This is a genomic window from Streptacidiphilus jiangxiensis, assembly GCF_900109465.1.
Classification (GTDB): Bacteria; Actinomycetota; Actinomycetes; order Streptomycetales; family Streptomycetaceae; genus Streptacidiphilus; species Streptacidiphilus jiangxiensis.
This window is the reverse complement of the sequence record NZ_FOAZ01000007.1, coordinates 100840-213507: the sequence shown is the minus strand read 5'-3', so window position 1 is coordinate 213507 and position 112668 is coordinate 100840. Positions and strand designations below refer to the sequence as shown.

The 112668-nt window shown below is 72.0% G+C and carries 99 protein-coding genes and 6 pseudogenes (1 of these 105 only partly in view); 43 read left to right on the top strand and 62 right to left on the bottom strand.

Features of this window, described 5'->3' with window-relative positions; genetic code table 11:
* Positions 1-5009 carry the 5' portion of a type I polyketide synthase gene (locus BMY61_RS15950; RefSeq protein ID WP_052438330.1) on the bottom strand. The gene continues 1279 nt to the left of window position 1, outside the view, so 5009 of the gene's 6288 nt are visible here — the first part of the coding sequence; its start codon is at positions 5007-5009; its stop codon lies off the left edge, out of view.
* Positions 5010-5131: 122 nt separating this feature from the next.
* Positions 5132-6097 (bottom strand): ester cyclase, encoded by a 966-nt coding sequence (locus BMY61_RS15945; RefSeq protein ID WP_052438329.1) that lies wholly within the window; start codon positions 6095-6097, stop codon positions 5132-5134.
* Positions 6098-6204: 107 nt separating this feature from the next.
* Here BMY61_RS15945 and BMY61_RS15940 point away from each other — a divergent pair, with 107 nt between their 5' ends.
* Positions 6205-7203 carry a LysR substrate-binding domain-containing protein gene (locus BMY61_RS15940; protein ID WP_052438328.1) on the top strand — a complete coding sequence of 333 codons (999 nt, stop codon included), beginning with the start codon at positions 6205-6207 and terminating at the stop codon, positions 7201-7203.
* Here the strand turns inward: BMY61_RS15940 and BMY61_RS15935 are convergent.
* On the bottom strand, positions 7200-8141 hold the full coding sequence (locus BMY61_RS15935; protein WP_042442769.1) for a D-2-hydroxyacid dehydrogenase family protein: 942 nt from the start codon (positions 8139-8141) through the stop codon (positions 7200-7202). The genes BMY61_RS15940 and BMY61_RS15935 overlap by 4 nt on opposite strands.
* Positions 8142-9016: 875 nt before the next feature.
* Between BMY61_RS15935 and BMY61_RS15930 the strand changes: the two genes are divergently transcribed.
* Complete coding sequence (locus BMY61_RS15930; protein ID WP_042442766.1) at positions 9017-10111, top strand: sulfite oxidase; 1095 nt, start codon at positions 9017-9019, stop codon at positions 10109-10111.
* Between the two features lie 106 nt (positions 10112-10217).
* On the opposite strand, the gene BMY61_RS46220 is transcribed toward BMY61_RS15930, so the two are convergent.
* The 3 genes from BMY61_RS46220 to BMY61_RS15915 form a co-directional block, all read right to left on the bottom strand.
* The gene (locus BMY61_RS46220) at positions 10218-10511 is read right to left on the bottom strand and encodes a hypothetical protein (RefSeq protein WP_161791202.1); all 294 of its coding nucleotides are present in this window, start codon (positions 10509-10511) and stop codon (positions 10218-10220) included.
* A gap of 392 nt (positions 10512-10903) precedes the next feature.
* Positions 10904-12109, bottom strand: a complete 1206-nt coding sequence (locus BMY61_RS15920; protein WP_236655858.1) for a cytochrome P450 — start codon at positions 12107-12109, stop codon at positions 10904-10906.
* 188 nt (positions 12110-12297) lie between these two features.
* On the bottom strand, positions 12298-12702 hold the full coding sequence (locus tag BMY61_RS15915; protein WP_042442759.1) for a DUF6188 family protein: 405 nt from the start codon (positions 12700-12702) through the stop codon (positions 12298-12300).
* A 303-nt stretch (positions 12703-13005) separates the two neighbouring features.
* Here BMY61_RS15915 and BMY61_RS15910 point away from each other — a divergent pair, with 303 nt between their 5' ends.
* Entirely contained in the window at positions 13006-14139 is a 1134-nt protein-coding gene (locus BMY61_RS15910) for an NHL repeat-containing protein (protein ID WP_236655857.1), read from the top strand.
* Positions 14140-14298: 159 nt separating this feature from the next.
* Complete coding sequence (locus BMY61_RS15905; RefSeq protein ID WP_052438327.1) at positions 14299-15234, top strand: hypothetical protein; 936 nt, start codon at positions 14299-14301, stop codon at positions 15232-15234.
* A gap of 272 nt (positions 15235-15506) precedes the next feature.
* Here BMY61_RS15905 and BMY61_RS15895 read toward each other — a convergent pair whose 3' ends face one another.
* Both BMY61_RS15895 and BMY61_RS15890 read right to left on the bottom strand, forming a co-directional pair.
* Entirely contained in the window at positions 15507-15866 is a 360-nt protein-coding gene (locus tag BMY61_RS15895; RefSeq protein WP_042442755.1) for a hypothetical protein, read from the bottom strand.
* 36 nt (positions 15867-15902) lie between these two features.
* Positions 15903-15998, bottom strand: a pseudogene (locus BMY61_RS15890) (transposase); the annotation flags it as partial.
* A gap of 47 nt (positions 15999-16045) precedes the next feature.
* Here BMY61_RS15890 and BMY61_RS15885 point away from each other — a divergent pair.
* Positions 16046-16369, top strand: a complete 324-nt coding sequence (locus BMY61_RS15885; protein ID WP_143094367.1) for a hypothetical protein — start codon at positions 16046-16048, stop codon at positions 16367-16369.
* A 369-nt stretch (positions 16370-16738) separates the two neighbouring features.
* On the opposite strand, the gene BMY61_RS15880 is transcribed toward BMY61_RS15885, so the two are convergent.
* The 4 genes from BMY61_RS15880 to BMY61_RS15865 all read right to left on the bottom strand — a co-directional run bounded on the left by BMY61_RS15880 (position 16739) and on the right by BMY61_RS15865 (position 22317).
* A complete protein-coding gene (locus BMY61_RS15880; protein WP_052438326.1) occupies positions 16739-18292 on the bottom strand; it encodes an ABC transporter substrate-binding protein in 1554 nt (517 codons plus the stop codon).
* A gap of 73 nt (positions 18293-18365) precedes the next feature.
* Entirely contained in the window at positions 18366-19460 is a 1095-nt protein-coding gene (locus BMY61_RS15875) for an ABC transporter ATP-binding protein (RefSeq protein ID WP_042442751.1), read from the bottom strand.
* Positions 19457-21373 (bottom strand): dipeptide/oligopeptide/nickel ABC transporter permease/ATP-binding protein, encoded by a 1917-nt coding sequence (locus BMY61_RS15870; protein WP_052438325.1) that lies wholly within the window; start codon positions 21371-21373, stop codon positions 19457-19459. Before BMY61_RS15870 ends, BMY61_RS15875 begins: the two co-directional genes overlap by 4 nt.
* A complete protein-coding gene (locus BMY61_RS15865; RefSeq protein ID WP_236655856.1) occupies positions 21370-22317 on the bottom strand; it encodes an ABC transporter permease in 948 nt (315 codons plus the stop codon). The genes BMY61_RS15870 and BMY61_RS15865 overlap by 4 nt, the downstream gene beginning before the upstream one ends.
* Before the next feature lie 374 nt (positions 22318-22691).
* Between BMY61_RS15865 and BMY61_RS15860 the strand changes: the two genes are divergently transcribed.
* On the top strand, positions 22692-23408 hold the full coding sequence (locus BMY61_RS15860; RefSeq protein ID WP_052438324.1) for a phosphatase PAP2 family protein: 717 nt from the start codon (positions 22692-22694) through the stop codon (positions 23406-23408).
* A 93-nt stretch (positions 23409-23501) separates the two neighbouring features.
* On the opposite strand, the gene BMY61_RS15855 is transcribed toward BMY61_RS15860, so the two are convergent.
* Positions 23502-24980 carry a carboxylesterase/lipase family protein gene (locus tag BMY61_RS15855; protein WP_042442749.1) on the bottom strand — a complete coding sequence of 493 codons (1479 nt, stop codon included), beginning with the start codon at positions 24978-24980 and terminating at the stop codon, positions 23502-23504.
* Positions 24981-25537: 557 nt separating this feature from the next.
* On the opposite strand from BMY61_RS15855, the gene BMY61_RS15850 reads away from it, so the two are divergent.
* Positions 25538-26548 carry a LacI family DNA-binding transcriptional regulator gene (locus tag BMY61_RS15850; protein WP_042442747.1) on the top strand — a complete coding sequence of 337 codons (1011 nt, stop codon included), beginning with the start codon at positions 25538-25540 and terminating at the stop codon, positions 26546-26548.
* Between the two features lie 44 nt (positions 26549-26592).
* On the opposite strand, the gene BMY61_RS15845 is transcribed toward BMY61_RS15850, so the two are convergent.
* From BMY61_RS15845 to BMY61_RS15815, 9 genes and pseudogenes are all read right to left on the bottom strand, one after another.
* Entirely contained in the window at positions 26593-28026 is a 1434-nt protein-coding gene (locus tag BMY61_RS15845) for an alkaline phosphatase family protein (RefSeq protein ID WP_052438323.1), read from the bottom strand.
* A gap of 150 nt (positions 28027-28176) precedes the next feature.
* Positions 28177-29022, bottom strand: coding sequence for a PaaX family transcriptional regulator (locus BMY61_RS15840; protein WP_042442745.1), 846 nt, complete (start codon positions 29020-29022; stop codon positions 28177-28179).
* Between the two features lie 81 nt (positions 29023-29103).
* Positions 29104-29829, bottom strand: a complete 726-nt coding sequence (locus BMY61_RS15835) for a maleate cis-trans isomerase family protein (protein WP_042442992.1) — start codon at positions 29827-29829, stop codon at positions 29104-29106.
* Between the two features lie 137 nt (positions 29830-29966).
* Positions 29967-30887 carry a fumarylacetoacetate hydrolase family protein gene (locus BMY61_RS15830; protein ID WP_042442743.1) on the bottom strand — a complete coding sequence of 307 codons (921 nt, stop codon included), beginning with the start codon at positions 30885-30887 and terminating at the stop codon, positions 29967-29969.
* A gap of 60 nt (positions 30888-30947) precedes the next feature.
* Positions 30948-32069: a cupin domain-containing protein gene (locus BMY61_RS15825; protein ID WP_042442741.1), complete on the bottom strand. Its 1122-nt coding sequence runs from the start codon at positions 32067-32069 to the stop codon at positions 30948-30950.
* Complete coding sequence (locus BMY61_RS44985) at positions 32066-33091, bottom strand: carbon-nitrogen hydrolase family protein (protein WP_042442739.1); 1026 nt, start codon at positions 33089-33091, stop codon at positions 32066-32068. Before BMY61_RS44985 ends, BMY61_RS15825 begins: the two co-directional genes overlap by 4 nt.
* 83 nt (positions 33092-33174) lie before the next feature.
* Positions 33175-35547 carry an oxidoreductase gene (locus BMY61_RS15820; RefSeq protein ID WP_042442738.1) on the bottom strand — a complete coding sequence of 791 codons (2373 nt, stop codon included), beginning with the start codon at positions 35545-35547 and terminating at the stop codon, positions 33175-33177.
* A 78-nt stretch (positions 35548-35625) separates the two neighbouring features.
* A pseudogene (locus BMY61_RS47660) lies at positions 35626-35970 on the bottom strand (acyl-CoA thioesterase); the annotation flags it as partial.
* Positions 35971-36084: 114 nt separating this feature from the next.
* Positions 36085-37692 (bottom strand): annotated as a pseudogene (locus BMY61_RS15815) (AMP-binding protein); the annotation flags it as partial.
* Between the two features lie 326 nt (positions 37693-38018).
* Here BMY61_RS15815 and BMY61_RS15810 point away from each other — a divergent pair.
* On the top strand, positions 38019-38963 hold the full coding sequence (locus BMY61_RS15810; RefSeq protein WP_042442737.1) for an alpha/beta hydrolase: 945 nt from the start codon (positions 38019-38021) through the stop codon (positions 38961-38963).
* 153 nt (positions 38964-39116) lie between these two features.
* Here BMY61_RS15810 and BMY61_RS15805 read toward each other — a convergent pair whose 3' ends face one another.
* From BMY61_RS15805 to BMY61_RS15775, 7 genes are all read right to left on the bottom strand, one after another.
* Entirely contained in the window at positions 39117-39767 is a 651-nt protein-coding gene (locus tag BMY61_RS15805) for a GTP-binding protein (protein WP_042442735.1), read from the bottom strand.
* On the bottom strand, positions 39748-40128 hold the full coding sequence (locus tag BMY61_RS15800; protein WP_042442733.1) for a DUF742 domain-containing protein: 381 nt from the start codon (positions 40126-40128) through the stop codon (positions 39748-39750). The genes BMY61_RS15805 and BMY61_RS15800 overlap by 20 nt, the downstream gene beginning before the upstream one ends.
* Complete coding sequence (locus BMY61_RS15795; RefSeq protein ID WP_042442730.1) at positions 40125-40532, bottom strand: roadblock/LC7 domain-containing protein; 408 nt, start codon at positions 40530-40532, stop codon at positions 40125-40127. Before BMY61_RS15795 ends, BMY61_RS15800 begins: the two co-directional genes overlap by 4 nt.
* Positions 40532-42256: an ATP-binding protein gene (locus BMY61_RS15790; protein WP_236655855.1), complete on the bottom strand. Its 1725-nt coding sequence runs from the start codon at positions 42254-42256 to the stop codon at positions 40532-40534. Before BMY61_RS15790 ends, BMY61_RS15795 begins: the two co-directional genes overlap by 1 nt.
* A 332-nt stretch (positions 42257-42588) precedes the next feature.
* Complete coding sequence (locus BMY61_RS15785) at positions 42589-43989, bottom strand: cytochrome P450 (RefSeq protein WP_075003923.1); 1401 nt, start codon at positions 43987-43989, stop codon at positions 42589-42591.
* Positions 43990-44069: 80 nt separating this feature from the next.
* The gene (locus tag BMY61_RS15780) at positions 44070-45140 is read right to left on the bottom strand and encodes a selina-4(15),7(11)-diene synthase (protein ID WP_042442728.1); all 1071 of its coding nucleotides are present in this window, start codon (positions 45138-45140) and stop codon (positions 44070-44072) included.
* A 239-nt stretch (positions 45141-45379) separates the two neighbouring features.
* A complete protein-coding gene (locus tag BMY61_RS15775) occupies positions 45380-46732 on the bottom strand; it encodes a cytochrome P450 (RefSeq protein ID WP_052438322.1) in 1353 nt (450 codons plus the stop codon).
* A gap of 597 nt (positions 46733-47329) precedes the next feature.
* Between BMY61_RS15775 and BMY61_RS15765 the strand changes: the two genes are divergently transcribed.
* Both BMY61_RS15765 and BMY61_RS15760 read left to right on the top strand, forming a co-directional pair.
* Positions 47330-48463, top strand: coding sequence for a ScyD/ScyE family protein (locus tag BMY61_RS15765; RefSeq protein WP_161791201.1), 1134 nt, complete (start codon positions 47330-47332; stop codon positions 48461-48463).
* Between the two features lie 127 nt (positions 48464-48590).
* Positions 48591-49247 carry a hypothetical protein gene (locus BMY61_RS15760; protein ID WP_042442725.1) on the top strand — a complete coding sequence of 219 codons (657 nt, stop codon included), beginning with the start codon at positions 48591-48593 and terminating at the stop codon, positions 49245-49247.
* Here BMY61_RS15760 and BMY61_RS15755 read toward each other — a convergent pair.
* Positions 49241-49678: a hypothetical protein gene (locus BMY61_RS15755; protein ID WP_042442723.1), complete on the bottom strand. Its 438-nt coding sequence runs from the start codon at positions 49676-49678 to the stop codon at positions 49241-49243. The genes BMY61_RS15760 and BMY61_RS15755 overlap by 7 nt on opposite strands.
* A gap of 147 nt (positions 49679-49825) precedes the next feature.
* Positions 49826-50890 (bottom strand): PP2C family protein-serine/threonine phosphatase, encoded by a 1065-nt coding sequence (locus BMY61_RS15750; RefSeq protein WP_236655854.1) that lies wholly within the window; start codon positions 50888-50890, stop codon positions 49826-49828.
* Between the two features lie 217 nt (positions 50891-51107).
* Between BMY61_RS15750 and BMY61_RS15745 the strand changes: the two genes are divergently transcribed.
* Positions 51108-51410 carry a DUF1330 domain-containing protein gene (locus BMY61_RS15745; RefSeq protein WP_042442722.1) on the top strand — a complete coding sequence of 101 codons (303 nt, stop codon included), beginning with the start codon at positions 51108-51110 and terminating at the stop codon, positions 51408-51410.
* A gap of 79 nt (positions 51411-51489) precedes the next feature.
* Here the strand turns inward: BMY61_RS15745 and BMY61_RS15740 are convergent, their stop codons facing one another.
* Entirely contained in the window at positions 51490-52689 is a 1200-nt protein-coding gene (locus BMY61_RS15740) for a serine hydrolase domain-containing protein (RefSeq protein ID WP_042442721.1), read from the bottom strand.
* Positions 52690-52869: 180 nt separating this feature from the next.
* Between BMY61_RS15740 and BMY61_RS15735 the strand changes: the two genes are divergently transcribed.
* Positions 52870-53337, top strand: a complete 468-nt coding sequence (locus BMY61_RS15735) for a DUF3592 domain-containing protein (RefSeq protein WP_143094364.1) — start codon at positions 52870-52872, stop codon at positions 53335-53337.
* A 141-nt stretch (positions 53338-53478) separates the two neighbouring features.
* Here BMY61_RS15735 and BMY61_RS15730 read toward each other — a convergent pair whose 3' ends face one another.
* Positions 53479-54405 (bottom strand): coiled-coil domain-containing protein, encoded by a 927-nt coding sequence (locus tag BMY61_RS15730; RefSeq protein ID WP_042442715.1) that lies wholly within the window; start codon positions 54403-54405, stop codon positions 53479-53481.
* A gap of 445 nt (positions 54406-54850) precedes the next feature.
* Here BMY61_RS15730 and BMY61_RS15725 point away from each other — a divergent pair, with 445 nt between their 5' ends.
* Positions 54851-55063 carry a hypothetical protein gene (locus BMY61_RS15725; RefSeq protein ID WP_143094363.1) on the top strand — a complete coding sequence of 71 codons (213 nt, stop codon included), beginning with the start codon at positions 54851-54853 and terminating at the stop codon, positions 55061-55063.
* A gap of 72 nt (positions 55064-55135) precedes the next feature.
* Here BMY61_RS15725 and BMY61_RS15720 read toward each other — a convergent pair whose 3' ends face one another.
* From BMY61_RS15720 to BMY61_RS15710, 3 genes are all read right to left on the bottom strand, one after another.
* Positions 55136-56335, bottom strand: coding sequence for a cytochrome P450 (locus BMY61_RS15720; RefSeq protein WP_042442711.1), 1200 nt, complete (start codon positions 56333-56335; stop codon positions 55136-55138).
* A gap of 70 nt (positions 56336-56405) precedes the next feature.
* Positions 56406-56618, bottom strand: coding sequence for a ferredoxin (locus tag BMY61_RS15715; protein WP_425314688.1), 213 nt, complete (start codon positions 56616-56618; stop codon positions 56406-56408).
* A 144-nt stretch (positions 56619-56762) separates the two neighbouring features.
* Entirely contained in the window at positions 56763-57248 is a 486-nt protein-coding gene (locus BMY61_RS15710) for a winged helix-turn-helix transcriptional regulator (protein ID WP_042442708.1), read from the bottom strand.
* A 104-nt stretch (positions 57249-57352) separates the two neighbouring features.
* Between BMY61_RS15710 and BMY61_RS15705 the strand changes: the two genes are divergently transcribed.
* Positions 57353-58537, top strand: a complete 1185-nt coding sequence (locus tag BMY61_RS15705; RefSeq protein ID WP_042442706.1) for a thiolase family protein — start codon at positions 57353-57355, stop codon at positions 58535-58537.
* A 229-nt stretch (positions 58538-58766) separates the two neighbouring features.
* Positions 58767-59306 (top strand): hypothetical protein, encoded by a 540-nt coding sequence (locus tag BMY61_RS15700; protein ID WP_042442704.1) that lies wholly within the window; start codon positions 58767-58769, stop codon positions 59304-59306.
* On the opposite strand, the gene BMY61_RS15695 is transcribed toward BMY61_RS15700, so the two are convergent.
* From BMY61_RS15695 to BMY61_RS15685, 3 genes are all read right to left on the bottom strand, one after another.
* Positions 59284-59772: an SRPBCC family protein gene (locus BMY61_RS15695; RefSeq protein WP_042442702.1), complete on the bottom strand. Its 489-nt coding sequence runs from the start codon at positions 59770-59772 to the stop codon at positions 59284-59286. The genes BMY61_RS15700 and BMY61_RS15695 overlap by 23 nt on opposite strands.
* Positions 59769-60092 (bottom strand): ArsR/SmtB family transcription factor, encoded by a 324-nt coding sequence (locus BMY61_RS15690; RefSeq protein WP_042442701.1) that lies wholly within the window; start codon positions 60090-60092, stop codon positions 59769-59771. The genes BMY61_RS15695 and BMY61_RS15690 overlap by 4 nt, the downstream gene beginning before the upstream one ends.
* Before the next feature lie 176 nt (positions 60093-60268).
* On the bottom strand, positions 60269-60901 hold the full coding sequence (locus BMY61_RS15685; RefSeq protein WP_052438318.1) for a hypothetical protein: 633 nt from the start codon (positions 60899-60901) through the stop codon (positions 60269-60271).
* A 656-nt stretch (positions 60902-61557) separates the two neighbouring features.
* Here BMY61_RS15685 and BMY61_RS15680 point away from each other — a divergent pair.
* From BMY61_RS15680 to BMY61_RS15670, 3 genes are all read left to right on the top strand, one after another.
* Complete coding sequence (locus BMY61_RS15680) at positions 61558-63909, top strand: ATP-binding protein (RefSeq protein ID WP_052438317.1); 2352 nt, start codon at positions 61558-61560, stop codon at positions 63907-63909.
* A 44-nt stretch (positions 63910-63953) separates the two neighbouring features.
* The gene (locus BMY61_RS15675) at positions 63954-64190 is read left to right on the top strand and encodes a hypothetical protein (protein WP_075003920.1); all 237 of its coding nucleotides are present in this window, start codon (positions 63954-63956) and stop codon (positions 64188-64190) included.
* Positions 64191-64358: 168 nt separating this feature from the next.
* Positions 64359-64829 carry a hypothetical protein gene (locus BMY61_RS15670; protein WP_042442697.1) on the top strand — a complete coding sequence of 157 codons (471 nt, stop codon included), beginning with the start codon at positions 64359-64361 and terminating at the stop codon, positions 64827-64829.
* A 113-nt stretch (positions 64830-64942) separates the two neighbouring features.
* Here BMY61_RS15670 and BMY61_RS15665 read toward each other — a convergent pair whose 3' ends face one another.
* A complete protein-coding gene (locus BMY61_RS15665) occupies positions 64943-65737 on the bottom strand; it encodes an SAM-dependent methyltransferase (RefSeq protein WP_042442695.1) in 795 nt (264 codons plus the stop codon).
* Between the two features lie 164 nt (positions 65738-65901).
* Here BMY61_RS15665 and BMY61_RS15660 point away from each other — a divergent pair, with 164 nt between their 5' ends.
* Entirely contained in the window at positions 65902-66348 is a 447-nt protein-coding gene (locus BMY61_RS15660) for an SRPBCC family protein (protein WP_042442693.1), read from the top strand.
* Between the two features lie 373 nt (positions 66349-66721).
* Positions 66722-66967 carry a hypothetical protein gene (locus tag BMY61_RS15655; RefSeq protein WP_042442691.1) on the top strand — a complete coding sequence of 82 codons (246 nt, stop codon included), beginning with the start codon at positions 66722-66724 and terminating at the stop codon, positions 66965-66967.
* 51 nt (positions 66968-67018) lie between these two features.
* Here BMY61_RS15655 and BMY61_RS15650 read toward each other — a convergent pair whose 3' ends face one another.
* Positions 67019-67678, bottom strand: coding sequence for a cytidylate kinase family protein (locus BMY61_RS15650; RefSeq protein ID WP_236655853.1), 660 nt, complete (start codon positions 67676-67678; stop codon positions 67019-67021).
* A 218-nt stretch (positions 67679-67896) separates the two neighbouring features.
* Here BMY61_RS15650 and BMY61_RS15645 point away from each other — a divergent pair, with 218 nt between their 5' ends.
* The 5 genes from BMY61_RS15645 to BMY61_RS15625 all read left to right on the top strand — a co-directional run bounded on the left by BMY61_RS15645 (position 67897) and on the right by BMY61_RS15625 (position 72672).
* A complete protein-coding gene (locus tag BMY61_RS15645; protein WP_042442977.1) occupies positions 67897-68271 on the top strand; it encodes a hypothetical protein in 375 nt (124 codons plus the stop codon).
* A gap of 93 nt (positions 68272-68364) precedes the next feature.
* Positions 68365-69636, top strand: a complete 1272-nt coding sequence (locus tag BMY61_RS15640) for an acyltransferase family protein (protein ID WP_082014736.1) — start codon at positions 68365-68367, stop codon at positions 69634-69636.
* A 99-nt stretch (positions 69637-69735) separates the two neighbouring features.
* Positions 69736-70932 carry a hypothetical protein gene (locus BMY61_RS15635; protein ID WP_052438315.1) on the top strand — a complete coding sequence of 399 codons (1197 nt, stop codon included), beginning with the start codon at positions 69736-69738 and terminating at the stop codon, positions 70930-70932.
* Between the two features lie 200 nt (positions 70933-71132).
* Positions 71133-72005, top strand: a complete 873-nt coding sequence (locus BMY61_RS15630; protein WP_042442688.1) for an LLM class F420-dependent oxidoreductase — start codon at positions 71133-71135, stop codon at positions 72003-72005.
* A gap of 130 nt (positions 72006-72135) precedes the next feature.
* On the top strand, positions 72136-72672 hold the full coding sequence (locus BMY61_RS15625) for an AAA family ATPase (protein ID WP_042442686.1): 537 nt from the start codon (positions 72136-72138) through the stop codon (positions 72670-72672).
* Between the two features lie 55 nt (positions 72673-72727).
* Here BMY61_RS15625 and BMY61_RS15620 read toward each other — a convergent pair whose 3' ends face one another.
* The 3 genes from BMY61_RS15620 to BMY61_RS15610 all read right to left on the bottom strand — a co-directional run bounded on the left by BMY61_RS15620 (position 72728) and on the right by BMY61_RS15610 (position 74589).
* Positions 72728-73303, bottom strand: coding sequence for a hypothetical protein (locus tag BMY61_RS15620; protein WP_052438314.1), 576 nt, complete (start codon positions 73301-73303; stop codon positions 72728-72730).
* Positions 73300-73884, bottom strand: a complete 585-nt coding sequence (locus tag BMY61_RS15615; protein ID WP_052438313.1) for a hypothetical protein — start codon at positions 73882-73884, stop codon at positions 73300-73302. The genes BMY61_RS15620 and BMY61_RS15615 overlap by 4 nt, the downstream gene beginning before the upstream one ends.
* A gap of 267 nt (positions 73885-74151) precedes the next feature.
* Positions 74152-74589, bottom strand: coding sequence for a glutaredoxin domain-containing protein (locus BMY61_RS15610; RefSeq protein ID WP_042442967.1), 438 nt, complete (start codon positions 74587-74589; stop codon positions 74152-74154).
* A gap of 146 nt (positions 74590-74735) precedes the next feature.
* Here BMY61_RS15610 and BMY61_RS15605 point away from each other — a divergent pair, with 146 nt between their 5' ends.
* Entirely contained in the window at positions 74736-75275 is a 540-nt protein-coding gene (locus BMY61_RS15605) for a hypothetical protein (protein WP_042442684.1), read from the top strand.
* Between the two features lie 40 nt (positions 75276-75315).
* Here BMY61_RS15605 and BMY61_RS46215 read toward each other — a convergent pair whose 3' ends face one another.
* From BMY61_RS46215 to BMY61_RS15580, 5 genes are all read right to left on the bottom strand, one after another.
* Complete coding sequence (locus BMY61_RS46215) at positions 75316-75582, bottom strand: STAS domain-containing protein (RefSeq protein ID WP_042442683.1); 267 nt, start codon at positions 75580-75582, stop codon at positions 75316-75318.
* A 238-nt stretch (positions 75583-75820) separates the two neighbouring features.
* Positions 75821-76192 (bottom strand): hypothetical protein, encoded by a 372-nt coding sequence (locus BMY61_RS15595; protein WP_143094361.1) that lies wholly within the window; start codon positions 76190-76192, stop codon positions 75821-75823.
* A 68-nt stretch (positions 76193-76260) separates the two neighbouring features.
* On the bottom strand, positions 76261-76719 hold the full coding sequence (locus BMY61_RS15590) for a GNAT family N-acetyltransferase (protein ID WP_042442679.1): 459 nt from the start codon (positions 76717-76719) through the stop codon (positions 76261-76263).
* Between the two features lie 499 nt (positions 76720-77218).
* Entirely contained in the window at positions 77219-80947 is a 3729-nt protein-coding gene (locus BMY61_RS48385) for a tetratricopeptide repeat protein (protein WP_177240381.1), read from the bottom strand.
* 38 nt (positions 80948-80985) lie between these two features.
* A complete protein-coding gene (locus tag BMY61_RS15580) occupies positions 80986-81423 on the bottom strand; it encodes a hypothetical protein (RefSeq protein ID WP_042442677.1) in 438 nt (145 codons plus the stop codon).
* A gap of 447 nt (positions 81424-81870) precedes the next feature.
* Here BMY61_RS15580 and BMY61_RS15575 point away from each other — a divergent pair, with 447 nt between their 5' ends.
* Together BMY61_RS15575 and BMY61_RS48800 are read left to right on the top strand one after the other, a co-directional pair.
* Entirely contained in the window at positions 81871-82230 is a 360-nt protein-coding gene (locus tag BMY61_RS15575) for an Imm51 family immunity protein (protein ID WP_052438310.1), read from the top strand.
* Between the two features lie 141 nt (positions 82231-82371).
* Positions 82372-82556: pseudogene (locus tag BMY61_RS48800) on the top strand (IS256 family transposase); the annotation flags it as partial.
* Between the two features lie 80 nt (positions 82557-82636).
* Here BMY61_RS48800 and BMY61_RS15565 read toward each other — a convergent pair.
* Complete coding sequence (locus tag BMY61_RS15565) at positions 82637-83041, bottom strand: hypothetical protein (RefSeq protein ID WP_042442675.1); 405 nt, start codon at positions 83039-83041, stop codon at positions 82637-82639.
* Between the two features lie 255 nt (positions 83042-83296).
* Between BMY61_RS15565 and BMY61_RS47630 the strand changes: the two are divergent.
* Both BMY61_RS47630 and BMY61_RS15555 read left to right on the top strand, forming a co-directional pair.
* Positions 83297-83452: pseudogene (locus BMY61_RS47630) on the top strand (IS256 family transposase); the annotation flags it as partial.
* Between the two features lie 45 nt (positions 83453-83497).
* Positions 83498-84019, top strand: coding sequence for a P-loop nucleotide/nucleoside kinase family protein (locus BMY61_RS15555; protein ID WP_042442959.1), 522 nt, complete (start codon positions 83498-83500; stop codon positions 84017-84019).
* A 65-nt stretch (positions 84020-84084) separates the two neighbouring features.
* Here BMY61_RS15555 and BMY61_RS15550 read toward each other — a convergent pair whose 3' ends face one another.
* The gene (locus BMY61_RS15550; protein WP_042442673.1) at positions 84085-84855 is read right to left on the bottom strand and encodes a pirin family protein; all 771 of its coding nucleotides are present in this window, start codon (positions 84853-84855) and stop codon (positions 84085-84087) included.
* A gap of 142 nt (positions 84856-84997) precedes the next feature.
* Between BMY61_RS15550 and BMY61_RS15545 the strand changes: the two genes are divergently transcribed.
* The 5 genes from BMY61_RS15545 to BMY61_RS15525 all read left to right on the top strand — a co-directional run bounded on the left by BMY61_RS15545 (position 84998) and on the right by BMY61_RS15525 (position 88129).
* Entirely contained in the window at positions 84998-85492 is a 495-nt protein-coding gene (locus BMY61_RS15545; protein ID WP_042442671.1) for a MarR family winged helix-turn-helix transcriptional regulator, read from the top strand.
* Positions 85493-85606: 114 nt separating this feature from the next.
* Positions 85607-86140 carry a YceI family protein gene (locus BMY61_RS15540; protein WP_042442670.1) on the top strand — a complete coding sequence of 178 codons (534 nt, stop codon included), beginning with the start codon at positions 85607-85609 and terminating at the stop codon, positions 86138-86140.
* Positions 86141-86174: 34 nt separating this feature from the next.
* A complete protein-coding gene (locus tag BMY61_RS15535; protein ID WP_042442668.1) occupies positions 86175-86756 on the top strand; it encodes an NADPH-dependent FMN reductase in 582 nt (193 codons plus the stop codon).
* A gap of 14 nt (positions 86757-86770) precedes the next feature.
* Complete coding sequence (locus tag BMY61_RS15530) at positions 86771-87709, top strand: oxidoreductase (protein WP_082014734.1); 939 nt, start codon at positions 86771-86773, stop codon at positions 87707-87709.
* A gap of 60 nt (positions 87710-87769) precedes the next feature.
* The gene (locus BMY61_RS15525) at positions 87770-88129 is read left to right on the top strand and encodes a nuclear transport factor 2 family protein (RefSeq protein WP_042442666.1); all 360 of its coding nucleotides are present in this window, start codon (positions 87770-87772) and stop codon (positions 88127-88129) included.
* A 16-nt stretch (positions 88130-88145) separates the two neighbouring features.
* Here BMY61_RS15525 and BMY61_RS15520 read toward each other — a convergent pair whose 3' ends face one another.
* Complete coding sequence (locus BMY61_RS15520; RefSeq protein WP_042442664.1) at positions 88146-89390, bottom strand: low temperature requirement protein A; 1245 nt, start codon at positions 89388-89390, stop codon at positions 88146-88148.
* A 175-nt stretch (positions 89391-89565) separates the two neighbouring features.
* A complete protein-coding gene (locus tag BMY61_RS15515) occupies positions 89566-90528 on the bottom strand; it encodes an Lrp/AsnC family transcriptional regulator (RefSeq protein ID WP_042442956.1) in 963 nt (320 codons plus the stop codon).
* Positions 90529-90656: 128 nt separating this feature from the next.
* Between BMY61_RS15515 and BMY61_RS15510 the strand changes: the two genes are divergently transcribed.
* Positions 90657-92276, top strand: coding sequence for an amidohydrolase (locus BMY61_RS15510; protein ID WP_042442662.1), 1620 nt, complete (start codon positions 90657-90659; stop codon positions 92274-92276).
* Between the two features lie 52 nt (positions 92277-92328).
* Here BMY61_RS15510 and BMY61_RS15505 read toward each other — a convergent pair whose 3' ends face one another.
* Positions 92329-92760 (bottom strand): nitroreductase family deazaflavin-dependent oxidoreductase, encoded by a 432-nt coding sequence (locus BMY61_RS15505; protein WP_042442661.1) that lies wholly within the window; start codon positions 92758-92760, stop codon positions 92329-92331.
* Between the two features lie 159 nt (positions 92761-92919).
* On the opposite strand from BMY61_RS15505, the gene BMY61_RS15500 reads away from it, so the two are divergent.
* Positions 92920-94752 carry a glycoside hydrolase family 15 protein gene (locus BMY61_RS15500; protein WP_042442659.1) on the top strand — a complete coding sequence of 611 codons (1833 nt, stop codon included), beginning with the start codon at positions 92920-92922 and terminating at the stop codon, positions 94750-94752.
* A 273-nt stretch (positions 94753-95025) separates the two neighbouring features.
* Positions 95026-95724 (top strand): hypothetical protein, encoded by a 699-nt coding sequence (locus BMY61_RS15495; RefSeq protein WP_143094360.1) that lies wholly within the window; start codon positions 95026-95028, stop codon positions 95722-95724.
* A 32-nt stretch (positions 95725-95756) separates the two neighbouring features.
* Here the strand turns inward: BMY61_RS15495 and BMY61_RS15490 are convergent, their stop codons facing one another.
* Entirely contained in the window at positions 95757-96314 is a 558-nt protein-coding gene (locus tag BMY61_RS15490) for a PadR family transcriptional regulator (RefSeq protein WP_042442655.1), read from the bottom strand.
* 96 nt (positions 96315-96410) lie between these two features.
* Here BMY61_RS15490 and BMY61_RS15485 point away from each other — a divergent pair, with 96 nt between their 5' ends.
* Positions 96411-97004, top strand: coding sequence for a hypothetical protein (locus BMY61_RS15485; RefSeq protein ID WP_042442654.1), 594 nt, complete (start codon positions 96411-96413; stop codon positions 97002-97004).
* A 2-nt stretch (positions 97005-97006) separates the two neighbouring features.
* The gene (locus BMY61_RS15480; RefSeq protein WP_174514466.1) at positions 97007-98338 is read left to right on the top strand and encodes a carotenoid oxygenase family protein; all 1332 of its coding nucleotides are present in this window, start codon (positions 97007-97009) and stop codon (positions 98336-98338) included.
* Between the two features lie 43 nt (positions 98339-98381).
* Here BMY61_RS15480 and BMY61_RS15475 read toward each other — a convergent pair whose 3' ends face one another.
* The 3 genes from BMY61_RS15475 to BMY61_RS15465 all read right to left on the bottom strand — a co-directional run bounded on the left by BMY61_RS15475 (position 98382) and on the right by BMY61_RS15465 (position 105036).
* Positions 98382-99074: an alpha/beta fold hydrolase gene (locus BMY61_RS15475; protein WP_042442952.1), complete on the bottom strand. Its 693-nt coding sequence runs from the start codon at positions 99072-99074 to the stop codon at positions 98382-98384.
* Between the two features lie 103 nt (positions 99075-99177).
* Positions 99178-102111: a helix-turn-helix transcriptional regulator gene (locus tag BMY61_RS48380; RefSeq protein ID WP_143094359.1), complete on the bottom strand. Its 2934-nt coding sequence runs from the start codon at positions 102109-102111 to the stop codon at positions 99178-99180.
* A 63-nt stretch (positions 102112-102174) separates the two neighbouring features.
* Positions 102175-105036, bottom strand: coding sequence for a helix-turn-helix transcriptional regulator (locus BMY61_RS15465; RefSeq protein WP_042442652.1), 2862 nt, complete (start codon positions 105034-105036; stop codon positions 102175-102177).
* A gap of 192 nt (positions 105037-105228) precedes the next feature.
* On the opposite strand from BMY61_RS15465, the gene BMY61_RS15460 reads away from it, so the two are divergent.
* A complete protein-coding gene (locus BMY61_RS15460; RefSeq protein WP_042442650.1) occupies positions 105229-106077 on the top strand; it encodes an alpha/beta hydrolase in 849 nt (282 codons plus the stop codon).
* Between the two features lie 16 nt (positions 106078-106093).
* On the opposite strand, the gene BMY61_RS15455 is transcribed toward BMY61_RS15460, so the two are convergent.
* Genes BMY61_RS15455 through BMY61_RS15440 form a run of 4 tightly spaced genes read right to left on the bottom strand, consistent with a single transcriptional unit; the run spans position 106094 to position 111551 of the window.
* Positions 106094-108358 (bottom strand): DEAD/DEAH box helicase, encoded by a 2265-nt coding sequence (locus BMY61_RS15455; RefSeq protein ID WP_052438308.1) that lies wholly within the window; start codon positions 108356-108358, stop codon positions 106094-106096.
* A gap of 39 nt (positions 108359-108397) precedes the next feature.
* Positions 108398-109093 carry a hypothetical protein gene (locus BMY61_RS15450; RefSeq protein WP_042442648.1) on the bottom strand — a complete coding sequence of 232 codons (696 nt, stop codon included), beginning with the start codon at positions 109091-109093 and terminating at the stop codon, positions 108398-108400.
* Positions 109090-111270: a hypothetical protein gene (locus BMY61_RS15445; protein WP_042442647.1), complete on the bottom strand. Its 2181-nt coding sequence runs from the start codon at positions 111268-111270 to the stop codon at positions 109090-109092. The genes BMY61_RS15450 and BMY61_RS15445 overlap by 4 nt, the downstream gene beginning before the upstream one ends.
* Entirely contained in the window at positions 111270-111551 is a 282-nt protein-coding gene (locus BMY61_RS15440) for a helix-turn-helix domain-containing protein (protein WP_052438307.1), read from the bottom strand. The genes BMY61_RS15445 and BMY61_RS15440 overlap by 1 nt, the downstream gene beginning before the upstream one ends.
* Positions 111552-111998: 447 nt before the next feature.
* Between BMY61_RS15440 and BMY61_RS15435 the strand changes: the two genes are divergently transcribed.
* Together BMY61_RS15435 and BMY61_RS46210 are read left to right on the top strand one after the other, a co-directional pair.
* On the top strand, positions 111999-112319 hold the full coding sequence (locus tag BMY61_RS15435; protein WP_143094358.1) for a hypothetical protein: 321 nt from the start codon (positions 111999-112001) through the stop codon (positions 112317-112319).
* A 108-nt stretch (positions 112320-112427) separates the two neighbouring features.
* Positions 112428-112668, top strand: a pseudogene (locus tag BMY61_RS46210) (DUF4331 family protein); the annotation flags it as partial.

Here is a 112668-nt window from a genome sequence, read left to right as displayed (position 1 = left end):
TGGTTGATGGTCAGCGGGTAGTCGTCCGCTTCGGTGCGGACCAGCTCGGGGCCGGCCGTGGTCGCCCGTCCGGCCTGGCGCCGCTCCGCCAGCACGGCGGTGAGCCGGGTGGGCGTGGGGTGTTCGAACAGGAGCCGGAGCGGGATCTCCATGGTGAGCGCGGTGCGCAGGTCGTGGAGCATCTGTGCGGCCATGAGCGAGGTGCCGCCGAGCTCGAAGAAGCTGTCGTCCGGGCCGACCCGCGCCACCCTCAGCACGTCCGCGAAGGCCCCGGCGACCGTTTCGGCGACGTTCGGCTCGGCGGCCTGCGCGACGGCCGCGCCGCGCCGGTCGAACCAGCAGGGCTCGTGCTCCCAGGGGCCCGAGGGCAGCGAGACCACCGGCAGCGTGGCGTCGTGAAGGTCACCGAGACCCACCCGGTGACCCACGGTCCACAGGCCGCCCAGTGCTTCCAGGACGCTGTCCCGGTCCTGGCGGGTGCGGATCAGGGTCGCCAGGGCGCACCCGGGGACCTCGGCCGCCGCCAGCGTGTCCTGGATCGGCGCGACCAGGGTCGGGTGGGGGCTCAGTTCGAGGAAGACGGCGTGTCCGTCGGCGAGCAGACGCTCCACGGCCTGCTGGAAGAGCACCGGCCGGCGCAGGTTGCGTCCCCAGTAGCCGGCGTCGAGGCGCCGGCCGTCGGTGGCCTCGCCGGTGACGGTCGAGTACAGCGGCACCGCGGTCGGGCGTGGCGCCAGGCCGCCCAGGTCCTGGGTCAGCAGCTCGGCGAGCGGGTCCACCAGCGGGGAGTGGGCGGCGGTGTCGACCTTGGCCAGGCGGCAGAAGACCTCGCGGGCTTCGAGGTCGGCGGCGAACTCCTTGACGGCAAGCGGGTCGCCGGAGACCACGCAGAGCGCGGGGCCGTTGACGGCCGCGAGGTGGAGGCGGCCCTCGAAGCGCTCCAGTTCCGTGGTGGTGCGGTCGGCGGGGAGGCCGACGACGGCGGTGGCGCCCCGGCCGCCGACGGTGGCCAGCAGCGCGGCGCGCGAGCAGGTGATCCGCACGGCGTCGGACAGGGTCAGCGCGCCGGCGGCCAGGGCCGCGGCGACCTCGCCCATGCTGTGACCGACGACGGCGTCCGGGGCGACGCCTCGCTGCGCCCACATCCGGGTCAGGCCCACCTGGACGGTGAACAGCATGACCTGGGCGACCTCGTCGGCAGCCAGGCGGGAGTCCGGCTCGTCGGCGAGCAGCTCCGCCCGGGGGCTCCAGCCCAGGCGGGCCTGGACCAGCGGGTCGACCGCGTCGACGGCGGAGGTGAAGGCGGGCTCGGTCTCGTACAGGCTCCGTGCCATCCCGGCGTACTGCGCGCCCTGTCCGGGGAAGACGAGGACCAGCTTGGGCCGTGGGCCCGCGCCGGCGCTGCCGCGTGTCGCGTGTCGCAGCCGGTCCGCGAGTTCGCCCTTCGACCTGGCCGCCACGGCGAGCCTGTGTTCGTGCGCGGTGCGCCGCAGCGCGGCCGTGGCGCAGAGCCGGTCGAGGGGGGTGTCGGTTCGGCGCAGGAAGTCCGCGACGCGCTCAGCAAGCCGGTCGAGCGCGGCCGGCGTGCGCGCCGACAGGACGAACAACTGCTCGCTCTCCTGCGTCTGCACGCCCTCCGATCCGGTGGCCGCAGCCCTCGTCCGCGGCGGCGCGGCGGGAGCGGCCGGTGCGGCGGGGTCCGGCGGTGCGGCGGGAGCGGCCTCCAGGACGAGATGGGCGTTGGTCCCGCCGATGCCGAAGCTGCTCACGCCGGCGAGCGCGGGCCGCCCGTCGACCGAGGGCCAGGGCTGATGCCCGGTCGGCACCGTCAACCGCAGGGCCGCGAAGTCGATGTGCGGGTTGGGGGTCTCGAAGTGCAGGCTGGGCGGCAGAGCCCGATGGTGCAGGCTCAGCGCGACCTTGGCCAGGCCCGCCACACCGGCGGCGGCCTCCAGGTGACCGATGTTGGTCTTCGCGGAACCGATCAGGCAGACCTGATCCGGTGGCAGGTCCGCGCCCACCACGCGGCCGACGGCACCGGCTTCGATCGGGTCGCCCAGCGCCGTGCCGGTGCCGTGCGCCTCGACGTAGCGGACCGTGCCCGGCCGCGAGCCCGCGTCGCGGTGGGCGGCCTGGATCACCCGGACCTGACCCTCGGTGCTCGGTGCGCGCAGTCCGTTCGACCGGCCGTCCTGGTTGACCGCGCTGCCGCGGATCACCCCGTACACCCGGTCACCGTCGGCCAGTGCCCGGCTGAGTGGCTTGAGCAGGACCAGCCCGCCGCCTTCCCCTCGGGCGTAGCCGTTGGCTCGCGCGTCGAAGGTGTAGCTGTGCCCGTCCGGGGACAGCGCGCCGGCCTGGCACAGCCCGATCGTGGACTCAGGCGAGAGCATGAGGTTGACCCCGCCGGCGAGGGCGAGCCGGCACTCGCCGCGGCGCAGACTGACGCATGCCTGGTGGACCGCGACCAGCGACGAGGAACACGCGGTGTCCACGGCCAGGCTCGGGCCACGCAGGTCGAAGGTGTAGGAGACGCGGTTGGCCGCCATCGTGAACAGGTTCCCGGTCCCCGCGTACGGGCCGGACTCGACACCCGCGGCGCGCATCTCCTGGACGTAGTCGCTGGTGGTGATGCCGACGAAGACGCCGGTGTCGGTGCCCGCCAGCGAGGACGGCAGGACCCCGGCATCCTCGAACGCCTCCCAGGCCAGTTCGAGCATCAGGCGTTGCTGCGGGTCGAGCATCCGCGCCTCCACGGCGGACATGCCGAAGAACACGGGGTCGAACCCGGCCACGTCCGCCAGGAACCCGCCCTGGCCGGTGTACATCCTGCCGGGGACCGGACCCGCCCCTTCGGCGAGATGAGCAGGGACGTCCCAGCGGTCCGCCGGGATGTCGACGATCGCTTCGGAGCCGGTGCGCAGCAGGTTCCAGAAGCCGTCCGGACCCTCGGCGCCGGGGAAGCGGCAGCCGATGCCGACGATCGCGACCGCCTCGTCGGCATCCGACCGCTGCGCACCGCCCGGTCCTGCCGCCTCCTCGTCCCGCCGGGCTGGTTCGGCCAGGTGGCGGGCCAGGGCGGCGATCGTCGGCCGGTCGTAGAGGGCCGTGGGTGAGACCGGGCGGCCCAGCCAGTCGGCAAGCTCTCCGCTGAGCGCGACCACGTCGACGGAGGCCAGGCCCAGAGCGTCGAACGGTGCGTCCACCGCGACCTGGCGCACGTCCGTACCGGTGCGCAGCGCGACGTGCGCGAGGAGCCAGGACTCGAGTTGCGCGACGGTGCGTGGAGCGGTGGATGCCGCGTTCCACTGATGGCGCACCGTCAGGGAGTCGTCGAGGAAGAGCGCGCGGCACGCGCCGCGGCGTATCTTGCCACTGGTCGTCTTCGGGAGCGTGCGCGGAGCGATGAGGACCACCGCGGCGGCCTCCAGGCCGTGGTCGGCCGACACTGCGGCACGGATCGCGGCGACGGCGTCCGAGAGATCCGCGGAGGAGGGATTCGTGGCGGCGGGATCCGGGCCCTCGCCCTCCGACGCGTCGTCGCGCACCTCGGCCACGATCACCAGCCGCTCGTCGTCCGGCGTGGCGAAGGCGGCGACGCAGCCCGCGCGCACAGCGGGTGCGGCGCGTTCGGCGCTGGCCTCCACGTCCTGCGGGTAGTGGTTGCGCCCGGCCACGATGATGAGGTCCTTGATCCGGCCGGTGACGTAGAGCTCACCGTCCCGCAGGGCCCCGAGGTCGCCTGTGCGCAGGAAGAGGGTCTCCGCTCCCTCCAGCCGGGCCTGGAACGTCTCCCGCGTCTCCTGCGGCCGGTCCCAGTAGCCGGCGGCGTTGCTGGCGCTGTGCACCCAGATCTCACCGGTCTCCCCCTCGCCGACCTCCCTCCCGGTCGTCGGGGACACCACGGCGACCCGCACGCCCGGGATGGGGCGGCCGCAGGAGACGCCGTGTTCCGTGGCCCGCGGTTCCTGCCCGAAGGGCACACCGGACACCACGAGCGTGCTCTCCGCCAGTCCGTAGCCGGGCGTGAACGCCTCCCGGCGGAACCCCGCGGATGCGAAGCGCTCGGCGAAGCGGTCGAGGGTGGCGATGCGCACCGGCTCGGCACCGTTCGCGGCAACCGACCACCGGGACAGGTCCAGACGGGCGAGGTCCTGCTCCGTGGCGGTGCGGGAGCAGAGCTCGTAGGCGAAGTCCGGTGCGCAGCTGAGGGTGCCCCCGAAGGCCGAGATCGCCTCCAGCCAGCGCAGCGGCCGTTGGACGAAGGCCTCCGGGGGGAGGATCGTCGCCCCGGCTCCGATGAACAGCGGGTGCAGCAGCCCGCCGATCAGGCCCATGTCGTGGAACGCCGGCAGCCAGGACACCATGTGCGCCCCGCTCCCCTGGTGCCAGACCTGCTCCTGGCCGGCCAGGTTGTGCATCAGGTTGGCGTGGGTGACCATCACCCCGCGCGGGGATCCGGTCGAACCCGAGGTGTACTGGATGAACGCGACATCGTCCGCCGACGGGGTGAAGAACGGCGCCGCCGGACCGGCCGCTTCACCGGTCACCGGGCCGGTCGCCTGGCCGGTCGCCCGGTCGGTCGGGAGCCATCGCAGACCTGACAGCCCGGGCACGGATGCGAGCCGGGTGCTGCGGGCCACCTGCTGCGTGGTCAGGACGATGGATGCCGCGCAGTCCGCCGCCGAACCGGCCGTGCGGGACATCGCCCGCTCACTCCGATCCCCGTCCGGGCCGGCGGTGGGCACAGCGATCACGCCTGCACGCAGGCAGCCCAGGAACGCGACGACGAAGTCCAGGCCGCCGGGGTAGTACAGCAGCGCCCGCTCGCCCGGCGCCGCGTGCCGGGCCACGAGCGCGGCGACCTCTTCGACCCGCCTGCGCAGTTCGAGGTACGTCACGGTGACGGCGGCGGCGCCGACATCACCGTTGGGCAGGTACCGGTAGGCCAGTGCGTCGCCCCGCTCGTCGGCGTACCGGGCGAGGCGGTCGAGGAGGGTGTCTGTCACGTTTCGTCAATCTCCGGCATGGACTAGACAGTTGGATCAGATCGGCCGTGCACGCGAGCTCGCAGTCTCACGCATCGGTGCCGGGCCGATCAAGACGTCGATCACGAGGACGCAGGGGCTGCTCACAGGTCCCGCAGGTTGTCGGGCAGCAGCCCGAAGGCCTGGTAGGCCCTCACCCAGTCGACCGACTCCCAGTGCTCGACGATCAGCCCGTCCTCGATGCGGAAGAAGTCGAGGGTGGTGAAGTCCGCGGCCCTGCCGCTGCCGGCGACGGTGCCGTCCCACACGCTGCGGGAGGCGAGCCGGTTGTTCTCGGCGATCATGTGCGTCTGCTCCGCGCGGCCGTCGGGAAGCGCGCCGCGGCTGATCGCCAGAGCGCTCGCGAAGGCGTCACGGCCGTCCGGGGTCCAGCCGGAGTTCTGCAGGTACTGCTCGGCGACGACCTCGACGTCCTCGGGGTTCCCGGTGGTGATCACGCCGTCGTAGAGACGACGCACCACCGCCCGGGACTCCTCGCGCGCCACCGGCCGTCGGACCGCCCGGCCGAAAGCGGTCCCCGGCTTCTCCGCGAACAGCCCGCCGGGTGATGCCTCGACGCCGAGGATCTTCTGGAAGTCGTTGGCCGCCTTGGGGATGGCATCGATCGCCACCAGGATGCGGTAGGTGTCCAGGACCTGCCAGTGCTCGACGACCTTGTCGTCGCGCAGGCGGAAGACGTGCGACGCCGAGGTCTGCACCTGCCTTCCGGTCGGCGCGTTCCCGGCGTAGTCGCCCTTGTGGGTGCCGGTGATGACGGTGCGCAAGGCGACGAGGTCTCCCTCGACCAGGACGCCGATGTTCTCGTGCACCTCGTGGCGCAGGTCCGGGAACGACCGCCGAAGCCCCGCGTAGTGGTTCTTGATGCCGGTCCGACTGCGGGTGCCGTGCACGTCGTAGGAGAGCACCGAGCGCGCCAGGACGGCGTCGATGCCCGCCGGGTCGTCGGAGTTGACCGCGTCGAACAGGCTCCGCACCAGCTCGTCCGAGCGCTGCGCGGTGGGGCTGGAGTGGAAACCGTCGAGGCTGGTCCCGCTGGAGGCCATGCTCATGAGCCGAGTCCTTACTTGAAGGTTCAACTTTCTGTCGGCACAAGTCAACGCGTGCGCCCGTGCGGGCGTCCAATACTTCGCAACCGCAGCGGTGATAGCTTCCCGCTATGGATCTCGATCCGCGTCAGCTCCGGTACTTCCTGGCGGTGGCCGAGGAACTGCACTTCGGCCGTGCCGCCGCGCGCCTGTACATCGCGCAGCCCTCCCTGAGCAACCAGATCCGCGCGCTCGAGAACGCACTCGGGGTCGAGTTGTTCGAACGGTCCCGACGCAAGGTCGAACTCACCGCGGCAGGGCGCGCGCTGCTGGAGGAGGCGCCCCTCGCGCTCGCCGCGCTCGAACGCGCGGCCGAGCGGACGCGGCAGGCGGGTGCAGGCCTCGCCGGAACAGTCCGACTCGGCTACGCGCCCATGGCCGGCTACGAGACACTGGGCGCCGTTCTGGCCGCCATTGAGCAGGACAGCCCGGAGCTGACCGTCCTGGCCACCGAGCACTTCAGCTCCGAGATCTCCGCGCGTGTGCTCGCTGGCGACCTCGACGCCGGCATTGCCCTCTTCCCCGAGCCGATGCCGGGGATCCGCAGCAGCCTGCTCCGGTCCGAGCCACTGGCCCTGCTGTGCGGCAAGGACCACCGCCTCGCAGACTCCGACCCGGTGGAGATCGCCGACCTCCGGGAGGAGTCGCTGTTGCTCTTCCCGCGCGAGCTCGCGCCCGGCTACTACGACCGGGTCGTCTCCGCCTGCGAGCGGTCGGGTTTCCACCCGCACATCCGGACGTTCACCGACCCTCCCCCGCAGGCGATGGTCGCCCGGCTGCAGGCAGGCCGCGAGATCGGCCTGCCGCCCGCCTCCTTCGCCTTCCACACGGCCGCCGGTGACCGCCGCTACGCCGCATCCCGTGTCGTGGAACCGGAGATCCGGGTCGATTGGTCGATCGTCTGGTCCGCGCGGACGCGGTCCTCGGCGGTCGCCCGTCTCCTCGAGGCCTCCCGGCGCTGCGCGAACGAGCAGGGCTGGCTGCTGCCCCCGCACGACGAGGCCGCCACCGACGCCTCGAACCCTTCCGCCCAGGTGATCACCGGATCGACCGGGCGGGCCGAGGGCTAGGAGATCACTCGGACGGGGCTGCCGGCACGGAAGGCGGCGATGTCCTCCACCGCGTCCCGGTAGAAGAGTTCGTACAACTCACGGGTCACGTAACCGATGTGGCCGGTGAGCAGGGCGTTGGGGAGCGAGCGCAGCGGATGGTCGGCCGGGAGCGGCTCGGTGTCGTAGACGTCGAGGGCGGCCCCGCGGATCCGGCCTTCGTGCAGCGCGCGCACGAGCGCGGCCTCGTCCACGATCGGGCCCCGTGAGGTGTTGACCAGGAGGGCCGAGCTCTTCATCGCGCCGAGTTCCGCCTCGCCGACCAGCCCGCGGGTGCGGGCACCGAGCACGAGGTGGATGGTCAGCACGTCGCTGTCGGCGAACAACTGCTCCTTCGTCACCGCCCGGACGCCGTGCTCCGCCGCCTTGGCCGGGGTGAGGTTCTGGCTCCAGGCGACAACCGTCATCCCGAAGGCCTGCCCGACCCGGGCGACCGCGGATCCGATCCGGCCGAGGCCCAGGATGCCGAGGGTCCTGCCGTGCAGGCCGGTGCCGATCGACACCTGCCAGCCACCGGAACCCATCGAGACGGCCTCGCGAGGCAGGTCCCGGGCCGCCGCGAGGATCAGGGCCCAGGTGAGCTCCACCGTGGGCTGGGGGAAGTAGCCCGTCCCGCACACCGTGATGCCCAACTCCCTCGCCGCCGCCACGTCGATGGCCGCGTTGACGGGTCCGGTGCTCACCAGCAACCGGAGGTCCGGGAGCTGCTCCAGCACCTCCCGGGGAAACGGCGTGCGCTCCCGCATCGCGACGACCACGTCGAAGCCGGCCAGGGCGCTCACGACCTCGCCCCGGCCCGCGAACGGCTCGTGGAAGACCACGGTGTCGGCGTCCAGGGACGCCCAGTCGGCCAGGCCCGAGGCCACCTGCTGGTAGTCGTCGAGAACGGCGATCCTCATCCGGGCAGCCACGCTGGCACTCCTTCGGCCGACGGCCACAGCTCGGGCGTGCCGCGCCCGCGCTGACCGGCGCGGAGCACCGGGTTTTCCGGGAATGCCGCGTGGAGCACGGAGTCGTCTCACCCGTTCCTGTGATGCCGGGCCCTTCGGCCGGAGCGATCCGATCGGAGGGCGCCTGAACTTCGCGGACCACGCAGGCCACCGGGAGCCATCATGACGGCACCGACCCTGTCGGAGCCGTCGGACGCGCTGGTCCGGGCTGCGCGAACCCGGGGCCGACCCGGTCATGGCCTCCGCGGGCGGCTCGTTCCAGGCGCAGGCGCCCAGCGCGAATGGCCCGGCCACCGGCGCCCGGTCGTGCGGCACGTACGGGGCGGCCGACCGCTCAGCTGCGGCGTGCGACAGTCCTGCGAGTGCGGCGCGCGGCTCTCTTCGCGGTCCGCCGCGCGTGCCGATGGGGATTCCGCACGAGCCACAGGTTGTAACCGACTGCAGCCCCGACGAGAGCCACGGCGAGGCAGGCCCAGACAAGCCACGCCCAGCCGGCCAACAGTCCGAGGGCAACGGCGACGGCGGCGCTGCATGCGGCGTCCTGCCGGGATTCCAGCAGCACTTTCTTGATCTTCGTTCGGGGCACAGGCGCAGCGTATCGCTACCGAGCAGCTTGATCATCATCTGAGTCCTCGGCAACCGAACCGTGACCACCAAGGATCCGGTGAAGGATGACATGCTGGCCCCGCACGCCCCCCGCACGCCCCGACACGCTCGCTCAGGTCCGGCCCGCACCGACATCTCGTGTGGTCGGCGCAGTCAGTGAATGCCACGATGGTTGCGGGGGCCGCCTGACCGGACCGCCACCCCGAGGAGCGCCAGCCGTGTCGATCGACAGCGTGAGCACACCGGGCCGGGTTGCGGAGGACACCGAGGGGATCACCCTCGACGAGCTCGCGCTCGCCGCCCGCAACCACGCGATGCCGCTGGAGGTCCTGCGCCACGACGTCACGCCTGTCGGCCTGCACTACCTCCTCACCCACTACGACATCCCCGCCACGCGGGCCGATACCTGGCAGCTGTCGGTGAGTGGCTCCGTGGCACGGCCACTGGCCCTGGACCTTGCCTGGCTACGGCACCGCCGACCGACGACCGTGCGGGTCACCATGGAATGCGCCGGGAACGGCCGGGCCAGGCTCTCACCGCGCCCGATCAGCCAGCCCTGGCTGGTGGAGGCGGTCGGCACCGCAGACTGGACCGGCGTGCCGCTCCGTGACGTCCTCGACGAGGCCGGGGTTGACCCGTCGGCCGTCGACGTCGTCTTCACAGGCGCGGACCACGGGGTCGAGCGGGGTGTCGAGCAGGACTATCAGCGCGCGCTCGCCCTCGACGACGCGTTGAGGCCGGAGGTCATCCTGGCCTACGAGATGAACGGCAGCGCCCTCCCGCCACAGCACGGATTCCCCGTGCGGCTCGTGGTGCCGGGTTGGTACGGCATGGCGCAGGTGAAGTGGCTCCGGTCCATCCACGTGGTGGACGCGCCGTTCGACGGATTCCAGCACCACGCGTACCGGCTGCGCGAGAACACCGACGACCCGGGCAGGCCGGTCACCCGCATCCAGCCCCGGGCCCTTCTCATGCCGCCGGGGTTCCCGGACTTCATGACGCGGGCACGGATCGTGGACGCCGGGGCCGTCACGCTGACGGGCCGGGCCTGGTCCGGCCACGCACCCATCCAACGGGTCGAGGTCAGCCTCGATGGCGGCGAGCACTGGCACACGGCGCGGCTCGAGTCGGACACCGGCCACCGGTGGGCATGGCGACGTTTCGACTTCACCTGGCAGGCGACGCCCGGGCACTACCGGCTCACGGCCCGCGCCCAGGACGCCGAGGGTCGACAGCAGCCGGTGGACCAGTCCTGGAACCGGGGCGGATTCGCCAACAACGCCATCCAGCTGATCCAGACGCTGTGCCGGTAGTCCCGCGTCGGCGCCTCAGCCACGCCCCTGATGACGCTGCCCCAATCTGGCTCCGACCGGAAGTCCGTGATGCCTCCGGCGCACGAGCCGACGCCGTTCGGTCACCTCAGCGCGGGTGATTCCACACCGTCTCGACGCGGTGCGTCGGCCCCTGGATCGCCGTCCAGCACAGCTTGCAGAAGATCAGGTCGTTGTCCTCGACAAGCGCGAGATCCACTGGCTGACCAGGCACAGCCCTGGCTACGGCGAAGTCGATGGGTGCTTCCAGATAGCAGCGCGGGTTGCCCGCAGTCAGCCAGAACGGGTCTGAGCCCAGGCCCTGTGGCCGTGGACGGAAGCTGTTGCCTGCCGCGACGAGGACGTCGACCATCTCGTACATGTGCTTCTGCGAGTGCGCCATGACAGGAGTCTGCACCAGCCCCGCCGCCATCGATCACGGGTGCGTGAGAATCTCGGCGAGGAGTGGTCGGCAAGGTCGAGGCGCCAGTTGTTGCTGCGCATCAGAGTGCCGCTGCCTGCGGGGTATTCGAAGTCGCAGGCGTCGACGAAGGTGAACCCGAGGCGGTTGCAGAGGGCGTTCGAGGGGGCGTTCTCGACCGAGGGAAGGGCGTGCAAGGCTCCGGGGGCGCCGGGCCAGCGTGCGGCGTCACGATGCAGCGCAGCCTTCCAGGCCTCGGCATCATCGGCGATCACATATCCGCTCGATACGGGATGCGCGGCGGGTGCGGTGATGCCGCCAGGCCTGTGGTGGCGGCCCCGGCACTGTCCTCACCTCCGGGCCATCCCGCTGCCTTACCAGGCCACCGGCAACTCGTGCAGGCCGTAGAGATCCCCCTCGTACTTGTAGCGGATCTGGTCGGCGGGGACGGCGAGGCGGAGTGCGGGCAGGCGGCGCAGGAGTGCGGGCAGGGCGATCTGCAGTTCCGCCCGGGCGAGTTCGGCGCCGAGGCAATGGTGGACGCCGTACGAGAAGGCCAGGTTCTGTCCCGGAGGGCGGGTGATGTCCAGGCGGTCGGCGTCGGGGAACAGTTCTTCGTCCCGGTCCGCGACCGGCAGCATGCAGATCACGCCCTGCCCCGCGGCGAGGAGCGTGCCGCCGACGAGGGTGTCCGCCACCGCCACCCGGAGGGATCCCACCTGGGAAACACCGACGTAGCGCAGGAGTTCCTCCACCGCGCCCTTGGCCAGGGCTGGATCGGCCTTCAGCAGGGCCAGCTGTCGCGGGTGCTGCAGCAGCGCCAGGACGCCGAGCCCGATCGCCCCGGCGGTGGTCTCGTATCCCGCGAGCATCAGCAGCATGCTCATGGCGGTGGCTTCAACGGTGGTCAGTTCGCCGCGGGTGACCCGGGCGGCCAGCCTGCCGAGCAGACTGTCGTCACTCTCGTGCATCCCCTGCCCGATGATTCCGGCCATGTAGTGGGACAGGGCCATCATGGCCGCGCCGCTCTGTTCGGGCCCGGAGAGATTGCTGCACATGATGTCGGTCTGCCGCTGGAAGAAGGCACGGTCGCCGTAGGGGACACCGAGCAGTTCACAGATCACCCGGGACGGCACCACCAGCGCGAACGAGGCGATCAGGTCCGCGGGCGCACCCTGGGCGACCATCTCGTCCAGGGCCTCTGCCACGATCCGCTCGATGCGCGGCCGCATCGCCTTGACCCGCCGGGCGGTGAAATCACCGGCCACCATCCCCCGCAGCCGCGCATGCCCGGGATCATCCATGAAAAGGAAACTCATGGCGCCCGACGTGAGGAACTCCCGAAGGTCGGCCGAGACGAACGGGAAGCCGGGCCTACCGGGATCCGAGCTGAAACTCTCATTGTCCTGCAGGACGGTGCGGATCTCCGCGAGCCCGGTCACCAACCAGGCCTGCGAACCGTCCCACCGCGTGACCGGGCTGACCGGACCCGCCCTGGCAGCCTCCCGGTAAACCGGCGAAGGATCGAAAGGACAACCCCGCGCCGTCGCGGGATACCCGACCGGCTCCGGCTCCACCACACCAGCCATCCGTCTGTTCCCTCCCCCCGGGAGGCGAGCCGACCCCACGAGCGCCCGCCGGGCACCCGCGCGATAAAGCCGCCTCCACCATCAGCGAACCGCCGGTCAGCGACAACTGTCAAGACTCCGCATGTTCGAGCACCCTGAGCGTCAAGAGTCCGGAAAACGCAGCCCGCCTGAGCCGCCACTCAAGCCTGTGGCCGGTCGGGCATTTTCACTCCGCCACCGGGTAGCGAACTGATGAAGTAGCTGCCCCGCAGGCCGATGATCCAGCCGAAGGCGCTGGGAGAAACGGGCACGTCCAAGCGCCACCCATGGGCGAAGCGCACGCGCAGACTGCCCGAATCGGCTGCGTGGACCTCGGCGACCACCTGATCGAGCAACTGCGGGAGTCGGTCAAGGTTGACCCGACCGGAGGCGTGAACAAGCAGGGTTTCGCTCTCCGTCGTCAGTTCGGCAGGACTGTGAACCTCGATCCTGTTCGAACCGGTGTGCAGTCGCAGGGCACTGCCGATGATCACCTCGCCGATGCCAATCCCACGCATCGAGCGGACGTCCCAGCCGTCCTCCACGCGGTTGATCCCCTTCTCCATGCCGTAAGACTACGGACTCCGGTCGCCGCGACCGCGACCGCGCACGATCGTGTTACGAGCTCTTGACCTGGGGGACGGCACAGGCAGTGAGCCCTCTCCCCCTCTCATGGTGCGGCGGGCGGCCCTCATACCGTGGCTGCCTCCGGTGCCTGGTGACGGTCTGTCACCGCACTGACATCGCGCCATCCGGCTGGTTTCGCGGGGGCGGCGGCGCGCGCCAGCACGTCCGCGGCTGCGGGCGTGCTTAGCGTGGCGTTCGACCACCCCGACAACGGGGACCGCAGGACGTCACGGAGGAAGCTCGTGAAACGACGTGGACTGCTTGCCTGTCTGAGCCCACTGGTCACCCTGACGGCCGTCGGCGCCCTCGCCGCACCCGCCCAGGCCGCCCACGGACCGTTCGTCGGTCCACTCCACACCGTGCGCACGATTGCCTCGACCGTGCCGGGCAACGGCGACGTCAACCCCTACGGCACCGCACTGATCGATCACACCGAAGGTGACCTGCGCCGCGGCGACGTCCTGGTCAGCAACTTCAACAACAAGGTCCCGCCCTCCGGCCAGCAGGGCACCGGCACGACCCTGGTCCAGGTCAATCCCGACGGCGAGGCCGACCTGTTCTCGCAGATCGACCCGCACAACCTGCCCGGCGCATGCCCCGGCGGCGTCGGACTCACCACCGCACTGTCCGTCCTTCCCGGTGGCTGGGTCGTCGTCGGCAGTCTGCCCACCACCGACGGAACCGCTGCGACCGCGAAGGCCGGCTGTCTGATCGTCCTGGACAAGCACGGCTCCGTCCGCGAGACCATCGCAGGCCACGGCATCAACGGCCCCTGGGACATGACCGCCGTACCTCACGGGGCCACCACCGACCTGTTCGTCACCAACGTCCTCAACGGGACCGTCCGCGCAGGCGGGAAGGTCGTCCGCAAGGGCACCGTCCTGCGGCTGACCCTGTGCACCCAGGACACCCACCAGCCCCCGACCCTGCTGTCCACCACCGAGATCGGCTCCGGCTTCGCCGAGCGCACCGACCCGAACGCACTCGTCATCGGCCCCACCGGCGTGGGCCTCGGTCGCGACGACACCCTCTACGTCGCCGACACCCTCGGCAACCGGATCACCGCCATCCCGCACGCCTCCACCCGCCGCCACAGCGCCGGCACCGGTCGCGTCGTCACCATCGGCGGGGCACTCAACGGCCCGCTCGGCCTGGCGATCGCGCCGGGCGACGAGATCCTCACCGTCAACAGCGCTGACGGAAACCTCGTCGACACCTCCGCGCGCGGGCGTCAGCTCGCGGTCCGCACCCTCGACTCCAGCGGCAGCCCGGCCGGCGCGGGCGCCCTTTTCGGGCTGGCCGTCGACGGCGACCAGCACAAGGTCTACTTCGTCGACGACGCCACCAACCAACTCGACGTGCTCGAACGCCCCTGATCTCCTGTCGGCGCCCGGGCAGCGCTGTCAGGGCACCCCGATACATTCGCTCCCATGACGCCGCTGCCCGTTCGACCGATCGCCACGACCAAGCCGCTGACACGGGAAACCGAACCGTCCCGCCCCGAAGCTTCGGCAGTACCTTCGGGGCGCAACCCGGTGTCCTGGGTGACGGAGGGGACGCTGTTCGCGGTGGACTTCTCGGCTGTCGATGACGAGCCTGTCTCACCCCGTGGCGTGTTCCGACTGGGCGACCGTTCCCATGACCCGTACGGCGCGGCTCTCGCGCCCGACGCCAGTTGTGTCGTCGTCGCCACCCAGCGGGAGGCCCTGCGGGTGGACGCCGACGGCGCGGTGGCCTGGCGGATCCCCTTCCCTGCGCCGGCTCACTCCTCCATCGGGCTCGCGAACTGCGCCTTCTCCCGCGACGGCGCGCAGGTATGGATCTTCCGTCCGGACGCCATGCTCGGCCGAGGTGACGGCGGAGACCGCTGGCTGGTCGTGGACGCCGCCGACGGACGGGTGCTTGCCGAGCACGCCCTGCCCACGGTCGGCCAGGGCGCGCTCCAGGTGGCTCACCCCGACGGCCATCACATGCTCCTCGACGTCGGCGAGGGCCAGGACGGCGTCTACCTCTTCTTCGGCCGCCTTCAGGGCGAGGCGATCAGTGTGCACGCCTATCCGTGGGACGACCGTTGCCTCATCGATCTCTCCCCCGACGGTCTCGAGTTCATGACCGTCGGACACGGAGAGGAGGACGCCGTCTTCCACAGCTTCCCGGACGGCACCGAGCTGTGCAGCTTCGCCGTCGACCGCTTCCTCGCCCAGGCGGGAGCCGCGGGGGACGCGAACGCCGGTGACCAGGACGGCGAAGACTCCCATGTCGCGTGGAGCGGGGGCTACCTCAATGCCACCACTGCGGTGATCACCATCGCCGGAGAGACCGAGGACGACGAGTGGAGCATCCCGTACGTCGTCGACCTCCCCAGCGGAGCGGTCCTGGGCCGTCTTCCCTCCGAGCCTCAGCTGCGCGGCGACGGCACCTGGACCACCGTCGACGAGAGCGGTCGGCTGACGCTCTGGGAGCTCGGCTGATCGCCTCCTGACGCGTGCCGATGCCGTCCGCAGCCGGATCGCGCCGGCAAGGCGCTCCGCCTTGATCCCGAGTGATCTGGTTCGCGTCTACAACGAAGCCGACTCCGGCACGTTGAGTCCCTGCATCAGCTCCTTCGTCTGGTTCCGGGACTCTGCAGTCAGCATCCCTTCGCCCGCCATGCATCCTCCAAAGATCATCGTCGCGAACTCCGGGGAGCATGGCATACGTCGGTGCGCCGAGGAAGTCTCTCTCGTGGCCGCGACCATGCGCATCAATGGAGCCGGTCCGGCGATGGGAGATGGGAGATCTGGTCATCGCCCCAGGCGTAGACCTCCAGGTTGGACAGGTAGCCGTCGTAGGCGAAGACCAACACCCCACCAACGGGCTCTCCATCGGCGTCGACCACCGTTGCTTCGGCAACAGGATTGCCGCTCGGGGCCGCGGCCGGCACCAGTGACCTGTCCAGGCCGAAGTCGATGCTCGCGCAGGAACACGTGCAGCGGCCGGTGACGCGCAGGTGGGGAATCTGCGCGAGCAGGGCCCGATGGACCGGTTCGTCGCTGTTGAGCAGAGCCTCGAGGATCTGGACCGCTTCTGCAGGTATTCGATCACCCGTCGTGCTGGTTTCCATGCCCTGACCAGACCATCCGACCAGGCAGGAGGTCAAACCGAAAACCGACCACCTGCGATGACGCTCATGGACTGTCTTCCAGCCTCCGAACCGGTCCGGCAGATCCCGCCATGGAACTCCTGTGCGGATCCGGACGTCCCTCATCCGCGCCGAGGCCGGACCGTGACAGACTCCCGGTTGTGGATCACGAACTCGCAGCGGAGATGCTCGGCACCGGCCTGACGTTCCCACCGAATCTCGGGGCGGTGGTGCGGCGAACCGTCGCCAACGGCGAACTGCCCGCACTGGTCGTGATCCACGACCCGGACGGGGACTGGCTGGTCGGTGACGGGATCAACGACCCCAACATCCCGGACGCGTGCGGAATCTACTGCCTTGCCCACGTCGCCGAGATGGACCCCGCCATCACGGAGACGGCAGGACTGCGGTCCGGCTTCGCCGCCTACCGGGACGATGCCGGGCAGCCGTGGAAGGTGGAACCCTTCGCGTTCGAGGACGAATAGCCGTCACCACCGGTTCTTCACCGTGGACGACACGGATCCGGGGCTCAGACTGGCGAGCTCGCATGCTCACGCGTCACGTACTCGCGGTCGAAACCACCTTGTCCCCGGCCGGACGGTAGCAGTGCTCGTCAGCCCGGCCGGGTCACGCGTTGTTCGCCAGCCAGCTCAGCGGGGGCACGTTGCTGCTCCCCATTGGGGCGATCGTGGCGGGAGTCTGCGTGCTGGGCGCCTTCGAACGGGGCGTGGTCGGAACTCGGCGGCTCATCCGTCATCAAAAGCAGGCCTGACCTGCTGCGCCAGGTGGGCCTGCACGACCGGCCGCGTGCAAGCCCGAGCGACCTTCACCCGCCGGCCTGGCGGCAGGATGCTTCAGGACTTCGCCGGGACGGTGTTCCAGGCGATGTCGGGGATGTAGCTGACGCCTGCGGAGAAGCCGCTGATCTTGTGGGAGTTGAAGGCGTAGATGCCTTCCATGCGCAGCACGGAGACGAACCATGCCTGGTCGACGACGTAGCGCATCACGTTCTGGTCCAGAGCCGGGGCCTGCGCGGCGGGGGCGGCGGCCGCGGCAGCGAGCATGCTGGTGAGCTGGGGATCCTGGGAGGCGAAGGGGTTGAAGGCGGTGGGGTGCGGGAGCATCCAGTCCAGGGAGAGCAGGTAGGTGCTCGCACCGCCGTAGCCGAAGCCGAGGACGGGGAAGCGCTTGGACGTGGCGTTGCCCAGCCACTGGCCGATGCTGCTGTCGGTGGTGATGTTCACCGTGACACCGATCTTCCTCCACTCGGCGACGACGGCCTGCGTGACCAGGTCGATGCCGAGGAAGCCCTGGGTCTCCATCGTGAGTGCGAAGCCGTCGGGGTATCCCGCCGCGGCCAGCAGTTGCTTGGCCCGGGCGGGGTCGTAGGGGTAGTGGTTGTCGGCGTCGGAGGCGTAGCCGTCCAGGCCCGGCAGGCTGATCTCGTCGGTCGGTTGCCCGTACTGCTGGACGACGGCCTTCGTGATCGCGGCGCGGTCGACGGCGTAGTTGAGGGCCTGCCGGACGCGGACGTCCTTGAGCGGCGGCGCGAGCACGCCGGCGCGGTCGACGAGGTTGACGCCGACGAAGGCGGCCGGGGACATCGTCACGGCGAGTCCGCTGCCCTTGGCGGTGGCGACCTGCCCGGAGTTGATGCCGAGGACGTCGGCCTGACCGGTCTCGACGGCTTGGAGGGCGGAGGTCGGATTGGCGATCACCTTGATCACGACCCGCTTCCAGTGGATCTTGCTCTTGTCCCAGTAGTTCGGGTTCGGAGTGTAGGTGTAGTGATCGCCCGAGACCGTGTGGGCGACGTCGAGGACGTACGGGCCGGCGCCGTAGGAGGCGGTGCCCAGGTCCTCCTGGTGGGCGAGGCCGCTGGGGCTGATCACGGAGCCGACCAGCAGGACCTGACTCAGCAGCTGGGGCAGGTCCGGGTGCGGCGAGGAGCAGTGGATGCGGACGGTGAGCGGACCGGTCGCCGTGACGGAGTCGATCGCGGAGTCCCAGGACTGGTTGAGCCCATGGGTGCGGGCGTAGTTCAGCGAGGCGGCCACGGCCTGGGCGGTGACGGGCGTGCCGTCGGCGAAGCGGACACCGGCGCGCAGCGTGAGGGAGAACTCCCGGTTCCCGGAGCCGGTGTAGCCCCAGGCGGTGGCGAGGTCGGGGGTTACGGTTCCGCCCGGTCCCATGCGCAGCAGGGAGTCGTAGGTGAGGTTGACGAACCAGTTGTCCGATCCGACGTTGGCCTTGGCGGGGTCGAGGCTGGCCGGGGCGGCGGCCGAGACCAGGGTGAGCGTGTCGCCGTTCGTGCCGCCGCCTCCCGTCGACGAGCCGTTGCAGGCGGTCAGCGGCGCGGCGAGCAGCGCGCAGGCGGTCAGGACGGTGGCGGTTCTGCGTCTGGGCATGGCGGATGACCCTTCGGGGCGGTGGTGTGGTGAGGTGTGGTCAGGCGAGCGGGAGTGGTCGGTACCGGGCGGATCAGGGCTGCGCGAGGAGCTCCGATGCGCGGTGGCACGCGGCGCTGCGGGTGACGGGACCGGACCGGTCGGGAGCGCCCACGGGCAACAGCAGCGGCCGGTCGTGGCGGCAGATGTCGAGGGCATGGACGCAGCGGGCAGCGAAGGCACAGCCCCTGTCGGTGACCGCGGCGGTCCCAGCCGAGGGGGGCCCGGCCGAGAGGGGCCCGGCCGAGAGGGGCCCGCCGCGCCTCGCGGCTCGGCGCGACCGCTGCGTGCCGGGATCGGGCTCGGGCACGGCGGCGATGAGCATGCGCGTGTAGGGATGCACGGGACGGGCGTAGAGCGCCTCCGCCGGCCCGGTCTCCATCACCTGGCCCCGGTACAGCACGAGGATCCGGTGCGAGAGGTGACGCACCACCGGGAGGTCGTGGGCGACGAAGAGATAGCTCAGTTGCAGGGCCTCCTGGAGTTCGGCCAGCAGGTTCATCACCTGTGCCTGGACCGACAGGTCGAGGGCGCTGACCGGCTCGTCACAGATGACCAGGCGTGGGCCGGGCATCAGGGCGCGGGCGATGGCGATGCGTTGCCGCTGGCCGCCGGAGAACTGGGCGGGGTAGCGGTCCGCGGTGTCGGGCGGGAGTCCGACGCGGCCGAGCATCTCCGCCACCCTGTCGGCACTCTGGCGGCCGGTCAGGCGCCCTTGCACCAGCAGCGGTTCGGCCAGGGTGCTGCCGATCGTGCGCGCGGGGTTGAGTGAGGAGTACGGATCCTGGAACACCACCTGGAGGCGGGCGCTGAGTTCGCGGCGCACCTTGGCGGTCGCCCGGGTGATGTCCGCGTCCTCGAACCGGATCGTGCCGGAGCGGACGGGAGTCAACCCGAGGACGGCCCGGCCGATCGTCGACTTCCCCGAGCCGGACTCGCCCACCAGGCCGAGGGTTTCGCCGGGTGCGACGGACAGGCTCACTCCGTCGACGGCGCGCAGCGGGGGCGTGCGGCGTCCCTGGCGGAACTCGACGGTCAGCTCCCGGATGTCGAGGAGCGCCGCAGGTCGGTCCTCGGTCGGGCGCGTACCGACACAGGACGCGGCGGGCTCGGGCGAGGCGGCGCTCATCGGCTGGTTCCTTCCTGGACGAGGCGGTCCACGTGGACGCACCGCGTCGTGCGGTCTGGCTCCGGCTCGGTCAGTGGGACCGGCGCCGCGCAGGCGTCGGTCGCCAGGGCACAGCGGGCGGCGAAGCGGCAGCCGTCGGGCCAGGCGCCGGGCGGTGGGACCGTGCCAGGGATCGTCGGCAGCGGCTCCCCCGGGACCGCGGCGTGTGGGTTCGCGGCGAGCAGGCCGGCGGTGTAGGGATGCAGGGGACGACTGAACAGGGCCGCCACGTCGGCCTGTTCGACGACCTGACCGGCGTACATGACCACGGCCCGGTCGCACAGGTCCGCGACCACGCCCCAGTCGTGCGTGATCAGCAGGACCGCCATGCCGGTCTCCGTCTGCAGGGAGCGCAGCAGACCGAGGATCTCGGCCTGGACGGTGACGTCCAGCGCGGTGGTGGGCTCGTCGGCGATGAGCAGTCGCGGTTCGCCGGCCAGGGCCAGGGCGATGGCGGCGCGCTGCGCCATGCCGCCGGACAGCTGGTGCGGGTGACGAGCAGCCACGGCGGCGGGATCGGGGAGGTTGACCCTGGCGAGCAGGTCGACGGCCCGGACGCGGGCGGCCTTGCGGCCGCAGCCGCTGTGCCGGGCGACGGCTTCGGCGAGTTGGCGGCCGACGGTGAAGGTCGGGTCCAGGGCGACCATGGGCTCCTGCGAGACGTAGGCGATCCCCGAGCCGCGCACGCGTGCCAACGTCGTGGGCGAGGCCGTCAGGTCGCTTCCCTGGAAGAGCACATGCCCGGCGCTGATCCGTCCGCGGCCCGGCACCAGCCCGAGGATGCCCAGCGAGGTGACGGACTTGCCGCAGCCCGACTCCCCGACCACGCCGAGCGTCTCGCCGAGCCGGATGTCGAAGCTGACGTCCTGGACGACCGGGGTGCCGCCGATCTCGACGGTCAGGCCGATGACCGAGAGCAGAGCCTGCGGGTCCGGCTCACGCGTGGTCACGCCCGCTGCCGTCGGCATCGGGCGTCGCGGCCGGCGGGCGGGGGCCGGGACCGGGGGCGCCCATGCCTCGACGGCGGCGTCGCGCACCGCGTCGCCGAGAACGCCGAGGGCGACGACGGTGACCACGAGCGGCAGTCCGGCGGGAAGGAGCATCCACGGGTCTCGGTCGATCACCTGGGAGGCGTCCGCCACCAGGCCGCCCCAGGACGGGGCGGGCGCCGGCGCACCGAGGCCGAGGAAGCCAAGCCCGGCCTGAATGGTCACCACGATGGCCGCGAACAGGGCCGCCTGCACGATGACGGTGCTGGTCAGCCGCGGCAGGATGTGGCGGCGCAGGATCTGCGGGCGGGTCAGGCCCGCCACCCGGGCTGCGGCGACGTAGAGCTCCTCGCGCACGCGCAGCGTCTGTGCGCGCAGGATGCGGATGAGTCCAGGGCTTCCGATCACTCCGAACGTCACCATGGCGGCGTGGAGGTTGCCGGGGAAGACGGCCAGCACGACCAGGATGATCACGATGCCGGGCAGCGCGAAGACCAGATCGGCCGTGCGGGTGATCAGCCAGTCGAGCCGGCCGCCGAGGTAACCGGAGGCGAGCCCGGCGGTGACCCCGATCGCCAGGAACACCACGACGGCCTCGGCCACGGCAAGGAGCGTCGAGCGACCGCCGAAGAGCAGCCTGCTGAGCAGGTCCCGCCCCAACGTGTCGGTGCCGAGCAGATGGGCCCCGGTCGGGCCGGTCAGCACGCTGTTCAGGTCCTGGTCGAGCGGGCCGTGGGCGGTGACGAGCGGCGCCGCGACGGTGGCCAGGGTGAGCAGCAGCAGCCAGCCGAGGGAGAGGACGGCCCCGCGGCGTCGCAGCAGCCCGCGAACGAGGCTGCCGCGGGCCGGCACGGCAGCACGGGTGGCGACGGATGCGTCGGTCATGCGGCACGCACCCGGGGGTCGAGTCGGCCGCAGGCGAGGTCGACGGCCAGGTTGACCAGGACCACAAAGACGGTGACGTAGAGGACGGCTCCCTGGATGACGGGAATGTCGTGTTCGACCGTGGCCTGCTGGATCAGGCCGCCCAACCCCGGCATCGCGAAGACCGTCTCCACGAACACCGTTCCGGCGAGCAGGCTGACCAGCACCACGCCGAGCACCGTCACCAGGGGCAGTGCGGAGTTGCGCAGCACATGCCGGTACGTGATCGACCGGGCGGAGAACCCGTTGGCGGTCATCACGCGGACGAAGTCCTTGCCCAGGGTGTCGAGCACGGCGTCGCGGGTCTGCTTGGCGATGACGGCGACGCCACCCAGCGACAGGGCGGCGACGGGCAGGACCAGGGAGCGCAGCCACTGGCCGGGGTCGTCGGTCAGCGGGACGTAGCCCGTGACGGGGAACCAGCGAAGCCGGACGGCGAAGAGCACGATGAGCACGAGCGCGAACCAGAACGCGGGAACGCCCAGGCCGAGCAGCGCGAGGGCGTCCACGGTCCGCACGAGCCGGCCCCCTCGGCGTGCGCTGAGCAGCCCGAGGCCGATGCCGAGGAGACCGGACACGAGTGTCCCGGCGAGGATCAGCGACAGGGTCACGGGCAGTCGGCTGTCCAGCATGGAGGTGACGGGCTCCCCGCTGAACAGGCTCGATCCCAGATCGCCCTGGACGGCGCCGGCCAGCCAGTGTCCGTACTGGAGCGGCAGCGGACGGTCGAGCCCGAGTTGGGCGCGGACGGCCGCGTACTGCGCGGCCGTGGCGTGTTGGCCGACCAGGGTTCGGGCGGGGTCTCCGGGAACGAGCGAGACCAGCACGAAGGTCAGGGCCGACACGAGGAACAGCAGGGGGACGGACGACAGCAGTCGCCGCCCCACCAGCCGGAGAATGGCCATGCTCACCTCTTCGACGGGGACGTACGTGGAACGGGTGGTCCATGGAGCTGAGGGCGGGTCCTGCGGACGGATCGGTCCGGGACCGGTTGCGGCTGCGGAGGGGCCTGTGGGCCTCGACTCGGCCGCGCACGAGGTAACACGTGCAACCAGATGACGGCGGCGAGCATATAGCGCCTCTCTGGCGACCGCCAGACTTGCTGCACAAATCCGAACGAGAGGTGAATGCCGCCTTCTCGAAGGCTGATTACACGTGTAACAATCGACCTGGGCAGCCCCACCCTCCGCCTCGACGCCGTCCGCCGCGCCCCCTCACGCTTCCGCCCGGCCACTGCGCACTGCCACGACCCATCGACATCACGGCTTTGTGAGAGCTCATGACACACACCAACTCCCCGGCCCCGACACGGCCCGCCGCCGACACCACGACCTCCGGGTCCGGTCGGCTCGCCCCCGCCCGGGTCCGACTCCTGACCGGCCTTGCGTTCGCCGTCGGCGCGGGACTGATCGCGCTCGCCGTCTCGCTCGACACCGCCCACCCGGTCTTCCAGGGGTGGGACAACCGCTGGCTGGCGTGGATGGGCGGTCCGCACACCGGATTCCCGCACGCCGTGGCGATGGCGCTGAACTGGTTCGGCGCCCCGACCGGCGTCGTCGTGCCCCTCGCGCTGGCCCTGCTGCTGGCAGCGCTGCGGCGCTGGTGGTCGTTGCTCTTCTTCGCCACCGCCTACCTGGGCGGGAGCGTGGTCGTGGTGCAGGTACTGAAGAACACCGTGGACCGGCAGCGCCCCGCGCATCCGCTGGTGACGGTGGACCACGGGTCCTTCCCGTCGGGCCACGCGTTCGGTGCGGCGCTGTTGGTCGTGCTCGTCGGGGCCCTGTTCGTTCCGGTGGCCCGCCGCGGCTGGTGGTGGCTGTTCAGCGGCCTGTTCGTGCTGACGATGATGTGGAGCCGGACGTGGCTGCACGCCCACTGGCTCAGCGACACCGTCGCCGGAGCGCTCGCCGGAGCGGCCACCGCGCTGCTCCTGTGGCGCGCCTTCACCCCGTTGCTGTCCCGCGAGGCGGACCGCCGACAGCTCCGGCGCCGCTGACACAGCCGGGGACATCCCGGAACGGGCCGGGCCCGGTGAGCCCAGGATTCCCGGGGTCACCGGGCCGGCACGACGCCTGGCGCGCGGCGGCGCTCAGGGCCCGAGCAGGCGCAGCGTGCGGTCCGGGTCCTTGGCCACCGCGGTGACCCGGTCGAAGAGCATCACGTGCCGGCCCTCGGGCTCATAGGCGGGCCACAGACCCGGATCACCGGTGCGGGCGAAGCCGGCCCAGCAGCGGGACATCACGTCGGCCAGCTCCTGGGGCGGTCTCGGCCCAGTGAACCGGTCCACCCCCGCGACGTCCAGGTTGTCGAAGACGAAGGGGAGTTCGAGGGAGTGACAGGCGCCCAGCCTGCCGCCGTGCGCCGACGAGGACCAGTCGAAGCGGTAGCGCCAGACCGCTCCGCCACCGGCGGCCTGCGCCTCGGCGAGCCGCCTCGTCGGCCCACCGAACAGGCGCTCACCGATGAGCGCCCCGAGCAGGCCGGCCGGAGAGGCGTCAGCCTGCACGGAGCGGTACGCGTCCAACGCCCTGCCCGGGTCGGCGTGGTGGGCGGCGAACACCGCGACGAGGGCGTCCTCGGGGAGGTCCCCGACCGAGCCAGGACCGAGGACGGTGAACATCCGGCCCTCGTCCCGGTTGCTGCCGAGCAGCAGCGGCACGCCCCGGGCCGCCCCGGCGCCGATGGCGTCCACGGGAGTACGGGGCAGGACCGTCCCGTCGACGAGCGGCAGGAAGGCGAGCCCGACGCCGTCTCCTCTGGCCTGCCAGGCGCGGGTGACCGTCTCCTGCGCCCGCAGCAGGTCCGCCGTCGGGCGGGTGAGCAGGTCAGCGGCGGCGCGCGGAGCGATGCCGAGCTCGTCGAGGAACGCGCGGGTGACCTCGCCGGCCCGATCGACGGTCGCGGCGCCCTCGCCGCTCCCGCTCTGCACGATCGCCTTGTGGAACAGTCCGGCCGATCCCGGTGAGGCGAGGTGGGCCACCACGCTGAAGGCCCCGGCGGACTGGCCGAAGAGGGTGACGTTGCGGGGATCGCCGCCGAAGGTCGCGATGTTGTCGCGGACCCAGGCCAGTGCCGCCCGCTGGTCGAGCAGCCCGGTGTTCCCGGAGGAGGCGTACCGGTGGCCCAGGACCTCGGCCAGGTGCAGGAAGCCGAACGCGCCCAGACGGTAGTTGACGGTGACCAGGACCACGTCGTGCTGCTGGACGAGCCGCCCGCCGTCGAAGACCGGGTCGCTGCCCGCGCCGGTGAGGAAGCCGCCGCCGTGGATCCAGACCAGCACCGGCCGCCGCCCCGAACCGCTCTGCGGCGTCCACACGTTGACCGTCAGACACGACGTCTCGTCGTGGGCGGAGGGCGGGAGCCCGAACATCTGCTCAAGGACCGGGTCCGGGTTCTGCGGCGCGGCGGGGCCGTAGGCGCGCGCGTCCCTGACACCGGACCACGTTGCCGCGCGCGCGGGGGGCCGGAAGCGGTGGCTGCCCGTGGGCGCGGCGGCGTAGGGGATGCCGCGGAAGACCTCGACACGGCCGTCGTGCTCACCGCGGATGCGGCCGGAGGAGATGGTCACGACGACCGGTGCACGGTGGGTGACGGATTCCGGCAGGGGCCCGTTCCCGGGCCTGGGCTGTGGCACGAGCATGCACTCGCCTCGCTCTCTCGCGCCGGATCGTGGTCCGGCCATGGGGTTTCGGATCGGCTCTGAGCTGGACACGGGCAGCGACCGGCGGTGGCCGGCAGCGGTGCCCGACTCCCGTGGCAGCAGGCGGGCCGCCGCCACGGGGTCGGGCACCGGCGCTCAACGGACGCTGCGGACCTTCGGCTCCGGTGCAGAGGCCCGTCGCCGGGGTGCGGCGAACAGGCCGGGGAAAGGGGTGGGGAGGGGCGGGTGCGCGGCCGCCCGGCGCGGGCAGGACGGGAACGCCGGCCCAGTTCCGGTGCGGGCGTTGGCCGCGTCGGCTGCCGCGTCGGGCTGCCGGGAGGGGCGCCTCGGGAGTTCGGGCGCCGCTGATGATCAGCGAACGTGATGATCAGAGCACTGGTAACACGTGTAAACTGGGTGTTGACCTGTATACACCCGTCGGACTGGCTGCACCAGACCCGACGACCTGGAATGATGCAAGCGCCATGGCATTCAGCAAGGGGCCTCAAGCCGCCCGGATCACCAGCACCGACGTCGCACGGGCGGCGGGGGTCTCGCGTGCCACCGTGTCGTTCGTCCTCAACGGCACCTCGACCGCCCGCATCAGCGAGGAGACCCGGTCTCGCGTGCTCGCCGCCGCGGACGAGCTCGGGTACGTCCCGCACGCTGCGGCCCGCTCGCTGCGCGCCGGTCGCAGCGACCTGATCCTGCTCCCCGCCGCGGTCTCGGCCACCGGGCGGCTGTTCAGCGACTGGGTCGACGACATGGAGACGGCGCTCGGCGAGCGCGGCTACACCGTGGTGCTCCACGGCAACCGCTCCCCCGACCCCGTGACCGCCGCCCGCGCCTGGGCGCAGCTGCGGCCGGCCGCCGTGCTGGCGATGGCCCCGAACAGCCTGACCGCCGAAGCCGTCCAGGTACTGGCCCAGGCAGGGACGACAGCCGTGCTCACGATCGCGCCCGAGCCGATGCCGGGCGTCTTCACGCTGCTCGGCGACCAGAGCGACATCGGCCGGGTCGCCGCCGAGCACCTGGTGTCCCGGGGCCGCCGCCGGATCGGTGTGCTGATGCCCACCGAGCGCGGCCTGTCCGCGTTCGCAGAGCCCCGCCTGGCCGGCATCCAGCGCGTCGCCACGGTGCACGGCGCGACGGTGACCCCGCTGCCGATGCCGTACGGCGGCGAGGCGGCCTCCGCGCTCGCCGTGCTCTGTCGCGAGCTCGGCCTGGACGCGGTGTTCGGCTACAACGACGAGTACGCCGCACTGCTGAGCGCGGCACTGAACGACCACGGCGTCGACGTGCCGGGGCAGATCGCGGTGGTCGGCGCGGACGACCTGCTGCTGGCGCAGATCGTGCGCCCACAGCTCACCTCGGTGCGCTACCGGCTGCCCGCCGCCGACCTCATCGCCGACACGGTCGACAGTCTGATCAACCGCGGCACCGCCGAACCGCTCCCCTCGGTGTGGTTCGAGCCGGTGCCGCGGCAGTCTTCCTGAGCGCTTTCTGAACGCTTTCTGGACGAACCTCAGAGAGCGCGTGCTCAGAAGGCGTTGAAGACGTCGGATCCGAACGGCTGCAGGCCCGACTGGGCCGCGAAGCCCAGGTGGCCACGGCCGTCCGCGCCGCCGAACCACAGGCCCAGCAGGTCCTCGTAACTGCGCAGCGCCGAGTAGTGGTTGTAGGTGCCGGTGGTGTCCACGCTTCCGGGCGTGATGTAGCGCTTGTCGAACAGCACGGCACCGGTCCGACCACCGCCGGGCGCGGTGTCGCTGGTCGCCTGGAAGGTGCTGTCGCCGGGCGCGACCACGTTCGGGCCGGGTTGTTCGTTGCAGCACGCGGCGGCGTAGCCGGCCGTCGACGGATCCGCGTCGGCCTCGTCGAAGGTGAGCACGACGAGGGTGTCGCCCTGCTGGTAGGCCGGCGAGCCGAGGATCATCGGCATCCAGTGCTTGAGCCAGAGGTCGGCCGCGGCAAGCCCCCCGGTGTGTCCACCCTCGGCGTTGACGCCGGCGCAGGTGGCGTCGTGGCCGTCGTCGCACAGGTTGGGGGTGATGAATCCGAAGCGCGGCGCGCGGGCCGGGTCCGCCAGGTCCTGGGCGAGGTGGCCGGACGGATCGGGGGTGCCGTCGGCACGCAGGGTGCCCAGCGGGACGACGTTGGCACGGCACTCGGCGGCGTTGTCGATGACCGAGTGGAAGTACATGAAGGGGTTGTGCCGGGTGGCGTACTGGTCGGTGGCCGTGGCCACCTCGGCCTGGTCGGCGCCGCCGACCGCGGGGTGGGCGCAGTCGGTGCCACCGGTGGGATCCGAAGTGCCGCCGTCCCGGGTCGAGTTGTCGCCCATGTCCTCGGCGTATTCGCGCCAGGCGGCGCGATGCGTGGCGGGGTCGGGCGGGAAGAGGGCGTCGAGCTGGTCGGCGATGGTCGGTGCGCCGTGGGCTCCGGTCGCCGGGTTCGGGGCGGGATAGACACACCCGTTGCCGTCGACCTGGCCGGGATTGACGCCGGGGTTCGGGTCGTCCGTGCCGGGACTGACGTCGAGGTAGCTGAAGGTGCGGGTGGCGAAGTTCGCACAGTCGGCCTTGGTGAGCATGGTGGGCGCCTGGCCGGAGACCTGGGCGATGTAGTTGTCGAGGCTGAAGTGGCCGGTGGCGTAGTAGCCCGGGATCAGCTCGCCCTCGGCGCGCAGCGTGGTGTTGAGGTAGACCGCCGGGGACTGTGCGCCGAAGGTGGTCGGGTAGCCCTCGTTCTCCAGGTCGATGACCAGGATGTGGTTGATCAGTCCCGGGGGCAGTAAGGCCCGGCCGCTTGCCGCACCCCGGGCGAGGTGTGGCTGCGGACCGGCGGTGGCGCCGGCGGCGTTCGTGCCGAGGCCGATGCTGAGCAGGAGCAGCGCGGCGGCACCGGCGTGGAGGCGGGGCCGGCGCGCGACGGTGCTTGCGGTTCGTGCGAAGGAACGCGGCAGTGCAGGCAAGGTCGTCTCCCTGCGGAGGAGAAGGGAACAGGAGTGGTTACTCGTGACAGCAGTAACACGTGTAAGTAGATACCAGTCGGTATGCCCGGCCGCCAGACCCAGGAACGAAAGAACAGACCCGAGGACGGAACAACTTCGCGTGGTGGTCGGTCAGCCTGTCGCGGGCATACGGACGCGCCCGGACTGCAGCTCCACATGGCGCAGGGCGGGCTCCGCCAGGAGGTCGCGCAGGTCGGCGAAGAGCCGCCTGGCCCCCACGGCGTTCCAGTCCGCCGGCAGCAGCTCGCTGGGCAGGCCGGGGTCGAGATAGGGCAGGCGGCGCCACTCGGTCAGCAGCGGGACGTACTCACGGAACGCCTCCACCGGGTCCGGCTCCGGGCCCTGGCGCAGGTCGTCCGCCAACAACCGGTAGGCGTCGGTGAACTCGGCATACTGCGCCTCGATGGCCGGGAAGTCCCACCAGGTGGCCACCGCCGCGCGGAGCTCCGCGAAGCCCGCGTAGGCGGAGGTGAAAAGGTGCACGTAAGGGCTCAGGCCGTCGCGTTCCAGCACGCTGCGGGTGTCGGCCAGCAGCCGGGCGGGGGCGAGCCAGACACCGGGAGCGGCGTTGCCGAACCCCAGCCGGGTCAGCCGGGCACGCAACTGGTGTCGCTGCGCCCGCTCGGACTCGGGCACGGAGAAGACGGCGACCACCCAGCCGTCGTCCAGCGACGCGGGCTCCAGGCCGGCGAAGATCCGCCGGTCCCCCTCGTCGAAGACCGCCTCCATCTCCGGGGCGAGGCGGTAGCCGATGCCGATGCCCTTGCCGCGTTCCTGGACCAGCGTGCCGGTCTTCTTCAGTCGGGAGGTCGCCGACCGCACGGAGGAGCTGTCGACGTCGAGCTGGGCCATCAACGCGATGAGGTCCGCGATGGAGATCCAGCCGCCGATGCGCCGGACGAACTCGCCGTAGATCGTGTTGATCAGCGAACTCGGCCGGGTCGCGGTCTCCGCCATCCTCGCCCTACCTCCTCGCGCGCCCGCCTGTGATCATACCGGGCGGGTCGGCAGGGCACCGCAGGTCACAGCTGTCGCAGGTCAGGGCTCCCGCAGCGGTGCCTGCGCGTAGGCACCGGACAGCAGGTGTCCGGCTCCCGGCGCCACAGCCGGCAGCCCGAGCCTGCGCAGCATCTGGTGCGCCGTGCAGACCGCCGCCGAGACGACGGGCTTGCCGAGCACCTGCTCCGCGTCCTCGATCGCGGACAGCGAGGGCATCTGGACGCAGGCCGAGAGCACGACGGCGTCGGCGTCGGCGTGGTCGAGCCGACGCGCGATGCCGGGCAGGGCGGTCGGGTCGTGCGCGGCGACGTCGAGGTTGCCGGGGATCTCCAGGGAGGTGTGGTCCAGCACCTCGATGCCTTCGTGGGTGAGGTAGTCCACGACGGTCCGGGTGAGCGGCTTCAGGTACGGGGCGACCAGCACGATCTTCTTGGCCCCGAGGGTGTGCAGCCCGTCGACGAGCGCGCCCGCGCTGGTGACGACGGGCGCCGGGGCGTCGTTCTCGGCCGTGCGCAGGTGCAGTCGTTTCTGCGCGGCGCGGTGGTAGCCCGGGCCCATGCTCATGATGGCGACCAGGCAGGCGTAGCCGAGGACGTCGACGTGGGCGTCGGACAACTCGACGGCGCAGCGGTCGGAGTCGGCGTCCATCGCCTTGAGCTGTTCGGCGGTGACGTGGGTCATCCGCATCCGGCTGGAGTGGAAGGTGAAGCGTTCGGGCGCGATCGTCTCGCGGGCGCGCAGGATGGCGGGGACCTCGGTCTCCATGGTGACGTTGGAGCTGGGGACGATCTGGCCGATCCGGTAGGTGCGTGGGGCCACGGGCGGGCTCTCCTTGTCGGGTGGCAGTGGTGTGGGCCGCGGAGCCGGGTCAGGGCGGAGCCGGCCCCGCGGGGTCGACCCGGTCAGCGGGCGTCGACGACGGGGTTGGTGAGGGTGCCGATGCCGGCGATGGTGGCGGCGACGGTGTCGCCGGGCCGCAGGAACTGCGGGGGGACGAAGCCGGCGCCCACGCCGGAGGGTGATCCGGTGGCGATGACGTCGCCGGGTTCGAGGGTGACGCCGGAGGAGATGTCCGCGATCAGGCGGGGGATCCGGAACAGCATGTGACGGGTGTTCGAGTCCTGCTTGACCTCGCCGTTGACGGTCAGCCGCAGATCCAGGTCGTGCGGGTCCGCGATCTCGTCGGCGGTGACCACGGCGGGGCCGAAGGGGGCGTAGGAGTCCTGGCCCTTGGAGAAGAACCACTGCCCTGAGCGGCGCTGGTCGCGGGCGCTGATGTCGTTGACGATGCTGTAGCCGAAGACGTGGTCCCAGGCCTGGTCCTCGCCGACCCGGTGCGCGCGCCGTCCGATCACGACGGCGAGCTCGCACTCCCAGTCCAGCTCCTTCGTGAGGTCGGCGTCGTGCAGGATCGGGGAGCCGGGGCCGGTGACGGCGGTTGCGGGCTTGGAGAACAGCACCGGGCGGTCGGGCAGCTCCCGCCCGGTGTCGAGGGTGCGGTGGGACTCGGCGACGTGCTCCACATAGTTGAGGCCGACTCCGATGATCTTTCCCGGTCGCAGCGGCGCGTGCAGCGTCACGTCGGCCAGGGCGTGCCCGTCGAGGCCGGGGTCCGCCCCGGCCGCGACGCGGTCCGCCACCAGTCGGCGGGCCGTCTCCAGGGCCGGCCGCCCGGCCCGGATCAGCGCCAGCAGGTCGGCGGGCAGTTCGGCCCCGTCGGCCGCCGCGAGCGCGGGCAGGTCGAGGATCCGGTCCTCGAGCTGGACGCCGAGGCGGGCGGGCGCAGGGGTTTCGGCGGCGAGGGTGTAGGTGACCAGTCGCATGGTGGTCTCTCCTTGCAGTGGGGTGGCGCGAAGGCGTGAGGTGGGCGCGGTGGCGACCGGCTACGGCTGCCGGTCGGCAACCGGCTGGTGGCCGTCGTGGTCCGGGTAGGCCTCCTCACGCAGGAAGCCGAGGGAGCGCATGACGGGGAAGTCGTTGAAGGAGAACAGGCAGGCGTCCTCGTTCGGGTCGAGGTTCGCGTGCTCGTGCCAGGCCCAGGAGGGGACGCAGAAGATGTCGCCCTGCTGCCAGGGCAAGCGCTGCCCCGCGATGACGGAGACGCCCCGGCCCTTCGCGGCCGTGTAGACGACGGAGCCGGTGTGGCGGTGCGCCCGGGTGCGCTGTCCGGGGCGCAGCAGCTGGAGGTGGGCGCCCATGGTGGGCATGACCGGGCCTCCGGTGAGCGGGTTCGTGTACTCCATGATCACGCCGTCGTACGGGGACCCGCCGGTGGCCTTGGCCAGGTTGCGCAGCGCCTGGTAGCTGGGCTCCCACGGGTAGCCGAGGACCGGCGAGTAGGGCCGGGTCCACTTCTCCAGGCCGTAGGGCAGCAGGTTGGCGCCGTGGCTGAGGACGGAGGAGTTCACCACCGGCCCGGGCCGCTGGTGCAGTTCGGGGTGGATCTCGTAGAAGTTGGCGTCGAGGGTGTTGGTGAGTGGGATGTCGAGACCGTCCTGCCAGATGACGGGGGCGTCGTGCGACTCGTTGCCGTGCTCGTGCCAGGTGCCGTTGGGGGTGATCGCGAAGTCGCCGGGGCCGACCTTGAGCTTCTGGCCGTCGACGATCGTCCACGCCCCGGTTCCCTCGTGGACGAAGCGCAGGGCCGCGGCGGCGTGCCGGTGCGCGCTCATCGACTCCCCCGGCCCCATGATCTGCAGACCGGTGTAGAGCAGGCCGACGGCGGCACTGTGCTCCTTGCGGCCGGGGTTGACCAGCATGACGACGCGCCGTCCTGCGTCCTCGGCCTTCACCATGGCGAGGGCCTTGGCGACGAGCGGGCGCAGGTCCCGGTAGCGCCACAGCACCGGGACGGACTTCGGCTGCGGGTACCAGGGCTCGATCTCGTTGGCGACGGTCCACAGCGCGCCGGCGTCCAACTGCGCCAACTCGTCGTAGTAGGCGAGCAGTTCTGGACTGTCCGCGACGCGGGCGCGCCCGACCTGGTCGTCGTCGTAGGTGTTCACGTGTCCTCCTTCGAGGGGTTCTGGTCCGGCCCGCCGGGGTGTTCCCGCCCCGCTGCCGGGTCGACGGCGAAGGTGAGCGGGCCGCGGGGGCGGTTGTCGACGTGGAGCTGGAAGACGTCGAAGCGGTTGTAGTGGCCGACGATGTCGTGCATCTGCTTGGGCTGGATGCACCGGGCGAGGTCGATCTCGGCGTAGACGATGCCCTCGTCGTCCACGAGCGGCTCGGTGACGGGGCGGCCGTCGGGGCCGAAGATGCCGGACAGCGCGCTGCGCCTACGACCGAGCATGGCGCGCACGTCCTCGTCCTGCCCGGCGATCAGGTCCACGATCTGCGGTGAGACCGTGGAGCAGGCGACGACGGAGAAGACCTTGCCCTCGAAGCTGTGGGCGGCGGTGCGGACCGCGATGGCGTCGGCCATGTCGTAGTCCTCGGGTGCGACCGGCAGTGCGATGTAGCTGGCGGTGTGCACCAGTTCGCCCTGGGCGAGCAGGGCGAAGCGGGCCAGGGTGTTGGTGTTCTCCCCGCAGGCGAGCGATCCCAGCGGGCCGACCCCGGTGCGGTGCACCCGAAGTGAGCTGCCGTCGCCACCGGTCCAGGTCAGCTTCTCGGCCCAGGTGGGGACCAGTTTGCGGTGCACGCCGATCAGTTCGCCGTCGGCGTCGATGGTGAGCAGGGTGTTGTGGAGAACCCCGAGGCTGTGCGGTGCGCGTTCGTTGACGCCGATCACCACGACGGTCCCGGCCTGCCGTGCGGCGGCCCGCAGGGCGTCCACGTGCGGGCCGGGCACGTCGACGGAGGCGCGCCGGAGGCGCTCGAACCAGGGCGAGCCCTGGACGGGGTTCATCGTCCAGTTCCAGTACGGGTAGCCGGGCACGAACACCTCGGGGAAGACCACGAGTCGTGCGCCGTTCCCGGCCGCCTCGTGGATCAGCGAGACGGCCTTGTCGACGGTGGCGTCGGGGTCGAGGTAGACGGGCGAGGTCTGGACGGCGGCGGCGGTGAAGCGGGGCAGGTTCTCCATCGGTTTCTCCGTTCGGTGCCTGCGGGACGGCCCCGGTCGGCCGAGGCCCGGGTCGGCCCGGGGGCCGGGGGTCAGCAGGAAGGTCAGCAGGACGCGGTGGCGGGAGCCGGCCTGCCGAGCATCCGGGGCTGCCAGCGGCGGTGGACCGGCGCGGCGGCCGCGCGCAGCAGTTGCAGGCGCGGCGGGACGCGGTCGGAGCGCGGGCCCGGGGGCCTGCTGCTGCCGGCCTGCCAGGGCTCGGGCCAGCGGGCTCCTGGCCCGGAGTAGCCCTGGTCCGCCGCGGCGTGCAGGGTCCACTGCGGGTCGTAGAGGTGGCCACGGCCGACCGCGACCAGGTCCGCACGCCCCGCCAGCAGGATCGAGTTGACGTCGTCGTAGCTGGAGACGGCGCCGACCGCGACGGTCGGGACACCCGTCGCATGGCGGATCAGGTCCGCGTAGGGAGTCTGGTAGGTGCGTCCGTAGGCGGGACGCTGGTGGGCGACGACCTCTCCCGTGGACACGTCGATCGCGTCCGCTCCGGCATCGGCGAGCGCACGGCTGATCTCGACGGCCTCGGCCTCGTTGGTGCCGTTCGCGGCCCAGTCCGTGGCGGAGATGCGCACGACCAGGGGCTTCGCCGCGGGCCAGACGGCCCGGACGGCCGCGAGCACCTCGCACGGGAAGCGCAGCCGGTTCCTCAGGTCCCCGCCGTAGGCGTCGCTCCGCCTGTTGGTGAGCGGGGACAGGAATCCGGAGACCAGGTGGCCGTGGCCGAACTGGAGTTCCAGGACGTCGAAACCGGCGTGGAGGGCGCGGCGGGCCGCGGCGGCGAAGTCCCGGGCCACCGCGGTGAGGTCGCCGGGTGTCGCCTCGCGCGGTGCGGGGTACCCCGCGTCCCACGCGAGGGCGGAGGCCGCGAGTGTCGGCCAGCCTTCCTCCCCGCCCAGTGGCCGGCCGACCCCGTCCGCTCCGGGCACCGCGGTCGAGCCGCGGCGCCCGGCGTGGGTGAGCTGGATTCCCAGCGGTGTGTCCGTGACCTCCCGCACGGCCGCGACGATGTCGCGCCAGGCCGCGGTCTGCCGGTCGTTCCAGAGCCCGGGGCAGGCGAGGCTCGCGCGGCCCTCGGGGCTGACGGCCGTCATCCCGGCGAACACCAGACCGGCCCCGCCCAGGGCCTGCGTGGTCAGTTGCGCCTGCTCGAACGCGTCGGGAACGCCCTCGACCGCGGTGAAGGTCGCCAGTGGCGGGACGACGACGCGGTTGCGCAGCCGCAGTCCGGCCAGCCGCAGCGGCTGGAACATCGGCGGGGCGCCCGAGCCGTCACCGACGGCGGCGTCGACCGCGTCGACGAAGCCGAGGTCGCGGGCGCGCAGGTTGCCGTAGGTGACCCGGCGGCTGCGGGTGAGCAGGTTGAAGGCGAACTGGTCCGGGTCCTGGCCGCGGTAGCGGCCGATGGTCTCGAACCACTCCAGGCTGGCCTGCGCCGCGCGCTGGACCGACTCGACGGCGGGCCTGCGTTCGGCCTCGTAGGCGGCCAGCGCCTCGGCCACGGTGGGCTGTTCGTGCAGGCCGGCGACGAGGGCCAGCGCGTCCTCCATGGCGAGCTTGGTTCCCGAGCCGATCGAGAAGTGGGCCGTGTGCGCCGCGTCGCCCAGCAGGACGATGTTGCCCCGGCTCCAGGAGGCGGTCCGCACGGTCGAGAAGGTGATCCACCTGGAGGCGTTGGGGATCAGGCGGCAGCCGTCGAGGTGATCGGCGAGCAGTTCCTCGCAGCGGCGCACACTCGCCTCGTCGCTCTCCCCTCGGGCGAACTCCCGGTCGGCGAGCTCCGCGAATCCGCCGCGCCGCCAGGCGTCCTCCTCCATCTCGACGATGAAGGTGGAGCGGTGCTCGTCGTAGGGGTAGGCGTGCACCTGGAGAACACCGAAGTCGCACTCCTCGACGATGAAGGTGAACGCCTCGAAGACCCGGTCGGTGGCGAGCCACATGTAGCGGCAGGTCCGCTCGTCCAGGTGCACGCCGAACTCGTCGGCGTAGGCGGCGCGGGTCTGCGAGCGGACGCCGTCCGCCGCGACCACCAGGTCGTACTGCGCGGACAGGTCCGCCACGGGCGGCGCCGGCGTCCCGTAGTGGACCTCGACGCCGAGTTCGGCGCAGCGCTGCTGCAGGATCTCCCGCAGCCGGTTGCGGTCCAGGGCGGCGAAGCCGTGTCCGCCGGAGGTGCGCAGCCGGCCCGCGTAGTGGATGTCGATGTCGCTCCAGCGGGCGAACTCGGCCTCCAGCGCGGCGAACACGGTCGGATCGGCCTGGGCGATGCCGCTCAGGGTCTCGTCGGAGAAGACCACGCCGAATCCGAAGGCCGCGTCGCGGGCGTTGCGTTCCCAGACGACGACCTCCCACTCCGGGGACAACTGCTTGGCGAGGGCGGCGGTGTAGAGCCCTCCGGGTCCGCCTCCGATGACGGCGATGCGCATGGGTCCTCCCTGGCGTGTGCTGCCGGGTCCGGTCGGTGAGACGGTCCGGTCGGTGAATCGCTCTGGTGGTGGGGCCGGTCAGGTGTAGGTCTCGGGGGTCTGCGGCCCGGCCTGGGTGAGGGCGTGCCGGACGTGCTCGGGCCAGCGCTCGGTTCCCCGGGCGGTGGGGGCGGAGTGCACGACCGACATGGCGCCCGAGGCGGACAGCCCGCGCGGCCCGTGCACGTCGAAGGTGTAGTGCAGCGACGATCCGCCCACCCTGGCCACGCGGAACTCGACCCGGACGGTGTCGCCGAACCACAGGCGCTCGCGGTAGTCGGCTTCGAAGTGCACGCGCGGGATGCTGCCGAAGAGCTCGGCCAGGCCGAGCCTGCGGAGCAGCACCGCCTCGGCCGCCTCGACCCAGCGCTGGACCGAGGAGAAGTGGTAGTGCCCTGCGGCGTCCGTGTCGTGCCACTCGACCCTGCGCTCGACCACGACGCCGGCCGGCACCCCCGCCGGGGTTCCCGGCTCGGCAGGACCGGCCGCGCTCTGCGTGGCCATCAGCCGCAGCTGCCCGCGGTTGATCTTGCCGCTGGAGTTGCGCGGCAGTTCGGTCAGGAACTCCACCGAACGCGGGTACTTGTAGGGGGCGATGTTCTGCTTGACGAAGTCCTGCAGGGCGCGGACCGTCGCCGGTTGCGCGGGCACACCCTCGCGGAGCACCACGTACGCCTTGACGACGGCGCCGCGACGCGGGTCCGGGGCGCTGGTGACCGCGCAGTCGGCCACGTCGGGGTGCTCGGCCAGGGCGTGCTCCACCTCGGGCGCGGCAATGTTGTAGCCGGAGGAGACGATCATGTCGTCGCTGCGGGCCTGGAACCAGAAGTAGCCCTCACGGTCCCGGACGTAGCTGTCGCCGGTGATGTTCCAGCCGTTGCGGACGTATTCGACCTGGCGCCCGTCGTCGAGGTAGCGGCAACCGGTCGGCCCCTTGACGGCCAACAGGCCCGGCTGCCCGTCCGGTACGGGGTTCCCGTCGCGGTCCACAACGGTCGCCCGGTAGCCGGGGACGGGTCTGCCGGTGGCCCCGGGTCTGATGTCGTCGTCGGCGGCCGAGATGAAGACGTGCAGCATCTCGGTGGCACCGATTCCGTCGATCAGTCGCTGCCCGGTGGCGGCGTGGAACTCCCGCCACAGCGACTCCGACAACGCCTCGCCGGCCGAGACACAGCGCCGCAGTCCCGCCAGGTGGTCGGCCAGCCCGGCCGCGAGGATCGCCCGGTAGGCGGTCGGGGCGGTGAAGAGCACGGTGGCCCGGTGCTCGCTGACGTGGCGGGCCAGTTCCGTCGGCGTGGCCTGCTCCAGCAGCAGGCTGGCGGCTCCGGCCCGCAGCGGGAACACGACCAGGCCACCGAGTCCGAACGTGAAGGCGAGCGGTGGTGTGCCGGTGAACAGGTCGTCCCGGTCCGGCGCGAGGATGTGGTGGGAGAAGGTGTCTGCGTTGGCCAGCACGTCCCGGTGGAAGTGCAGGGTCGCCTTGGGCCGACCGGTCGTGCCGGATGTGAAGGCGATCAGCGCGACGTCGTCAGCGGCGGTGGGAACTGCCTCGAACCGGCCGTCCTTCGCGTCGCAGCGCGCGGTCAGATCGCTGTCGTCATCGCCGCCGTAGGACACGACGGCCAGTCCGGGGATCAGCGCCCCGGTCAACTCGTCGAGGAACCGGTGGTCACAGAGCGCCACCGAGGGAGCGCCGATCTCGCAGACCGCGGCCAGCTCGCCCGCCCGGAGCAACGGCATGGTCGTGATCACGACTCCCCCGGCCTTCAACACGGCCAGCCAGCAGGCGACCAGCCAGGGCGTGTTGGGGCCTCGCAGCAGAACCCGGTTGCCGGGCACGACCCCGAGGTCCTCGGTGAGCACCTGGGCCACACGGTTCACCCGGGCCCGGAGCTCGCCGTAGGACCACTGCTCGGTCGGGCTGACCAGGCAGCGCCGGTCGGGGCCGAGCTTCGCGATCGTGTCGTCCAGCAGGGCCTGGGCGCAGTTCAGGCGGTCGGGGTAGGAGAGCTCGGGCAGTTCGAAGAGCAGTTCGGGCCACTGCTCGAAGGGCGGGAGTCGATCGCGGCAGAAGGGATCCGCATGAGCGGACGGGGAGAGCTCCATGGCAGCACCTCGTTCGGGTCGGCGGGGAGTAGGGCAAGTATTGCGCTTCCGTGACGACAGTCAAGAGAGCGACATATTTCGAGACGGCAAGCAGCCACCCCATCGCGGGAAGTCGTCAACTCGCCGTCCTGCCAGCGGAATCACGCCCGGTCGGGCGCGGTGGCCGCAAGGCCGACTCCCGTGCTCGCAGGCCCTCCACGACGGCGGTTACACGTGTTATCTTCGTAGCATCCGAGCGTGGTCGACTCAAGGGCAGGCGCACATATATGCATCTCTCCTGACGACCGTCACAGAGACACCTACTCCCACTGCAGCCTGGAGCCCCCATGACCCAGTCGGAAGTTCCCCCGATCGACATGAGCTGGCCCCCGCCACGCTTCCTGCCGCCTCCGCTGGCGCGGGTCGACGCGGACGGAACCCGGCACTTCGAGGGCGTCACCTACGCCACGACCTTCGGCTACCGGCCGCGCCTGCTCGACGCCCACATCCCCGCCACCACCGAGGCACAGGGCCCGCCCCCGGTGGTGGTGTGGATCCACGGCGGCGGCTGGATGGACGGAGACCGGCGCTACCCGCCGCCGACCGTCCCCGCCGAGCTGCTCTTCGGCACGACGCTCGCCGCGGGCCTCGGCGTCGTCACGGTGGACTATCGGCACAGCCTGGAGGCGCCGTTCCCGGCGCAGCTCCACGACGTCAAGGCCGCCATCCGCTACGTCCGGCACTTCGCCGAGTCGCTCGGTGTCGACGCCGAACGGCCGGCGGTCTGGGGCGAGTCGGCCGGCGGCCATCTGGCGGCACTGGCGGGACTCACCCCCGGGCGACTCGAGGGTGATCAGGGCGTCACCGGCGAGGACACCTCCGTGAGCGCGGTGGTGGACTGGTACGGCGTCTCGGACGTCACCGCCGCCGCCCGGGCGTTCCCCGCGCAGCTCGCAGCACCCGGCCCCGACGCCATCGACCCCTACACCGCCCTGCTCGGCGGCAGCCCCGCGGAGCAGCCGGAGTCGGCGCGGGCCGCGAGCCCCGTCTCCTACACGGCGGACGGCGACAACCCTCCGTTCCTGCTGATCCACGGGACGGCGGACGGCCTCGTGCCCTTCGAGCAGAGCGTGGCGCTGGCCGACCGCCTGCGCGCATCCGGGTCACCGGTCGAGCTCGTGCCGGTCGAGGGGGCCGACCACATCTTCCTCGGCGCTTCGGACATCCCCGCGTTGGTCCGGAGGAGCGTCGAGTTCCTCGCCGGTCACCTCGGCGTGAAGACGTCGAACTGAGCCGACGTCCGTGGCTCGACGCCGCAGGCTCGGCGACGGACCACCGGTGAACGCGGGGCCCGGGATCCGACGGACTGTCGGATCCCGGGCCCCTCACCTGCCTCATGACGCACTTCGGCCCGACGGGTGCTCCGGGCACCCGTGGACCAGCCGTCAGCCGGGTGCGTACTCGCTCGTGAGCGAGCGGAGGTGGTGCATGAGGGCGAGCAGCACGTCGCGGCTGGAGTCCCGGCTGCGGGCGTCGCAGGCGACTATCGGGACGGCCGACGGGAGGTCGAGTGCGGCGCGCAGGTCCTCGACCGGATAGGTCGGGGACTCGGGGAAGTCGTTGACCGCGACCACGAACGGCACGCCGCGTTCTTCCAGGCGTCCGAGCACGTCGAAGCTGACCTCGATGCGGCGGGTGTCGACCAGAACAACCGCTCCCAGCGCCCCCTCGAACAGCCCACCCCACAGGAACCAGAAGCGTTCCTGCCCCGGCGTGCCGAACAGGTAGAGGACCAGCTGCTCGTTGATGGTGATCCGGCCGAAGTCCATGGCCACGGTCGTCGCCGTCTTGGTGCGGACGCCGCCCGGGTCGTCGATGCCCACGCCGGCCTGGGTCATCGTCTCCTCGGTGGTGAGCGGGCGGATCTCGCTGACCGCGCCGACCAGGGTCGTCTTGCCCACGCCGAAGCCGCCGACCACGACCACCTTCACGGCGGCAGCCGCGGACTGGGGCAGCAGGTCCTCGTCGCGGGGCCGGACGGGACCTCGGGCGCCCTCGTGCCCGAAGTCCCCGCCCTCAGAGCCTCTGTAGTCCATTGATCACTGCCTCGAGCAATTCGCGGTCGGGAAGGACGGCAATCGGAACCGGTCCGCGCACCTGGACGCCGCCGCGGTCGGCGAGGTCCGAGAGGAGGACCGTGATGACGCTCACCGGCAGCCGCAGGTAGGCGGAGATCTCCGCCACGGACAGCGGCGTGTGACACAGGCGCAGGATCGCGCCCTGCTCGGGTGGGGTCATCGGATCCGGGGCGGCCAGCGCGACGACGAGCGAGACGAGGTCGATCGACCTGCGACTCGTCGACGCCGCGCGGCCTCCGGTGATCACGTACAGCCGCTCCGGAGACTCCGCGTCCGATGGATCCGGCCCAGGAGTTCCGCCGCGGCGCTGGTCACTCATCCAGTCGGCCCGTCCACGCGCGCCGGCGCCGTCAGGTGTTCGCCGATTCTAGCCACCAGGTCACGCATCCGCTGACCCATCAGTCCGGCGTCGACACCCTCCTCGGCCAGGACCGCGAGGTAGGCGCGGGGACCGGCCGCCATCAGGTAGAAGAAGCCGCCCGCCATCTCGATCACCACCATCCGCATCCGGCCGTCGCCCTGCGGGAGCTCGTCGGCGACCGCGCGGGCGAGGCTCTGCAGCCCGGCACAGGCGGCGGCAAGCCGGTCGGCGGTGTCCGTGTCGGTGCCGTACTGGGCCATCCGCAGCCCGTCGGCGGAGAGCACCACCACGTGTTTGGTCTGCGGGACGCTCTCGGCGAGGTCGCGGAGCAACCAGTCCATGTTCGTGCGCTGAGAAATCATCAGTGGTCACCTCGCTTGCCCGTGCCTGCGTTGTCCTCGCTACCGGTCCCGCGGACTCCCGGCTCCCGGTCCGCGCCGCGATCCACACCTGGATCCGGGCCGCGACCGGGGGCGCTGCCGTTGACCGGTGCGTCGCTGACCGCGCTCTGGAACGCGGCGAGCCACAGACCGGGCTCGACGCTCTGCTGCTCGTCCGACCCGTGCGACTCGTACGACGACGGGTCCCCGGGGGCGACTGCGGCCTCCGAGACCGGTTCGGGCGCGGCGGCGACGCGCTGTCCCGCCAGATCGGACCGAAGCTGACGGCGGCGCCGCTGCGGGAGCCCGGCGACCCGCGGCGCCGGGTCGACGGACAACTCGTCCGCCGGCTGTACCTCTTCCGGTGCCGACCCGAAAGCCGCCGACTCCGGCCCGACGGCCGCGACGGTGGGGCCGGAGAGCGCGGCGGCGACCCGGCCGTAGACGTCAGCCGGGGCGGACTGCCGCTGCGGGACGGCGCGCGGCCGGTCGATCCCGGGAGCCCGGCGCGGGCCGGACGCCACGCCGATGCCGTGGGCCACACCGGTGCCCGGCGCGGTGGTGATCAGCGCCTGCGGGACGACCAGCACGGCCCGCACGCCGCCGTAGGCCGAGGGCCGCAGCGAGACCTGGAACCCGTTGGCCCGGGCGAGCCGGCCGACGACGGCCAGGCCGAGCCGCGGAGTCTCTCCCAGGTCGTTCAGGTCGATGCCGGCCTGTGCCTCGCGCAGCATGCGCTCGGCCCGTGCGCGGCCCTCCTCACTGAGGCTCAGGCCGCCGTCCTCGATCTCGACGGCGATGCCGCTCTGCACCTCCACGGCCGTCAGGTGAACCCGGGTGTGCGGAGGCGAGTAGCGCGTCGCGTTGTCGAGCAGCTCCGCGAGGGCGTGGATCAGCGGCTCGACGGCCGGTCCGACCACGGCGACCTCGGACACCGGGTGGAGCTCGACGCGCTGGTAGTCCAGGATGCGGGACATCGCGCCGCGCAACACGCTGTAGAGCGGCACGGACCGGCCCCACTGGCGTCCCGGCCGGGCGCCACCCAGGACCGCGATGGAGTCGGCAAGGCGGCCGACCAGCGCGTTGCCGTGGTCGAGCCGCAGCAGGTCGTCGAAGACGGCCGGGTCCTCGCCGTGCCGGTCCTCCATCGCCCGCAGGTCCTGCGCCTGCCGGTGGACGATGGCCTGGACGCGCCGGGCGATGTTGACGAAGGCCCGCTGCGCCGACTCGCGCATCGTCTCCTCGGCGTCGACCGCCTCCAGTACCGCGCGCAGCGCGGCCTCCGCGGCGGCCTGGAGCTCGGGGGTGACCGCGCCCTCCGGGGCGGCCGAATCCGCCAGGATGTCCTCCACGAAGTCGCCGCGCTGGATCCGCTCGACACCGCGAGGCAGCATCTCGTCCGCCAGATGGAGGAGCTGTGCCTCCTGAGCGGCCATCCGGGCCCGCAGGAGTTGCTCCTCCTGCAGCCGCTTCCGGCTCAGCTCGGCCAGTGCCCGGCCCCGCCGGGCGATCTCGGTCGAGAGTCCGGCTGTCACCACGGTGGCCACCAGTCCGCAGACCACGACCGCCCATCTCCCGTCGGCCGGCACCGCTATCAGCGCGCCGAGCCAGGTGAGCACCACGGCCGCAGTGGGCAGCACCCAGGGGGCTTGGGAGGTCTGGCTCCGGGAGCTTCCATCGCCGGAGGGAGAACCAGCACGAACCATGAGGGTCCTTGGGAATCGGGGACTGGCGAACACAGAGGCCTGGGCTGCGGGCACACGAAGCGGATGCCGACGGCCCCGCCGGCATCGAGCGCGTAACGTGTCGACGCGCCCTGAGGAGCGTCCGAGTGCTCTGACACCCAGGCGGCCCGCCATGCAGCATAGTGCCGTCCGCGGGTGACATGTTCCGGATGGACTTTCTTCCGACATCGTCGATATGACACATCATCGGAACCAGTAGGCTGTTAACTGCCCTGTATCGCAGCCTGGTTGTCAGACGCCAGGCCGAACGGCTGCGCCCGCTCCCCCGTGGACGGCGCGGCCCCGGGGGCCAATCACCGGGGCTCCACCCGCATCCGGACCCGATCCGGCAGCGGCATGGCCGCCATGACCGGGCGCGGCCGGGGCCCGGGCGCCGGACGCAGTCGCCAGCGGGTGGCGACCGTGGCCAGGGCGATGGTCATCTCGGTCATGGCGAAGGTGTCGCCGATGCACTTGCGCGCTCCCGCGCCGAACGCGAGCTGGGCCTCTCTCGGGATCTCCTGACGGCGCCCCTCGCCCCAGCGGTCGGGGTCGAACCGGTCGGGATCGGGAAAGTGGCGCTGATGCCGCATCAGGGCGTAGAGGGAGTAGGCGACCTCGGTACCTGCGGGCAGCAGGTGGCCGCCGAGCGTGACGGGCTGCAGGGTGCGGCGCATCAGCATGGTGACGCTGTGCAGGCGCAGGGTCTCCTCGACGATGCGGCGAGTGTGGTCGAGGCGGGGCACGTCGGCGGCGGCGACGGTCCCTCCACGCCCCACCACCTCGTCGACCTCCGCGTGCAGCCGCCGCTCGGCGTCGGGGTGGGCGGCCAGTTCGTGCAGCGCCCAGGCGAGCGTGCTGCCGGTCGTGTCGCTCCCGGCGAAGAGGATCGTCATGAGCTCGTCGCGGACCTCGGCGTCGGAGAAGCCCTCCTCGGTCTCCTCGTCACGGGCGGCCAGCAGCAGGGAGAGCAGGTCCAGGCCGGGTGGACGCCCGCTGCTGCGGGCGGCGGAGACGACCTCGTCGATGACGGCCCGCAGCCTGGCGGTGGCGGCGTCGAACTCCCGGTGCGCGGTCAGTGGCAGCCGGTCCAGTGCGCGGGGCAGCGCCGCGCGCACGAGCATGTGCCGCAGGATGACGGGAACGTCGGCGCGCACGACCTCGGCAGCGGCGCGGCCGAGGTCGGCGTCGAAGAGAGTGGCGGCGAGCGTGTCCACGGTCAGGGCGGCGGTGGCCTGGTCGACGTCGAGGACCTGCCCGGGCTTCCAGGAATCGGCCATGGCCAAGGCGTGCTCGCTCATGGTCCGGGCATATCCGGCGACGGCCGACCGGTGGAAGGCGGGCTGGACCATGCGCCGGTGGCGCCGGTGGGTGGTTCCGTCGGCGGTGGCCAGGCCGGCTCCGACCAGCGGCGCCATCTTGGTGTAGAGCATCCCCTTCTCGAAGGCGCCCCCCTGGGTGACCATCACCTGCCAGGCGAGCTCGGGGTCGGTGACGACGACCATGGGGGCGGTGGGGATGTCGAGGCGCAGCAACGGTCCGGCTGCGGCAAGGCCGGTCAGGTAGGGGTAGAGGCCGCTTCGGCGCACGGCCCTCCACAGGGTCCAGGTGTGGCCGAGGAGCGGGAGCCAGCCCGGCGCGGCCGGGACCGGGCGGACGCAGGCGGCGTCCTCCGCGGTTCCGAGGGGGCGGGTCGTGGGGAGGGCGTCGGTCATCTCGGTCGTCTCGATCTCTCCGCTCGGGCTGTCGCGCGTTGCGGGCCGTGGCGTCGCAGGGCGTCAGGCGTCGCGGGCCGTCAGGCGGTGCAGGGCGTCAGGCGGTGCAGGGCGGCGGGCTCGCCGAGGTCGAGCTCGTCGACGAGGTCCCACCACCAGGTGATGACAGGGATGTCGAGCGGTTCGAGGCTGGGGCGTTCGAGGCGGGGGGTGAATCTGACCGACCCGGCCCCGTAGCGGGTGGAGGTGACGCCCCAGTCCTGGGCGCTGCGGATGAAGGCGGCCAGGCTGTCCAGGTAGCGGCGCAGGGCGGGCCGTGCGCCGCAGCGCAGCGTGGCGGTGGCGCGGCTGAACAGGTGCAGGACACGATCCCGCTGTTCGACTGCCAGATCCAGCGCCTGTTCGCGGGAGCAGCCGAGCTGGTGCTGCAGGACGGTGATCACGTTGAGGACCCACTGTCCGGAGCGGCTCTCCTTGTCGTAGGAGAGGAGGTCGTTGTCCCAGCAGATGACGAAGAAGGCCATCTCCGCGACGGCGCGCACCTGCCGGTCGTCGCGCTCGTCGGGGTGGAGTTCGTCGTCGTACCCCAGCTCCAGCAGCGGCAGGACCACCGAGGTGGCGCCGTCGTAGAGGCGCATCAGGGTGTAGTCGGGCAGCGTGGGGAAGGTTCCGGAGGAGCGGTACTCGGCCTCCCAGACCACGGAGAGGTAGTACTCGCGCAGGGAGTCGACCCAGCGGGCCTTCTGGGCCGGGGTGCCACCGAGTGTCGTGAAGCGGCGGGCCAGGTCGCGCAGGCCACCGGCGAGGGCGCCGGGCATCGGGGTCTCGGGGTTCTGCGCCACGCGCAGGAGACGGCTCAGTTCGGCGGCGAGGGCACCGGGGCGGCTCCCGAGGGTGCCGTCCTCGCAGTGGCCGTCGTCGACGCCGAAGAGCCAGAGCACGAAGTCGGCCAGAAACTGGGCGACGTCCTCGCGGCCGGTGGGGAGGATCCGTGCGGCGAACGTCCCGATGTCGGAGTCGATCAGTGCGGACCGGAGCGGCGGTGACCCGATCCGGTGCTGCATCGCCCACTGCGCGGTTCTCTGGTTGATGCGGGCGTGCTGAGGATGGAGTGCCGGGGCGTACGGCGAGTAGAGCGCGGGAACCTGCACGTCATCACCTCGATCGGAGACGGCCGTCGAGGCCGCGCGCCAACCTGCCGCACGGCAGGCCTGAGCGGATCACGTGCTCAGCAGTGCGCCCATCCTCCGCCTTCGCGCAGGCGTGCCAAAGAGGGGTCACCGCAAGTTGACGCGATGACCCCTCTTGACAGCAGTGGTAACTGATCAGTCCCGTAACGATACGCTCCGGCCCGAACGCACCCGGTCGTATCCGATCGGCCTGTGGTCGGTCAGCGCCGAAGAAGCGACAGCAACCGGCGCCACCACGGAGCGCGGTTGCCGGCCGCTCCGGTGGCCCCGGTGAAGGCGGACACGGACTCCGGCGCGAGCGTGGCCGCGACCGCCGCCTGCTGCGGATACTCCGACGGCATCGGCACCGGGGCGGGCGCGGCGGGCACGGGCTTGGGCTGGACCGGACTGAAGTCGACCGGAAGCTCGGCCAGGTGCCGGGCGAGCCAGGACGAGGTCCACCGCAACTCGTCCTCGGGGACGGCGAGCTGGAGGTCGGGCAGCCGCGCCAGCAGCACGTCGATACCCGTCTCGGCGATCGCGCGGCCCACGTCCGCGCCGGGGCACTCGTGCGGGCCACCACTGAACGCGAGGTGGGCCCGGTTCCCGGCGACGGACACGTTCCCGTCCGGGCGCACCCGCGGGTCGACGTTGCCCGCGCCGAGCGCCAGCATCAGCAGGTCGCCCTCGTGGATGTCCACCTCACCCAGCCGGGTGGGGTTGACGGCCCAGCGACCCGGGATGACGGCGAGCGGCGGGTCGTCCCACAGGACCATCTCCAGCGCGTCGGGCAGCTGCAGCTGGCCGCCGGCCAGGTTCCGGCGGAAGGCAGGGTCGGTGAGCACCACGCGCAGCACGTTGGCGATCAGGTTGACGGTGGTCTCGTTGGCCGCGACCAGGATGAGACGCAGGTGCTCGACCACTTCCTCGTCACTGAGCTCGGCCTCGTCCAGCAGGAGCCAGGACGGCAGGTCCTGACGGGGCGTCCGGCGGCGGGCCGCCACGAGCTTGGACAGCACCTCGACAACGTAGGCGTTACTGGCCAGGGCGGTCTCGGTGCCCTTCATCAGGTCCCGTAGGGCGCTGACCAACCGCGGGCCCGCCTCGTCGGGCATGCCGAACAGCTGGGTCATCACCAGCATGGGCAGGTGCTCGGAGAACTGGCCGATCAGGTCGGCCTCGCCCTTCTGGCAGAACCCGTCGATGAGCTGGTCCGCGTAACGGGTCACGTAGCGGCGCACCCCCCGGCGGTCGAACCGGTCCAGACTGCGGGTGACCGCACCGCGCAGCCGCTGGTGGTCACCGCCGTCGGCGAAGACGCAGAGCGGCTGCCAGGCCAGCATCGGCATCAGCGGGGAGTCCGGCGCGACCAGTCCCTGCTGGAAAGCGTTCCACCGGCGGGAGTCCCGAGAGTACTTCGAGGGGGTGCGGACCACCTCCAGGATCTCCGGATGGCCCGTCACCAGCCAGGCCGGGATGTCGCCGGGAAGCAGGACGGGTGCCACCGGTCCGTGCTCGCGGCGCATCCTCTCGTAGAAGCCGCGCGCGTCGGCCTCGACCTCGGGTCCGTACATGGGTACGGACTGGCTGCCTCCGGCGTGGGCGGGACAAGCCCGCGGCGGCACGGCGGGGGCGGCGGACGAGTCCGCGGGAGACGTCACATTTCCTCCAGGTCGGCGAAGCGTGTGTCGCCTGGCGGCGACGTCCGGTCTGCCGCGAGCAGGAGCAGCGGGGCCGCGGCGCGGGAAACTCCACCTGGCAGCCGAAAGCCTTGTCGTGACGTACCGGTGAGCGAACGAGGCTACGCCGTCCCCGCAGGGCCGAGCCGGCCCCGAACAGGGCCGTACCGCGCCCACCCGCGGCACAGCATAGCCACGCCATGACATGAACTTCACGGAGAACAGGGCCAGTTCAGGCAGAAGCGAGTCTTCGCCCCCGGCGGACGGCCGTACCGCTACACTGCGCCGCCGCACCCACACCCTTCCAGCCAGAACGTCGTCCGCGACAGAGTGCGTCCCAATGACTGAGTCTGCTGACGGACCAGGGTGTTTCATCCCACTTCGTCACATTATGGCGCCTATGCTCGCCATGCCTCTCCCAACTGCGGACTCCCACCTCAGGACAGATCGAAGGACGGTGTCATGTCGTCACATGTCAGCAGGCCGAACCGGATGACCAGAGCTGCTCTGGCCGGACTCGTCCCCCTCCTCGCGGCGTCACTGGGCCTGGCCTCCCCGGCCTCCTCGGCATCGGCTTCCACGGCCACCCCCCGAGTGGCAGCAGCGCCGTTCCAGGTGAACGTGCCCGGCGGCCGGGCCCAGGTCTTCGCCACCGGCCTGGACAGCCCCCGAGGGCTCGCCTTCGGGCCGGACGGTCGTCTGTACGTCGCCGAGGGAGGCCGCGGCGGTACGTCCAGCACCGTCGGTACCTGCAGGCAGGTCCCCGACGTCGGCCCGTACACGGGCGGCTTCACCGCGCGCATCTCGCGCATCAGCCCGAGCGGCCGTCGCAGCACCGTGGTCGGCGGGCTCCCCTCCAGCTCCACGAGCGCGGCAACCGGAGGGCTCACCAGCGGCGTCGCCGCCGTCACCTTCCTTGACGGCCGCCTCTACGCCCTCATCGCCGGCGCGGGCTGCTCACACGGCCTCGCCCACACCCACAACGGCGTCATCCAGGTCTCCGGTCACCGCTGGCACGAGGTCGCGAACCTCAGCGCCTTCGTGATGTCCCACCCGGTCGCGCACCCCAACCCGGGTGACTTCGAGCCGGACGGCACCTGGTACTCGATGGTCTCCGACGAGAACTCCCTCTACGTCACGGAGCCCAACCACGGCGAACTCGACCGTGTCACCCCGAGCGGACACGTGTCCCGAGTCGTCGACATCTCCGCCCATCTGGGCCACGTCGTGCCCACCGCGCTCGCCAACCACGACGACAGGTTCTACCTCGCCAACCTCGGCACCTTCCCGGTCCGGCCCGGAACCGAGTTCCTGGCCACCGCGACCGAGAGCGGGCGATTCCGCGTGCGGCGCACCGGACTGACCACGGTGCTCGCCCTGGCCTTCGACCACGAGGGCCAACTGTTCGCCCTGGAGGACACCACCGCGCCGGGTAATCCCACCCCGGGCACCGGCAAGGTCGTGGAAATCACCGAGCACGGCCTGCGCACCGTGGCTTCCGGTCTCACCTTCCCCACCGGCATGACCTTCGGCCCCGACGGCGCGCTCTACGTCTCCGACAACGGGTTCGGCCTCCCGCCCGGCGCCGGACAGATCCTCAAGATCCACCTGCCCGACCACGACTGAGCAGACAGACCGGCAAGGGCCACCTTCCCGCCCTTTCCACGCGAACCGGAACATCACCCCCGCCTCCTGAAACCAGGCGCTGCCGGCAGCCATCGAGTGCCCGCGTTCCTCCGCCTATGCTCGGCTCGTGCAGCCGCTCTCCGACACCGGCGATCCTTTGATCGCGGCCTTCCCCATCGCACTCGCAAGGGATGCCGAGGCGGTCCGGGCCGTGATGCCTGCTTCTCGGTTCCGGCCGCATGCCCCGTTCCCGGTCGTTGTCGAGGGCCGGCAGGTTTCGATCCCCGGGCGCCTCTACAACGATGAGCCCCCGCCTGAGGCGGTGGCATCGCTCTCACCGCGCCAACGGCAGCTCCTGCACTGCCTGTACTCGCGGCACCACGACGGGAAGGTCAGGCAGCGCCATCTCGAGAAGGTGGTCGGCTGCACGGACTCGTGGGTTGTGCCCTTCGTCCTGCAGCTGGTCGGCGAGTACGTCGTGGAGATCCTTGCGGTCATCCTGGACGAACTCCGCGAACTCGCCGCACCCGGCACCGACGGCCACCTGGCTTTCGGGCGGTTCATCGTGGACAACCCCGCCTTCTTTGCACGCACTCAACGGCGAGTCGTGAGCTACTACAGCCTCTACTACGCCCACGACTACGCGAGTCGGGACTATCCGGGGTTCGCGCTCCTTGACGTCCTCCGGTCGGCTGCGTCCGACACTGCGGGACGTCCCTGGCCCGACCTCGCCCCGGTCGCCGTCCGAGTGAACGGCAACCACGAGGCTCTGACCGGCTACTGATAGGGCAAGACGAGGTGGGTGGGGTCTTCCTCGGGCCGGATCAGCGCCGAGCCCCTGGCGTACTGGTGGCAGAACTCCACTGGATCCTCGAAGCTCACCGCGATCAACGGCTCGGCATCGGGCATCGGGACGGCAGGGCCGACGACGTAGCGATGCCGCGTGACCTCGTCGAGTCGCTCGGCCGGTTCCATCGAGGAGAAGGCCGGCGGTCCGGGCTCCTGGCTGAGGGTTCCCTGAACCATCCACAGCGCACTCAGCTCCAGGACTCCCGATTCCGGGCACCGCCAGGTGAAGCGTGTGACGCACAGTCCTTCCACGTTGAACCAGGTGCTCCAACCCCTTCCGTCACCGAGGAACGCGAGCTCAGAGGCTTCCATGACGCCGTAGGAGAAGGGAAGGCTGCTCCAGTGGCCTACCAGCAGGTGATCCATCCGTAGATCTTCGTGCATGCGATGCGCTCTTCTCGACCGAGTTCGATGAGACAGCCACGCGTTCGCATGAGACGAACAGCGCCCTGCACTCGGCCGGACAGCTCCCAGGATGTGCGCGAGGTCGGACTCGGGGCTGGGGCCCGGCCCTCAGTCTCCGGCCTCGGGTCTCCTGATCGCTATGGCAGCCGCGTCGTCACCGAGTCGCCCGCCGCAGTGGCCGAGCAGGTCGTGCTTGAGGCGTTCCACCAGGACCTCCGGTGTACCCCCGGCCCACTGCTCGACCCGTTCCGGCAGCGGGTAGAACTCTCCGTCCCGGTTCCGGGCCTCGATGACCCCGTCGGTGTACAGCAGGAGGGTGTCGCCGGCCTCGAAGGCGAACGTGTCGGCCGTGTAGCCGGTCACGGACAGCACGTGCATGCCCAGCGGCGGGACGGGGTTGGAGCTGTCGAGGAACCGAACCTCGCCGTTGTGGATCAGTAGGGGCGGCGGGTGTCCGCAGTTGGTGATCTCCACGGTCGCCGCGTTACCGGGGATGTGCAGGAGCAGCGCCGTAATGAAGTGCTCAGCGGCATGTGCGTAGTCGTCGACGAAATCGGCAAGGTAACGGCTGACGCTGAGGTCGAGCGCTGCCGCCAGTTCCCCCAAGGAGGCGTGGCTGTCGGCAGCCTGGCGGAACGCGCCGATCAGCAGCGCGGACTCGCCGACGGCGGTCAGGCCCTTGCCGCGCACATCGCCGATGATCATGCGGGCGGCGCCCGGGATGAGGGTGGCGGTGTACAGGTCCCCGCCGATCTCGGCCTGGTCGGCGGCGGCCAGGTAGAACGAAGCGACCCGCAGCGGGCCAAGACGGTTGGGCAAGGGCCGCATGAGGGCGCGCTGAGCGGCTTCCGACACGGACCGGATCTGCTCCATCTGCCGCAGGCGGCGCTCACGGATCCGGGACAGGGCCACGACCAGCGTGGAGAGCGCCGTCGTGGCGATGATCTGAAGGGCCTCGTCGCGGTGCACGGCCAGCACGTTCAGATGGGCGGCAATGTAGGCCTGGACACAGACGGCGAGGAGTCCTACCCCTGCGGTGAGCCACGGCCCTCCGACCATCGCCGCGATCATGGGCGCCAGGATGAGCAGCACACCGTAGTGAACGTCGTCGGGGGTCACCAGGTCGAAGACCGTGACCGCAACGACGAACCCGAAAGGAATCAAGGCCAGCACAGGACGACTGCGCCATGACGACCACAGAGCGCCGCTTTCCTTCGGTTCTCCCACACGTCAACCATGCGCTCCCAAGGTCATCCGTTCCACGTGGGCCCAAAAAGGGTGAGGCGACGCGCGCACCGGGCCATACCGGCGGACTCTGGAGGGGGCAGCTCACTCGCCCTCCCGCCGAACCGATCCGAGCCGAGCCGATCCGAGCCGAGAAAGCCGAGCCATGAAATTCGTACAGATCATTGAGTTCAAGACCAGTCGCATCGACGACTTCAACGCCCTCCTGGACGCCTGGGTCGAGAAGAACGAAGGCCATCGACTGGTGACCCGCGCTGTGCAGGTCCGCGACCGCGACCAGGACAACGTGTACCTGAACATCGTGGAGTTTCCCTCCTACGAGCAGGCCATGGACAACTCCAACCGTCCCGAGACGGCAGAGTTCGCAGCGCAGCTCGCCGCGCTCTGCGACGGTCCCCCCGCGTTCCGCAACCTCGACCTGATCAACGAACGGACCTTCGAGGGCTGAGCCTCACGCGACCTCCGCGAGACCTCGCGGAGGTCGCGTGCGGCCACCGGCTTGAGCATTCGGCGAACTGCCCCCGTGCTCAGTTGGTGGTGGACGAGCCGTCGTAGACGTGGTCCGGGGTGACGATGCCGGTGATCGCACGGGCGAGCAGGGTGGAGGGCTCCTGGCCCTGGCTGCTGGAGTCAGTGTTGATCAGGATGACGAGCGTGGCTCGCTCCGCGGGCAGGTAGACGGTCACCGACTCGTAGCCGGGGATGGAGCCGTTGTGTCCGATCCACCCGTTGGAGTCGAAGATGCCGAGACCGTAGCTGGTGCCCGGGAAGCCGGTCGGCAGCGTGGTCAGCCGCTGGGCCTGGGTCTGCGGGCTCAGCAGGCGCCCGGTGGCGACGGTCACCGCCCAGCTGCGCAGGTCCCGCAGGTTCGAGATCATCGCACCCGCCGCCCAGCCCCAACTGGGGTTCCAGTGCGTGGCGTCCTCGGTCGCGCCGCTCAGGGTCTGGTCGGTGTAGCCGTGCGGGTGCGGTGCCGGGAACTCGGCCCCGTGCGGGAGCAGCGTGTCGTGCAGGTGGGCCGGGCGCAGTACCCGCTCGCGTAGGAAGTCGGCCAGGCGCATGTGGCTGACCTTCTCGACCACCAGGCCCAGCAGTACCAGATTGGAGTTGGAGTACTGGAACCGGGCGCCGGGGTCGAAGGTGTTCCGGTGCCGGTACCCGTAGGCGAGCACCTGCTGCGGGGTGAAGCTGCGTGTCGGATCGCTGAGCAGGTCGTGCGCGAAGCCCTTGTCCAAGGAGTAGGGGAACAGTCCGCTACGCATCTCCGCGAGCTGACGCAGGCTGATTTCGGTGCCGCGCGGCACGCCACGGACGTATGCGGAGATGGGGTCGTCCAGTCGGACCAGACCGTCGTCCACGAGTTCCAGCAGCGCGGTCACGGTGAAGGTCTTGGTCTCGCTGCCGATCCGGAAGAACGAGTCCTCACGCATGCGCGCACCGGTGGAGGTGTCGGCGACGCCGGTCGCGCGGACGTAGCTGCCCCGGCCCGGCATCCACAGCCCGACCACGACGCCCGGGATCTTCGCCTGCCGTCGGACGTCCTCGATCGCTCGGTCCAGCCGGGCGGCCACCTCGGGGCCGAGCCGGTCGGGCGGGCAGGGGTTCGTGTGGTCGCCGGTGGCGGTCGCGGCCTGGACGGGCGTCGCCGGGCCCACCGCGATGGGGGCCAGCACTGCCGCCAGGGCAAGTGTCAGGGCGAAGAGCCTGCGGCGGGGGGTGCATCGCATTGCGGGTTCCTCTTCCAAGGTCACGGGATCCGACGACCAGATCACCACCCGCGCACCGCGCCGCGACGAGCGTCCACTCCCGGCCCCTGCGAGTCCACCCGTTCGGACGGGATCGCAGGATCCCCGACCACCCATGACGGTCATCTGGAAAGTTCAAGGGGCCACCGCCATGCTTCGCCTGTGGACGACCCGAGGGAGCGCAGCGGGCGGGGAGGGGCGCAGTGGGCGATGGTCTGCCTCACGCTCGTGCTCGCCCTCGGCATGTTCGTCGCCGCCGCGGGGATGTGGCTCGAAGCGGACTCCTTGAACGCCCGCGGCGTGCGTACCACCGCCCGAGTGCTGGAGAAGGCCCGTCTGGGTCACGGCTCCGCGTACCGGATCGCCTTCGACACCCCCGACCACAGGTCGATCGTGGAGTGGTCCTACGGCCTGCCGGACGGCATCAGCGTCGGCGACCGCATCACCGTGGTCTACCAAGCCTCCGATCCCAGCGGCGTGCAGGAACCCGGTGCCGTCCACCGCGAACCCTGGGCGGCAGCGTCGGCCGGGGTTGTCGGCATCCTCCTCCTGTGGCAGACACGGCGACTCTTCCGAATGGATCCCGACTCGCCCGGATGGGGGCGGCGGCGCAGGCCGAACCGCGCGTGATGCTTCGTCCGCCGAGCCTCGGGTTCCCTCGGGGCTGGAGCGAACCGATCACCGACGCCACGTACCGGTGGCGCTGCGCCCGGCGCCTGACGGCTTTCGCCTCGACCGCCCTGCCAGGTCGTCGGCACGCAGACAGTGCGTTCACCCGCTCGTGTCCGCCTCGCGACGCGCGCACTCGACTGCGCGCTGCTGTTCGTCGAGCCTGGCGCGGACCTCCTCGGCCTGCCGGGCGGCCACGGTCGCCTCGGCCTGCGCGGTGGAGGCCTGCTGCTCGGCCCCGTCGAGCGCTTCGCGGGCCTCGGCGAGGCTCTGCTCTGCGCGCCGGAGCCGGTCCCGGGCCGCCCCGGCCTGGTCGGTGAGTTGCTCGGCGCGGGTACGGGCGCGCTTCGAGGCGGCTTGTGCCGCGCGTTGGCCCGCCTTCAGGCGGTGCAGCTCCTGTTGGGCGTCGGCGAGCTGCTGCTTCGCCTCGGCGGCGCGGTCCCGTGCGGCCTGGTCGGAAGCGCGGTGTCCCGAGGGTTTGTCGGGGTCGGCCGTGCGGGCCCGGCCGGCCGGGCGGGCCGACGCTCGGGCAGGGGCGTCGGCCGGCAGATCCGGGAGGGTACTGGCGGGCGCGAGAGCGTGCGCCAGGCGGCCCGCGGCGAACACCTCGGCTGCGGCCTCGTCGGCGAGGACGGCGCGCAGGGTCTGGTCGAGCTCGTCCGCGGCCTGGCCGCCGACCGGCTGTCCGGCCTGGGCGGCTTCCTGCCGGGCCTGGGTGGCGACGGCCTGGACGAGGGCGGTGCGCTGGGCGGCGAGTTCACGCAGACGGGGCCCCTGCAGCCGCGCCTGCGCGTCGCGCAGGCCCCTGCCGAGCGCGCGCAACTGCTCGACCTGGTCCGGATGCGCCCGCGCCAGACGGTTGAGCGCGTGCGCGGCGGCGGTCGGACGGCGCAGCGCGGCGATGCGCTGCGCGAGCGCACGGTCGCCGGCCTGCTTGGCCCGGTCAGCGGCCTCGTTGCGGGCGGCGGTGAACTCGCTCGGCGGCAGCGCGTAGAGCGCGTCGGTGGCCTCGTCGAACGCGTCGGCCATGCGTGTCACCTGCTCTTCGTGGCCGGTGGGCCCGTGCACGAGAGGCCGGGCCGGTCCGGTGGGCGGGTGCCACTCGCACTGACCGGGCCCCGCTCAAGGCTGCGACGAGGCCCGCTTGATCGCATCCGCGGTCGCCGACGGTCCGGGGCAGCGTCCCGTGCCCCCGACCACGGGCCGCGCGATCTCATCCATGCCGGGCCGGCAGTCCGAGCGGCGGCGGCAGGGTTGCGACCGCTCAAGCCCACGGCGGCGACTGCCCGATGCAGGTGGGTCAGCCGCCGGCGGCCACCGACAGTGACCGTTCCGGCCGCCGCGACCCCCGTTCGGGCCAGTCGCGGGGCGCGTCACAGGGCGCGCGCCGTTCAGGCGAGTAGCGTCGGCCAGGCCGCCGGTGGCCACATGGGCCCGGGCGTGCGGGTTGATGGCCACGTTGGAGGACGACAGCATGTTCGCGCTCGACGGTCCGTGGAACGTGCTGCGCTCGATCGCGGGGCACGCCGTCCGTGTCCTCGCCGCGCTCGAGCACGAGGGGCTTCTGCGGCACGCGTGTCGTAACGCCGCGGAGGCTGCCGCCGTGGCGAGCGCCGAGCGCCGGGAAGCCGACGATGTCGACCGGTGGGTCGCGGACCAGCCCTTGCGCAGGGCCGGCAGCAACTGACCCCCCGGGCGACAGCGCGGCCGGTGCCTGCGGACCCGCGGCGCGGCCGGTGCCTCGAATCGGCGGCGCGGCTCACCAGGTGACGGGGAGTTCCTCCAAGCCGTGGACGGCGGTGTCCGTCCGGAACCGCACGTCCTCGAAAGGCACCGCGAGCCGCAGGTCCGGCAGGCGCCGGATGAGGGTCTCCAGGGCGATCTGCAGCTCCAACCTGGCCAGTGGCTGTCCGAGGCACTGGTGCACCCCGAACCCGAAGGCGACGTGGCGCCGGGCGTCGCGTCCGACGTCGAGGGCTTCGGGTGTGGCGAAGACCGAGCTGTCCCGGTTGGCGGTGGAGAGCATGCAGATCACGCCCTCCCCCGCCTCGATGGTGGTGCCGCCGATCTCCGCACTCTCCACGGCCACCCGGAGGGTGCCGCCCTGGACGATGCTGAGGAAACGCAGCAGTTCCTCCACCGCACCCTTGATCAGGGTCGGATCCTCGCGGAGTCGGGCCAGCTGGGCCGGGTCGCGCAGCAGGGCCAGCGTGGACAGCGCGGTCATGTTGGCGGTGGTCTCGTGGCCCGCGACGAGCAGCAGCAGGCTCATGCCGGCCACCTCCTCACGGGTGAGGTCCCCGCGGGCGATCAGTTTGCTGATGATGTGCTCGTCCGGCTCAAGCTCCTTGCGCTTCGCCAACTCCTGCAGATAGTCGGAGAGTTCGTCGCGCGCTCGGCGCACCTGCGCCGCGGTGCTGTGGTTGCGCAGCAGGATCCGGCTGCGCTCCTGGAAGTAGGCGTGGTCCTGGTACGGCACGCCCAGCAGCATGCAGATGACCAGCGACGGCACCGGCAGCGCGAACTCCGCGACCAGATCGGCCGGAGGGTGGTGAGAGGTCATCTCGTCGAGGAAGCCGTCGACGATCCGCTGGATCGCGGGACGCAGCGCCTCCACCCGCTTGATGATGAAGTCGCCCGTCAGCATGCGGCGGAACCTGGCGTGTTCGGGATCGTCCATCCGGATGAAGGACGGGTTCTGCGCCGCCAGTTCCCGGCGTCCGTCGCTGAGGAACGGAAAGCCGGGCTTGCGCGCGTCGGCGCTGAACCTCCGGTCGCCCATGACGGCGCGGACGTCCTCGTGCCGGGTGACGAGCCAGGCCCGGGAGCCGTCCCACAGCGAGATGCGGGTGACCGGCCGCTGCTCCAGGGCCTCCTGGTAGGCGGGCGGTGGGGCGAACGGGCAGCCCCCGCGGGCGGCCGGGTAGGTGAGGGCGTCGATCGGATCCACAGCGGTCACGGGTGGTTCTCCTCCACGGTTCCACGGTTCCACGGCCCGGCGGCCCGGCGGGCGGGCCCTGCAGGGCCGCTCAGGGCTCGTGCACGGTGATGGCCCGGCCCGGGCAGATGGCCGCCGCAGTGCGGACGGCGGACCGCAGGTCCGCCGGGGGCTCGGGCTGGATCAGCAGAACGACCCCGTCGTCCTCGGACTGGTCGAACACCTCGGGGACGGCCGTGACGCACTGTCCGGAACTGCAGCAACGGCCTGGGTCGACGCTGACACGCAATGCGGCTCTCCCCACTGGATGGCATGGACACCTAACTACGTCGCCAACGTAGTCCACCGCCTCGCGTAGGTGTAGTACGCAACGGCATCCGTGCCGACAATGGCCGGAAATGCTCCGTGCCCGTCCCTTCGCCCGCCACGCCCGAGAGGCAGCCTGGAGCTATCCCTCGTCGACCGGGCCGGTGAGGGACCAGCCGGGGGCCAGGTAGTGCGGGGTGACCGAGCCGCGGCGCAGTTCCTCGCCGCAGGCGCGGCAGCAGACCTGGGGATGGACGTCCGCGCCGCAGTCGTGCTCCCAGACCAGGGGTGGCGTCTCGGCGAGGTGGCGGTCGCCCCACTCCTTCAGCAGCAGCAGTACCGGCTGGAGCTCACGCCCCGCCGGCGTCGGCCGGTACTCGTAGCGCACCGGACGGTCCTGATAGGGGACCTTCTCCAGCACGCCGGCCTCGACGAGCTTGCGCAGTCGCGCCGTCAGGATGTCGCGCGGGGCACCGGTGTTGCGCGCGATCGCGTCGAAGCGCCAGACCCCGAACAGCGCCTCGCGCAGCACGAGGAGCGCGTACTTGTCGCCGACGACGCCCAGCGCGTCGGCGATCGAGCAGGGACGCGGCTGCGGCTTGGCGGCACTCGGGCGGGTGGGCGTCATGGGAGGAGTCTACGCGGAGTGGGTTTGCTTTTCCCACTAGCGCGCTTATAGTGGATCCAGTTTTCCTACTCACTAGTAGGACCTGAGGCCAAGGGGAGGCCGTCATGAGGGACGCAGTGATCGTCGAGGCCGTTCGCACGCCGATCGGCAAGGGCAAGCCGGGCGGCGCACTGTCCACCGTGCACCCCGTCGAGCTGCTCGCGCACACCCTGCGCACCCTGGTCGAGCGCAGCGGGATCGACCCCGTCCTGGTCGACGACGTGGTGGGCGGCACCGTCGACCAGGTCGGCGAGCAGGCCATGAACACCACCCGCTACGCCTGGCTCTCGGCCGGCCTGCCCGAGACCGTCCCGGCGACCACGGTGGACCGGCAGTGCGGCTCCTCGCAGCAGGCCGTGCACTTCGCCGCGCAGGGCGTCATCGCCGGCACCTACGACATCGTCGTCGCCTGCGGTGTCGAGTCGATGAGCCGGGTCCCGATGTGGTCCAACGTGCCGGCGGGCGCCGATCCCTTCGGCCCGGGCATCGCCGCCCGCTACCCCGAGGGCCTCGTCCCGCAGGGAATCAGCGCCGAACTGATCGCCGCGCACTGGAAGCTGGACCGCGTGGCGATGGACGCCTTCTCCGTCGACTCCCATGCCAAGGCGGCCCGCGCCTGGGACGCGGGCCTCTTCGACGCCGAGACCGCACCGCTGACCACGCCCGAGGGCAGGCTCGTCACCCGGGACGAGAGCGTCCGCCCGAGCACCACCCCGGAGATCCTGGCCTCGCTGCGGCCCGCCTTCGCCGACGAGGGCTTTGCCCGGCGCTTCCCGCAGATCGACTGGTCCGTCACCGCGGGCAACAGCAGCCCGACGAACGACGGCGCCTCCGCACTGCTGATCACCAGCAGCGAGACCGCGGCGCGGCTGGGCCTGCGACCCCTGGCTCGCCTGCACAGCTTCGCCGTCACCGGCTCCGACCCGATCATGATGCTGACCGGGGTCATCCCGGCCACGCAGAAGGTGCTGCACCGCGCCGGTCTGGGCCTCGACGACATCGACCTCTTCGAGGTCAACGAGGCCTTCGCCAGCGTCCCGCTCGCCTGGCTCGCCGAGACCGGCGCGGACCCCGCCCGCCTCAACGTCCACGGCGGCGCGATCGCCCTCGGCCACCCCCTCGGCGCGAGCGGCGCCCGGCTGATGACCACGCTCGTGCACGCCATGCGCGAACGCGGCGCCCGCTACGCCCTGCAGACGATGTGCGAGGCCGGTGGCCTGGCCAACGCGACTGTGCTGGAAGGAATCTGAGCCGCCCGTCCCCGGCCGCTCACCGCTGGGCGCTCACCGCTGGGCGCCGTGGAGGCGGCCGGGGCTGCTCCCTGTCTCCGGGCAGAAGAACGGGCCGGTCGGCACTGGTCGGCTCGGCGCGGCTGTGGCGACGGCCGACATCGGCAACGGCAACGGCAACGGCAACGGCAACCGCAGCGGGCCGCCGTGTCACCGGTCGATCCGTCAGAACGGCCCCTAACGTGAGTCCATGACCGATGACGCTCGGCAGCCCCGGCCGGCGAAGGGGGCGACGCCTGCGGGGAGATCCCCGGCGGTGGTCGCCGAGAATCTGAAGGAGCAGCTCTACGCGACCCTGACGGTCATGGCCGTCACCCTCGGCCTCACCCGGGCCGAGCACCTGACGCCCGCCATGGCCGCGCTCGCCGTGACCGCCACCGCACTGGGGCTCTGGCTCGCGACGGTCATCGCCGACCAGCAGGCGCACCGTGTCGTGTACGGGGAGGTGGCGCGCGGCGCGGACCTGCGGCGACTGCTCTACGTCAGCGGCCCGCTGCTCGGTTGCGCCCTGGCGCCGCTCCTGCTCATCGGGCTCTCCGCTCTCGGGGTACTGCCGCTCGTCGACGCGCTCTACACCTCGACCTGGCTCGGCGCCGCCGCGCTGTTCACCTGGGGCTGCCGGGCCGGCCTGCGCATGGGCGCGAGCCGGGTCGCGGCGGTCGTCGCGGGCCTGCTGGATCTCGGTGTGGGAGCGGTGGTCGTGGTGATCAAGCTGGCGTCCGGGCACTGAAAAGGGCCGCATAGCGAGCCAGGTACAGGGGCCAGCCCTGGTCTCCTCCGACACCCTCGCCGACCGCCTGCCAACCGGGGCCGTGGCGGTCCAGGTGGCGGTGTTCCAGTTCGACCCGGGTGCGGTGCGCGCCGTCCGCGACGAACCGGACTTCCACCTCGCTGGTGTGTGCGGGGTCGGTCTCGATCTGCCACTGCGGGCCGATGTCCCAGCTGAACACGACGCGGTGCGGCGGCTCGTAGACCAGGACGCGCGCCCAGCGGCACTCGCTCCCGTCCGCTGCCCGGTCGTAGATGTGCCCGCCCACGCTGGGCTCGAAGACCGTCTCGACGATCGGCGCGCCGAGCAGGTTGTGCTCCGGGGGCTTGAAGTCCCCGAAGCGTTCCGTGAACGCCTTGAAGGCCTGGGTGATCTCCGCGTCGACCACGACGTGCCTGCTGACCACGGTGGTCTCGGTGCTGGTCATCGGTTCTCCTCCGGTGCCTGCTCGGCGACCTCCGCGTAGGCGGCGAGCGCCCGCTGCCAGAAGGTGTCGAGCTGGTCTCGCAACGCGGCCACCGCCGTGGGGTTGAGCCGGTAGATCCGTCGCGTGCCGACCGCCTGCTCGCTGACGAGGCCGGCGTCCTTGAGGATCTTCAGGTGTTGGGAGACCGCGGATCTGGTGACCGGCAGCTGTGCGGCGATCTGCCCCACGGCCTGCGGCCCCTCGGCAAGGCGGCTGACGATGGCGCGCCGCGTGCCGTCCGCGAGGGCGCTCCAGCCGTCTCCTGATTGGTTAGCATCCACTAACGGTTAGTTTCCGCTAACGGAAGCACGAAGTCAAGAGCTGCACGGTGCCCCTGTGGCCCCGGAAAAGTCGGATCCCGCTCGCCCGGTAACGGTTCGGAGAGACGGACGAGTCCTCCTCGCCGCCGGCGAGGAGGACCAGCGCACGACCCGGGCGGATACCGCTCCGCATCGTGTCAGTCTGCGGCGCCGAACCAGGAGCCGTCGACGCCACCGAGCTGGTAGGTGAAGTAGCCGTTCCTGGTGCCGCCGCAGTTGCTGCTGCTGTACGTCTCGATGCCGACGGAGCCGTTCCACCACCAGCCGTTGAGCTGGGTGTCCCATCCGGGCGTGGACCAGCAGTTGCTGACCAGCATGCCGCCCTGGTTGTAGCCGGACACCTTCACCGAGTTGGCGATGTGCTCGTTGTCGAAGAACTCGATCATCTGGTTGTTGCCGTTGATGCTGCGCACCACGTCCGCGACGGCCTGCCAGTCGTTGCTGGAGGAGGTGGGGATGTAGGCGTCGGTCTGCGTGTACGCGGAGCCGGAGCAGTTCGTCGTGCCGTGGTAGGCGGCGGCGGTGACGTTCCCCGTCCACCACCAGCCCGAGACCCAGGTCTGGTAGCCGGTGGTGGCGAAGCAGCCGCCCGCGAAGTTGCCGTTCTGATCGCGTCCGGACACCCAGAAGCTGCTGGTGTAGCCGGTGTTGTTGAGAAGCAGGATCTGCTGGCCCCTGGTGCCGGCGTGGGCGGTGCCGGCGAGGCCGACGCCGGCGGTGAGGGCGAGCACGGTTGCCCCCGCGAGGGTGGCGATCTTGCGAATGTTCATGACTCTCCAAGAGGACCGATTCTCGCCTGCGCTCTCCCGGCGGCTGCCCGGAGGGAAGGCTCGTGTCGATCGGCAACGTTGGCAGAGGGCGAGGACCCGGAGGGATCAACTGTCGCCTCATGAACGACCCGGAGACGTCTCACGCCTGTGGCCTGTGGGTTCTCAGCCCCATGAGACACCGGGCCGGCCACCGGTCCCCCGGAGCGGTTCCTCGGGCGCTGGGGCGGCTGCTCGCGGCGAAGACCGGCGGCCGTGGGACCGGTACGACCACGGCAGTGGCTCGGCACGGGCCCTGGCCGACTGAGGCGGTCGCGAACATGCGGCCGCCGTCACCCGACCAGGGCTCCGCCCTGCCATCCGGCGAGTGTGCGCAGCCCGCCGCGCCGGAGCCGGCGCCCGCCGCCGCAGGTCCGATCCCCGGCCCGGCCACTGATGCTGCTCATCCTCACCAGGCATCTCCCTTCCGGGCCCGACACGCTCACGAGCCCGCGAAACGGCCCCACCTGACGCCGGGGCCGCCCGGGCTGACGCGCCCCCGGGCCATGGCCAACGGTGTCGCCTCCACCCCCCTGACGGCCACTTTCCCGGACTTGTCCGGACAGTAGACTTGCGCGGCCCACCAGGGCCTGACGACGACGAGGAACAGGGGAGGCGACATGGCTGCGGGACTGCCCGACGGCCTGCCGGACCCGCAGGGGGCCGCGGACCTCGCGGACTACATCGGGCTGCTGGACCGGCTGCGGGTGTGGGGCGGCGATCCGTCCTTCCGGGACCTGGCCAAGCGGGTCGGGCCGCTGCTGCGACCGGCGCAGCAGGTCTCGAAGTCCACGATCGCCGACATGTTCCAGCCCGGCCGGCGCCGCCTGAACCTGGATCTCGTCGTCGGTGTGGTGCGCGCACTCGGCCTGGACGAGGCGACGGTCGGCCAGTGGCACACCGCATGCGTGCGCGTTCACGCCCAGGCCAAGACCGGCGGCTCGGGCGCGGTCGGCGTCTTCGGCCAACTGCCGACGGATCTGGCGACCTTCACCGGACGGCACGAGGAGCTGGCCCGTCTGGTGTCCGCCGCGACGGACCCGGGTGACGGCGACGCGGCCAGGACGGTGGTGATCTCGGCGATCGAGGGCATGGCCGGGGTCGGCAAGACCCAACTCGCCGTGCACGCGGCCCACGAGCTGGTCCGCGCCGGGCACTTCGCCGACGTCCAACTGCACGTGAACCTGCGCGGATTCGACCCCGACCTGCCGCCCGCGGACCCCTCCGCGGTCCTGGAGGCGTTCCTGCGCCAACTCGCCGTGCCCGCCCAGCAGATCCCGGCCGGCATGGACGAGCGGGCGGTGATGTACCGGGACCGGATGCGGAACCGTCAGGCGCTGGTCCTGCTGGACAACGCCGCCGACGAGGACCAGGTCCGCGATCTCATCCCTGCCGGTCCCACCTGCCTGGTGCTGATCACCAGCCGCCGCAGTCTCGCCGGGCTGGACGGCGTCACCCCGCACCTGCTGGACACCTTCTCCGACGCCGAGGCACTCGAGCTGCTCGCCCGGATCACCGGGCCCGACCGCGTCGCCGCCGAACCCGAGGCCGCCGCACGCATCGTCGACTACTGCGACCGCCTCCCGCTCGCCGTGGCGCTGACCGCGGCGCGGCTGCGCTCCCGCCCCGCCTGGACCCTGGCCCAGCTGGCCGACCGGCTGCAGACCAGCCGCCTGGAGACGCTCCGCGCCGGCGGGCGCGCGATCCGGCCGGTCTTCGACCTCTCCTACCGGGACCTCACCGAACCGCTGCAGCGCGTCTTCCGGCTCCTCGGCCGGCACCCCGGCCCCGACTTCACCCCGGAGGTGGTGGCCGCCCTCGCGAACATCCCCGTCACCGCCGCCGAGGACGCCCTCGAACAGCTGCTGGACGAGAACCTGGTCCGCCAGAGCAAGCCCGGCCGCTTCGAACTCCACGACCTGCTGCGCGCCTACGCCCTGGAGACGGCGGCGGAGGATTCGGACGCTGAGGGCCCGGCCGCGCTGGAGCGGCTGGCGCGATGGTTCCTCTGCTCCGCGTCCAACGCGGCCAGGGCCATGAAGGCCAAGGTCCTGCCCGAGCGCGCGGACGCGGGCGACGTCGCACCGCTGGCCTTCGACTCCCACGCGGCGGCGCTGAGCTGGCTCGACGCGGAGCACGAGAACCTCGACGCCGTGCACCGCGCGGCAGCGGACGCGAAGCTCTACGAACCGACCTGGCAGCTTCCGGTCGTCCTCGCCCACTACCGGAATCTGCGGTTCCACCGGGTCGACAGCATCGAGGCACACCTCCTCGGGGCGGAAGCCGCCCGAGCGCGCGACGACAAGACCGTGGCCGCATGGAACCTGCTCGGGGCCGCCACCGCGATGACGGCCATGGGCCGCTACGAGGAGCAGGACGCGCTGATCACCGAGTCGCTGCAGCTCTACCAGGAGGCCGATGACCCACGCGGCCAGAGTTGGGCCCTGCTGGAGCTCGGTCGGCTCAACAACACCCGTCAGCGGGCCGCGGACGCGATCGAACCCCTCGAACGCAGCATCACGCTCAACGCCGACGACCGTCGGCACGTGATGGCCTGCCAGGTCAACATCGGCGTGACCTACTACGAGCTCGGCGACGTCAAGGCGGCCTACGACCACACCGAGCGGGCGTTGGACGCTGCGCGGGAGTGCGGCGACCAGCGCGCGGAGTGCATCCTGCTGAGCAATCTGGGCGACCTGAACCTGGAACTCGACCGGGCGGATCGCGCACACGCCCTCTACGCCGAGCAGCAGCAGGTCGCCCAGCAGGTCGGCGACCGCGACCAGTACGGACGCGGCCTCGCCGGCCTCGGCACCGCGCTGCGGGCCATGGGCCGCCTCGACGAGGCCCGCTCGTCCTGGGAGGCGGCCTACGCCGTGCTCGCCGAGATCGGCAGCCCGCGGGCCGGCCAGGTGCGGGAACTGATCCGCGCCGCGGACGAGGACCATCCGGCAGACTCGCGCACGCACTGAGCGGGTGATGCGCGAAGATCGACGAACGTCGCCGAGGAGGGGTTGTGACGATGCGGAAGTGGGCCGTCGCGGTCGCGTTCATGGTGGCCGCGTGCGCCCTGGTGTGGCTCGCGGTCCGGTTGCTGGGCGGGCTGTTCGGCTGGCACACGGGATGGGTCGTCCCCGTGGGCATGGCCCCCTGGCTGCTGATCGTCGGACGCATGGTGGCGCATCAGGTGCTCAGCTCGGCAGCCCACTCCCCCGGCGGGCGCCGCCGGCTCTGGGCCGGGTCTGACAAATGATCATCTGGCTGGCTCGCGGAACCACGCGGTCCGCTGCCTGAAGGTCCAGCGGGCCACTCCCCGGCCAACGGCGCCCTCGCCCCCTGCACCCTCACAACTTGATCGCGGCCATCGCCGGGAACGAGCCCCGCCCTTCCTCATTCACACGGAGGTGGGCATCATCGGCCCGTGCGCTTCGACGTTTGGCGGTACCGGTGCGAGAGCTGTGGCGCCGAGTTCGACGGGCCCGGCTTCGACAGTTCCTTCTTCTACGGAACCTTCGTGGCCTACTCCTCGAATTTGGAGATCGCGATCTGGGACTCGTGCGAGACACCGCTCTGGGACGAGTTCAGTGCTCTGGTGGAGGCCGACCCTCGCGCCGGCGGCATCTCGGACTATTCCTTGGGCGATTTGATTCGGGGAGTCGCGAGCCGGTGTCTCGACCCGGACAGCCGCGGTGCGGCCTTCGCCTTCGCGGGCCACTGTTTCTGTCCGTACTGCGATCCGCCGGGCGAGGTGCACCCGGCGGGTTCGCGTGACGGGGACTGGCCCGATCCGGGCCGGGCGGTGACCAGCGTTCGATGGGACGGACTGAGCGACGAGGACAAGGCGCGGGAGGTGCGCGTCGCTCTCGACGTGCTGCTGGGTCGCCCCGGCTGATCGTGCGGGAAACCTGGCGGAACGTGGTGGCGTCGTTGGCGTTGCCCGGGGCGCCGGGCACGGCCCGGTGCCGCCCATGGCCTGCGGCCACCTGTGCAGCGCGACCGCAGCGGCTACGGGAGTGGTTTGCGGGCGACGGCCGCTACACCGTGCTGGCGGACCGTGGGCCGGACCAGGGTGGCCGGATCCGGATGCCAGTCGGGGGCCGGCACGAGTCCGGGAGCCTCGAGGTCCCAGCCGTCCAGGAACGCCGCGATCTCGGTGCGGGTGCGCAGGTGGATCTCGGCGACGTCCTTGGAGTACACGCGCGCCGCCTGGAAGGTGCTGGGACGCCGCTCGGCGTTCTCGGCGTGGGTGAGCGCCAGGCAACTGCCGGGCGCGAGGGCGTCCCGGTAGCGGGCGACGATGTCACCGGGCCGGTCCGCGTGCGGGACGAAGTGCAGCACCGCGATCATCAGGACTCCGATGGGCTGGTCGAAGTCGAACAGGTCCGCGGCCTGCGGCGAGCCCAGCACCTCGGCGGTGTCGCGCAGGTCCGCACGCAGGACGGCGCAGTTGCTCCCGGGGGCCAGCAGGCGGTTGTGGGCGGCCACGACCGGGTCGTTGTCGACGTACAGCACGCGCGCGTCCGCGCCCGCGTCACGGACGACCTCGTGGGCGGCACCCGTGGTGGCAAGGCCCGAGCCGAGGTCGAGGAACTGACGGATCCCGGCCTCGACGAGGTAGCGGACCGCCCGGACGGCGAAAGCGCGGTTCGCCCGCAGGATGTCCGGCAGATCCGGCATCGCTTCCAGGATCTTCTCCGCGACCTGCCGGTCGGCCTCGGAGTTGAGGTCCCCACCGAGGAAGAAGTCGTAGACCCGGGCGATGCTCGGCCGCGCGTAGTCAACCGACGGGTTCTCGTCCATGGACGCTCTCCTCCACGATCCTGACGATCCGGGCAGGCGGTGTGTGCATTCCAATGAACCAGCCGGGCACGAAGGCCGCAGCACGACACGCGACGGCCGCGACGCGCGCGCCCCGTCGTGGGACAATGTCCCCGATCTCGAAGATCCGAAGCAAGGGGGCAGCAATGTCCACGATCAAGGAAAGTGTCGAGATTGCGCGTCGTCCCGAGGACGTCTACGCCTACCTGGTGGATCCGGCCCACATGGGCGAGTGGCAGGAGAGCGTCGTCTCCGTGCGGCCGACCGACGACCTGCCGCCGCACGTCGGCTCCCGGACGGTGGTGACGCGACGCGTCAACCGACGCGAGATCACCATGACCACGCAGGTCGACGCGATGGACCCACCCCGCAGCATCACCTCGCACGGCCTGGACGGCCCCGTGCGTCCACACTTCGCGGCCCTGATCGAGCCGCTCGACAACGGCGAGCGCTCGCGGGTCACCCTGTCGCTCGACTTCGAGACCCACGGCATGGGCAAGGTCCTCACCCCGCTGGTGGTCAGGCCCGGCGCACGCAAGGAGTTGCCGCGCAACGAGCAGCGGCTGAAGGAACTGCTCGAACACGGCGCCTGAAGCGGAGACACGCGAGGGACGCACCGCGGCCACGGTCCCGGTGCCGGCCGCGCGGCCCTTCCGCAGGGGCGAACCACCAGGTGGGACCAGGTCGGGCTGCCCGTGTCCACGAGATCGGGTGCTGACTCTTTCCCTGACGCGGCCAGGCCGAGCAAGCGAGCTGCCACCGAACCGGATGCGCCGGGAGCCGGGGTGAGGCGGGGGCCAAGACGGAACTCGTGCCGTTCCTCCCCGAAGGAGTGGCTTCGGGTGGGCGTGTAGGGGATGCGTGCCAGCTTGGCCCCCGCCGCAACGCGGTTCCCGCTGCCCGGCAGCAGGCGCTGCGTCTCCCGGTACTCTCGGCTCCGCTGGACGATCGGAACGAGGGGGCAGGGTGCACTGCACGCATTGCGGGGGCGAGGACCTGGAAGCGGGAGTCATCGCCGAGGAACCGCACGGGCGGGCCGGATGGCAACTGGACAAGTGGTACTCCGGGCCGCCGACGACCACGAAGTGGATGGGCGTGCTCACAGACGCCTGGCGGCGGCGCTCCGGAACAGCAACGGTCCACCGATGCCGTGCCTGCGGGCACCTGGACGCCTTCGTGGCCGAGGTGACCGACCCGCCACAGGACTACTGAACGCCATCCGGCCCCGCGGCGAACGAGCAGGCGTCGAATCCCGTGTGCCGATCAGTGTGGTCGGACTTCCCAGGTCGGCCGGTCGAGTTGATCGTTGTGCACGATGATGTCGGCGCGGTCGGTCGGGCGGGCCGCGGCGAAGTACAGCTCTTGGGCGGGGATGTAGCGCTCGCGCCACGACCGTTCGATGTCGGCGGTGTCGGCGGTGGATCCGGTCACCGCAGTGCTTCGGTCCCGGGCGCGATCCACCGTCTGCTCGAACGGGACGGACACGAAGATGCGCAGGTCCCACCGGTCGAAGAGTTCTGGGCGCAGCAGGAAGACGCCGTCGAAGAGCAGTACGGCGTCGGCGGCTGCGGTGCTGGCCGGCGGGGACAACGGGGTGTCGGTGGCCCCGTCGAAGACCGCGTGCCGGAACCTGCGGTCTCCGCCTGGGCCCAGCGGGTCGAGCAGGACCCGGCACAGCGCAGCGCGGTCGTGAGCGTCGAAGTAGCAGCCTTCGGCCGAGTACCGTCCGCGCCGGTAGCGCTGTGCGCGGGGGACGAGGAAGTCGTCGATGGTCGCGCGGATCACGTCGCGGCCGTGCGCACGCAGGACGACGGCGAGCTCGTCGGCCAGCGTGGTCTTGCCGGAGGCGGGCGGCCCGTCGACGGCGACCCGCAGTGGGTGCGTGGCCGTGACGGACGAGATCGCCCCGGCCAGTCGGCTCACGAACTCCCCGCGCGCGCCTTGGTCCCTTGCCGCCTCTGCCACGGTTTCCACGTATAGCACCGCATCCAGGGCTGCGCCCACCGCCGCGTCGTCCGCGCGTACATGCGATGACGAGCGGGCCCGCCCCGATCCGCGTCAGCGACCGAGGAGGCGGCCGCGAGCACCGGACAAAGGTGCCCGCACCGCGGCAGCTGCGCCTCGGCTGTAGCATCGCCCACATGTCGATGCCGGATGCGCTGCTCATCGAGATCGCCGCCACCGTGGAAGCCGAACAGACCAATCAGATGCCGCTCACCGTGCTGGTCCACGGCGCCGTCATCACCGGCAGGCTGGTTCCGGAGGGCGTGTGGCGGCAGCACGTCGCCGGACTGCTGCGGGACTCCGAGCTCCTGGGTCCCTTCGCCGGCATCTTCACGGGACCGACCGGCGACGCCCGGGCCGACAGCGACCGGACGCCCTCCCACCTGCATTTCCACCGGGCGCGGATTCTCCAGGGTCAGATGGGCATTCCGGAGACAGGCGGTATGTACCGCATCGCCATCAAGGACGTCAGCGCATGGACGGCCGGGGACTTCGGCTACGTCGACCACTGAACCCTTCGGCGGCCCCCGCCGCTTTCACTCGAACCGCCGAACCCGGCGTGGCACTACCCGCCGTCAGGCACGCACACTCAGTAGCTTCTTCGCATGAGCGACGCAGTGGCAGCAGTGCATGCCGGACAGCGACGCTCCGCCGAGGCCGCTTCGCCCGCGTCGCCGCGACTGGGGTGGTTGGACGCCCTGCGCGGGATCGCCGCCTTGGCCGTGGTCTTCCAGCATGCGGCCCCCTCGCTGCTGTGGCAGCCGTACCGGATCGAACATCCGCGGCTGGACACCGGGATGCTGGGCGTCTTCCTGTTCTTCCTGATCAGCGGCTATATCGTGCCCGCGTCGCTGGAGCGCCGCGGCGACCTGCGGGCCTTCTGGGTCGGCCGGGTGTTCCGGCTCCACCCTCCCTTCCTGGTCGTCGTGGCGGTCGGCGCCCTGCTTCCGCGGGCGTTCGCGGCGGTGGACCCCCGGGTGTGGCAGCAGTGGCCGGCCGGGGTGGGGAGCGCGCTGATGCTGCCCGATCTTCTGGGGATGCCGGGCGCGTTGCGGGTGGCCTGGACGCTGACCTACGAGATGGTCTTCTACTTCCTGGTCACGGCCCTGTTCGCCTGGGGGCTCCACCGGGTCAGCGGTCCGATCGCCGTGGGTCTCACCGTGGTCGGTGTGTTCGCGGGGAGCGCGCTGCCGCTGGGTCTGCTGTCGCACGCCGGCCGTTCCGTACACGGGCTGGTGGCCGTCTCCGCCGCCGTCGTGGTGCTCGCCCTGGTCTGCATCTTCAGCGCGCACCCGACGGCGCGACGCATCGGCGCGGCACTGCTCGGGGGGCTCGCACTGACCCTGGTCCTCCTCAACGGTCGCACCGCCGGCTTCGAGACCATGGCCATCTTGGCCACGATGTTCGCGGGCACGGCGATCTACCGTGCGGAGCGCGGGCAGATCAGCCGGACGCAGGGGCTGGTCTGCTGCGGTGTGGTCTTCGTCGGCACCGTGGTGGCGGGCGAACGGCAGGGAGGCCACTACCTCGGCCTGCTGTGGACTGCCTCCGCCGACAGCTGGTGCGCCGGCTTCGCCGCCGCCTGGCTGCTGTTCCTGATGGGCTGGCTGCTGCGCAACCGTCCGATTCCACGGGCCCTCACCTGGGTCGGCGCGGTCAGCTACGCGATGTACCTGCTCCACGTACCGCTGCTGAGCGGCTTCGAGTGGATGTTCGCCGAGATCCACACCAAGCCCGTGACACCCTGGCAGGAACTGCTGTGGTCCGGCGCGTTCCTGGCGGTCCTGGCCGCCGCCAGTCACCTGCTGCACCGCCTGATCGAGATCCCCGCTCAAAACCTTGGACGCCGACTCGTCCGTCCCGCGCCGACCCCATGACCCCGCCACGCCCCGTTCCGGGGCGCGTGCCGGGAACCCGGCGCGGGCGGGGCGGCGTCACTCACTTCGGGGGCGAACCGTGCGAGGAGGTGTGGGGACATGTCGCTGCGGGCGAGCTGGCACCGGTGGGCGCTGACGCTGTGGGCGCTGGTGTGGATGGTCGCGGAGATGCCGGGCGGGGCCTACTCGTGGCACTACTTCTCCCACGGGAGCGCCCTGCTCTTCGACGGGGCGGGGGCGAATCCGCCCGGGGGGCTGCACCTCTACGCGAACTACCCGAGCCTGCAGATCGGCCCGTTCGCGTTCGTGTGCGCGCAGGTACTGCGGTCGGTGGGCCCGGACAACGGTGTCGTGGCCGGTCAGCTGGTGATGACGGCGGCCGGGTTGCTCGTGCTGCACACCCTGGAACGTTGCGTGGCGACGACCCGCCCGGACCTGGAGCAACGCCCGGCCGCCCTGCGTCGGACCCTCGTGCTGGGCGGCGGCGTGTTCCTGGTGGTGTGGGAGTCGCTGGCCGTCCACTACGGGCATCTCGACGACGCGCTGGCGCTGCTGTGCGCGGTGCTCGCGGTGCGGGCACTGCTGGCGGACGCCCCGGCTGTGGCGGGGCTCTGTCTCGGCCTGGCCGTGGACGCCAAACCCTGGGCACTGGCCTTCCTCCCACTGGTGCTGGCCGCGCCCCGGATCCGGCGGCGCCACGTCGCCGTCTACGCGGCGGCCACCGTGGTGCTGGCCTGGCTGCCGTTCGTGCTCGCCGATCCAGGGACGCTGACGGCGACGCAGTACGCCATCGTCAACGAGCCCTCCTCGGCGCTGCGCGCCCTGGGGGTCGGCAGTGCCGGCACGCCCTCGTGGGACCGGCTCGCCCAGCTCGTGACCGGCTGCGGCCTGGGCCTGTGGGCCGTGCTGCGGGGCCGCTGGCAGGCGGTGCTGCTGCTGGGCGTCGGCGCGCGGATCGCGCTGGATCCGGGCGTCTACGCCTACTACACGGCGGGACTGTTGGTCGGCACGCTGTGCTGGGAGCTGCTCGGCCTGCGGCGCCCCGTCCCGTTGTGGTCGCTGACCGCGTTCGCCGGCCTGCACCTGGCCCCCGGGGTCGTCGGGGACCCGTCGCTGCTGGGCGACCTGCGCCTGTGGACCGTCCTGCTGCTGGCGGCCGGCGCGATGCTCGTCCCGCGCGACCGGTGTGCGGGCCGTTCACTCCCCGGTGCCACGCCCGCCGCGATCACGGACCCGGCCCTGGTCGTCGGCGACCTTCACCGCCTCCCCGAGCGACTGGAGATGACGTCGCGTTGAAGCGGCGGGCCGAGGGGCCGCCCCGGGGCGGCCCCTCGGCTCCGGTGAACCGACCCCCGACGACGTTCGGCCAGGGCCGGGGCGACGGCGCGCCACGCGGCCGGCATCGCCTGATCCGGTTCTGCCGCACGCGCGGATAGGCTGGGCGACGTGGGGCGGCAATGCCGCCCGCCCGTCAGTCGCGTCTGCGGAGGTGTCCGTTGAGGTTGGGGCTGCACTACTGGAACTACTCGACGCCTGCCGATCCGGCGCGGATCGCACCGACCCTGGCCGAGACGGCGCGGGTGGCGGAGCAGGCGGGGTTCGACTCGTTCACCGCCATGGACCACTACTTCCAGATGCAGACGCCGACCTCCGAGGCAGACGAGCCGATGCTCGAGGGCTACACGACCCTCGGCTATGTCGCGGCGCTGACCGAGCGCATGAAGCTCGGCCTGCTGGTCACGGGCGTGATGTACCGGCAACCCGGCCTGCTGGCGAAGATCGTCACCACTCTCGACGTGCTCTCCGGCGGCCGCGCCCGTCTCGGCCTCGGCGCCTCGTGGTACGAGCGTGAGCAGCACGGGCTCGGCGTCCCCGTGGTGTCGGTGACCGAGCGCTTCGAGCGGCTCGAGGAGACCCTGCAGATCTGCAGGCAGATGTGGAGCGAGGACAACGGGCCGTACGACGGCAGGCACTACCAGCTTGCGGAGACGCTGTGCGTGCCGGCGCCGCTGACCCGGCCCCACCCGCCGATCATGATCGGCGGAGGCGGCGAGAAGAAGACGCTGCTGCTCGTGGCGCGTTACGCGGACGCGTGCAACCTGTTCGGCTCCAGCCCCGAGGACGTGGCGAACAAGCTCGACGTCCTGCGCGCGCACTGCGCCGACGTCGGCCGCGACTACGCCGCGATCACGAAGACGGTGCTCGCGATGCTGCCACCGCTGGCCGACCCGAAGGCGTTCCTTGGCCAGGCGGAGCAGTTCGCCCGCCTCGGCGTGACGGAACTGCAGGTGATGCCGGACCGCGACCCGGTGGAGTTCGCGCAGCGGGTGGGGCAGCAGGTGGTACCGCAGCTCGCGTCGATCGGCTGACTACCACTCGCGCCGCCCGGCGGCTGGGCCTCAGCCGACGCCGCCGGAGCCGAGGAGGAGCCACGGGAGCGGCAATCGTCCGTGCGCGAGTGGGTGCCCGCCATCGCACCACGAGCTACGGTCAGGGAGCATGAGGACCGGCTCGCCTTCCACACGGCTCGTGGTGCTGCGCGGGAACTCGGCATCGGGCAAGAGCAGCATCGCGCTCACGATCCGGGAGCGATTCGGGCGTGGCGTGGCCCTGGTGGGCCAGGACAATCTCCGCCGGACGGTGCTGGGAGAGCAGGACCGGCCCGGCGCGGCGAACATCGGGCTGATCGACACGGTGACGCGCCACTGTCTGGACGCGGGCTTCCACGTCGTCCTCGAAGGCATCCTGCACACCGCGCACTACGAGCCCATGCTCACCGCGCTGCGTGCCGACCACCGAGGGGTCACCCGGTGCTACTACCTCGACGTGCCGTTCGAGGAGACGCTGCGCCGGCACGCCACGAAGCCGCAGGCGGTCGAGTACGGCGAAGCGGAGATGCGCGGCTGGTACCGACCGTTGGACCTGCTCGCCGGATCGGCCGAAACCGTGGTCCCCGCCCACAGCTCCCTGCACGCCACCGTCAGCCGGATCCTGCGGGACACCGGCCTGGACCGGCTCCCCGCACGCCAGGACTGAACGACGCGCCGCGGGCCGCGCGCCGGACGGCGGTGACGCGACCGCGGTTCGGCGATCAGAGCTCGAGCATGCGGTTCAGCAGGTCCCGGTACTGCTGCAGCACGACGCGGAGATGCTCGGTCGAGGTGCCCGTGTCGTGGGCGGCGCTGCCCGGTCCCTCGGCCTGCCAGCTCCGGCGCACTGCGGCGCTGCACGCCGACAGCGCCTCGGCGATGCGTTGGCCGGCGCGTCCGACGACCGCGTCCGCCTGCTCCACGGCCTGGCGGGGATCGTCGACGAAGTCGAACTGGACCTGCTGCCAGTCGTCACGCAGGCGCAGGGCGACCTGCGGATCGAGGACGAGGCTGCGGCGGGGCCCCACTGTCCCCTGCACCTGCGGTGACGGGCCGCCCCGCGCCGTCCCAGCGGCCGGTGCCGGCGCCTGCGCCGGCGCTGATGCCGGTGCCGAGTCGTGGTGGACGTCGGCGTCCGTGTCCGCGCGCGCGGGACGGGGTGAGCGCGCGAACGCGCCGTCGTGCTGAACCGCGTACCCTGCCGCCGCGTTCGGCTCGGCAGGCTCCGGTTCCACTGCCTCTCCGGCGCGAACCGCCGCCGCGGACCGCTGCTCCGCCACGGTCTCCGGTTCGGTCATCGGACCCTCCCACCCACCAGTCGCGCATCCTCACCTTCGGTGCTCGGAAGGTCCTCCGCGCCGAGCAGGGCCTCGCACACGCTCCTGGCACTGACGAAGCCCTCACGCAGCTCCTCCGTGGAGACCGTGCCGTCGGTCGACCGCTCGGTCACCCCCCGTGCCCGCCGGTAGGACTGCAGGACCTGCGCACCACGGAAACGCAGCAGCGCCTCCCGGTCCTCACGCTCGGCCGGCAGTCCCATGTCGTCCAACAGCTCCTCCAGCGCTCGGACCGCACGCGCGAGAACCGCAGCGGGCTCGTCGACGAACTGCCGCTGCAGGTCGCGCCACCGCACCCGCACCTGCTCCGCGCGGGCAGGGTCCGGACGCCGGACCGGCAGAGCGTCGAGCCGCCGTTCCCGCTTCAACAGGGCACTCTGCGCGCGCCTGGTGCGGCCCTGATGGGCAGTCACGGCAGCGCCGTACTCCGACCCGAAACGCTCCTTGAGACGACGGGTCCTGCGCGCGGATGCATCAGCGACCGCGGCGGCGAACGCCGCGACGAGCAGGACCACCAGAATCACGACCCACGGGACGGGCATGTCGCACTCTCCCCTCGAGAGCAACGGACTGGGCGGACCGGCAGGCGGGGCCGCGCGGTAGCGCCACGCACCGCGCGGACCAGGTGGCGCTGCGCGGGGACCGGCGCGTCACCGAGGGGCGCCTACCCCGCCCCGGCGCGGCCACACGGTCCAACTTCCGTGACCTGCAGGCATATCCGCCAGGCCGGGGACCGCGCAGTCGGCACAGAAGCGCGCCTGCCGGCCGCGCCGGGCACGTGCGTGCGGGGTCGTGCCGGGTCTCGGGTCTCACACGAGCGAGCGAAGCTGTTCGCGCAACCACGCCGGGTCGGGATTGGTATGCGGACGACCAGCCAGGACGACCGTCGGCACTGTTTCGTTGCCGTCGTTCACCTCCCGCACGATCGCCGCCGCGTCCGGGTCGCGCCAGATGTTCACCCAGTGCGCACGGCGCGCGCGGCGCCCCAGGCTGACGCGCAGCCGCATGCAGTAGGCGCAGCCCGGCCGCCAGTAGACGACGGGTCGGCCGTCCTCCTCGGCCCGGCGTCGGGCCTCCGCGCTGTCGACGGACCGCGGGAAGATCAGCGGCGAGACCGCGACGGCGAGGGCCAGGTAGACCACCAGGAGAACCGCACCGAAGACCACTCGGCCCGACACGAGCAGCCACGCGGCAACGATCGAGCCGCAGAGCGCGATCAGCGTCGGCGGCATCCATGCACGGATCATGGACGCGAACACTAGCAACCGCCGGATGGAGCAGCCAGACGCGCCCGGAGAACGCTCGGAGCCGGACCCGGTCGCCGCTGTCGATGCAACCGGGGTCGGGGGTGGCGCGTATATCCAGCACCAACGTCACACGAGATCGGCCAGAGATGACACGCCACGGACGCCTGCTGCTGTTGAGCATCGCCACCTGCACGGCCGCCACCACCGCTGTTCTGACCGGATGCACGCCGCACACCCCCACGCCGCACACCTCCACGCCGACCGCCACCGCGTCGGCCACCGCCGCATCGGCCACCGCAGCGCCGTCGTCGCCGAGCGGGGTGGTGGCGGGCTGCCGGTCCCTCCCGGCGTCGAGCGCCGTCCGGACAGCCGTCCTCGACGCCTACGAGCGGGCCAGCCGACCGCATCCGACCCACATCACGCCCAAGGGGGTTTTCTACTACGGCGTGTGCGACGGCACCGCCTTCGCGGCCACTCGCTTCATCCCGACCAGCGGCGCGACGCAGCAGGAACTGGTCGCATCGCAGGACGAAGGGGCGGCAACGAAGTACTTCAGCAAGGCCCCCGGCCAGGGCTGGGGCTACGACGCGTCCGACGGAGCCCCCCGCAACCCCCGGGGCTGCGCTGCCGTCTCCCAGATCCCCCGTCAACTCGCCGCCGCCTGGGCTGACTGCCTGGAGCACTGAAGCCGATCGTTCGTCCGGACTCCTGCCACACCGTCCGCGATCAACGGTCGGCGGCGCGGAGGTGGTGGAGGAGCCTGGTGACGGCGGGTGAGGGGTGGTGGTGCAGGGGCCGGCCGGAGCGCTGCCAGGCGGTGAGGGCCGAGAGGAACCCGGAGTCGGCGAAGGTGAGGGCGGTGGTGTCCAGGACCAGGGCCTGGTAGCCGTCCTCGACGGCCCGGGCGAGTATCGCGCGCAGCGGGGCGGTACTGAAGTGGTCCGCCTCCCCGGCGAGGGCCAGGTGCAGCGTGACGCCTTCGGCGCCGGTCACCCGCAGTTCTATGACAGGCGGCGCCTGGTCGGCCTCTCGGCCGGGGGTCCCGGCCACGGTCGAGGCCGCGCTGGTGGCAGTGGTCAGTATCGGACTTCCGTCAGAGCTGTTCACGGCCGGTTCAACGCGGCGCGGACGTGCGAGTGTTGGTTCGACTCCGAGGTTCACCCGGGCGGTCGCCGCAGGTCACCGGGCTGGGTGCACCCGTGACGATCGTTGCGCACGTCCAAGCCGACGATCAGGTCCTCGCGCGCGAGGAACCGCGTCCGTCGGCGAAGGCTGTGAGCGCTGCGCGCGCCGCAGGGTAGATGTCCGCCGGGAAGCAGCGGTCGGATTCCAGCGTCGCTCGGAGCAGCGGGGATGCGGCAGCGGCCGGGGTGCCGACTTCGGCGACGTGGCGGACCGCCGCGCGGCAGGGTTCGTCCGCGAGACCGGACTTCAGCGGTGCCAACGCCGCGAGCGCCGGCGCGACCGCGCGGTCGCCGTGCCGGGGGTCGTCCAGCCGCAGGTCGTCCGGATCCACGCCCACCTCGACGAGGTACTTCCGCGCGAAGAAGCCGTGCTCCGTCCCGATCGCTCCCACCGTTCGCGCCCCCACCCCGGATACCATGGCCCGCAGGGTACAGCCGCAGGACCGTTCCTGATCGGGAGGGTTGACGCTGCGACAACGGGCGTGCGTCAGCCGAGTTCCCGGACGAAGTGGTAGTGCTCGCCGATGGCCGGGACGGTGAACTGTGCGCCGACGGCGGTGAAGCCGTGGTGCCGGTAGAAGCCCGCTGCGGCGAGTCGGCCGCTGCACCACAGCAGACGGGCGCCGCGTGCCGCGCTCTCGTCCATGCCTGCGCGCAGGGCCGCGCTGCCGAAGCCCTGGCCCCGAAGGTCCGGGGCGCTGGCCATCTTCCGCAGCCGCCGGACCTCCACGGCGGTGAAGGTGCCGCCCGAGACGTCGTCGGGCGGAGGTTCGGTACTGAAGGTGGCGCAGGCGCCCAGGTCGCCGCTGTCGGTGTAGACCGCGACGTGGAAGGTGTCCGGGAGCAGGTCGACGTCGGTGAGCGCCGTGTCACGGGGTCGGCCGGGCCGCAGGACGTGCCAGCGCAGATCCAGCACTTCCGCGACGGGGACGAGCTTGACGAGCATCGTGCTTCCTCACGGTTCGGTGATGGCCTGCTGCAACGGGCGGAGGAGACGGTGCCCGGCCGTGCGGGCGTCCGGCTCTCCCCCGTGAGCAGCACCCTACGGTGCGTCCCGCGTTGGCGCGCAGCGTGGTGGCGGGCGGGCTGGGTCTGGTGCTGCGGCCAGACTTCGGCAAGCGTGTCGGCACAGGCGGTGGCGTGCCGGCGCGGGCGGTCAGGGCATAGATCCGGACGGTCCGTGACCCTGCCAACGGATCAATGGTCAGCAGGGCGTAGCGATGCGGGGTCCGGAGCGGCGGCGACCTCCGCCGGTCAGGCGTGCGTCATGCAAGCGGGTCGTCGCCAGGACCCCGCCGATACCCGTGTGGCTGGCCGGCCACTACGCCTGCGCGGTCCGCGGTTCGATGGTGTCCTCCAGCACCACCAACCCTGCCGAGTCTGAATCGCGGTGGGGCCGTAGAAGTGACTGCCGCTCACGCCATCCTGGTCGTGCCCGGAGACGCTCATACCTGAGGTCCGAGGCTTGGCGGTAGCGGGTTCTCGTCCAGCCAGCTCTGGACCGCTGCCGCGTCGTCCACCCGCCCGAGATCTACAAGCACCATTGCCTGCAGATTCAGCGCGACGTGGAGTGGGGGATGCAGCACGGGTGCTGCGGCAATGTGCCGCCGGTAGATCTCGATCGCTTCCCCCGTCGAATGAAGCACTCCGGCAAGATCGCCTCCTGCTGCCCTGCTGAGCATGCCCATGAAAGTTAGCGAGGTGGCGAGGTCGGGCTCATGGGCGGCAGGGTTGCCCGTAACCGGGTCCGCCAACCGCCGATAGACCGCCACCGCCGCAGTCGTGGCCTCCAACGCCTCCGCCCGCCGACCCACCTGCGCTAGCCGGGCGCCGAGGTTGCTCAGCGCCGCGGCGAGGTCCGGCTCGTGGGCGGCGGGGTTGCCCGTAACCGGGTCCGCCAACCGCCGATAGACCGCCACCGCCGCAGTCGTGGCCTCCAACGCCTCCGCCCGCCGACCCACCTGCGCTAGCCGGGCGCCGAGGTTGCTCAGCGCCGCGGCGAGGTCCGGCTCGTGGGCGGCGGGGTTGCCCGTAACCGGGTCCGCCAACCGCCGGTAGACCGCCACCGCCGCTGTCGTGGCCTCCAACGCCTCCGCCTGGCGACCCACCCCCGACAGATCGGCACCGAGGTTGTTCAGGGCCCCCGCGAGGTCGGGCTCGTGGGCGGCGGGGTTGCCCGTAACCGGGTCCGCCAACCGCCGGTAGAGCGCCACCGCCGCTGTCGTGGCCTCCAACGCCTCCGCCCGCCGACCGAGCTCCGACAGCCAGATACCGAGGTTGTTCAGCGAGCTGGCCAGGTCGGGCTCATGGGCGGCGGGGCTGCCCGTAACCGGGTCCGCCAACCGACGCCGAATCGCCACCGCCTCAGTCGTAGCCTCCAGCGCCTCCGCCGACCGCCCCACCCCCGACAGCCGAGTGCCGAGGTTGTTCAGCGAGCGGGCGAGATCAGGCTCATGGGCAGCAGGGTTGCCCGTAACCGGGTCCGCCAACCGCCGATAGACCGCCACCGCCTCAGCGGACGCCTCCAACGCCTCCCCCCACCGCCCCACCCCCGACAACCGACTGCCGAGATTAGACAGCGAAGCGGCGAGGTCAGGCTCGTAGGTGGCAGGGTCGCCCGTGACCGGGTCCGCCAACCGGCGCCGAATCGCCACCGCCTCAGTCGTGGCCTTCAACGCCTTCCCCCGCCGACCCATCCCCGACAGCCCGGCACCGAGGTTGTTCAGCGCTGCGGCGAGATGCCACTCGTATGCGGCGGGGTTGCCAGTGGCCGGGTCCGCCAACCGCCGATAGACCGCCACCGCCTCCGTCGTGACCTCCAACGCCTCCGCCTGGCGACCCACCTCCGACAACCAGATTCCAAGGTTGGAGAGTGACCCGGCGAGGTCGGGCTCATGGGCAGCGGGGTTGCCCGTGAACGGGTCCGCCAACCGCCGATAGACCGCCACCGCCTCAGCGGTGACCTCCAACGCCTCCGCCCACCGACCCACCCCCGACAACCGAGCGCCGAAGTTGTTCAGTGCGGCGGCGAGGTTGGGCTCGTGGGCGGCGGGGTTGCCAGTGGCCGGGTCGGCCAACCGCCGGTAGACCGCCACCGCCTCCGTCGTGACCTCCAACGCCTCCCCCCGCCGACCCGCCTCCGATAGATCGGCACCGAGGTTGTTCAGGGCCCCCGCGAGGTCGGGCTCGTGGGCGGCGGGGTTGCCCGTAACCGGGTCGGCCAACCGCCGGTAGACCGCCACCGCCTCCGTCGTGACCTCCAACGCCTCCCCCCGCCGACCCACCCCCGACAGCCGGACACCGAGGTTGTTAAGCGAGCTGGCGAGATCAGGCTCAAAGACCTCAGGGTCGCCCGTGACCGGGTCCGCCAACCGGCGGCGAATCGCCACCGCCTCAGCGGCCACTTCCAACGCCTCCCCCCGCCGACCCATCTCCGACAGCCACACCCCGAGGTTGTTCAGTGCGGCGGCGAGGTCGGGCTCGTAGACGGCAGGATTGGTGCGGGCAAGGTGTCGCCAGGTGTTCAGGGCGTCTTGCGCGGCGGTGAGGGCGGCGTCGCGCAGGCCAGCGTAGTGCGCTCGCACCGCAAGGTGGTCGTTGATGCGGGCCCGGGTAAGCAGGTCTTGGGTGGCGGCCAGGCGGTGGCCGGCCAGGGTGCTGGCGATGGCGGCGATACCGAGGTCGAGGTCGGTGTGCCGGCCTTCGGGTAGCAGAGGTTCGATGGCTTCCAGAACGGTGATGTCGATGTGGTCGAGGCTGGCTAGGGCAGCGAGGGCGGCGCCGCCTGCCTGCAGTGCGAGTTCGGGATGCTCCTTGAGGAGGGGATAGAGCTGGCCGGTGGCGACATGGGGCCAGCGGCGGGCGGTTTCGATCAGGACTGTCAGCGCGTCCCGGGTCCAAGGCGCAGAAGGGCCGGCAGAAGTGCGGCCGCTGAGGAGGAGGCGTGAGACCACTTTGCCGGCCCAGTCGTCGGTTACTGCCCCCGAAACCGGATGGGCTGTGCTGTGGTCCGGTGGGGTGGTCAGGCCGATGAAGTCCTCGCCGAGGCGGTCGGGGTAGAGCGGCTCGAGAACCGTGTCGGGCCGGATGGCGGGATAGCAGTACAGGTGGTCGTCCAGGACGGTGTTGGCGGCGGCTTTGGTGTCGGCAAGCCCTGTGCGCTGCAGCACACTCCAGCCGTGCGGGTCGCGAGCCAATGCGCGGGTGAAGGTCGCGATCAGCACTGCCCGCCCCATGGCCTGCGGGGTGGTGGCCAACGGCTCATGCGCGCGACGGTGCAATTGGCTCCAGTGGGCGCGTTCGCGCTTGAGGAGGTAGGCGCTGGCGCGAGCCGGATCGCTCGGAGCGGGATCGTTGTGCAGGGCGGCGTCGACGGCGGCCAGGGCAGCGATGTGGATGGTCAGGATCTGCGCGTAATCCTCGTCGTGGTCCAGGTCCGCTGGCGGTCCGATGCGGCTGTGTTGCTCGTCGGGCAGGCCGAGTTGGTCCGCGAAGCTGTTGCGGGCCTGCTCGTACAGCTCGGCCCGGGCCGCGGCGTGGGTGGCCAGCGATAGGAGCGGGTGGGCTTCAGATGCGGCGTCGAGGTGGTCGCCGATCCAGGTGTTCAGGCTGTCCCACCAGAGTCCGGCCGGGCGGGCCAGGAGCAGGACCCGTACCGGAACCTGGCCGTGGTGCAGCAGGGGCTCGCGCAGCAGCTGGCGCAGCTCAGCAGTTGGCCAGCGTTCTGCGTAGTCGACCACGAGCACGACGCCGGCCGCGGCCTCGGGGGCTTCACCGGTCGCCACTCGGTCAGTGTCCGCCTCGTTCACAACCGCCTGCCACACCGTCCACCCAGCCTGACGACTCAGTTCGGCGAAGCGCGCAGCCAGACGGGTCTTGCCCTGGCCGCCAGGGCCGTGGATCAGTCGGACCGCAAGTCTCTCTGTCGGGTCGTCACGCCAGCGCGCCAGGTTGTCGAGATCGTGGGCGCGGCCGGTGAACGGCACCACCCGATGCCCGGCCCGCAGCAGCCGCGAAGGTTGCCGCTCCAGCGCCCGGGCAGGTACTGGCGCGGACACGGCCGGGAAGTCCTCGATCCGGTACGCGGGCTTCCACCGGTAGACGAACTGGACGTTCTGCACGCCGCCCGGGCCGGTCTGGATCGCGGTGGGACCGTGGAAGGTGCTGCCGTTCACGCCACCCTGGTCGGTTTCGGCACCGGGGTGGGGGCGGGTCATGGCTGTGGGCCGAAGCGGACGTCCTGGCGGTTGTGGTCTCCGATCTGGACGGCGGTTTGGCCGTGGAAGGTGTTGCCGGAGAGCACGTTGGTGCCGCCGGGCTGCGGCGCGGCCTGCTCGAGCAGGGCTCGCAGTTCGGCAGCGGCCTGCTCCCGCTGCTCGTCGTCGAGCTCCTCGAGCAGGGTCTCGATGCGGGTCTGCCAGGCGATCTCCTGCCGGGCCCTGACCCGCTCCAGCTCGATGGGGGCGGCTGCCTCGAGCTCTGCCGCGCTGCGGTCCAGGCGCTCGAGCTCACGTTGTTCCCGTTGCGCGTCGCCTCGGCCGAACCAGCGTGCGACCTGGTCGCGCAGTCCCTTCCACAGGTCGGTCCCTGCCGCTTTCGCGACCGCGGTTCCACCTGCGGCCGCCAACGCTGTCAACGCCTCCGCCAGCATCGTGCCCCCTGCCGTTCGCTTGCTCTTGACTGCAAGGCGACCGTAGCGCCAGCTGCGGTCTCGCACAGGGGTTTCCGCTGATCTCGGGTTGAGGTGCGGCCGTGGTCCAAGTTGGCTGGCCCGGCGGAGCTGGGGCCGGCCACGTCGAGGCTCGCCACCGCCACCAGCATACCCACCCCGGTATGTGACGCGTCCCGCCCCCGATCGTCAGGGCCGCGATGGCGGCGCCGAAGGCCACAGTCGAGCACACCTCGCCACCGGCCCGACGGCGCCATCCGGATCGCCGGGCCTTGCCGGGGCGACGGTCACCGGTGGACGAATCGGGCACCGGGTGGGGACCCGGGAACGTACGGCGGGACTTTCTCTCGTTCCGTGGCACGTCCGGGTCGGCTGCCACCGGGCGCGAAGCAGACGGACGGTGTCAGACAGGTCCCCTACCATCTGCGCATGAACGACGCATCAGCCCTGGCCCCGTTCCATCTGGATGAAGGCGGCGAAGGTGACCCCTGGCACTGCCTCTATCTCTTCGACGGGGACATGGAACGGGTCGCCGACGTCTTCGAGGAACACAACGCCGAGAGCCATGGTCACGGCTGGCAGGGCCTGGCCGTGTCGCTGGTCCGTTCCCGTATGCCCGAATTTGTCGACGCTCTCCAGTTCGGTTCGGAGGCGGGCACTTTCGTGGTCACGAGCGCGGACCTCAACGCGCTGACCCGCCTGGCGGGCCTGTTGCATTCCGCGTTCCACCATCGCGCGCTCCTCGGCGAGTTGATCCAGGAGGCCGACCCCAGGTTCCTGCCGCGTTGAGCGTTCCCGCCCGGCGGCGGGAGCAATGCTCGGAACCTGTGGGCCACTCTCGGGCCCGACGCCGAAGGCGTACCTTCCGGATGATCCTTTGGAAGGTCTCCGAGTAGGCCCGCGCTCCCAGCGCGGGAGGGAAGGCACGCCGTCCTCAGCGCAGTCACCGTTGACGACTCCACCCGTCTGGCGCCCTGATCGACGAGACCGTCCGCGAGGGCGCCCGCCGGATGCCGGCCGCAGCCTTGGAGGCGGAAGTCAACCAGTACATAGCCGAGTTGGCGGCCGAGACGGACGAGCGCGGACGGCGCCCGGCCTCCCGCACATGTAGGCACTACTGGCGAGGGTGCGCCAGGCCGGCAACCCACGACAACGTGTGAGCGAGGCCCGGCCCAAACCGGCACCTCCATACCGTCTAGTTTCCCCAGCCACAGTGCTGGAGCCCGGCGTGGAATTCCTTGTTGGAGTCGACGTAGTCGCCGTAGAGGTATCCGCTGTGGTACTGCCAACCTTCCCAGCTGTAGTACACCCGCTCGGTGTAGTACCAGACGTTTCCGCCGTTATCGATGTCGTCGCCCCTGACCCAGCAGTACGCGAGGATGGCGTCTTGGTGGTCGTGGGGGCCGGGGCACAGGTCGGGCACGCCGGTCTTTCCCATGTCGACCTGCCACGACTTGTAGACCCCGGCGCAGTGGCTCGGGCTGCTCAGCCAGACGATAGTCTCCGCGTGGGCGGGTGCGGTCGTGAGCGCCGCGAGACCGGTGACGGCGGCGACGAGGCCGACGGCCTTGGCCGCGAGTCGGCCCTTGAAGATCTGCATGGGTCCCCCTCCATGGTGCAAGCCTTCCGAGTACGCGAACGCCTGCTCCGCCGTCTGCTGACCCGACGCGGTGATCGGGCGCGGGCTGACCGTGGAGCAGCGGTCTCACGGTGCCTCAGGGGGATGCGTGGAGTCTAGTTTCCCGGACGAGCCCGGATGAACCCGGATGAGCCCGGACAGCCACAGCCCCGTCGTATCCGTCGTGCCCGCCCCAAACCGGCACCTCCATACCGTCTGGAATCCGCACCTCTCCCGAAGCTTCGGGCCAAGGTCACCCGCGGCGCCGGCAGCCCGGCAGCCGCCCTCGCGATGGTCTTCAAACTCGTTGAGTCCGCCCAGGCCCGCTGGCGAGCGGTCACCGCACCGCACCTCGTCGCCCTCGTCCGAGCCGGCACCCGCTTCTCCGGTGGCGGCCAAGGGGCCGACGGCGGCGGTCCGTCCGATAGCTTCACCCGCATGGACGAAGTGGACCTGCTGCCGCACCTGGACGGGACGGAGCGCGGGCTCGTCGTGATGATGTGCGGCCTGCCCGGCTCGGGCAAGAGCACCTACGCGCGGGCCCTCGAGAGCCGCGGTTACACCCGGCTGTCGATCGACGAGGTGGTGTGGGCGCGCATCGGTCATGACGCAGCCGACCTCGACCCGGCGGATTACGAACGGCTCAAGGCCGCCGTCGAGCAGGAACTGTGGAACGAACTGCTGGAGTTGATGGAGGCGAAGCTCCCTGTCGTGATCGACTACAGCTTCTGGAACCGCGCCACCCGCGAGCGCTACAAGGCCGCGGTCGAGAGCCACGGGTGCCGATGGGAACTGATCCGCCTCAGGGCCGACCTGGATACCCTGCGTCGCCGGCTGGCCGTCCGCAACGAGCAGACCGGCGCGAACAGCGTCACCGTCTCCGACGAGGTTCTGGAGCGCTACTTCGCGGCCTTCGAGGAACCGGTCGGCGAGGGCGAGCGCGTCATCGTTCAGGAGTAGTGCCCAGGTCGTGACCGCTCCGGCAGGGACGCGACCGCCTCGTGGGCCGACAGTTCTTCCACGGGTCAGATCCGCGCCGCGGCATGCATCTGCCAGACCAGGATCTCGGCCGGCCCGAGGGCGGTGACCTGCCGGCCGCCGGTGGCGGTGAGGCGGGCCGCGTCGCCCTCGGCGAGCACGCCGGCGCCTTCGAGGTCGACCGTGCCGCGGGCGACGAACAGGTGCAGGAACGGCGCGTCGGGCAGGACCACGTGGCGGCCGGTGTCCAGGCGGGCTGCGTGCAGGGCGGCGAACCGGTTGCGGATCCGGATGGCCGTCGTGTCCCGGTGGGCGTCCATGCCGGAGGCGACGGTGACCAGGGAGCCGCGCAGGAGCTCGTCGCCGATCTCCAGCTGCTCGTAGCCGGGTGTCACGCCGGCCTCGTCGGGCAGCACCCACATCTGCACGAAGTGCACGGGCGGCGTGGCGGTGGTGGCACCGGTGGCGCGGTGGGTGTCGTTCTTCTCCGAGTGCAGGATGCCGGTTCCGGCGCTCATGCGCTGGGCGAGCCCCGGGTAGATCACACCGGCGTGGCCCGTCGAGTCCTGGTGGACGAGCGAGCCTTGAAGCACCCACGTGACGATCTCCATGTCCTGGTGCGGATGCGTCTCGAAGCCGGTGCCGGGCTGGACCAGGTCCTCGTTGTGGACCAGCAGCAGGCCGTGGTGGGTGTTGGCGGGGTCCGGATGGGCGGTGCCGAGCGAGAAGGAGTGCCTGGAGTCGAGCCAGGGCAGGCGGGTGGCCTGGCGCTCGTCGGAGCGCCGGATCTCGACGGTGGGTGTGAGCAGTCCGGGCATGGTGGCCTCCTCCGGGTCATATGTTGAATCTTCAACCTTGAGAATAGGCCCGCATCACTTGAATGTTCAAGTCCGAGCGCCTGGCTCGCCAGTGGTTCTCAGGTGCATGTCCTCCGCAAGGGGCGACTGCTACCCTCCCGGTATGACCACCGAGAACGACGCGCCCGCGGACGAACACGGGGGCCCTTGGCTGACCTCCGGCGAACTGGACTCGTGGCTGTCAGTGGTCCGGCTGATGACCCGGCTGCCGTGGGCCATCGACGCCCAGCTCCAGCGCGACGCCGACCTGAGCATGGTCGAGTACATGGCTCTCGCGATGCTGTCCGAGGCAGCCGGGCGGACCCTGCGGATGAGCACGCTCGCCGAGAACACCAGCACGTCGCTGTCGCGCCTCTCCCACATGGTCAAGCGGTTGGAGAGCCGCGGCTACGTCCGCCGCGAGCCCGACCCGGCCGACGGGCGCTTCACCAACGCCATCCTGCTGCCCGCCGGCATGGCCAAGCTGGAGTCCGCCGCCCCCGCGCACGTCGCCTTCGTTCGCCGCCTGGTGGTGGACAACCTCTCCGGCGAGCGGCTGCGCCGCCTGGGCCAGGACGCGGAGCGCATCCTCGGGCGCATCGACTCCCCCGCTCGCTGAGCACGGCTTCCCGCTCGAGGGAATGAATGCCGCACCTCCGGCGCTGTCACTTGAAGCCTCAAGTTGAGAGAGCTAGGGTTTCACTTGAAGGTTCAAGCGATCGAGGAGGACATCATGACCACCGCAACGCCGACGCCGACCCCCGGCCACTACGCCATCGACGTCCCCCGCTCGGAGATCACCTTCACCACCAAGCACCTGTTCGGCCTGGGCACCGTCCGCGGCAGCTTCCAGCTGCGCGGCGGCAACGTCTCCCTGGCCCAGCCGCTCACCGCGACCCGTGTCGACGCCGTCGCCGACGCGGGCAGCTTCGACACCGGCAACAAGAACCGCGACCGCCAGGTCCTGTCCAAGGCACTGCTGGACACCGAGAACTACCCCGACATCGTCTTCAGCGCCGCCGGCGCCGAACTCGACCAGGCCGGAGCCTGGGCCCTGCAGGGCCGGCTGACCGCGCACGGTGTCGACGCCCCGGTCACCTTCACCGTGACCAAGGCCGAGGTCGTCGGCGACGAGATCGCCGTGGAGGCCACCGCGACCGTCGACCGCTACGCCCACGGCGTCACCAAGCTCAAGGGCATGGCCGCCCGGCACCTCCAGCTCACCGCCTCCGTCCGGGCCCGCCGCACCGACGGCAGCCAGGCCTGATGACCGGGCCGGCAGCGCGAAAGGAGTGAACGACATGAGCGACACGAGCACCGGGACCACCCTCAAGATCGCCGTCATCCTGGGCAGCACCCGCCCCGGCCGCAACGGCAAGGCCGTCGCCGACTGGATCGTCGACCGCGCCGGCGCCCGCACCCACGCCGAGTACGAACTCGTCGACCTCGCCGACTGGCCGCTGCCCTTCATGGACGAGCCCGTCCCACCGTCCATGGGCCAGTACCAGGGCGCGCTCACCAAGGCGTGGGCGGCCAGGATCGCGGAGTTCGACGGCTTCGTCTTCGTCACCCCCGAGTACAACCACTCCGTCCCGGCCGTGCTGAAGAACGCCATCGACACCGTCTACGCCGAATGGAACAACAAGGCCGCCGCCTTCGTCTCCTACGGCACCGTCGGAGGCATCCGTGCCGCCGAGCACCTGCGCAGCATCGCCAGCGCCGTCCAGCTCGCCCACGTCCACCAGCAGCTGGCCTTCTCGCTCTTCACCGACTTCGAGAACCTCTCGCTCTTCAAGCCCGGCGCGCACCACGACGCCCCGGCGACGAAACTGTTCGAGGAGCTCGAGGCCTGGTCGACCGCCATGAAGGCCCTGCGCGCCTGACCCTCGGAGACACCATGCCCGAACAGACGCCTGCCCCTGTCCCTGCCCCCGCCTCCGTCCCCGCCCCCGTCCCCGCCGCGGACAGCTACCCGCTGGGCCGGGGCCGGGTGCACCGGATCGGCTACGGCGCGATGCAGCTCGCCGGCGACAACGTCTTCGGCCCACCCCGCGACCGCGACGAGGCCCTGCGCGTACTGCGGGCGGCGGTCGGCGCCGGCGTCGACCACCTCGACACCGCCCAGTACTACGGGCCCGGCGTCGTCAACGAACTGATCCGTGAGGCCCTCCACCCCTACCCGGCGGGCCTGGCGATCGTCAGCAAGGTCGCCGCCCGTCGCGACGAGCACGGTGCGGTCCTGCCGTTCGACGAACCGCACCAGCTGCGTCAGGGCATCGAGGAGAACCTGACCTCCCTCGGCACGGACCGCCTGGCCGCGGTCAACCTGCGCCTGGTCGACCGCACCGCGCCGCCCGGCCCGCGCTTCGACGCCCAGGTGGCGGAGCTCGTCCGGGCCCGCGAGGAGGGGCTGATCGAGGGCGTCGGCCTCAGCAACATCACCCGCGCCCACCTGCTGCGCGCGCTCGAACAGACGGACGTCGCCTGCGTCCAGAACCTCTTCAACCTCGCCGACCAGAGCTCCCTGGACGTGCTGCGCGAGTGCACCGGACGCGGGATCGCATTCGTCCCGTTCTGCCCGCTCGGCTGGCCGCGCGGCGTGCAGAACCGGATCATGAGCAGCCCGGCGGTGGCCGGCGTCGCCGCAAGGCTGCAGGCCACACCCGCTCAGGTCGCCCTCGCCTGGCTGCTGGACCTCGCCCCGAACATCCTGCTCATCCCGGGCACCCGCACCCGCGCCCACCTGGCGGAGAACCTCGCCACCTCGACCGTGCGCCTCGACGCCGCCGCCCGCGCCGAGCTGGCCCGGCACTTCCCGCCGCCGACCGAAGCCTGACGCCGTACCCCTGACGCCGTACCCCTGACGCCTCCCGAACTCCCGGAAGGAGCACCACCCATGACCGCCACGGTCGCCGACCTGATGCGCCGCAACCTGCTCGGCGTCTTCAACGAGCCGGACGCCGAACGCCGCGCCCGGACCATCGCCGAGACGTACGCCGAGGGCGTCGTCTGGCACGAGCCCGACCGGGTCGTGCGCGGCCGCGACTCGCTCGCGCGGCGGGCCGAAGAGCTGCGCGCGAAGAGCCCGGACTGGGTCTTCGAGCCGGACGGCTCGGTCTCCGTCACGGACGACCTCGGCCACCTCGGCTTCCGCTACGGTCCCGCCGGGCAGCCGCCCGTCGTCTCCGGCATGGACATCGCCCACTGCCACGACGGCGTCATCGTCGAGCTGTACACACTCGTCCGCGCCAACTGAACGCCGCGCGCCTGCGTCACTCGGTGACGGCCTGGTCCTCCGTGGACGGTTCCGCGTGGCGCAGACGGTGGGCGACGGCGACGCTCCACGGGACGCCCAGGAGCAGCACCAGGATCACGCCGAGCACCAGCGGGGCCGGGCGCACCGCGCCGAGGGCGAGGCAGGCGAGGGCCGTCGCGGCGCAGGTCCGCGCCAGCGGGCGGTACAGGGCGCGCTTGCTGCGCCACACCGCGAGGCTGCCGGCCACCAGCATGGTGCTCGCCAGGACCAGCGCGGCGCCGCCGCACAGCACCCACGCGGTCGCGGCGCCGGTGCGGGCCGCGTGGGCGTGCTCGACCAGGTCGACCATGGCGGCGCCCATCGCGGCGACCGCCGCGGTCAGCGGCAGGTGGGCCAGCATCCACTGGACAGTGGCGGCGGGCGACGGCCGCGGCTCGCGGTGCCCACCGAAGTCGAAGTACGTCCACCAGGCGCCGAAGCCCGCCACGACCGCGACCAGGCCGACCGCCGTCGTGAGCGCGTCGACCGGCTCCGCCGCGAGCCCGGTGACGACCCCGGTCACGGTCTCCCCCAGCACGATGATGATGAGCAGCCCGAAGCGCTCGATGAGCGCGTCGGTGACGCTGAGGGTCACGGCCCGCACCGGTGTGGCGCACAGGATCACGGCGGCGAAGCCGGCCAGGTAGGCGAGGTCCAGCGCGCCCCACGTCCACACCCTCGCCCCGGGCGGCAGCAGGGAGCTGACCACCAGGACGACGGCGCAGACGGCGGTGCCGGTGACGTAGAGGCGGCTGGAGCGCCGGTACTCGGGCTCGTCCCCGCGCGAGGCCAGCCCCCACAGCAGCGCCAGCACCGCGAACAGCACCCCCGCCGCCACGGCGAAGGCCGCTCCCCTGGCGCCTCCGGCCTGCGGAATGAACGCCCCGAGCGGCACCAGGACCAGGATCTGCAGCAGGAAGGTGATCCGGGCCCGGGCGTCCTCGTGGCCGTGCAGCTCGTGGTGGAGACTGCCGTTGACCCAGGCGATCCACACCAGCCCGAACACCGCGCCGTACTCGCCGATGCCACGCCAGGTCAACTGCCCCGCGAGGTGGTGCGCCGCCTGGGCGACCAGCACGACCACGACGAGGTCGTAGAACAGCTCCAGCGGACCCACGACCCGCTCGCGCGGCTGCTCCCCGTGCGGCCGGGGCGGCTGCCACAGCTGACGTCGCAGACGCCGCAGCAGCGACTGGTCGGCGGAGGCGCCGGGGTCGGACATGCGGCTGAGGTCCCCTCGGTATCTGCAGCGTGGCCCGGCCTCGGGGCGTGCAGGGGCGGTGCTGGCTCCAGTCCACCATCGGTCGTCGCTCCGCGAAGGACCACGCGCCGTCCGAGTGGACGAAATTCGTCGAGTTGACCCGTCGCCGGCCAAGGCGAACCCGGGCGGCCCGTCCTCAGTGGCGGATCAGGCCCGTGCGTTTCACGGTGGCGAGCAGCGGGGTGACGTCGATGGCGGTGACCGCCTCCGACGGGCCGACGGAGTCGGTGAGGAAGGCGTAGAGGGCGTCGAGGTTCGCGGCGGCGACAGCGACGACGAGATTGGCCGGGCCGGTGGTCGCCGCGCAGAACCGGACGTGCGGGTGGGAGCTCAGGGCCTGGGCGGTCTCCTGGAGCGCGCCCGGACGGACGGCGATCCACAGCAGCGCCTCGGTCTGCGCGCCGAGCAGGGCGAGGTCGATCTCGGTGGCGGGACGGAACGCCTGCCCCGCCATCAGGGACTCGACGCGTCGGCGGGCGGTGAGCGCCGTGGTGCCGGCCCGCCGGGCCAGGTCCGTGTACGTGGCCCGACCGTCCTCGGTGAGGGCGGTGATGAGCGCAGTGTCGATGTCGAGCAGCGGCGGCGGTGGCGTGGTCCGCGGTGTCATGTCGGGGGCCAGTTCGGCCAGTTCCTCGGGCGAGAGGAGTCCGGCGGTCCAGCGGAAGGCCGTCGGGAAGACGCGCAGCAGGGTGTGGGAGGTCCAGGAGCCCACGGCGTCGGTGGCGGGCAGGTCGCGCAGCAGCAGGTTGTTCCGCGCCTCGGTGCCCTCCAGGAAGAAGACCACGGAGATCTCGTCACCGCCGCCGAGGATGTCCACCCAGACGGTGTCGCCGCGCCGGGCCAGTGCCTGGGCGACCTGACGGATCCGGCTGGGTCGGCAGCGGACGCGCAGGACCAGAGGAACCAGCTGCGGGAAGCGCGCCGGGTTGCGGACGACGGTCGCGCGCAGGGTGCCGTCGGCGTAGAGCAGGGCGACTCGGCGCACGACGGTGCGCTCGGACAACCCCAGGCAGCGGGCCAGCTCACGCCAGGAGGCGCGCGGCGAGGCGACGAGCGCGGCCGCGATCCGTCGATCCGTCTCGTCCAGCACCTGTCTCATGATCTGCATCCTAGGCGCGTGCCGTGGCGTGCTTCCTGCGCCGGCATCCTCGGCCTGGCGGTGATTCTCCACTCCGCGTCTACAACGGTGACGTCATCAAGGACACGTTCGGGACGAGGGAGAAGACGATGACCGATGACGGAGCCGGCCTGCTGATCCGCGCGGCGGCGGTGCACACCCTGGTGCCCGGTCAGGCCCCGCAGCGGGCCGTGGCCGTGCGCGGCGGTCGCATCGCCGCCGTGTCCGCCGACCCCAGGGGCCTGGACCACCTGGTGAGTGCGGGAACCCAGGTGCACGACCTGCCCGGCGCCACCGTGCTGCCCGCCTTCGACGACACCCACACCCATCTGATCTTCGCGGCGCTCGGCGCGCAGGACGTCCCGGTCCACCTGGCCCGCACCATCCCGGAGTTCCTCGAGCTGATCCGGCAGCGCGCCGCCGTCACCCCGGCCGGCGAGTGGATCCGCACCACCACCAACTGGCAGGAACTCAACCTGGCCGAGCGCCGGATGCCCACCGCCGCCGAGCTCGACCAGGCCACCGACCGGCACCCGGTCCTGGTCAAGCGCGGCGGTCACAACGACGTCGTCAACAGCTACGCGCTGCGCCTGGCCGGCATCACCGAGGCGACCCCGGTGCCGCCGGGCGGCACCATCGGCCGCGGGAGCGACGGCAGGCTCAACGGGCGGCTGATCGACAACGCCCTGCACCTGGTGGAGCACCTCGTCCCGGCCGCGGATCGGACCCAGCGCATCGAGGGGCTGCGCCTGGCCAGCCGCGACTACGCGGCCACGGGCATCGGCACCGTCCGGGACTGCGCGGTCACCCCCGAGGACTACGCGGTGCTGCTGGCCGCCCGCGCGGCGGGGGCACTGCACACGCGCGTGCGGGCGCTGGTCTCCGCCCTGGGCTTCACCCGCGCGGCCCAGGTGGAGGACCTGCTCGACGTGATGGAGGAGTGGCGTGACGGCTCCGATCCGTGGCTGTCGGTGTGGGGCGTGAAGTTCGGCCTCGACGGCGGCCTGGAGGCCGGGGCCACCGAGGAGCCGTACGCCTGCGACCACTCCTACTCCGGCATGCTGATCTGGGAGCCTGCCGCGCTGGTGGAGGCCGTCGAGGCGGTGGTGCGGCGCGGCTGGCGCGTGGGCACGCACGCCTACGGCGACCGCGCGGTCCGCACCCTGCTGGACGTCTACGAGCGTGTTCTGGAGCGCAACCCCGGACTGCCGGCCGGAACCCTGGTCATGGAGCACGGCGGTCTGGCCGGTCCCGAGCAGCGCGCCCGCGCCGTCGCGCTCGGCATCCCGGTCACCATCCAGCAGCCGCTGCTGCACGACACCGCCGAGGTCGAGGAGGGGTTCTGGGGCCCCGAACGGGTGGCCCGCCTCTTCCCCGCCCGGGGCTGGATCGACCTGGGAGCCCAGGTCAGCGCCGGCTCCGACTTCCCCGTCGGCCAGTTCGGCGCCATGCGCTCGGTCTGGGGCATGACCACGCGGCAGACCGTCATCGGCGTCAAGGGCCCCGAGCACGCCATCACCTACGACGAGGCCCTGACCCTGCACACCACGAACGCCGCCCGTCTGCTCGGTGAGCAGCACCTGCGCGGCATGCTCACCCCCGGCCGTCTCGCCGACCTCACCGTGTGGGACCGTGACCCGGCGCGGTGCGCCGCCGACGGCATGCGGGACCTCCGACCCACCCACACCTTCGTGGGAGGCCGCCTGGTCGCGGGTGAGGGCGCGCGCTGACGGAGCGAGCCGTGGTCCCGCCCGGCCGGCCGGGCGGGAGCACGGCTTCGGGCTACGCCCGTCGCAGCTCGAGCACCGGGATGGTGCGGATGCCGGCCGTCTGCTCGGCGTAGCCGGCAAAGCCCGGGTAGCGCCGCGCCTGTTCGGCGTAGACGCGGTCGCGTTCGGCGCCGGTCAGTTCGGAGACCGTCACCTGGTACGTCTCGGTTCCGATCTCGACGGTGGCGGCGCCCGCGGCGGCGGTCAGGTTGCGGTACCAGTCCGGGTGGGTGGGCGCTCCGGACTTGGAGGCGAAGACGTAGACGGCGTCCGGGTCGGTCTCGTGCGCCAGGTACATCATCGGGGTGACGTACTCACGGCCGCTCGTGCGCCCGCGGTGGTGCAGCAGGACCAGCGGGGCACCCTCGAACGGCCCGCCGACCTTGCCCCCGTTCGCGCGGAACTCCGCGATGGTCTTCGCGTTCCAGTCCTGCGTCTCGCTCATCTGCCCCACTCCTGTCCGGATGGTCTGCCACGGCCAGCATGGCCGCCCGGGAGGCCGGTCGGCATCACCGGATCCAGGTGAATCCAGCTGATTCGCCCGGGCGGTCCCACCCGGCCACCGGTTCTACGATGGATGACGAGGTCTTCTTGAGGAGGCCGTATGGCCATCGGGAGCGTGTCCGGCTGGGTCGACGACCCGCGCTACCTGCCGATCTCCGAGCACGGACTGATCGGTGATCTCCGTACCGCGGCGCTGGTCGGTACCGACGGCACGATCGACTGGTACTGCTGTCCACGGTTCGACGCGCCGAGCGTGTTCGGGGCCGTCCTCGACGCCGACCGGGGCGGATCCTTCCAGTTGGCCGCCGACGTGCCGGCGCGCACCCGGCAGTTCTACTTCCCCGACACCAACGTGCTGATCACCCGCTTCTACGCCGCGGACGGGGTGGCGGAGATCCAGGACTTCATGCCGGTCGTCGACGAGTCGCGCGAGGCCTCCCGGCACCGGTTGATCCGGCGCGTGGTCTGCGTGCGCGGCACGCTGCCCTTCGCCGCGCGGGTCGCTCCGCGCTTCAACTACGGGGCCGACCGCCACACCGTGCGCGTACGGGGACACGAGGCCGTCTTCGAGTCCCCGTCGCTCTCCCTCGCGCTGACCTCCACCGCGCCGCTGGAGGGCGACGGCGTGGACGTGGTGTCGCACTTCAAACTGCTCGAGGGCGAGTCCGTGGTGTTCGCCCTGGACCGGATCAGTGACGAGGTCCGCCCCCGTGCCTGTCCGGCGGCCGAGGCGGAGGCGGAGTTCGAGGCGACGGTCCGGTTCTGGTGCCGCTGGCTGTCGCAGTCGCGCTACCGCGGCCGGTGGCGGGAGATGGTGCACCGCTCCGCCCTGGCGCTGAAGTTGCTCACCTACGCGCCGACCGGCGCGATCGTGGCCGCACCGACGACCAGCCTGCCCGAGCAGGTCGGCGGCGAGCGCAACTGGGACTACCGCTACGTCTGGGTGCGCGACGCCGCCTTCTGCGTCTACGCGATGCTGCGCCTGGGCTTCACCGCGGAGGCCGAGGCCTTCATGGGTTTCCTGTCCGAGCGGGGCATCCTGCGAGGCGGCGGACCCACCGGTCCGCTGCAGATCATGTACGGCATCGACGGACGCAGCGACCTGCCCGAGTCCGAACTGCCGCACCTGGAGGGTCATCTGGGTTCCGCGCCGGTCCGCGTGGGCAACGCCGCCACCGAGCAGCTCCAACTCGACATCTACGGAGCGCTGATCGACTCGGTCTACCTCTACGACAAGTGGGGTCAGCCGATCAGCAGCGACCACTGGGACGAGGTCGGCGCCGTCGTGGGCTGGCTCTGCGACCACTGGGACCAGCCCGACGAGGGCGTCTGGGAGACCCGGGGCGGCCGGAAGAACTACGTCTACTCGCGGCTGATGTGCTGGGTGGCGCTGGAGCGGGCCATCCGGATGGCCAACCGGCGCGGCCTGCCCGCCGATCTCCCCCGCTGGCGGCAGAGCCGGGACGCGATCTACCGGCAGATCATGCAGCGGGGCTGGTCGGCCGAGCGCGGGGCGTTCGTCCAGTCCCTGGACGACGACGTGCTCGACGCCTCCGTGCTGATGATGCCGATGGCCAAGTTCATCTCCCCCACCGACCCCAAGTGGCTCTCGACACTGGACGCGCTGACCACCGATCTGGTCTCCGACTCGCTGGTCTACCGCTACGACCCGCAGGCGAGCCCGGACGGGTTGCAGGGCCCGGAGGGCACCTTCTCGATCTGCTCCTTCTGGTACGTCGAGGCGCTGACCCGGGCCGGACGGGTGGAGGAGGGCCGGCTCGCGTTCGAGAAGATGCTGACCTACGCCAACCATCTCGGCCTGTACGCCGAGGAGATCGGCCGCACCGGCGAGCAGCGCGGCAACTTCCCGCAGGCGTTCACACACCTGTCCCTGATCAGCGCCGCGTTCAACCTCGACCGCGCGCTGGGCTGAGGCCCGCGGCGGCGGGCGCCCGATCGGCAGTGCGCCGCCCGGCCGCGCACCGGGTGCCGAGGAACCGAAGGTGCCCTGATGTCCCTGACCCGAGGAGAAGCCCCGATCCGACCAACCGCCCGCACCAGGACCGGACGCGTACGGATCGCGGTCGGCCTTGTCTTGATCGCTGTGGCGTGGCCCCTCTACTGGAGGACTGTCAGCCCGTTCCTGCTCGCACTCTTCTTCGTCCTGTGGACCGGCTACGTCGTTCTCGTGGACGGTGTCGTACACGTGCGCCACGAGCAGTCGCTCCTCGACCGCGGCCCCGTCGCCTTCGCAGCCCTCTTCGTCCTGTCGACAGGGTTCTGGTGGCTCTACGAGTTCTTCAATCTCGTCACGCACAACTGGACCTACGTCGTCCCGGATCAACCGGGCTGGACCCTTTTCCGGATCGAAAAGTCCCTTTGCTTCTCAACGGTCCTGCCGGCGCTGGTGGAAACCAGGGACCTGCTCCGGACCCTGCGCCCGGCCCTTCCTCAATCAGTTGCAGACCGCAGGCCGCCCGGACCAGCCCTCGTCGGCGTCTGCGTCCTCGGCGTCCTCTGCATCGGCTCGGCCCTCGTCTGGCCGCACAACGCCTACATGCTGATGTGGTTCGTCGTGTTCCTGGTCCTCGACCCGCTGAACGCAGCGACCGGAGGCCGGAGCCTGCTGCTCCAGATTCGCCGCGGTCACTGGGGTGAGGTTGCGATCTGGTCCCTCGCAGGACTCGTCTGCGGCTTTTTCTGGGAGATGTGGAACTCCGGAACCGCAGCGCGATGGGTCTACGACACGCCGGGAGTGAACGGTGCCCCGCATCTCTTCCGAATGCCGCTGCCCGGGTTCCTCGGCTACGCCCCCTTCGCCTGGTCGGCCTTCGCGTTCTGCGAGGCCGCCTCCCGTCTTCTGGACCTGCCCCTTCTGGCCACGAGTACGTCGATCGAACAGTGAGTTCAACCGGTCGCGTCCGCGCCCGACGTGGGTCACGGCGCAGGCGGTGCCGAAGGCACGTCGGACGACTCCGCTGCGTCCAGCTGCTGCGCGGCCCAGCGGGCCCACTCGTTCTGCATCGTGCTGTAGCGCAGGCCCCACTCCAGGGCGATCCGGCCGTGGACGGCCAGCGGGCCCTGCTCGTCCGTGAGGGAGCCCTCCACGTCCCGCAGCCGGTCGTGCATCTCGGCGGCGGCCGCCGCGCGCCCGAGCAGGAACTCACGTCCCTGCTCCGTCGGCACCAGGCCGAGGAAGAAGACCCGCAGCAGCGTGTCGTTGCGGCGGTTCGTCGTCGGCGGTTCCTCCAGGAGCCAGTGCTCGAACTCCTTGCGGCCCGCCTCGGTGACGGCGTAGGCCTTGCGGCCGCGGCCGCCCTCCGCGACCACCCGCACGAGCTCGGCGTCGGTGAGCTTGCCCAGCTCGGTGTAGAGCTGGCTCTGCGTCGCAGGCCACACGTGATCGAGCGACTCGTTGAAGATGCCCAGCAGGTCGTAGCCGCTCGCCTCTCCGCGGAGTGCGAGCAGGCCCAGCGCAGCGTGTCTCAAGCTCATGGGCGACATCCTACGCCGACCTTCCAGTGTTGACAGGTCGGCGATGACCTTCTAGCTTCGACATGTCAGCACTGACATGTCGATGAAGGAGTCACCATGACCGGCTCGGTGCGGGGTTTCCTCCCCTGGATCGCCTTCGCCGCCCTCAGCGGCACCGTCGGGTGGGAGACCGGCGCGATCACCGCCGTCCTGCTCAGCCTGGTCCTGCTGCAGCGCGACCGCCGGGCCGGCCGGGGCCTCGACGAGAACGTCATCGAGCTGAGCGCCGCGGTGTTCTTCGTGGTGATCGCGGCCCTGGCCGCGGCGGCACCGCACTCGCCGCTGCGCGACGGCGTCGGCGCCCTGTCCTCGGCGTGGCTGGCCGTGACCGCCTGGGGCTCGCTGGCGATCGCCCGCCCGTTCACGATGGGTATCGCCCGTCGCTCCGTGCCCGAGCACTTCTGGGACACCCCGCAGTTCCGACGGGCCAACAACGTGATCACCGCGGTCTGGGCGGCGAGTTTCACCGTCACCGCACTGGCCGCCGGCGCCGTCGACCTGGCCACCCCGCACGCGGGCCTGGTCACGACGCTGATCCAGTTCACCGGGTTCGTCGTACCGGCCGTCTTCACCGTCCGCTACCAGCAGTCCCGCCGCCGGGCCGCCGCCCAGGCCCGACAGCAGGACGCCGTCCTCACCACGGAGCGCTGACCATGACCGCACCGCTGTACCTCACCGGCCACCTCGCGCCCGTCACCCACGAGACCGAGGGCCGCGACCTCCCCGTCGAGGGCGCCCTCCCTCCCGAGCTCAACGGCCGCTACCTCCGCAACGGGCCCAACCCCCGCCCCGGCGAGGACCCCGGCCACTGGTTCACCGGGCACGGGATGCTGCACGGCGTGCGGCTGCAGGGCGGACGCGCGCTGTGGTACCGCAACCGCTGGGTGCGCACGGCGGCCCTGGACGGAGCGCCGTTCCTCGGCCCCGAGGGGCCGGACCTGCGGGCCGTCACCGCCAACACCAACGTTGTCCGGCACTGCGGGCGGATCCTCGCCCTGGTCGAGAACGGCCTGCCCCACGAGGTCACCGACCGGCTCGACACCGTCGGGCCCTACGACTTCGCAGGCCGGCTGACCACCGCGATGACCGCCCACCCCAAGGAGGACCCGGCCACCGGCGAGCTGCACTTCTTCGGCTACGGCGCGATGCCGCCGTTCCTCACCTACCACCGCGCGGGCGCCGACGGGACGCTGCTGGAGAGCCGGGAGATCCCGGTCGGCGGCCCGACGATGATGCACGACTTCGCCATCACCGAGCGCCACGTGGTCTGGCTCGACCTCCCGGTCGTCTTCGACCCCGCCCGGCTCGGCCGCGGCATGCCCTACCGCTGGGACGACGGCTACGCCGCCCGCGTCGGCGTCATGGCGCAGGGCGGCGCGGCACCGGTCCGTTGGTTCGAGGTCGAGCCCGGCTACGTCTTCCACGTCGGCAACGCCCGCGAGGACGCGGCCGGCCGGATCGTGCTGGACGCGGTGCGCTACGGCCGCGAGGGCTTCCTGCGCTCCTGGGAACGGATTGGCGGCGCGGGCGCGGCAGGCTCCGGCCCCGGCGCCCAGGCCGGTGACCAACCCCGCCTGCACCAGTGGACGTTGGACCCGCGCACCGGTCGGGTCAACGAACAGCCCCTGGACGACCGCTCGGTGGAGTTCCCAACCCTCAACGAGACACTGGTCGGCCGGGCCAGCCGCTACCGGTACGCCGTCGCCGGGGACGGGCTCGTCAAGTACGACCTGCGCACCGGCGCGAGCAACGGCTACGACGCGGGGCCCGGACAGGCCCCCGGGGAGGCCGTCTTCGTTCCCGCCGCGGGCGCGGGAGCCGAGGACGACGGCTGGTTGCTGACCATCGTGTCCGACCGCGCGGGCCGCGGCTCCGCGTTCACCGTCCTCGACGCCTCCGACCTGACCCGCGTGGCCACGGTCCCGCTCCCGCAGCGCGTCCCGGCCGGCTTCCACGGCACCTGGCTGCCGGACGAGCCGCGCTGACCCGCCGACCGTCATCTCCCGGCCGGGACGTGCGGCCCTGCGGTCAGCTGCCGCTCGCCTGCCGGATGAGGTCGGCCACCGCGTCGGGCCGGGACACGTACACGCAGTGGCTGCCCGGCACCTCGACCGTGGTGGCCCCGGCCCGCTCGGCCATCGCGCGCTGCGCGGGCGGCGGGATCATCCGGTCGTCGGCGGCCACCAGGTACCACGACGGCTTGGTCCGCCAGGCCGGGCTGGACGCGGCTCCGGCCAGCGCCTCGACGCCCCACGGGACCTGCGAGTCGGCCATGAAAGCGGCCAGCTCCGCCGGGACGTCGGCGGCGAAGGAGGCGGCGAACTTCTCCCGGTCGAGGAAGAGGAAGCCGTCACGGGGCGGCAGGATCGGCGGGACCGGCGCCCCGGGCGGAGGGTCGGCGATCAGGGTGGCGACCGACTCGCCCTTGTCCGGGGCGAAGGCGGCGATGTAGACGACGGCGGCCACCTTGGGGTGGTTGCCGGCCTCGGTGACGACGACGCCGCCGTAGGAGTGGCCGACCAGCACGGCGGGGCCGTCGAGCTCGTCCAGCACCTGGTGGGTCGCGGCCACGTCCCCGTCGAGGGAGAGGGTGGGGTTCTGCACCACGGCCACGCGGTGGCCCTGGGCGGTGAGCCGTGCGTGCACCGCCTGCCAGCCGGAGCCGTCGACGAAGCCGCCGTGGACCAGCACGACATTCTTGACCTGCGTGTTCTCGCTCATCATCGCTCCTGGATGCGTCGGACCTTCGGTCACGAGGGCCACGCTAGGAGCCGCGCGGTGCATGCTGATTCCGTCAAATGACGTACATCGGCCTGCGGTTGCCTCAGCCGACCTGCGCGACGACGTCCCGCAGCTGGAAACGTGAGGTGACACCGAGCTTGGGGAAGGCCCGGCTCAGGTGGAAGCCGACGGTGCGGGAGGAGAGGAAGAGCCGCTCGCCGATCTCCTTGTTGGACAGTCCCTGCGCCGCCAACCGCACGATGGCGAGCTGCTGCGGTGTCAGTTCCATGGTGAGGTCGGTGCTGCGCGCCGGGGCCGTGTCGACCCCTGCCGCCCGCAGCTCGGCTGCGGTGCGGGCGGCCCACGGGATGGCGCCCAGACCCTGGAAGAGCTCGCGCGCCTCGCCCAGCGGCAGCCGCGCGTCGGCCGGCCGCTGGCGGCGCCGCAACCACTCCCCCAGGTCGGCCAGCGCCCGCGCCCGCTCGAAGGGCCACTGGTCCCCTGCGGGAGTGAACGCGGCCTCGCGCAGTTGCTCCTCCGCCGTGGCCTCGTCCGCCGCCAGCAGCCCCCGGGCCCGGCACAGGATCAGCCGCAGCCGCGGCGAGACCTCGCTCGGCAGCTCGGCGTGCACGGCGTGCACGGCGTGCAGGATCTCGCGTGCCCGCGCCGTGCCGTCGACACGAACGGCGGCGGCGGCGAGATCACCGAGGCCGAGCAGCGAGGTGTGGAAGTGCACCGGGCTGCTGTCGGGGTGGAAGAGCCGGCTGAGGTGGAACCAGGCTGCCTGGTGGTCGCCGCCGGCGAGCGCGGCCAGCGCGTGGGCCTGGCGGACCCGGGCGTCCAGGTTGCGGGTGCCGCGCAGGTCGACGTCGCGGGTGGCCTCGGCGAGGACCCGCCGGGCGCGGTCGGCGTCGCCGCGGACGGCGGCCAGGACGGCGGCCAGTATCTGGGTGCTGAGGGTCGCGATCTCCAGTCCCCCGGCGGCCGCCGCCTGCTCCGCCTCGCTGACGCCCGCCAGCGCGGCGGCCCAGCGGCCCGACTCGAACAGGGCCAGGGCGTGGGCGGAGGAGACGGTGGCGTTGGCGCCGGAGGTGGCCGACTGCCGGTACCGCTCCAGCAGGCTGCCGTAGTACTGGACGGCCAGGTCGGTCTCGTCCAGCGCCCAGGCCGCGGCACCCAGCATCGACCAGGCACCCAGCGGCAGTTCGGAACGGGCGGCGGCCTCGCGCAGGTGGCGCAGCGCTTCGCGGCGGGCGCCGAAGGGGTCGCAACCCGCCAGGATCCAGGTGGAGGCGTAGTCGGGTTCCTGCGGGGGCAGCGCCCGGTAGCGGTCCAGGACGGCGGCACGGAAGCGCGGCTCCCCGCTGATGAACGCCACCATCGTGGCGGTGCCGAGCGGCGGCACGGCCAGTGCGGGACGCGTTCGGGCATAGGCGTCGGAGGCGGCCAGCAGGTGGTCCATCGCCTCGGCGTGACGGCTGGTCAGGGCCAGGGCCCAGCCGGCGTGCAGGTCGGCGTGGGCGCGTGCCTCGGGGGTGTCGGCGAGCGCGGCCACCTCGGCGGTCAGCTCGGCGACCCAGAGCGGTTGCCCGGCGAGCATGGCGAACTCCGCTGCCGCGCCGAGTCGGCGCACCCGGTCCTCGGTGCGCGGGCTGAGTTGGGCGGCGCGCTCCATGGTGGTGGCGGCGGCCGGGTGGCCGCCGCGGCGGCGGGCACGGTCGGCCGTCGCCTCCAGCGCCGCGGCGACCGACTCGTCGGCGGTGACCGTGGCGGCGGCGCGATGCCAGGCACGGCGGTCCTCGTCCAGGTCGGGGTTGGCGGCCAGGAGCAGGTGGGCCCGTGCCCGTTGCTCGAAGGTCGCCGCGGACAGTACGGCGGAGCGGATCAGGGGGTGCCGGAATCGGAGCTGCCCCGCGCGCAGCACCAGCAGGCCCGCGCGCTCGGCGACGGACCACACGGCGTCGGCGGGCCGGACCGTCTCGGCCCGCGGACCGACGACGTCCCGGGGGTCTGCCGCGGCCGGGGTTTCCTCGCCCCTGGTTCTTGCCGCGTCGTGGGTTCGTGCCGGGTGCAGTGTCGGCGCGTCCTGGCCGCATTCCAGGACCGCCTTGTCGAACAGCTCGCCGAGCGCGGCCAGGTCCGGCGGGTCCGCGACCGCGGCGAGCAGCAGCGGCGCCCGGACGTGGCCCGGCAAGGCGTCCAGGTCCGCCGCGTAGAGGCGTTCCAGCCGTGCACCGAGCGGGAGGTCGGACCCGGCCGGGTCCTGGGCGAAGGACTTCCCGGTGCTGGTGCGGGCGAGCTCGATCAGGGCCAGGGGGTTGCCGCCCGCCAGCCGCAGCACCTGTCGTCGGACCCGTCCCTCCGGCGCGCGCGGCAGCGAGTCCAGCAGCCGGGCGGAGTGGATCTCGTCCAAGGGGTCCAGCCGGTGCACGGTGCTCTGCCTCACCCAGGCGTCGGCAAGGCCTGCCGGGCGCGAGGCGACCACGAAGCCGATCGGCTCGCCCGCCAGCCGCCGCGCGCACAGGGTCAGCAGGTCCTGCGTGGAGCGGTCCAGCCACTGGAGGTCGTCCACGACCACGAGCAGCGGCCCCTCCTGGGCCCACCGGGACAGCAGCCGGACCAGCGCGCCCGCCGGCGCCGGCACACCGCCACCCGTCGCCTGGCCTGCACCCTCCCCCGCTCCGCCGCGCAGCGCCGCGTGCAGCAGGGACGCGTCGTCCTCGTCGGCGCCGGCCGGGCCGGGCTGCCAGGGGTCCAGCAGCGCGTGCAGGCCGCTGTAGGCCAGGCCCGCCTCCGCCTGCCGACCGACGACCCAACGCACCTGTCCGCCCTGCTCCGTGGCGAGGGTGGCGGCCGCCTCCAGCACGGAGGTCTTGCCGAGGCCGGGCTCTCCGAGCACCAGCAGCGTGCGCTCCACCGCGCCGGTCTCCGGGCCGGTCGCGGCCCCGGTCGGCTCGGCGCGCAGCCGGTCGAGGAGAGCGCCGACGGCATCCAGCATGCCGTCCCTGGCGATCAGTCCCGGTCGCGCTGACGTCACTACCCCTCCCGCGTCCGATCGCTGGGCCCGCAGGCCACGATAGAACGCCGGTGGCGTGGTTGATCAGGTCTTCGGTCCGGGAATCCGGTCCAGGGCGTCGCGCAGGGCGGCCCTGGAGGAGATGCCCAGCTTGGGAAAGAGCTGGTACAGGTGGGTGGAGACGGTGCGCGGGGAGAGGAAGAGCCGCTCGCCGATCTCCTTGTTGGTCAGCCCGGCCGCCGCGAGGTGCGCGATCTCCCGTTGCTGCGGGGTCAGCGCTGTCGTCGGCACGGACGCCGGGTCGGAGCGGTGGGCGCCGGTGGCGCGCAGCTCCTGTTCGGCGCGGGCCACCCAGGGGTGCGCGCCGAGGCGGCGGAACCCGTCGGCGGCGGTGGCCAGGTGGTGCCGGGCGCGGACGGCGGCCTTGGTGCGGCGCAGGTGTTCGCCGTAGCAGAGGTGGATCCGGGCGAGCTCGAAGGGCCGACCCTCGGCCTCGGGCACGGCCAGGGCCTGCTCGTACCGGCGTTCGGCCGTCTCCCCTTCGCCGGTGAGCGCCTCGGCGGCCAGGACCCGCATCCGCAGGGCGGGCGAGACGGCCGCGACGCCCGCCTGCCGCAGGACCCGGACGTGGGCGCGGGCCTGCGTCCCGCGTCCGCTGCGGACCGCGGACTCGACCAGGTCCAGCGCCACCCACAGCGCGTGCGGCTCGAACGGTGGCAGCGTTCCCGCCGGGGCGATCAGGCAGCCCTGACGGTAGGCCTCGTCGAAGTCGCCCTGCCCGAGCGCGGCCAGGGTGCGGGCGTGGGCGGCGTAGCGCCGCACCGTCCATGCCCGTCTCGGCCCGGCCCAGCGCTCCATCTCGTCGGTCAACGCCCGCACCGAGGTGAGTTCGCCCTGGTTGGCGGCGCGGACGGCCAGCAGGAAGCGTCCGACCCAGGCCAGCATGGGGTAGCCGTGGTCCTCGCAGAGCGTCAGCCCGTCCCGGGCCACCTGGCCCAGTTCCTCCCAGTCGCCGGTGTGCAGGGCCCGGTTGCCCAGCAGGAAGAGGGCGTTGATGGCTGCCGCGGACTCGCCCTTGTGCCGGGCCTCGGCGACGCGGAGCAGCGCGTCGCGGCAGTGGTCGAGTCGGTCGACGTAGGCGGCGGCGGTGCCGGTCCGGACGATGCGGGCCGGGTCGGACTCGTGCGCGAGTTGCGCCACGGCCCGGTCCAGCGCGTCGAGTTGGCCAGGTGTGCAGCGGACCGGGTCGGCGAGGGTGCCCCGGGTGACGGTGAGCATCCCCGCGTCGCCGGCGAAGCCTTCGAGAGCGGCGTCGACCGGCTGCCACAGCTGCGGGCGGCCGCCGAAGAAGCAGACCAGCATCAGCGTGTGCAGGGCCTCCGCGAGCGTCCGGTCCTGCGGGTCGTAGGGGCGCGGGCGGGCGGCGACGGCTTCGCCGAGCAGGCGGTGCGCGGTGTCGATGTCACCGGAGCCGTTGAGCAGGTAGGCGGAGCCCGCGACCGCCGCGAGAAGGGGCCCGTCGCCGGGCGCGTCCGGGCCGTCCGGGCCGTCCGGGCCGTCCGGGCCCTCGGAGCGTCGGGCGTCGTCCAGTAGTCGCGGCACCTCCTGCAGGTCTCCGGTGAGGTGGACGCCCAGGTAGGCCGCCCGCGCGAGGCGGCGGGCGCGGTGGGCGGGTTGGGGGCTGAGGTCGGCGGCCCGCAACAGCGCGGCGATGGCGCCGGCGCCGTCCCCTCGGCGGCTCATGCTGTCCGCGGCATGCTCCAACTTCCCGGCGACCTGCTCGTCCGGGGCGACCGTGGCCTGCCCGAGGTGCCAGGCGCACTGATCGGGCCGGTCGGCGAGCGGCCGGGCGAGGGCGCGGTGGGCGCTGCGGCGCTGGTCGCTGGTGGACAGCTCGACGACGGCGAGTCGGGTCAGCGGATGCCGGAAGTGCAGGCGTCCGGCGTGGTCGTCGACCCGGATCAACTGGGCGCGCTCGGCCGGCCCGAGATGTTTGACGCTGCACCGGCCCGCCACCGCGGCTGCGAGCACGCGCAGGTCGCCGGTGCCTTCGAGGGCGGCGAGCAGCAGCAGGTAGCGGGTGGGCGCGGGAAGGGCGGTGACGCGCGCCGCGAAGGCGTCCTGCAGCCGCCTGGTCAGTGGGAGGGACACGGGTGTCGCCCGCCCGGCCGCCGCGCCGGGTGTGCCGGCGAGCGCGACGGGGAGTTCGAGCAGCGCGAGCGGGTTGCCCTGGGCCGCGGCGCGCAGTCGGCGACGGACGCGCTGCGCGAGCGCCGGGAAGCGCTCGGCCAGCAGGTGGTCGGCGGCCGCGTCGTCGAGCGGCTCCAGCACGTGGACGGCGCAGCCGGTGCGGTCGAAGTAGCTCTCCGCGTCGGTGCGTTCGGCGGCGAGCAGCCCCGCCCTGGTCCCGAGCAGGCGGCGCGCGACCTGCCCGAGGACCATCGCGCTGCTGGGGTCGATCCACGGCAGGTCGTCCAGTACCAGCAGCACAGGCCGCTCCCGCGTGAGTCGGCCCAGCAACGCGACGGCTGCCCGGGCCACCGCCTCCGCGTCGGGGGCGGGCCCGCCGCCCGCCTCAGGGACCGGGCCACTGCCCGCGCCGAGCACGACCGTGAGGACGTCGCGGTGGTCAGGGGCGAGCGCCGCGAGCTCCGCGTGCACGGGGAGGAGCAACTGCTGCAGCGCGCCGAAGCCCGTCTGCGCCTGGAACTGGGTGCCGGTGGCGCTGAGCGTCCGCACCCCGGCGCGCTCGGCCCGGTCGGTGGCGGCCGTGAGCAGCGCGGTCTTGCCCACCCCCACCTCGCCGCAGACCACCAGCGCGCTCCCCACGGTGGCGAGGCCCGCCAGGAACGCGTCGACGCGCCGCAGATCGGCCGCCCGCCCGGTCAGCCCGCCCGGCCGGGGTTGCTGCGCGGGCTCCGTGTCCGGCGTGTGCGGCGTGGTCATGCCCTCATGATCCGTCGCGCGGCCCGTCGGCCGCTTCTGTCACATGACCTGACCCGCGCGCGCAGCGGGCAGGACACGGGAACCGGCGGCTTCGCGAATCTACGTCAGATGACGGAAGGCATCGCGGACGCGCTGTTCCTAGGGTCCATGGCACGTACCACCGTTCTTCGGTCCCAGCGAGTCAGGAGCGCCATGAGCACAGAAGTGTCCCGCCGTCAGGTACTGGCCACCGGAGCGGCGTTGGCCGGGGCAGCGGCGCTGACGACCGGCCTGGCCGGCACGGCGGCCGCTGCGGCACCGAGCCGCAGCCGCGACGGACAGCCGCAGGTCAAGCCGACGATCGTGCTCGTCCACGGAGGCTACGCCGACTCGTCCTGCTGGAACGCCACCATCCGGGAACTGCAGCGCGAGGGCTACAGCACGGTCTGCGCGTCCAACCCGCTGCGGGGAATCCCGACGGACGCCCCGTACATCGCCAGCCTGCTGGACTCGATCGGCGGCCCGGTCGTGCTGGTCGCGCACTCCATGGGCGGGACGGTCATCACGAACGCCGCCGCAGGCAAGGACAACGTCAAGGCGCTGGTCTACATCGCGGCGTTCGTGCCGGACGTCGGCGAGACGCAAGGGGACCTCATCGGCAAGTTCCCCGGCAGCGAGGTCCTGCCGGTGAGTGTCCCGGTCCCGTACACCAAGGCCGACGGCACCACGGGCACCGACCTGTATCTGAGCAAGGACGGTCAGGCGGCGTTCGCCGCGGACCTCTCCGTCACCGAGTTCCAGGTGCTTCAGGCCACCCAGCGGCCGTTCGACGCGGCGTCCTTCACCTACCCGACCACGGCCGCGGCGTGGCGGACGATCCCGTCGTGGGGACTGGTCGCGGGCAGCGACAAGGCGATCCCGCCGGCGTGCGAGCGCTGGATGTACACCCGCGCGAACGCGCGCAAGATCGTCGAGGCGCCGAACTCGTCCCACGTCGCGATGCTCAGCCACCCCCGGGTCGTCGCCGATCTCATCATGGACGCGGCCGAGGCGGTCGGCTGACACCAGCGCCCGGCATTCACCGCACCGTGCGCCACGGCCCCAAGCCATCGAGCAGGGCGATCTGGTCCGGGTGGAGCTCGTCGGCCTGCTGGATCTGCTGGTGCTGCCACACGCCGGGCCGGAAGCCCGGGTCGTCGCCGAGGCCGGGGCGGTTGCGGGGGCCGGTGAGGGCGCCGCCGGCCGCGAGGTACGCGGTCAGGCGGCGCAGCCCGCGCTGCCACTTCGGGTCCCACCGCCACAGCGGGTCCAGCGTGTCGAGCAACTGCCGCTGCTCCGGGACGAGATGGCCGCCGAGCCGCTGGACGCGCAGCCACCGGCCGACGGTGTAGCCGTCGATCCGCGCGCCCGCCGGGGTGGCGAGGTCGCCGTGGAGCTGGTGCCAGGCCCTGGCGTAGGCGTAGCCGCGTTCCCAGGCGTGGGCGTGCTTGTTCCAGATCATGGCGATCCGGTCGAGCTCGCTGATCCGGGCGGCGTCCAGCCGTCCGGCCGCGTGCTGCTCGCGCTGCCGGTTCAGCCAGTCGACGAGGTCGCCCTCGCGCACGTCGAGGTGGCCGTGTTCCTGGTGGAACGCCTCCGCCTGCTCGTACCACTTCTCCCACTCGGCGGTGCGTGGGCTGAGCGTGCGGAGCTTGAGGGTGCGCAGGATCCGGTCCTGGTACGCGGTGGTCTCCACGCGCAGCCAGTCGGCGTCCCCTGCGGCGACGCCGTCCGCCTGCTCCTCGGCGTCCTGGTCCTGCTCCAGGCCCGGCTCGGCGGTGTGGGGGCGCAGTTGCTCGGCGCCGTAGCGGTTGGTGCGCAGCTCGGTGATGCGGGCGGTGACCCGTTCGTCGTGCGCGGCCAGCGCGCGCAGGACCTGCCAGACGGCCGCGAAGGCGCTGCGGTTGAGCTCGGTCTCGGTGTCGTCCTGCTCCGCGTTCTCGTCGGCAGGGCCGGGGAGGTAGACGGGGATGATGATCCTGGCGACCTTGCCGGTGACGCCGAGCGGGACGCGGAAGGCCCGGCCCGCGCCCTGGACGATGTCGACGATGGAGTTCTTGGGATCGGCGAAGATCACCGCGTCGACGGCCGGCAGGTCGATGCCCTCGGCCAGGAGCCGGCTGTTGGCGATCAGCGCGCAGCGGTGGCCGCCCCTGGCGCTCTCGGACCTGAACTGGTCGAAGGCGTGACGCCGGTCCTTGAGCCGGTCGCTGCCCGCGACGGCGGCGAGATGGAGGTGCCCCAACCGGTCACTGCGCGGCAGGAGCGCGGCGGCGTGGTGGAGGGTCCGGACGAACTCGCGCGCGCCGCGGATGCGGGAGTGGTAGGTGATGACCCGCTCCAGCGCGTAGGTGTCGATCGCGCGGCAGGTCGCGATCTGCAGGGCCAGGCGCTGGAGTTCCTCGTTGGTGCGGCGCGAACGCAGGTCGGAGATGCCGGGCTCGTTCAGCAGTTCCTGGAGGTCCTGGTCGGTGACCACCGGGACGACGACCTGGTAGTCGGCGATGAGGCCGTCGGCGATGCCCTGGGCGACGGGGTAGCGGAAGACCGTCTCGCCGAACACCTCCGGGTCGTCCATGGAGCAGACGACGTTCTCTCCGCCGGTCTCGGGCCCGGCGGAGAGGCCTTCGGCGATGCGCGGGGTGGCGGTGAAGTACAGGCGCCGCCGGGCGGGGATCCTCGTGTCGTCGTGGACGGCGGCCCAGGGCTTCGCGGACGATCCGGCGGTGCGGTGGGCCTCGTCGACGACCGCGAGGTCGAATCCCGGCATGCCGTGCAGTGCGTGGGCCTCGACGACGCGGTCGATGCTGGCGTAGGTGGCGAACACCGTGACCGGGCCCCCGGCGGCCGCCCGGACCACCTCGGCGATCCTGTGGGCCTTGGTGGTGATGACCGCGTCGACTCTCAACCCGGCCTCCTCGAGTTCCCGGTTCTCCGAGGAGGAGCAGACGATGACGACCGGTCCGCGGCGGCCTCCGTGCGCCAGCCACACACCGACGGTCTGCCAGACCAGTTCGATGGTGGGCATGGTGGCCAGCACGGCGCCGTGCGGCGCGACGCGGCGTGCGCAGGCCGCGGCGATCAGGGTCTTGCCGGAGCCGCAGCAGGACTCGACGATCGCGCGGCCGCCGTCGCGCACCGCCCGCCAGGCCGCGGTGACGGCCTGCTTCTGGTGCTCGCGCAGCGGCATCAGGAACGATCCGGCCGCCTCGACGGCACGCCGGCGCGCTGCCGCCCGGTCCCCGGCCTCGTCGACGGGCCGGGGGGCGGCAGCGGCATCGGTGTCCACGACCTGGGTCTCCACGTGCCTGATCCCTTTGTTTCTCCGGAGCGTGACGGTCGCTCAGCGACGGGGGGTCCAGCCGCGGACCTCGATGTAGAGGATCTCGGCGTCCTCGGTGGCGCGCCCGGTGTCGATCAGCCAGGTCAGGACGGCTGCGGTGACGTCGCCGCCGGCGGCCGCGACCATCGCCGACCACTCGCGGGCGTCGAAGCCGCCGGACACCTTCGACCCGTAGGAGCGCTCCTCGGTGCCGTCCGCGCGCGGGACCACACCGCGGCGCAGCCCCGGAGAGTCGTCCTTCGACCCGGACGAGAGCACGAAGTGGCGCTTGCGCATGCGCACGGTGACGGCGATCCGGCCGCCGCGTTGGGCGGTGTCGTGGATGACGGCGGCCAGGTGCCCGGCGCCGTGCGCGATGGCCTGCCGTCCGGCGCGGCCGGCCATCGACCCGCCCGGCGTCTCCAGCACGTCGCGGCCGCGGACGCGGGCCACCCGCCGGTCCCTGGTCAACCGGCGGGTCACGTTCTGCTGGGCGATGGCCCTCAGCGCCTCCGGGTCGCGCTCGCCGCCCTCGACGGCCCGCACGAGCTGGCGCAGCGCGGGCACGAACCCGGCCCCCTTGCCCTTGGTGAAGAACTGCGAGACCAGGGAGGCGTTGCGCTCGAGCATGTCGGCGATCTGGCGGCGGTTGAACCCGGCGTCGACCAGCTGCTGCGCGAGGCGCGCGGCCTCGCCCGGCTGCGGCGGCGTCGTCATCGCTCACCCCCGGCGGCGGCGAGGGCGGCGCGGCCCTTGTCACGCAGCGCCAGCAGCTCGTCCTCGCTCGCGGGCGCGGGGACGGGACCGGCGAGGTGGCCCTTGAGCAGGTAGTCGCCCGGTTCACCGTGGTAGGGCCAGTCGTGGCGGGCGGTCAGGTAGACGGCGTCGGTGCGGAACGCCACCACCTGCCCGGCCGGCACGTGCAGGGCACCGACCTGGACGTTCTCCGGGCGCATCCGCATCGACAGCAGCGCGGCGCGCGCCCCGGACCACACGCTCGCCGACCACTCGGGGTGGGCCATCGGGTCGCGCGAGAAGCCGCTGACGCGCTGCCAGGTCACCTGGCGCTCGTCGTGGGTGAGGATCTCCGCACCCTCCGGGACCAGGTGCAGTTCGTCGAGGGAGGTGGTGCCGGTGACCAGACGCGGGCGCTGCGCGAAGCCGCCGATCCCGAACAGCAGGATGCTGCGGACCGCGCGGGAGGCCAGGTACAGGGCCTGGCGCTGACAGGCGTCGGCGTGGATCTGTGCGCCCGCCGACAGCGAGGCCCAGGCCTCCTTGAGCCACTTGGACCACTTGTCGATCGGGTCGCCCTCGGCGAAGACCAGCGCGTCCAGTACCTCGATCCGCCAGGGCCCGAACGGGTTCGACAGCGCCGTGTGGACCTCCGCGCCGCCCGCCCACGTCGTGAAGGTGGCGCCCGGGGCCGACGGGTACTCCCAGTTGCGGTCGCCGCTGATCGGCGCGGGCAGCAGACCCACGTGCTCCCACCCGTCCGGCACGGTGACCCGGACCTGGAGGTGGGCCGGGGACATGAGCAGCTTCTTCTGCTCCGCTTCGGTCAGCTTCGCGAAAGCGGCCCCGGTGACGCGCCGCGGCACCCCGACCGGGCTGCGCCAGGTGTGCCGGGCGTAGGCGAAGGTGCGGTCGTACTCGACCAGGCCCGGCAGTTCGGCCGGGATCCCGGGCGGCAGGATCAGCTCGGTGCGGCCCTGCCCCGCCGTCGCGTGGAACAGCCCGCGCAGCTCCTGCGACAGCACCGGGTAGCCGCCCGCCCACTGCCCCTTGAGCGGGATGGTCCGCGCCCACAGGTCCTTGCCGGTCTGCGACGGCGAACCCATCAGGACGACGTCGGGCCACTTGACCTTCAACGCCTTCCACAGGCACACGAACGCCTCGCGGACCAGCAGCGGATCGGCCCCGGCCGGGTCGAACCACTCGCCCACCGAGCGGATCTCCACATGCTCGGCGTTCCGCTCCGCGCCCACGCGGGTGTAGCGGCCGACGGGCTGGCGCGCGTGCACGAAGTGACCGGCCATGCGGTCCCGCCCGCGCCCGGTGTCGACCGTCCAGCGCTGCGACTCGGTGTTGAGCCAGGCGGCGACGGCCTGCTTGAGCGTCGGGTAGCGCTCGGCGTCGGCGTGCCAGGGCGCGCCGGCGGTGATGTAGACGCGCTCGGTCCCCGGCGCGACCGTCAGGACGGCGTCGAGGATCTCCTCGGCGGTCCGTGCGCCGAGGTCCAGGCGGACCTCGCCGCCGCGACCGGCCATCACGCCGGTGGCGGCGTCCAGGAACACCATCTCCCTGGAGCCCTGGGTGAAGTTGGGGCGCTGCGAGAACAGGTTCTCCGTCACGGCCGTGTAAGCCTCGCCCGCCGGTCCGTCCGGGACGGACGGCAGCTCGATCCGCTCACCGGGACCTCGCACCGTGGGCGGCGTCGGCTCGTGGCCGGCGTCGACGGCGGCGGCCTCGCGCTCCTCGTTCGCCGGTGCAGGCGCCTCTTCCACCGGCTCCGCCGGCTCGGGCGTGGCGGTCGGCAGGGCGGCCGCGGTGTCCTGGGCGGCGGGGGTCACCGGCGACGTCGGCACGACGGCACCCTCCGGCGGCCCACCCGCGTCCGACGCGGGGACGGGCGCCGCCGGGCTGGTCCGGAGCCGGGCTCGGGCGTGCTCGGGCGTGGGGTCCAGACGTGGCACGAGGGCGACGACCTCGCCGATGCTCACCCCGGCGGCCTTCGCGACGGCAGCGGCGGTCGCGTCCGCGAAGGCGCCGAGCTTGCGCACCCGGTTGTCGCGGTCGCGCACGAGCTTGGCAAGCGACTTCTCCAGCTTGGCGATCTCGTCGCGCAGCGGACGCAGTTCGGCAAGGCCGGCGTTGAACGCGGTGCGGTCCATCAGGCACCACCCTCGCGTCGCGGCGCCACGCCGGGGGTCGTGGCGAAGGCCGCCTCACAGGCGGCGGTCGGCCCCGCGAGCAGGACCAGCACCGGGATCCCGTAGTGGTTCGCAAGCCGGTCGCAATCGGCCAGTGTCCAGGCCGTTCGCCCGGCCTGACGGCGGCTCACCTGCGTCTGCGTCGAACCGATGGCGGCCGCCAGGTCGGCCTGCGTCTCGCCGCGCACATGCGACAACGCCGCCACCGTCAACCGCAACGTCTCCTCGGTTCCCAGATTCACGGCCACACCTTAGTCAGCCGAAGCAGAAATCGCATACGCAACACGCCAGCCGCATACCGTCAGGGCACGCCGAGGCATCCGACCGGGGCGGCGCACCCGGCCGTGGGGTGACCGTCACGATGGATTCGGAGCCGGGGTCGTGGCGGACGGGTCGGGGCGGCGGCGCGTCACCAACTTCACCCGATCGGCAGCCGCCCAAGCCTGTGAGCTGGGCTTTCCTCCCACCGACCGGCACCGCTCCGCCATGGCTGTACGTGACAGGTTCTTGACGGAGCGTCACCAGCAACGCTTGACTGCGTGCGACCGTCGCCGCCTCGTCCCGGTACTCCTCCTCGCCTCAACGCTCGCCTGCCCCGGGATGCCGGGGCCGGATGTCCTTGTCCCGGCGGGTCGGCGCGGAACCCGGCGATCGCGGCAGCCCACTCTTGACCTCCAGGAGGACCGTGCATGCCCGAAACCCTCGATGAAAGCCGGCCTGACCTGCCCTCGGCGATGTCGCGGCGCGGCTTGATCAAGCACGCCACCGTGGCCGGTGCCGCCACCGTCGCGGCCGGCCTCGCGGTGAACACCGCTCTGGCGGGTTCCGCCGCGGCGGCCGCCAAGACCACCGACCGGCCGGAGCACACCACGCAGGAGTGGTCCGACGAACCGTTCATGGTTCGCGTGGTGGACGCCCGCACGGGCGAGCTCGACATCTTCCACGGCCACCGTCACCACCGCGTCCGCGACCACCAGCTCGTGGCCGAGCTGCTGCGCGCGACCCGCTGACCCCAGGGGCCCTCGCCCCTGCGACCCGGCCGGGGCACACCGTGAACGGTCCCCGGCCGGCCCGACGCCTCCACCCCCTGTCAGACTCCCCACCCGCTTGTGAGGTTCGCCTTGTCCTCCCACCGTGAAGCCCCCGAGATCTCCAAGGACCCGGTCGCCGACAGCACCGACCTGTACGCGTTCGTCAGCCCCGACAAGCGCGACACCGTCACCCTGATCGCGAACTACATCCCGCTGCAGAACCCGGCGGGCGGCCCGAACTTCTACGAGTTCGGCGACGACGTCCTGTACGAGATCCACATCGACAACACCGGCGACGGTCGTGCGGACGTCAGCTACCAGTTCCGCT

Coding starts and splice junctions, on each gene's coding strand:
- BMY61_RS15945 (WP_052438329.1), bottom strand. CDS start 6,097: ATGAGCATGGCCTCCAGCGGGACCAGCCTCGACGGTTTCCACTCCAGC.
- BMY61_RS15940 (WP_052438328.1), top strand. CDS start 6,205: ATGGATCTCGATCCGCGTCAGCTCCGGTACTTCCTGGCGGTGGCCGAG.
- BMY61_RS15935 (WP_042442769.1), bottom strand. CDS start 8,141: ATGAGGATCGCCGTTCTCGACGACTACCAGCAGGTGGCCTCGGGCCTG.
- BMY61_RS46220 (WP_161791202.1), bottom strand. CDS start 10,511: ATGGCGCACTCGCAGAAGCACATGTACGAGATGGTCGACGTCCTCGTC.
- BMY61_RS15915 (WP_042442759.1), bottom strand. CDS start 12,702: ATGGAGAAGGGGATCAACCGCGTGGAGGACGGCTGGGACGTCCGCTCG.
- BMY61_RS15895 (WP_042442755.1), bottom strand. CDS start 15,866: ATGGAAACCAGCACGACGGGTGATCGAATACCTGCAGAAGCGGTCCAG.
- BMY61_RS15880 (WP_052438326.1), bottom strand. CDS start 18,292: ATGCCCAGACGCAGAACCGCCACCGTCCTGACCGCCTGCGCGCTGCTC.
- BMY61_RS15875 (WP_042442751.1), bottom strand. CDS start 19,460: ATGAGCGCCGCCTCGCCCGAGCCCGCCGCGTCCTGTGTCGGTACGCGC.
- BMY61_RS15870 (WP_052438325.1), bottom strand. CDS start 21,373: ATGACCGACGCATCCGTCGCCACCCGTGCTGCCGTGCCGGCCCGCGGC.
- BMY61_RS15865 (WP_236655856.1), bottom strand. CDS start 22,317: ATGGCCATTCTCCGGCTGGTGGGGCGGCGACTGCTGTCGTCCGTCCCC.
- BMY61_RS15860 (WP_052438324.1), top strand. CDS start 22,692: ATGACACACACCAACTCCCCGGCCCCGACACGGCCCGCCGCCGACACC.
- BMY61_RS15850 (WP_042442747.1), top strand. CDS start 25,538: ATGGCATTCAGCAAGGGGCCTCAAGCCGCCCGGATCACCAGCACCGAC.
- BMY61_RS15840 (WP_042442745.1), bottom strand. CDS start 29,022: ATGGCGGAGACCGCGACCCGGCCGAGTTCGCTGATCAACACGATCTAC.
- BMY61_RS15835 (WP_042442992.1), bottom strand. CDS start 29,829: ATGGAGACCGAGGTCCCCGCCATCCTGCGCGCCCGCGAGACGATCGCG.
- BMY61_RS15830 (WP_042442743.1), bottom strand. CDS start 30,887: ATGCGACTGGTCACCTACACCCTCGCCGCCGAAACCCCTGCGCCCGCC.
- BMY61_RS44985 (WP_042442739.1), bottom strand. CDS start 33,091: ATGGAGAACCTGCCCCGCTTCACCGCCGCCGCCGTCCAGACCTCGCCC.
- BMY61_RS15820 (WP_042442738.1), bottom strand. CDS start 35,547: ATGCGCATCGCCGTCATCGGAGGCGGACCCGGAGGGCTCTACACCGCC.
- BMY61_RS15810 (WP_042442737.1), top strand. CDS start 38,019: ATGACCCAGTCGGAAGTTCCCCCGATCGACATGAGCTGGCCCCCGCCA.
- BMY61_RS15805 (WP_042442735.1), bottom strand. CDS start 39,767: ATGGACTACAGAGGCTCTGAGGGCGGGGACTTCGGGCACGAGGGCGCC.
- BMY61_RS15800 (WP_042442733.1), bottom strand. CDS start 40,128: ATGAGTGACCAGCGCCGCGGCGGAACTCCTGGGCCGGATCCATCGGAC.
- BMY61_RS15795 (WP_042442730.1), bottom strand. CDS start 40,532: ATGATTTCTCAGCGCACGAACATGGACTGGTTGCTCCGCGACCTCGCC.
- BMY61_RS15790 (WP_236655855.1), bottom strand. CDS start 42,256: ATGGTTCGTGCTGGTTCTCCCTCCGGCGATGGAAGCTCCCGGAGCCAG.
- BMY61_RS15785 (WP_075003923.1), bottom strand. CDS start 43,989: ATGACCGACGCCCTCCCCACGACCCGCCCCCTCGGAACCGCGGAGGAC.
- BMY61_RS15775 (WP_052438322.1), bottom strand. CDS start 46,732: ATGTACGGACCCGAGGTCGAGGCCGACGCGCGCGGCTTCTACGAGAGG.
- BMY61_RS15765 (WP_161791201.1), top strand. CDS start 47,330: ATGACCAGAGCTGCTCTGGCCGGACTCGTCCCCCTCCTCGCGGCGTCA.
- BMY61_RS15755 (WP_042442723.1), bottom strand. CDS start 49,678: ATGGATCACCTGCTGGTAGGCCACTGGAGCAGCCTTCCCTTCTCCTAC.
- BMY61_RS15745 (WP_042442722.1), top strand. CDS start 51,108: ATGAAATTCGTACAGATCATTGAGTTCAAGACCAGTCGCATCGACGAC.
- BMY61_RS15740 (WP_042442721.1), bottom strand. CDS start 52,689: ATGCGATGCACCCCCCGCCGCAGGCTCTTCGCCCTGACACTTGCCCTG.
- BMY61_RS15730 (WP_042442715.1), bottom strand. CDS start 54,405: ATGGCCGACGCGTTCGACGAGGCCACCGACGCGCTCTACGCGCTGCCG.
- BMY61_RS15725 (WP_143094363.1), top strand. CDS start 54,851: ATGTTCGCGCTCGACGGTCCGTGGAACGTGCTGCGCTCGATCGCGGGG.
- BMY61_RS15710 (WP_042442708.1), bottom strand. CDS start 57,248: ATGACGCCCACCCGCCCGAGTGCCGCCAAGCCGCAGCCGCGTCCCTGC.
- BMY61_RS15705 (WP_042442706.1), top strand. CDS start 57,353: ATGAGGGACGCAGTGATCGTCGAGGCCGTTCGCACGCCGATCGGCAAG.
- BMY61_RS15700 (WP_042442704.1), top strand. CDS start 58,767: ATGACCGATGACGCTCGGCAGCCCCGGCCGGCGAAGGGGGCGACGCCT.
- BMY61_RS15695 (WP_042442702.1), bottom strand. CDS start 59,772: ATGACCAGCACCGAGACCACCGTGGTCAGCAGGCACGTCGTGGTCGAC.
- BMY61_RS15685 (WP_052438318.1), bottom strand. CDS start 60,901: ATGAACATTCGCAAGATCGCCACCCTCGCGGGGGCAACCGTGCTCGCC.
- BMY61_RS15680 (WP_052438317.1), top strand. CDS start 61,558: ATGGCTGCGGGACTGCCCGACGGCCTGCCGGACCCGCAGGGGGCCGCG.
- BMY61_RS15665 (WP_042442695.1), bottom strand. CDS start 65,737: ATGGACGAGAACCCGTCGGTTGACTACGCGCGGCCGAGCATCGCCCGG.
- BMY61_RS15660 (WP_042442693.1), top strand. CDS start 65,902: ATGTCCACGATCAAGGAAAGTGTCGAGATTGCGCGTCGTCCCGAGGAC.
- BMY61_RS15645 (WP_042442977.1), top strand. CDS start 67,897: ATGTCGATGCCGGATGCGCTGCTCATCGAGATCGCCGCCACCGTGGAA.
- BMY61_RS15640 (WP_082014736.1), top strand. CDS start 68,365: ATGAGCGACGCAGTGGCAGCAGTGCATGCCGGACAGCGACGCTCCGCC.
- BMY61_RS15635 (WP_052438315.1), top strand. CDS start 69,736: ATGTCGCTGCGGGCGAGCTGGCACCGGTGGGCGCTGACGCTGTGGGCG.
- BMY61_RS15625 (WP_042442686.1), top strand. CDS start 72,136: ATGAGGACCGGCTCGCCTTCCACACGGCTCGTGGTGCTGCGCGGGAAC.
- BMY61_RS15620 (WP_052438314.1), bottom strand. CDS start 73,303: ATGACCGAACCGGAGACCGTGGCGGAGCAGCGGTCCGCGGCGGCGGTT.
- BMY61_RS15615 (WP_052438313.1), bottom strand. CDS start 73,884: ATGCCCGTCCCGTGGGTCGTGATTCTGGTGGTCCTGCTCGTCGCGGCG.
- BMY61_RS15610 (WP_042442967.1), bottom strand. CDS start 74,589: ATGATCCGTGCATGGATGCCGCCGACGCTGATCGCGCTCTGCGGCTCG.
- BMY61_RS15605 (WP_042442684.1), top strand. CDS start 74,736: ATGACACGCCACGGACGCCTGCTGCTGTTGAGCATCGCCACCTGCACG.
- BMY61_RS15595 (WP_143094361.1), bottom strand. CDS start 76,192: ATGGTATCCGGGGTGGGGGCGCGAACGGTGGGAGCGATCGGGACGGAG.
- BMY61_RS15590 (WP_042442679.1), bottom strand. CDS start 76,719: ATGCTCGTCAAGCTCGTCCCCGTCGCGGAAGTGCTGGATCTGCGCTGG.
- BMY61_RS15580 (WP_042442677.1), bottom strand. CDS start 81,423: ATGCTGGCGGAGGCGTTGACAGCGTTGGCGGCCGCAGGTGGAACCGCG.
- BMY61_RS15575 (WP_052438310.1), top strand. CDS start 81,871: ATGAACGACGCATCAGCCCTGGCCCCGTTCCATCTGGATGAAGGCGGC.
- BMY61_RS15565 (WP_042442675.1), bottom strand. CDS start 83,041: ATGCAGATCTTCAAGGGCCGACTCGCGGCCAAGGCCGTCGGCCTCGTC.
- BMY61_RS15555 (WP_042442959.1), top strand. CDS start 83,498: ATGGACGAAGTGGACCTGCTGCCGCACCTGGACGGGACGGAGCGCGGG.
- BMY61_RS15550 (WP_042442673.1), bottom strand. CDS start 84,855: ATGCCCGGACTGCTCACACCCACCGTCGAGATCCGGCGCTCCGACGAG.
- BMY61_RS15545 (WP_042442671.1), top strand. CDS start 84,998: ATGACCACCGAGAACGACGCGCCCGCGGACGAACACGGGGGCCCTTGG.
- BMY61_RS15540 (WP_042442670.1), top strand. CDS start 85,607: ATGACCACCGCAACGCCGACGCCGACCCCCGGCCACTACGCCATCGAC.
- BMY61_RS15535 (WP_042442668.1), top strand. CDS start 86,175: ATGAGCGACACGAGCACCGGGACCACCCTCAAGATCGCCGTCATCCTG.
- BMY61_RS15530 (WP_082014734.1), top strand. CDS start 86,771: ATGCCCGAACAGACGCCTGCCCCTGTCCCTGCCCCCGCCTCCGTCCCC.
- BMY61_RS15525 (WP_042442666.1), top strand. CDS start 87,770: ATGACCGCCACGGTCGCCGACCTGATGCGCCGCAACCTGCTCGGCGTC.
- BMY61_RS15520 (WP_042442664.1), bottom strand. CDS start 89,390: ATGTCCGACCCCGGCGCCTCCGCCGACCAGTCGCTGCTGCGGCGTCTG.
- BMY61_RS15515 (WP_042442956.1), bottom strand. CDS start 90,528: ATGAGACAGGTGCTGGACGAGACGGATCGACGGATCGCGGCCGCGCTC.
- BMY61_RS15510 (WP_042442662.1), top strand. CDS start 90,657: ATGACCGATGACGGAGCCGGCCTGCTGATCCGCGCGGCGGCGGTGCAC.
- BMY61_RS15505 (WP_042442661.1), bottom strand. CDS start 92,760: ATGAGCGAGACGCAGGACTGGAACGCGAAGACCATCGCGGAGTTCCGC.
- BMY61_RS15500 (WP_042442659.1), top strand. CDS start 92,920: ATGGCCATCGGGAGCGTGTCCGGCTGGGTCGACGACCCGCGCTACCTG.
- BMY61_RS15490 (WP_042442655.1), bottom strand. CDS start 96,314: ATGAGCTTGAGACACGCTGCGCTGGGCCTGCTCGCACTCCGCGGAGAG.
- BMY61_RS15485 (WP_042442654.1), top strand. CDS start 96,411: ATGACCGGCTCGGTGCGGGGTTTCCTCCCCTGGATCGCCTTCGCCGCC.
- BMY61_RS15480 (WP_174514466.1), top strand. CDS start 97,007: ATGACCGCACCGCTGTACCTCACCGGCCACCTCGCGCCCGTCACCCAC.
- BMY61_RS15475 (WP_042442952.1), bottom strand. CDS start 99,074: ATGAGCGAGAACACGCAGGTCAAGAATGTCGTGCTGGTCCACGGCGGC.
- BMY61_RS15465 (WP_042442652.1), bottom strand. CDS start 105,036: ATGACCACGCCGCACACGCCGGACACGGAGCCCGCGCAGCAACCCCGG.
- BMY61_RS15460 (WP_042442650.1), top strand. CDS start 105,229: ATGAGCACAGAAGTGTCCCGCCGTCAGGTACTGGCCACCGGAGCGGCG.
- BMY61_RS15450 (WP_042442648.1), bottom strand. CDS start 109,093: ATGACGACGCCGCCGCAGCCGGGCGAGGCCGCGCGCCTCGCGCAGCAG.
- BMY61_RS15445 (WP_042442647.1), bottom strand. CDS start 111,270: ATGGACCGCACCGCGTTCAACGCCGGCCTTGCCGAACTGCGTCCGCTG.
- BMY61_RS15435 (WP_143094358.1), top strand. CDS start 111,999: ATGCCCGAAACCCTCGATGAAAGCCGGCCTGACCTGCCCTCGGCGATG.